This is a genomic window from Arachnia propionica, from assembly GCF_037055325.1.
Classification (GTDB): Bacteria; Actinomycetota; Actinomycetes; order Propionibacteriales; family Propionibacteriaceae; genus Arachnia.
Window position 1 is genome coordinate 1,145,083 of sequence record NZ_CP146373.1, and the last position, 115,343, is coordinate 1,260,425.

87 protein-coding genes, 1 tRNA gene, 2 pseudogenes and 2 riboswitches (2 of these 92 only partly in view) are annotated in these 115,343 nt (G+C 65.3%); of the genes and pseudogenes, 30 read left to right on the plus strand and 60 right to left on the minus strand.

Translation table 11 applies throughout. The annotated features are described in order from the left end of the window. The 4 genes in view from V7R84_RS05410 to V7R84_RS05425 are tightly spaced (at most 35 nt apart) and all read right to left on the minus strand, a layout consistent with a single transcriptional unit that may run on beyond the window. Positions 1-390, minus strand: partial view of a transglutaminase-like domain-containing protein gene (locus V7R84_RS05410; RefSeq protein WP_338572848.1) — the start only. 1,941 nt of this gene lie to the left of the window's left edge; 390 of the gene's 2,331 nt are visible here — the first part of the coding sequence; its start codon is at positions 388-390; the stop codon falls past the left edge of the window. Next, positions 387-1,607 carry a DUF58 domain-containing protein gene (locus tag V7R84_RS05415; protein WP_338572850.1) on the minus strand — a complete coding sequence of 407 codons (1,221 nt, stop codon included), beginning with the start codon at positions 1,605-1,607 and terminating at the stop codon, positions 387-389. The genes V7R84_RS05410 and V7R84_RS05415 overlap by 4 nt, the downstream gene beginning before the upstream one ends. A 5-nt stretch (positions 1,608-1,612) precedes the next feature. Next, positions 1,613-2,584, minus strand: coding sequence for a MoxR family ATPase (locus V7R84_RS05420; protein ID WP_338572852.1), 972 nt, complete (start codon positions 2,582-2,584; stop codon positions 1,613-1,615). A gap of 35 nt (positions 2,585-2,619) precedes the next feature. Then, entirely contained in the window at positions 2,620-8,712 is a 6,093-nt protein-coding gene (locus tag V7R84_RS05425; RefSeq protein ID WP_338572854.1) for an Ig-like domain-containing protein, read from the minus strand. Positions 8,713-9,188: 476 nt separating this feature from the next. Between V7R84_RS05425 and V7R84_RS05430 the strand changes: the two genes are divergently transcribed. Continuing rightward, positions 9,189-10,502, plus strand: a complete 1,314-nt coding sequence (locus V7R84_RS05430) for an MATE family efflux transporter (RefSeq protein WP_338572856.1) — start codon at positions 9,189-9,191, stop codon at positions 10,500-10,502. Between the two features lie 29 nt (positions 10,503-10,531). Further along, on the plus strand, positions 10,532-11,911 hold the full coding sequence (locus tag V7R84_RS05435; RefSeq protein WP_338572859.1) for a dihydrolipoyl dehydrogenase family protein: 1,380 nt from the start codon (positions 10,532-10,534) through the stop codon (positions 11,909-11,911). A 65-nt stretch (positions 11,912-11,976) separates the two neighbouring features. Here the strand turns inward: V7R84_RS05435 and V7R84_RS05440 are convergent, their stop codons facing one another. From V7R84_RS05440 to V7R84_RS05480, 9 genes are all read right to left on the minus strand, one after another. After that, positions 11,977-13,413 (minus strand): amino acid permease, encoded by a 1,437-nt coding sequence (locus V7R84_RS05440; RefSeq protein ID WP_338572861.1) that lies wholly within the window; start codon positions 13,411-13,413, stop codon positions 11,977-11,979. 74 nt (positions 13,414-13,487) lie between these two features. Beyond that, on the minus strand, positions 13,488-14,570 hold the full coding sequence (locus tag V7R84_RS05445; protein ID WP_338572863.1) for an alanine/ornithine racemase family PLP-dependent enzyme: 1,083 nt from the start codon (positions 14,568-14,570) through the stop codon (positions 13,488-13,490). Next, positions 14,567-15,934: a glutamate mutase L gene (locus V7R84_RS05450; RefSeq protein WP_338572866.1), complete on the minus strand. Its 1,368-nt coding sequence runs from the start codon at positions 15,932-15,934 to the stop codon at positions 14,567-14,569. Before V7R84_RS05450 ends, V7R84_RS05445 begins: the two co-directional genes overlap by 4 nt. 8 nt (positions 15,935-15,942) lie before the next feature. Next, a complete protein-coding gene (gene oraE / locus V7R84_RS05455) occupies positions 15,943-18,156 on the minus strand; it encodes a D-ornithine 4,5-aminomutase subunit OraE (protein WP_338572869.1) in 2,214 nt (737 codons plus the stop codon). A 2-nt stretch (positions 18,157-18,158) separates the two neighbouring features. Then, positions 18,159-18,530 (minus strand): ornithine aminomutase subunit alpha, encoded by a 372-nt coding sequence (locus V7R84_RS05460; RefSeq protein WP_338572872.1) that lies wholly within the window; start codon positions 18,528-18,530, stop codon positions 18,159-18,161. Between the two features lie 12 nt (positions 18,531-18,542). Beyond that, positions 18,543-19,955 (minus strand): 2-amino-4-oxopentanoate thiolase subunit OrtB, encoded by a 1,413-nt coding sequence (ortB, locus tag V7R84_RS05465; RefSeq protein ID WP_338572874.1) that lies wholly within the window; start codon positions 19,953-19,955, stop codon positions 18,543-18,545. After that, positions 19,952-20,236 carry a 2-amino-4-oxopentanoate thiolase subunit OrtA gene (gene ortA, locus V7R84_RS05470; protein WP_338573837.1) on the minus strand — a complete coding sequence of 95 codons (285 nt, stop codon included), beginning with the start codon at positions 20,234-20,236 and terminating at the stop codon, positions 19,952-19,954. Before ortA ends, ortB begins: the two co-directional genes overlap by 4 nt. 34 nt (positions 20,237-20,270) lie before the next feature. Beyond that, the gene (gene ord, locus V7R84_RS05475) at positions 20,271-21,314 is read right to left on the minus strand and encodes a 2,4-diaminopentanoate dehydrogenase (protein ID WP_338572877.1); all 1,044 of its coding nucleotides are present in this window, start codon (positions 21,312-21,314) and stop codon (positions 20,271-20,273) included. After that, positions 21,311-21,622: a hypothetical protein gene (locus tag V7R84_RS05480; RefSeq protein ID WP_338572880.1), complete on the minus strand. Its 312-nt coding sequence runs from the start codon at positions 21,620-21,622 to the stop codon at positions 21,311-21,313. The genes ord and V7R84_RS05480 overlap by 4 nt, the downstream gene beginning before the upstream one ends. Positions 21,623-21,682: 60 nt before the next feature. Between V7R84_RS05480 and V7R84_RS05485 the strand changes: the two genes are divergently transcribed. Then, positions 21,683-22,672: an Lrp/AsnC family transcriptional regulator gene (locus tag V7R84_RS05485; RefSeq protein ID WP_338572882.1), complete on the plus strand. Its 990-nt coding sequence runs from the start codon at positions 21,683-21,685 to the stop codon at positions 22,670-22,672. Between the two features lie 47 nt (positions 22,673-22,719). On the opposite strand, the gene clpB is transcribed toward V7R84_RS05485, so the two are convergent. Beyond that, complete coding sequence (gene clpB, locus V7R84_RS05490) at positions 22,720-25,305, minus strand: ATP-dependent chaperone ClpB (protein ID WP_338572884.1); 2,586 nt, start codon at positions 25,303-25,305, stop codon at positions 22,720-22,722. A 215-nt stretch (positions 25,306-25,520) separates the two neighbouring features. Between clpB and V7R84_RS05495 the strand changes: the two genes are divergently transcribed. After that, positions 25,521-27,392, plus strand: coding sequence for a phosphoenolpyruvate carboxykinase (GTP) (locus tag V7R84_RS05495; protein ID WP_338572886.1), 1,872 nt, complete (start codon positions 25,521-25,523; stop codon positions 27,390-27,392). Positions 27,393-27,587: 195 nt separating this feature from the next. On the opposite strand, the gene V7R84_RS05500 is transcribed toward V7R84_RS05495, so the two are convergent. Both V7R84_RS05500 and V7R84_RS05505 read right to left on the minus strand, forming a co-directional pair. Beyond that, a complete protein-coding gene (locus V7R84_RS05500) occupies positions 27,588-29,750 on the minus strand; it encodes a RecQ family ATP-dependent DNA helicase (protein ID WP_338572887.1) in 2,163 nt (720 codons plus the stop codon). 43 nt (positions 29,751-29,793) lie between these two features. Next, complete coding sequence (locus tag V7R84_RS05505; protein ID WP_338572889.1) at positions 29,794-30,702, minus strand: hypothetical protein; 909 nt, start codon at positions 30,700-30,702, stop codon at positions 29,794-29,796. A gap of 160 nt (positions 30,703-30,862) precedes the next feature. Here V7R84_RS05505 and V7R84_RS05510 point away from each other — a divergent pair, with 160 nt between their 5' ends. Then, complete coding sequence (locus V7R84_RS05510) at positions 30,863-32,518, plus strand: ATP-binding protein (protein WP_338572891.1); 1,656 nt, start codon at positions 30,863-30,865, stop codon at positions 32,516-32,518. On the opposite strand, the gene V7R84_RS05515 is transcribed toward V7R84_RS05510, so the two are convergent. From V7R84_RS05515 to V7R84_RS05535, 6 genes and pseudogenes are all read right to left on the minus strand, one after another. Continuing rightward, positions 32,519-32,998: a DUF2399 domain-containing protein gene (locus V7R84_RS05515; protein ID WP_338572893.1), complete on the minus strand. Its 480-nt coding sequence runs from the start codon at positions 32,996-32,998 to the stop codon at positions 32,519-32,521. After that, positions 32,983-33,204 (minus strand): annotated as a pseudogene (locus V7R84_RS15430) (TIGR02679 domain-containing protein); the annotation flags it as partial. The pseudogene V7R84_RS15430 and the gene V7R84_RS05515, both read right to left, overlap by 16 nt. Then, on the minus strand, positions 33,201-37,304 hold the full coding sequence (locus V7R84_RS05520; protein ID WP_338572896.1) for an SbcC/MukB-like Walker B domain-containing protein: 4,104 nt from the start codon (positions 37,302-37,304) through the stop codon (positions 33,201-33,203). The gene V7R84_RS05520 and the pseudogene V7R84_RS15430, both read right to left, overlap by 4 nt. Then, entirely contained in the window at positions 37,304-38,416 is a 1,113-nt protein-coding gene (locus V7R84_RS05525) for a TIGR02678 family protein (protein WP_338573840.1), read from the minus strand. The genes V7R84_RS05520 and V7R84_RS05525 overlap by 1 nt, the downstream gene beginning before the upstream one ends. Further along, positions 38,416-39,906: a DUF2397 domain-containing protein gene (locus V7R84_RS05530; protein ID WP_338572898.1), complete on the minus strand. Its 1,491-nt coding sequence runs from the start codon at positions 39,904-39,906 to the stop codon at positions 38,416-38,418. The genes V7R84_RS05525 and V7R84_RS05530 overlap by 1 nt, the downstream gene beginning before the upstream one ends. Before the next feature lie 88 nt (positions 39,907-39,994). Beyond that, complete coding sequence (locus V7R84_RS05535) at positions 39,995-43,078, minus strand: S8 family serine peptidase (RefSeq protein ID WP_338572900.1); 3,084 nt, start codon at positions 43,076-43,078, stop codon at positions 39,995-39,997. Positions 43,079-43,340: 262 nt separating this feature from the next. Next, positions 43,341-43,437: riboswitch (TPP riboswitch) on the plus strand. Here V7R84_RS05535 and thiM point away from each other — a divergent pair. The 4 genes from thiM (at position 43,426) to V7R84_RS05555 (ending at position 46,398) form a co-directional block, all read left to right on the plus strand. Beyond that, on the plus strand, positions 43,426-44,223 hold the full coding sequence (gene thiM, locus V7R84_RS05540; RefSeq protein WP_338572901.1) for a hydroxyethylthiazole kinase: 798 nt from the start codon (positions 43,426-43,428) through the stop codon (positions 44,221-44,223). (Overlaps the previous riboswitch by 12 nt.) Next, on the plus strand, positions 44,223-44,876 hold the full coding sequence (thiE, locus tag V7R84_RS05545) for a thiamine phosphate synthase (RefSeq protein WP_338572904.1): 654 nt from the start codon (positions 44,223-44,225) through the stop codon (positions 44,874-44,876). The genes thiM and thiE overlap by 1 nt, the downstream gene beginning before the upstream one ends. Beyond that, complete coding sequence (gene thiD, locus V7R84_RS05550) at positions 44,873-45,721, plus strand: bifunctional hydroxymethylpyrimidine kinase/phosphomethylpyrimidine kinase (protein ID WP_338572907.1); 849 nt, start codon at positions 44,873-44,875, stop codon at positions 45,719-45,721. Before thiE ends, thiD begins: the two co-directional genes overlap by 4 nt. Beyond that, complete coding sequence (locus V7R84_RS05555; RefSeq protein WP_338572909.1) at positions 45,718-46,398, plus strand: TenA family protein; 681 nt, start codon at positions 45,718-45,720, stop codon at positions 46,396-46,398. Before thiD ends, V7R84_RS05555 begins: the two co-directional genes overlap by 4 nt. Before the next feature lie 185 nt (positions 46,399-46,583). Here V7R84_RS05555 and ppdK read toward each other — a convergent pair whose 3' ends face one another. Next, positions 46,584-49,238 carry a pyruvate, phosphate dikinase gene (gene ppdK, locus V7R84_RS05560; protein ID WP_338572912.1) on the minus strand — a complete coding sequence of 885 codons (2,655 nt, stop codon included), beginning with the start codon at positions 49,236-49,238 and terminating at the stop codon, positions 46,584-46,586. A gap of 162 nt (positions 49,239-49,400) precedes the next feature. Between ppdK and V7R84_RS05565 the strand changes: the two genes are divergently transcribed. Further along, positions 49,401-49,874 carry a hypothetical protein gene (locus V7R84_RS05565; protein ID WP_338572915.1) on the plus strand — a complete coding sequence of 158 codons (474 nt, stop codon included), beginning with the start codon at positions 49,401-49,403 and terminating at the stop codon, positions 49,872-49,874. Positions 49,875-49,995: 121 nt separating this feature from the next. Here the strand turns inward: V7R84_RS05565 and V7R84_RS05570 are convergent, their stop codons facing one another. The 4 genes and pseudogenes from V7R84_RS05570 to V7R84_RS15435 all read right to left on the minus strand — a co-directional run. Next, positions 49,996-53,214, minus strand: a complete 3,219-nt coding sequence (locus V7R84_RS05570; protein WP_338572918.1) for a S8 family serine peptidase — start codon at positions 53,212-53,214, stop codon at positions 49,996-49,998. 228 nt (positions 53,215-53,442) lie between these two features. Further along, positions 53,443-55,215: a PTS transporter subunit EIIB gene (locus V7R84_RS05575; protein WP_338572921.1), complete on the minus strand. Its 1,773-nt coding sequence runs from the start codon at positions 55,213-55,215 to the stop codon at positions 53,443-53,445. Between the two features lie 9 nt (positions 55,216-55,224). Further along, a complete protein-coding gene (gene ptsP / locus V7R84_RS05580; protein WP_412728111.1) occupies positions 55,225-57,276 on the minus strand; it encodes a phosphoenolpyruvate--protein phosphotransferase in 2,052 nt (683 codons plus the stop codon). A gap of 96 nt (positions 57,277-57,372) precedes the next feature. Continuing rightward, positions 57,373-57,810, minus strand: a pseudogene (locus tag V7R84_RS15435) (PTS glucose transporter subunit IIA); the annotation flags it as partial. 388 nt (positions 57,811-58,198) lie between these two features. Here V7R84_RS15435 and V7R84_RS05585 point away from each other — a divergent pair. The 7 genes from V7R84_RS05585 (at position 58,199) to V7R84_RS05615 (ending at position 65,748) form a co-directional block, all read left to right on the plus strand. Next, positions 58,199-58,909, plus strand: a complete 711-nt coding sequence (locus V7R84_RS05585; protein ID WP_338572925.1) for an SAF domain-containing protein — start codon at positions 58,199-58,201, stop codon at positions 58,907-58,909. After that, a complete protein-coding gene (locus V7R84_RS05590; RefSeq protein ID WP_338572928.1) occupies positions 58,909-59,712 on the plus strand; it encodes a hypothetical protein in 804 nt (267 codons plus the stop codon). Before V7R84_RS05585 ends, V7R84_RS05590 begins: the two co-directional genes overlap by 1 nt. After that, the gene (locus V7R84_RS05595) at positions 59,709-61,139 is read left to right on the plus strand and encodes a CpaF/VirB11 family protein (RefSeq protein WP_338572930.1); all 1,431 of its coding nucleotides are present in this window, start codon (positions 59,709-59,711) and stop codon (positions 61,137-61,139) included. Before V7R84_RS05590 ends, V7R84_RS05595 begins: the two co-directional genes overlap by 4 nt. Next, a complete protein-coding gene (locus V7R84_RS05600) occupies positions 61,127-61,984 on the plus strand; it encodes a type II secretion system F family protein (protein ID WP_338572931.1) in 858 nt (285 codons plus the stop codon). Before V7R84_RS05595 ends, V7R84_RS05600 begins: the two co-directional genes overlap by 13 nt. Further along, complete coding sequence (locus V7R84_RS05605) at positions 61,981-62,865, plus strand: hypothetical protein (protein ID WP_338572933.1); 885 nt, start codon at positions 61,981-61,983, stop codon at positions 62,863-62,865. Before V7R84_RS05600 ends, V7R84_RS05605 begins: the two co-directional genes overlap by 4 nt. Before the next feature lie 85 nt (positions 62,866-62,950). Beyond that, positions 62,951-63,130 carry a hypothetical protein gene (locus tag V7R84_RS05610; protein WP_338572936.1) on the plus strand — a complete coding sequence of 60 codons (180 nt, stop codon included), beginning with the start codon at positions 62,951-62,953 and terminating at the stop codon, positions 63,128-63,130. Positions 63,131-63,165: 35 nt separating this feature from the next. Continuing rightward, the gene (locus V7R84_RS05615; protein WP_338572939.1) at positions 63,166-65,748 is read left to right on the plus strand and encodes a LysM peptidoglycan-binding domain-containing protein; all 2,583 of its coding nucleotides are present in this window, start codon (positions 63,166-63,168) and stop codon (positions 65,746-65,748) included. A gap of 16 nt (positions 65,749-65,764) precedes the next feature. On the opposite strand, the gene V7R84_RS05620 is transcribed toward V7R84_RS05615, so the two are convergent. Together V7R84_RS05620 and V7R84_RS05625 are read right to left on the minus strand one after the other, a co-directional pair. Then, on the minus strand, positions 65,765-68,014 hold the full coding sequence (locus tag V7R84_RS05620) for an ATP-binding cassette domain-containing protein (RefSeq protein WP_338572942.1): 2,250 nt from the start codon (positions 68,012-68,014) through the stop codon (positions 65,765-65,767). Continuing rightward, positions 67,971-68,612, minus strand: coding sequence for an ECF transporter S component (locus V7R84_RS05625; protein WP_338572945.1), 642 nt, complete (start codon positions 68,610-68,612; stop codon positions 67,971-67,973). Before V7R84_RS05625 ends, V7R84_RS05620 begins: the two co-directional genes overlap by 44 nt. Before the next feature lie 67 nt (positions 68,613-68,679). Beyond that, positions 68,680-68,782: riboswitch (TPP riboswitch) on the minus strand. A gap of 83 nt (positions 68,783-68,865) precedes the next feature. Here V7R84_RS05625 and V7R84_RS05630 point away from each other — a divergent pair. The 3 genes from V7R84_RS05630 to V7R84_RS05640 are packed head-to-tail and all read left to right on the plus strand — an operon-like array spanning position 68,866 to position 75,409. Further along, entirely contained in the window at positions 68,866-70,791 is a 1,926-nt protein-coding gene (locus V7R84_RS05630) for a DUF6049 family protein (RefSeq protein WP_338572948.1), read from the plus strand. Next, positions 70,781-74,485 carry a murein biosynthesis integral membrane protein MurJ gene (murJ, locus tag V7R84_RS05635; RefSeq protein ID WP_338572949.1) on the plus strand — a complete coding sequence of 1,235 codons (3,705 nt, stop codon included), beginning with the start codon at positions 70,781-70,783 and terminating at the stop codon, positions 74,483-74,485. The genes V7R84_RS05630 and murJ overlap by 11 nt, the downstream gene beginning before the upstream one ends. A 45-nt stretch (positions 74,486-74,530) precedes the next feature. Beyond that, positions 74,531-75,409, plus strand: coding sequence for a pyruvate, water dikinase regulatory protein (locus V7R84_RS05640; protein WP_338572952.1), 879 nt, complete (start codon positions 74,531-74,533; stop codon positions 75,407-75,409). Between the two features lie 69 nt (positions 75,410-75,478). Here the strand turns inward: V7R84_RS05640 and V7R84_RS05645 are convergent, their stop codons facing one another. Continuing rightward, entirely contained in the window at positions 75,479-76,396 is a 918-nt protein-coding gene (locus tag V7R84_RS05645; RefSeq protein ID WP_338572953.1) for a cation diffusion facilitator family transporter, read from the minus strand. Between the two features lie 56 nt (positions 76,397-76,452). Next, on the minus strand, positions 76,453-77,076 hold the full coding sequence (locus V7R84_RS05650; RefSeq protein WP_338572954.1) for a hypothetical protein: 624 nt from the start codon (positions 77,074-77,076) through the stop codon (positions 76,453-76,455). Positions 77,077-77,130: 54 nt separating this feature from the next. Between V7R84_RS05650 and V7R84_RS05655 the strand changes: the two genes are divergently transcribed. Further along, positions 77,131-77,203, plus strand: a tRNA-Lys gene (locus V7R84_RS05655). Between the two features lie 97 nt (positions 77,204-77,300). Here the strand turns inward: V7R84_RS05655 and V7R84_RS05660 are convergent. The 4 genes from V7R84_RS05660 to V7R84_RS05675 are packed head-to-tail and all read right to left on the minus strand — an operon-like array spanning position 77,301 to position 80,413. Then, positions 77,301-77,993 (minus strand): hypothetical protein, encoded by a 693-nt coding sequence (locus V7R84_RS05660; protein WP_338572955.1) that lies wholly within the window; start codon positions 77,991-77,993, stop codon positions 77,301-77,303. Beyond that, a complete protein-coding gene (locus V7R84_RS05665) occupies positions 77,993-78,817 on the minus strand; it encodes an ATP-binding cassette domain-containing protein (RefSeq protein WP_338572957.1) in 825 nt (274 codons plus the stop codon). The genes V7R84_RS05660 and V7R84_RS05665 overlap by 1 nt, the downstream gene beginning before the upstream one ends. Continuing rightward, positions 78,814-79,176, minus strand: a complete 363-nt coding sequence (locus V7R84_RS05670; protein ID WP_338572959.1) for a PadR family transcriptional regulator — start codon at positions 79,174-79,176, stop codon at positions 78,814-78,816. Before V7R84_RS05670 ends, V7R84_RS05665 begins: the two co-directional genes overlap by 4 nt. Positions 79,177-79,234: 58 nt before the next feature. Further along, a complete protein-coding gene (locus V7R84_RS05675) occupies positions 79,235-80,413 on the minus strand; it encodes an alpha/beta fold hydrolase (protein ID WP_338572961.1) in 1,179 nt (392 codons plus the stop codon). A 109-nt stretch (positions 80,414-80,522) separates the two neighbouring features. On the opposite strand from V7R84_RS05675, the gene V7R84_RS05680 reads away from it, so the two are divergent. Then, the gene (locus tag V7R84_RS05680; RefSeq protein WP_338572963.1) at positions 80,523-81,149 is read left to right on the plus strand and encodes a TetR/AcrR family transcriptional regulator; all 627 of its coding nucleotides are present in this window, start codon (positions 80,523-80,525) and stop codon (positions 81,147-81,149) included. Between the two features lie 142 nt (positions 81,150-81,291). On the opposite strand, the gene V7R84_RS05685 is transcribed toward V7R84_RS05680, so the two are convergent. The 10 genes from V7R84_RS05685 to V7R84_RS05730 form a co-directional block, all read right to left on the minus strand. Beyond that, positions 81,292-82,929: an aromatic amino acid ammonia-lyase gene (locus tag V7R84_RS05685; protein WP_338572964.1), complete on the minus strand. Its 1,638-nt coding sequence runs from the start codon at positions 82,927-82,929 to the stop codon at positions 81,292-81,294. Beyond that, positions 82,916-84,037, minus strand: a complete 1,122-nt coding sequence (locus V7R84_RS05690; protein WP_338572965.1) for a DUF917 family protein — start codon at positions 84,035-84,037, stop codon at positions 82,916-82,918. The genes V7R84_RS05685 and V7R84_RS05690 overlap by 14 nt, the downstream gene beginning before the upstream one ends. Before the next feature lie 27 nt (positions 84,038-84,064). Continuing rightward, a complete protein-coding gene (locus V7R84_RS05695; protein ID WP_338572968.1) occupies positions 84,065-85,741 on the minus strand; it encodes a urocanate hydratase in 1,677 nt (558 codons plus the stop codon). A gap of 15 nt (positions 85,742-85,756) precedes the next feature. Then, positions 85,757-86,698, minus strand: coding sequence for a uroporphyrinogen decarboxylase family protein (locus V7R84_RS05700; RefSeq protein WP_338572970.1), 942 nt, complete (start codon positions 86,696-86,698; stop codon positions 85,757-85,759). Then, the gene (locus V7R84_RS05705; protein WP_338572972.1) at positions 86,682-87,437 is read right to left on the minus strand and encodes an ABC transporter ATP-binding protein; all 756 of its coding nucleotides are present in this window, start codon (positions 87,435-87,437) and stop codon (positions 86,682-86,684) included. The genes V7R84_RS05700 and V7R84_RS05705 overlap by 17 nt, the downstream gene beginning before the upstream one ends. Further along, on the minus strand, positions 87,430-88,347 hold the full coding sequence (locus tag V7R84_RS05710; protein ID WP_338572974.1) for an ABC transporter ATP-binding protein: 918 nt from the start codon (positions 88,345-88,347) through the stop codon (positions 87,430-87,432). The genes V7R84_RS05705 and V7R84_RS05710 overlap by 8 nt, the downstream gene beginning before the upstream one ends. Beyond that, the gene (locus V7R84_RS05715) at positions 88,347-90,164 is read right to left on the minus strand and encodes an ABC transporter permease (RefSeq protein ID WP_338572977.1); all 1,818 of its coding nucleotides are present in this window, start codon (positions 90,162-90,164) and stop codon (positions 88,347-88,349) included. The genes V7R84_RS05710 and V7R84_RS05715 overlap by 1 nt, the downstream gene beginning before the upstream one ends. Further along, positions 90,161-91,318, minus strand: coding sequence for an ABC transporter substrate-binding protein (locus V7R84_RS05720; protein ID WP_338572979.1), 1,158 nt, complete (start codon positions 91,316-91,318; stop codon positions 90,161-90,163). The genes V7R84_RS05715 and V7R84_RS05720 overlap by 4 nt, the downstream gene beginning before the upstream one ends. Positions 91,319-92,078: 760 nt before the next feature. Then, a complete protein-coding gene (locus V7R84_RS05725; protein ID WP_338572981.1) occupies positions 92,079-93,965 on the minus strand; it encodes an alpha-amylase family protein in 1,887 nt (628 codons plus the stop codon). Positions 93,966-94,030: 65 nt separating this feature from the next. Then, on the minus strand, positions 94,031-95,482 hold the full coding sequence (locus tag V7R84_RS05730; protein ID WP_338572982.1) for a patatin-like phospholipase family protein: 1,452 nt from the start codon (positions 95,480-95,482) through the stop codon (positions 94,031-94,033). Between the two features lie 477 nt (positions 95,483-95,959). Between V7R84_RS05730 and V7R84_RS05735 the strand changes: the two genes are divergently transcribed. Next, entirely contained in the window at positions 95,960-97,327 is a 1,368-nt protein-coding gene (locus tag V7R84_RS05735; RefSeq protein WP_338572984.1) for an SH3 domain-containing protein, read from the plus strand. A gap of 31 nt (positions 97,328-97,358) precedes the next feature. Here V7R84_RS05735 and V7R84_RS05740 read toward each other — a convergent pair whose 3' ends face one another. From V7R84_RS05740 to V7R84_RS05750, 3 genes are read right to left on the minus strand one after another with little or no spacing between them, the layout of a single operon-like run. Beyond that, positions 97,359-100,052 (minus strand): multicopper oxidase domain-containing protein, encoded by a 2,694-nt coding sequence (locus tag V7R84_RS05740; RefSeq protein WP_338572987.1) that lies wholly within the window; start codon positions 100,050-100,052, stop codon positions 97,359-97,361. Further along, on the minus strand, positions 100,049-101,116 hold the full coding sequence (locus V7R84_RS05745; RefSeq protein ID WP_338572989.1) for a hypothetical protein: 1,068 nt from the start codon (positions 101,114-101,116) through the stop codon (positions 100,049-100,051). The genes V7R84_RS05740 and V7R84_RS05745 overlap by 4 nt, the downstream gene beginning before the upstream one ends. Positions 101,117-101,121: 5 nt before the next feature. Then, a complete protein-coding gene (locus V7R84_RS05750; protein ID WP_338572992.1) occupies positions 101,122-101,415 on the minus strand; it encodes a DUF2249 domain-containing protein in 294 nt (97 codons plus the stop codon). A gap of 96 nt (positions 101,416-101,511) precedes the next feature. On the opposite strand from V7R84_RS05750, the gene V7R84_RS05755 reads away from it, so the two are divergent. The 6 genes from V7R84_RS05755 (at position 101,512) to V7R84_RS05780 (ending at position 105,725) form a co-directional block, all read left to right on the plus strand. Further along, on the plus strand, positions 101,512-101,976 hold the full coding sequence (locus V7R84_RS05755) for a molybdenum cofactor biosynthesis protein MoaE (protein ID WP_338572994.1): 465 nt from the start codon (positions 101,512-101,514) through the stop codon (positions 101,974-101,976). Next, a complete protein-coding gene (gene moaA / locus V7R84_RS05760) occupies positions 101,973-102,956 on the plus strand; it encodes a GTP 3',8-cyclase MoaA (protein WP_338572996.1) in 984 nt (327 codons plus the stop codon). Before V7R84_RS05755 ends, moaA begins: the two co-directional genes overlap by 4 nt. A 78-nt stretch (positions 102,957-103,034) precedes the next feature. Further along, positions 103,035-103,433 (plus strand): TOBE domain-containing protein, encoded by a 399-nt coding sequence (locus tag V7R84_RS05765; protein WP_338573843.1) that lies wholly within the window; start codon positions 103,035-103,037, stop codon positions 103,431-103,433. Further along, positions 103,430-104,239, plus strand: coding sequence for a molybdate ABC transporter substrate-binding protein (gene modA / locus V7R84_RS05770; RefSeq protein WP_338572999.1), 810 nt, complete (start codon positions 103,430-103,432; stop codon positions 104,237-104,239). The genes V7R84_RS05765 and modA overlap by 4 nt, the downstream gene beginning before the upstream one ends. After that, positions 104,236-105,000, plus strand: coding sequence for an ABC transporter permease (locus V7R84_RS05775; protein WP_338573001.1), 765 nt, complete (start codon positions 104,236-104,238; stop codon positions 104,998-105,000). The genes modA and V7R84_RS05775 overlap by 4 nt, the downstream gene beginning before the upstream one ends. Then, on the plus strand, positions 104,997-105,725 hold the full coding sequence (locus V7R84_RS05780; protein WP_338573003.1) for an ATP-binding cassette domain-containing protein: 729 nt from the start codon (positions 104,997-104,999) through the stop codon (positions 105,723-105,725). The genes V7R84_RS05775 and V7R84_RS05780 overlap by 4 nt, the downstream gene beginning before the upstream one ends. A 76-nt stretch (positions 105,726-105,801) precedes the next feature. On the opposite strand, the gene V7R84_RS05785 is transcribed toward V7R84_RS05780, so the two are convergent. From V7R84_RS05785 to V7R84_RS05795, 3 genes are read right to left on the minus strand one after another with little or no spacing between them, the layout of a single operon-like run. Next, positions 105,802-106,602, minus strand: a complete 801-nt coding sequence (locus V7R84_RS05785; protein ID WP_061787845.1) for an ABC transporter ATP-binding protein — start codon at positions 106,600-106,602, stop codon at positions 105,802-105,804. Positions 106,603-106,632: 30 nt separating this feature from the next. Continuing rightward, entirely contained in the window at positions 106,633-107,808 is a 1,176-nt protein-coding gene (locus V7R84_RS05790) for an iron ABC transporter permease (protein WP_338573009.1), read from the minus strand. Continuing rightward, complete coding sequence (locus V7R84_RS05795; RefSeq protein ID WP_338573011.1) at positions 107,805-108,983, minus strand: ABC transporter substrate-binding protein; 1,179 nt, start codon at positions 108,981-108,983, stop codon at positions 107,805-107,807. Before V7R84_RS05795 ends, V7R84_RS05790 begins: the two co-directional genes overlap by 4 nt. Before the next feature lie 264 nt (positions 108,984-109,247). On the opposite strand from V7R84_RS05795, the gene V7R84_RS05800 reads away from it, so the two are divergent. Then, positions 109,248-109,622, plus strand: coding sequence for a hypothetical protein (locus V7R84_RS05800; RefSeq protein WP_338573014.1), 375 nt, complete (start codon positions 109,248-109,250; stop codon positions 109,620-109,622). Between the two features lies 1 nt (position 109,623). Here V7R84_RS05800 and V7R84_RS05805 read toward each other — a convergent pair whose 3' ends face one another. The 9 genes in view from V7R84_RS05805 to narH are tightly spaced (at most 3 nt apart) and all read right to left on the minus strand, a layout consistent with a single transcriptional unit that may run on beyond the window. Beyond that, positions 109,624-109,863 (minus strand): MoaD/ThiS family protein, encoded by a 240-nt coding sequence (locus V7R84_RS05805; protein ID WP_338573016.1) that lies wholly within the window; start codon positions 109,861-109,863, stop codon positions 109,624-109,626. After that, a complete protein-coding gene (locus tag V7R84_RS05810; protein ID WP_338573017.1) occupies positions 109,860-110,705 on the minus strand; it encodes an NTP transferase domain-containing protein in 846 nt (281 codons plus the stop codon). The genes V7R84_RS05805 and V7R84_RS05810 overlap by 4 nt, the downstream gene beginning before the upstream one ends. Then, positions 110,698-111,168, minus strand: coding sequence for a cyclic pyranopterin monophosphate synthase MoaC (gene moaC, locus V7R84_RS05815; RefSeq protein WP_338573018.1), 471 nt, complete (start codon positions 111,166-111,168; stop codon positions 110,698-110,700). The genes V7R84_RS05810 and moaC overlap by 8 nt, the downstream gene beginning before the upstream one ends. Beyond that, positions 111,165-112,400: a gephyrin-like molybdotransferase Glp gene (glp, locus tag V7R84_RS05820; protein WP_338573019.1), complete on the minus strand. Its 1,236-nt coding sequence runs from the start codon at positions 112,398-112,400 to the stop codon at positions 111,165-111,167. Before glp ends, moaC begins: the two co-directional genes overlap by 4 nt. A gap of 1 nt (position 112,401) precedes the next feature. Next, on the minus strand, positions 112,402-113,148 hold the full coding sequence (locus tag V7R84_RS05825; RefSeq protein ID WP_338573020.1) for a HesA/MoeB/ThiF family protein: 747 nt from the start codon (positions 113,146-113,148) through the stop codon (positions 112,402-112,404). Next, positions 113,148-113,402, minus strand: coding sequence for a DUF6457 domain-containing protein (locus V7R84_RS05830; protein ID WP_338573023.1), 255 nt, complete (start codon positions 113,400-113,402; stop codon positions 113,148-113,150). The genes V7R84_RS05825 and V7R84_RS05830 overlap by 1 nt, the downstream gene beginning before the upstream one ends. Next, positions 113,399-114,136, minus strand: a complete 738-nt coding sequence (narI, locus tag V7R84_RS05835) for a respiratory nitrate reductase subunit gamma (protein ID WP_338573026.1) — start codon at positions 114,134-114,136, stop codon at positions 113,399-113,401. The genes V7R84_RS05830 and narI overlap by 4 nt, the downstream gene beginning before the upstream one ends. Before the next feature lie 3 nt (positions 114,137-114,139). Beyond that, entirely contained in the window at positions 114,140-114,847 is a 708-nt protein-coding gene (gene narJ, locus V7R84_RS05840; RefSeq protein WP_338573027.1) for a nitrate reductase molybdenum cofactor assembly chaperone, read from the minus strand. Continuing rightward, positions 114,847-115,343, minus strand: the end of a protein-coding gene (gene narH / locus V7R84_RS05845) for a nitrate reductase subunit beta (RefSeq protein ID WP_338573029.1). 1,093 nt of this gene lie beyond the right edge of the window; 497 of the gene's 1,590 nt are visible here — the last part of the coding sequence; the start codon falls outside the window, past its right edge — the gene reads right to left on this strand; the stop codon is at positions 114,847-114,849. Before narH ends, narJ begins: the two co-directional genes overlap by 1 nt.

Here is a 115,343-nt window from a genome sequence, read left to right on the forward strand (position 1 = left end):
CCCCCCCAGCAGCGGGGCTGCCTGAGGACCTGGGAGGTCCCCGGCCGGCGTGGCTACCGTCAGGATGTCGTACCAGCCCTGGTAGGTGAGCTGCATCAGCCGGGCGATGGTGGTGAGGCTTGGCACGAAACCGTTGATCGTCGTTTCAGGGAGTGCAAGTGGCCCTCCCAGGAGCAAATAGGAAACGAGGATCGCAGCGAACCACAGCGCCGCACTCCAGCGAAACCTGGCTGCCAGCAAAGGTATGAGGGCACCGACTGTGATCCCTACCAGTGCCGGCAGGTAACCGGCGACTCCTCCGAAAACTGGTTGGAAGGCCACCGCCCCCGGCAGCAGCAACAGCCATGCACCGACAACCCGGGGCAGCGAGAAAGCGTTCTCGCTTCTCATACCAGGCTCCCGACCGCTGGCCGCAGTTCGTCCAGCTGTGCGATGTCCATGACCACCAGGTCCCCGACCTTGCGTCTGACCAGACCCTCACCATCCAAACATCTGACGGCGAACGGGAATACCCCCAAGGGCAGAGCGAGCTGCGCCGATCGCAGCGCTGCCGGACTGGGGTTTCCGGTGACGAACGCGGCCACCGATATTCCTGGCATGGAACCGTGCTTGACCACCAGCTCGCGCAGCTCGTAGCCCTTCTCCCCCAGCTCCACCCCGGAAAGCCGATCCAACAGTCCCATCGCATTCGGGAAAGGAACCTCCCCCGTCGATGTGCAGACGGTAACCTGTCTCTCCTCCCTCAGGGCCGAGACCCCCAGAGACCCCGCTACAGAAACTGCCAGCTCGAAGTCCTCCGTGGATGCGTAGTCATCGGCGAGAGTGGACAACAAGATGAGCAGGTGAGCCCGCATGGTTTCTTCGAACTGCCGGACCATCAGCTTTCCCGTTCGGGCCGTCGTGCGCCAGTGAACGGAACGACGGTCATCGCCTGGGACGTAGTCCCGCAGCGCATGGAAGGACACATCAGAGGACGAGAGGTTCTGAGTCGCGATCCCCTCAATGTCCCGCAGAAAACCAATCGCCCCCGCCTCCAGCGACAGCACGCGTGGATGAATGAACAACTCACTCACATCCGACAAGGTTTTCTTGCGGCTCACCACCGCAAGCGGATCCGTCATGGCGGATCGCACCGGCCCCAGTGAGATCACCCCGCGGCGTCTCGCCGGAATCGAGAAAGGTTCCTCATGCACCTGGCCAGGGCCGAGCGGCGGAACCCGAAAAGACGCAACTTCCCCGTTCACCGGAAACTCGAGGGTGGCCGAGCCGGATGACCTGCCCGGCGCCGAACGGACTCGCACATTTCCCCTGGCCTCGTCCCCCACCTGCACCCTAGGGCGCTGAAGCTCGAATAACACCTCGTGCTCCCGTTTACCCAACACTGACAGAACCGCGACGAACATCACCACGACGCACATCACACACAGGGCCCTGAACTCCATCCACCCGAGCCACCAGCCCGGGATCCCGGTCACCACGATCCCAGCGAGCAGGGACCACCCCAACGCAGTAACAGATGCGGCAAGACGGACACGAGGGATGCGCCGCAGAAACCGGCTCAGACCGGGTTTCGCGGATGCGGCTTCTGTGATGGCAGGGGCTGGCACGGTGCTCAGACGTTCATCCGGTTCGTGGGAGCTTCCACGGATGCGAGCACCCGGGCAATCACATCGGTCGGCCTCACACCGGAGAATTCCGCCTCGGGCGACATGATCAACCGATGCGTCCACACCGGCGCCGCCAGTTCCTTGACGTCATCGGGCAGGACGTAGTTTCGCCCGTGGGCCGCCGCCCACACCCGGGCCGCCCGGACCATGGCGATCGCTCCACGGGTCGAGACCCCCATCGAGGTGTCCTCGTCCTCCCGGGTGGCCTCCACCAGTCGCTGGGCATAGTGCAGCACCGAGTTGTCCACGTAGTTGTCCTTGACCGATTCGATCATTTCCGCCACCGCTTGCTGGGCGATCACGGGGTTGAGCCGCCTGGAACGATCGGGCTGGGAGGACTCGGCAAGCACATGGATCGCCGCCTCCGTATCGGGATACCCTACCGACGTCTTCATCAGGAACCGGTCGAGCTGCGCCTCGGGCAACCGGTAAGTGCCAGCCTGCTCGACGGGATTCTGGGTTGCGATAACCATGAATGGACGCTCCGTCGGATAGCGTTGCCCATCCACTGTTACCTGTGCTTCCTCCATCACCTCGAGCAGCGCCGACTGAGTTTTCGGAGAAGCACGGTTGATTTCGTCGGCCAGCACGATGGAACTGAAGATGGGACCATGGTGGAAGGTCCACCGCGAGGTTGCCTGGTCGTACATGGTGATACCCGTAATGTCGGAAGGCAGAAGATCCGGGGTGAACTGGATCCGGTTGTGACTGCCATGAACCGACGCTGCGATCGCCCTTGCCAGAGCAGTTTTACCAGTGCCCGGCGCATCCTCGAGGAGCAGATGTCCCTCTGCAAGCATGCAGGTCAACGCAAGGCGGATCACCGGAGCCTTGCCGAGCAGCGCATGCCCTACGTTGTCGGTCAGCCGCGCGAAAGTGTCAGCAAAGAATGCGGCCTGTTCCGGATTCATGGTCATCGTGGGTCAGTCACCTTTGTTTTCGATCGGGACATTCACTTGCACCGCGCAGTGATGTCAATTCCGTTCTGGGGAACGTTGTAGTTCGGCGGAAAAACCCAATCCGTGGACTGTCTGCTCGCGTTGCCGCTGGCGTCCACCGGACCCACCTTCACCTTGGCCACGTCCTCTTCATCCACGGGGTTGGGAAGCTCGCACTTGACGCTTTCCCCAGGTTTCCAATTCTGCAAGGTCACCTTGAAGGCACTGCATCCCCGTTCGTGTTCGTCGGGACACTCGGCTGCATCGCCTCTGGACAGAGTTGCCTTCGTGTCACCCCATGTCGATGCGCAGGACTCGGCGGAGTAGTCGCTCCAGTCACCGTACTCATTTTGTGTCCTTGCCTTCACGCAGACATTCTGCTTACGGTCATCCCCCTTGTCCACGGAACCAGCGAAATCAGTCGTCGTCCACGTCTTAGTGTCGGGGTTCTTGCCATCGGCCTTCACCGTGCTGGTGAGCTCAACCTGTTTGACCCGTGCACCGTTGCTGGTACCGGGTACCTGCCAGCGGAGCGTGACGTGATCCACTCCGGCCTCGCTGCTCACCACGGGGGCCTGGGGAGGACCGTAGGCGGTCACAGTTGCGGTCGCCGCCTCCCCCTCGGAGCTCTGCCCCAGCACTGTCGCGACGGCAACAAGCCGCACGGTCACGGCCTGACCCAGCTGGAAGGCGGGGCTGCTGACCACCGTCGTACCAGGTTTCACCGTTCCGGAATGACCCCCAGCACTCCACCGATAGGTGATCTCATCCGCCTTAATCCCGGTGCTGGAGGCCGCCCCGAAACTGAACTCGACTTCCGATCCCTTGCCGGTTGGTTTCAATGAGAATCCGGTCGGCGCTCCCGGTGGCCGGAAAGCACGCACAGCATTCGAGGACGGCGAAGCCGCCGACCACTTGCCGGACTTGTTGGTGGAACGAACAGAGAAGGTGATGGTCTCCGTGGAGGGATCCATGGGTGTGGTGCAGCTGGTGTCCTGTTGCTCCGGACACACCTCCTTACCGCTTGCGTCGGTCACCACATAGCGGAAATTCGAGTCCCCATTCGGGTTACCGGGCTGTGACCACTTGATGTTCGCCCGCGGTTTCACCGAACTCGACGTGCTGTCCATGGTCACCGTGGGCGCCCCTTGGTTCGAGGGTGCGCCAGCCGGAATCTCGGCCCGAGACTCGTCACTGGTCGGCGCATTGAGTTGATTGTTCTCGTCGGTCAGCCGGTTGTGAGCCGTCACTGTGAATGTGTAGGCCTGCCCGTTCGTCAGACCCGTCCACGTGAGGCTGGTTGCGGCGGTCTCTTGCTTCTGACCGCCCGGGTACATCGTGACGGTGTACCGCGTCACAGGTGATCCGCCTCCTGGAACTGTCGCAGGTTCCCAGGTCAAGGTGATCTGTTGGTCCCCGAAAGCCGCTGTGGGAGCAGAGGGCTTCGAGGGCAGCACATCCACCAGGATCTCGTTGCTCGGTTCGGAGTGCGGACTGCGGGAATTCAGATCTCCTTCCGCCACATCCGCTTTGACGGTAAAGGTGTAGCGACCGCTGTTCGCCAGCCCGGAAATATCGCACGTGGTTTGGAGGCCGCAGCTCTTGCTTCCTCCCTGCCAGAAGACAGTGAACCCCTTCGGGGTGGCGCCGCGCCACCCCCTGTGAACCCAGGAGACCCGGGCCGTCTGGGAACCCGCGTATTGGGCCGTCACCGCAGTAGGAGCCTTGGGGACGTCCTTCACGACTATGCGGATCACCCCTGTGCGTTCCCTGGAAGGATCCTTTGTGGCGTCCGCGACCCGGAAGGTGACCAGAACGTCATCGACGGTTTCGGCCCCGGTCCCGGAGTCTGTGGGAGTCACATTGATCACACTGCCCTCGTGGGTGACCGTTGCCGACCCGCGGACCTGTGGACTGCCGACCAGGGTGATCTCCCCTCCTGCGTCCGCGAAGGGGTTCGTGACCCATCGGGTCAGGTCGAAGGACACCGCACTGCCGACCCGTCCATCACGCTCCACGATCTCCGAGACAGCCATGGGAGGCCTGGTGGATGCGATCACGGTGACCGGAATGGTCATGTTCACTGGTTCGGTGGAGCCGTCGTGGACCTGGACGATCACGGAGCCCGTGGAACCGACCGGGGTTCCTTTGGGCACGGAGATGCTGAGTTCCTGACCAGAGACATCGGCCTGCACCGGTCCGTCGGTACTCACCAAGGAGTAGGCCATGGTGTCGTTGTCACCCGGATTCGGGTCCGAGACCATGGCACTCAGCGAGACTTGTTGAGGTGCCTCATCGGGTGCGACCTTCAACTGGGTGGGCCGCAGCTGCGGAGGTTGCTGCCCATCTCCTTCGACAATGACGCTGAGGCTGAGTTTGCTCTTGAGCGCAGTTGGATCATCCATCGATTCACCGTCGGTGACCTCGAAGGACACTGTGGTCTGTCCAGAGAATTTCTTGTCCGGAGTGAATTCAAGGGTCTGGTCGTCAATCACCCGGACACCGTTGTTGCCCACCTCGGGGCTACCTCCCGGTCCCGCCACCACCGAGTCGACACTGGTCAGGTGCGCGGCGCGTCCCGGCCTGGTAACCACCCAGTCAGCGAACCGCACCGTCAGCGGCTCCCCGGCCTTGACGCGGGCCTGCCCCCTACCCGTGTTGATCGTGGGTGGGATGCTCTGGCGACCGGGCACCACGATCGCCGCCCGTGCCGACAGCCCATCGGTGTCCGTAATGCTGTAGAGCACGATCTGCCGCTTGTCAGCGAGGGGCACCGTGACCGTCCCACCCTCAACGGTTGCCGGGGAATCGGCGGTAACCTTCAGTTCGGATACGACGCCGTCCGGGTCGGAGTCGTTCTCCAGCACAGGCACCTCCACCTGCTCCACTCCCACGATCGCAGCAGCAGGAACCACATCATCGTTGGCAACGGGCACCTTCGGCGGAACATCTGCGGAGACCCGTATTGTGACAACCCCCTTGTCCGAGACCCCGCCGCCGTCCGTGATCGTGTAGTACAGGTGGTACGTCCCTTCCTGGGAAGGAGTCACTACGACGATCCTCTGCCCACGGGTCTGCGCCTTCGGATCCCAACTGTCATCGGTTGCGGTGGCGGACCCCTTCACCAGCTGCAGCTGGTCACCGTCGGGATCGATGTCATTGGCAAGAGCAGGTATCTCCAACCTCGTCGATGGCCGGGCCACAACCTCATCGGACACTGCCACGGGTGCCTGATTGGCCTCAGGTGATGGCACGACACCAACACGGATCACACCTTCCCCCTCGGCACCAAACCGGTCGAGCACGCGGTAGGTGAAGGTGTCGGTACCGGCGCCCCCCTTTGACGCGTCGTAGACGAGGAAGTTCCCCTCAATCTTCACGGCTCCAAGTTTCGGCACCTGGTTCCCGAGTCCGCCCAGGGTGACCGAGTCCCCATCAGGATCTATGCCATCAAGCGGAACCGGTATCCGCACGGAAGAACCTGCGAAGGTCCGGGAATCGATCTGCTTCGGAGTCGGTTGCTCGTTGTGCTCGTCCTCGGCCCGGATGTTGATGCTCACCGTGGTCGAAGCAGGGTTTCCCTGCGAATCCCGGACCGTGTAGATGGCCTCCGCCGTGCCTGCCTGGCCACCAGCCCGGAACCGCACCGTCCCATTCGAGACGAAGAACTCACCCAACTCCGAGGCCGAGCGCACGTCAAGGTCCGGCGACAACGTGAGATCGAGATCCGCCGGGGAATGGTCGTTGCTCAGCACCGGCACGGTCACCAGGTCTCCCACCCGCACCACCGAATTGTCCGGCACAACCACGGGGGACTGCACCGTGGAGGGAGGTTCCTTCGGGATCACCAGCACCTTCGCCGTCGCCGAGGCGTGTCCGTTGCTGACGGTGTAGGTGAAACTCTGTGGGGAATCGATTCCGGCCGGAGCGGTGATCCGAAGCAGCGAGTGCCTGACCACCTCGATGTTCAACCCGGGCGCATCGGTCTGCGACACTGCCTGGATTGCCAGCACCCCGCCGGCCGGATCGAAGTCGTTGTCCAGTGCGTTGATGGTCAGGGCGCCGTTGGCGGGCAGCAGCCCCAGATCGTTTTCTGGCACGGGTTGGAGCCCCGAGGAGTTCGGATCATTCACATCGACCCGAATGCGACCCTTCGCGTTGTTGGGACCATCTGTGATCGTGTAGAACAGCGTGTAGTTTCCTGCCTTGGACGCCGTGAAGCGAATGGTTCCCGCTTGGTGATCCGGTTTCACCTCTACCCCCTCGGGAACAGCGGAGACCTCCACGAGCTTCAGGTCATCGGAATCGGGGTCCGTGTCGTTGCTGCGAGGGTCAAGCGTGATGGCGTGACCGACGGTAGCGACATAGTGGTCGTTGTTGGCCACGGGGGGCGAGTTGGTGGATCCCGGCGAGACCTGAGCACTCAGTTCCCCGGAGGCCGCGTCCCTGCCGTCAGAGACCGTCAGGTTCACGGAGCGCCTCCCCGGCCCTTCCTTTCCGATGTCCTTCACCGAGACGTAACCATCAGGACGCCACGTCATCTCGAGACTGTCGTCCTCGGCAGCGGCCTGCTGAAGGTAGATGGGATCACCATCCGGATCCACCCAGTCGGCAAGCACCGAATACCCAACAGATGCCCGCTCGCTCAGGTTGACCTGGCTGTCACGGATCTTGTGGGGTGCGGAGTTCTCATTTTCCGCGCGCAGGTTGACCGTGACGGTAGCGACATTCGAGACGTCCACCCCGTCGAAGGCCTGGTAGGTGAACGTGATCGGCCCCTTCGCATCTGCGGGCACCTCAATGCGAAGCGCACGCCCCTCCTTGGCCTGCGAAATCTTGACCCCTTCGGGGACCTTCTGGACTATCGCGGTCAACACATCACCGTCGAGGTCAATGTCGTTGCTCAGGACAGGAAGCACCGTCGCGGTTCCCGGCCGGGCACCCAGCTCATCGTCCACGGCCTGCGGCGGGTGCTGCTCCTCGGAGAACTCGCGGTTCTGGGTCTCCTCGGTCTCCTCAGTTTCTTTCTCCGTCTTGTCGTCCACCAGCTGGGACTCGACCTGCTCCCAGTTGTCCACCTTCACCATTTGTTTCAAGGGCAAAAAGACATCACCGGTGACCTCATCGTTGATGACGATCACCTTCCGGTTGGTACGGAAAACAGGTTGCTTGGCACTTGCCAGTACAGGATGCTGAGCCCGTTCGTACTGATCCCCCCCACAGTCACGGACGTAGTAGCCGGATTCCGCCCACAACGCATAGGTGCAGCCGTCCAGCTGCACAGGCGCGGTTGGTTTGCCGCTCGGGATGCTCTCCCGCACCACTCTGCCAGAAGAGATCTCTACCTTGAGCAGCTCAGACGGCGTGGCGACGACAACCGTTCCTGATGGCCCCGAGGGCTGCTGAAGAACCCCTCCCGTGAACCCTTCCTCCGTAACAGAGCGCCCACCAACAGTCAAGGTGGTGCCGTCGAGCACCACGACCTTGTCCCCCACCACCGTCAGCCGGGCCGATTCCGAGAGCCTCCCCTCAAGTGTGCGCCCCTGCTCCTTGACCACGGCCTCAACTCCCGCTCCTGTAACGGTGTAGAGCTGTCCGTCCGCGGTTAACACGTACCCGGTCCCATCTGCACCAACCACGATCCGTGGGGTGTCCAAACCTTTCAGAAGTGGCTCAGCTGTGAGGCTGAAGCTCGCTGTCCCTCGGGTATCGGTGGCCCATACCCTGCCCTCGCCCCGATCTGTAAAGAGCACCTCGTCGCCGCCATGGGCCATCAGAACCCCTGCCACTGCGGCCTCCCCAAGGAAGGCAAGAGAAGCCACGTCCACGGGGTGCACCGTGTCGGAACTGTGCACCAAGACATTGCCTGCGGACTGAGTTACGTCGAAGGAGCTGGAGGGGGGCCGAAGTGCACCGTCGATCGTCTGGGACTCATGATTGAGATGCCCCGCCAACCGCTTGGTCTGATTGGTCACCCAGACGCCACCGTCGTTCAATTCGACATCAGCCGCAGGCACCCCTCGATGGATCAGAGCGAGGAGTCCGAGGGAAAGCGCGACAAGACCCACCAGCGCGGTCTCAACGCGTTTGCGCGTGAGCAGAGCCATGCGTCCTTCTCCCTACACTCTCGCCGGTCGTGTGATCGGTCCTGGCTGCCCTTAACCTTCCGGCAGACACCCTGACTGAGTCGAACATTAAAGGCTTACCCGGGCTCGTCTCCAACTCACGGGGCGCACGGGCCTGTAGAAGACCGGCTAATTCAAACATAAGGCCTAGTCAGAGCCGTTTTACCTTTCCAATCCAGATGCAAATCAATTCGCTTGAAGGTGGTGATCCGTACTGACGTCCCTCCTTTTAGATGACGCCCTTTAGGGTAGTCCACATACTCCCCCCACTTAGCCGCAGTACCCAGACCCAGCAGACGGCGACTGTGCTCGTACCGAGCGCGGTGTCGGCCACCTCCGCCCAGCTCCGGGGAGTAACGATTTCCTACCCGGGGGCGGGGTCGGAAGTTTTTCTTTCCCGGGGAATGGACGTCTCGTCCGGGACCCCTGGGTGGCGCACCAGGGCCTAGGATCGCTAAGTGTCGCATTCCCTGAATCGCCGAATCCTGGGGCTGGCCCTGCCCGCCTTCGCGGCGCTGGTGGCCCAGCCCCTGTTCGTCATGGCCGACACCGCGATCGTCGGACAACTGGGCACGGTTCCCCTGGCCGGATTGGGGGCGGGTTCCACACTGACCCTGGCACTGGTCGGGGTGTTCGTGTTCCTTGCCTACGGTTCCACCGCCACCGTGGCGCGCCTGGTGGGAGCAAACCGAGAAAAGGACGCGGCGGAATCCGGGGTTCAGGCAATGTGGCTGGCCCTGGTCCTCGGCGCGGCAGTCGGCGTGGGTTCCTGGGGATTCGCACCGCAGCTGGCAGCCTGGCTCGGCGCCGACGGAGCGGTCCACGACCAGGCCGTGGCCTACCTCCGCTGGTCGCTGCCGGGACTACCTGGAATGTTCCTGGTGTTGGCGGCAACAGGGACACTGCGCGGGAGGGCGGATGGCCGCACCCCCATGATCCTAGCGATCGGTGCCGCGATCCTGAACCTGGTCGGAGACATCGTCCTGGTCTTCGGTCTCGGCATGGGGATCGCGGGTTCGGGGGCCGCCACTGCATTCGCCGAAACGCTCATGGGGTTGACTGCGGCCGGGATTGTGGCCCACGGCGCAGTCAGAGCAGGGGTAGGGTGGCATCCCCGACTGGCAGGGATGCGTACCAGCCTGCTAGTCGGCGTTCCGTTGCTGGTCCGTACCCTAGCGTTGCGCGCCGCCCTGCTGTTGACGACCTGGACGGCGGCCCGTTCGGGTGCCGTGGCCCTGGCAGCACACCAGGTCGGGTTCACGATCTGGAGTTTCCTGCAGTATGTACTGGATGCCCTGGCGATCGCCGGACAGACCCTCATAGGGCAGGCGCTCGGGGCCTCGAGTCCCGGCGAGGCCAGGGCATTGGCGCGCCGCATGACCGGGTGGTCGCTCTGCGCCGGCCTTCTGCTCGGGATCACGGCCTTGCTCATCAGAGCCCCCCTGGCCGCGCTGTTCACCCCGGATCCGGAGGTGCGTGACGCAGTGGCGGCGGTGCTGGTGGTGATCGGCTGCACGCTGGTGATTGCATCCTGGGTGACCCTGTTCGACGGGGTCCTGATTGGCGCCGGGGACAGCCCCTACCTGGCCCGCGCCAGCCTGATCACTCTGGCCGTGTACGCGCCGCTGGCTCTGGCCGTGGCTTGGTTTGCCCCGGGGGGTGTGCCGGGCCTGATCTGGTTGTGGCTTGCGTTCACCATCGGTTTCATGGGGGCCCGGGCCGCGACTCTGTGGTGGCGGGAACGCTCGGATGCCTGGCTCGTCACCGGTTGAGGTCCGGCAAAATCTCATACAGTTGCCGTATGGAAGAATCAACAAGGCCCCTGAATCTGGAGGCCGACCTTCTGGTGATCGGCTGGGGCAAGGCGGGCAAAACCTTGGCACGGGCCCTCGCGTCCCACGGCAGGCATGTGGTGCTGGTGGAACGCGACGACGCCATGATCGGCGGAACCTGCATCAATGTGGCCTGCGTCCCGACCAAGACCTTGGTCAATCTCGCGGAGCGACGCGGCGACCAGGAGCCGGATGACTATCTGAAACACGCCATCGCTTCCAGGGATTCCTTGATCGACAGGCTCCGGGCCGCCAACAAGGCGATGCTCTCCGACTTGGAGACCGTCACTCTCGTGCACGGCGAGGCCCGGTTCACCGGCCCCCGCAAAATCCGGGTCCAGGCCGGGGAGGAGACCCTCGACGTCACTGCCGGAGCCGTGGTCATCAACACCGGTACCTCCCCACTGATGCCAGACATCCCGGGCATCCACGGGAGATTCGTTTACGATTCCACCACCATTCAGCACATTGCCGATGGCGAGGTTCCGCGGTCCCTGACGATCGTCGGGGGCGGTTTCATCGGCCTGGAGTTCGCCAGCATGTTCGCTGCCTTCGGTTCAGCGGTGCGGATCCTGGAACGCGGCCCCGTTTTTCTGCCCCACCTCGACGACGACGTGCGCGAAGCGGTGGTGACCGCCCTCACCGACCGCGGCATCGAGATCATCACGAATGCCCCTGTCTCGGCTCTTGAGGACGACGGCATGCGGGTGGTCTCCGGAGCCGGCACCTTCGACACGGATGCGGTGCTGGTTGCGGTCGGACGCACACCCGAGACCGCGGCCCTGGATCTGCCCGCCGCCGGAATCGCAACCGACGAACGCGGTTTCGTCGTCGTGGACGATCACCTGCGCACCAGCGCCGAGGGTGTGTGGGCGGTGGGTGACGTCAACGGAGGTCCGCAGTTCACCTACGTCTCCCTCGACGACTACCGGATCATCCAAGACCAGCTCATCGGAGACTCGCAGCGCTCCCGGGCGGACCGCCGGGCGATCCCGACGGCCACCTTTATCACTCCCCCGCTGGCACAGGTCGGGCTCAGCGAACGCGAGGCCACCGATCAGGGGGTGTCCTATCTGGTGGCCTCCAAACCGGTCGCGAACATCGCGGCGATGCCGCGCCCGAAGACCTTGGACGAAACCCACGGCCTGATCAAGGTGCTGGTCGATCCGGAAACCGACGAGGTACTCGGGGCCACGATCTTCAGCGTCGACGCGCAGGAAGTGATCAACCTGATCGCCCTGGCCATGCGCAACAGAATAACCGCGACTGCGCTGCGCAACGGCATCTGGACCCATCCCTCCTCCACGGAGGCCCTCAACGAGGTCCTGGGCGAGTTGCACACTCCCTGACCGGAACGCAAAAAAGAGGTTGGGTCCCGGTCGGGACCCAACCTCTTCATGTGTGATTCAGGGAGTCAACGCCTTCCTGCCGACGCGATCCTCCGGCGGCGGGCCTTGTTGATGAAGTAGCAAGGGACGATGATGACGAACCAGATCGGGGTCACGAGAACCGCCCGCAGAGTCTCCTCCTCGAAGCACAGGATGACCAGGCTGACTGCGAAGAAGATGAGCACCATCCAAGCGGAGCCGACACCGCCAGGCATCTTGTAGGTAGACCTGGCGTGCAGTTCGGGGTGTTTCTTTCGGTAGACGATGTAACACACGACGATGAGTGCCCAGATGAACAGGAACAGCACCGAGGTGATCGAGGTGACCAGGATGAATGCCTGATTGATGGTCTCGGATGCGTAGAGGAACCCGATGCCGCACAGCAGCAGCAGGCAGGAGCAGATGAGGGCGTTCTGGGGAACGTTGCGACGCGACAGTTTGCCGAAGATTCGTGGTGCCTGCCTATCCTCGGCCAGCCCATACATCATGCGGGATGTGGAGTAAAGCCCCGAGTTATCGGAGGAGGCCGCGGCGGTCAACAACACGAAGTTCATCACCGAGGCCGCCGCCCCGAAACCACTCAGCTGGAACATGGCAGTAAAGGGGCTCTCACCCGGGACGACCGCACGCCACGGAATAACCACGCAGATGGCGGCCAGGGCCAGCACGTAGAACAAGGCGAGCCGCACGGGAATAGCATTGATGGCCTTGGGCAGGTTGCGCTCGGGATTGTGGGTCTCAGCCGCTGCGGTGCCGACCACCTCGAGGCCAACGAAGGCGAAGAAGGCGATCTGGAAGCCAGCAAGGAACCCTCCGAGGCCGTTCGGGAAGAAACCACCGTCGTTCCACAGATTCTCGACGGTTGCGTGATGCCCCGCTTCCGAGACGAAACCGGAGAAGAGCAGGCTGGCGGCGACGATGAGGAGCGCCCCGACCGCGACCAGTTTGATCAGGGCGAACCAGAATTCCGCCTCACCAAAGTACTTGACCGCCACCACGTTCAGCACGAACAGAAGCAACGCCAGCACCCCGGCGGGCAACCATTTCGGTACCTCCGGCCACCAGAACTGGGCGTATCCGGTGATGGCGGCCAGGTCGCCCATGGCCGCCACAATCCAGGCGAACCAGTAGGTCCACCCCGCAATGAACCCGCCCGCCGGTCCGAGCACGTCTTCAGCTATGTCGCGGAAGGATTTGTACTTCAGGTTCGCCAGGAGCATCTCGCCCATGGCCCGCATCATGAAGTACAGGAAGAAACCGACCACGGCGTAGACCAGCATGCTGGAGGGGCCCGCCTGGTTGATGGTGTTGCTGGACCCCATGAACATGCCGGTGCCGATGGCACCGCCCAGGGCCATCAGCTGCAGGTGACGGTTGCTCAGGCCGCGCTGCAGCCCCTGCTCGTCCTCGTTGTCACCCTCGAGCACCACATCGTTGGGCGCGTCATTCGGGGGGTTACTCATCTGGGAACTCCTTCGTTCTGTGTTGAGGTCTCGTCAACCACCCGGGCAGAACCAGTCCCGGGAGGCGATGTCGTTCACGGTCTTCCGGTGGCCACTTTTCGTACGTGGGGGGATGTGCTGGCGGACAACAGGCCCCCGTAGTTGGGCAGGAACCTGACCTCGGAACCCACCTTCACGGGGGTTTCGGCGTCAGTGACGTCGATGATCAGATGGTCGCTGCTGGCACCCAGCACCTCGATGCCCGGGTCCACCGGCTCGATGGCCTCCGGGGCAACATCCTGGCGACCGAGGTCACAGATGGCGCGCAGCCTCAACCCTCGGTCGGTGAAGTGCGTGGTGTTACCGAAGGCATCCTGCCCGGTCCGTCCAATCGGAACCGACGGTTTGCACTGGAGCTCAATAATCCCGCCGACCAGTTCCACCGTGTCCTGCCGGGTCCCGGGCCAGGGCGAACGATCCAGCACATTGCGGCCCAGGATGATCGCCTCGCCGATGCGCAGATGGTTGATGCCTGCGGGCATCTCCCCGCTGGCCAGCAGCGGCAGGTTCGCGCTGTTCCCACCGGAGACCAACTCCAGTGGATGTCCGGTGGCACTGCGGCACTCGTCCCTGAGAGCGACGAGCATCTCCATCTTCTCGCGGGTGGGGATCACCCCGCCGAAGCAGGCGAGGTTGGTTCCCAGACCCGCCACCTCGAGATGAGGCAGCCGGGCGATCCGACTCACTTCTTCAACAGCCCGATCCGGCCACACACCCTCCCGCAGGTCGCCGACATCGACCATCATCACGACCTTGTGGCATACCCCGGCCATCCCGGCGGCATTCGAAAGCGCCTCAGCGGTCTCGTGCGAGGAGATGAGAGTGTGATCAGCCCAACGCACGGCCTCCGGCGCATTGGCAGGGGTCGGGGCCCGCAGCAACATGGTCGGCAGGTCCAAGCCCGCCTCCGCTATCCGCTTCAAGTTGTCGATCCGCGAGTCGGCCAGCATCACGCATCCCACCCTCTCCAGGGCCCGCAGCAGCGCGGGATGGGCCTGCATGACCTTGGTGACCGCGGCCACCCGGATCCCCTGCGCAGCGCACTGGGAGATCACGGCAGAGGCGTTGTGGGCGATCCGGTCGATGTGGATCTCCAGTCTCGGGGTTTCCACGTTCATCCTTCCGGGGTCTCGTCATCGATTGGTTCGGGTAGTTCCCCCACCTCGCCGGTCACCCAGTCCCGGAAGGTCGCGGCGACCTCGTCGCGGTAGACCTGTGCCAGGGTCCCCAGCGCTGAAAAACGGTAATCGCGATCGATCAGGATGCGCGCCTCGGGCGGTGGCAGCAGTCGGGCACCTGCACCGAGACGGATCCGCCCGAGGATCTCATCCCCGCCAGGAATCCTGGTCAATGCTCCCCCGGTGCCGATGATCCAGCGCACTGCGGTCAGGTCCTTGCCGCGGACGATCTGCTTCTTGCCGGTCGGGGTGAACAGGTCGCTGACGGTGCCGACATGCCTGCGGATCCCGACCTCAACAGCACGGGCGGCCAGCCAGCGGGTGACATCCTCCTCTTTCTCATCGGAGGGAATGGCCCGAAGATACTCGAGCCGCTCCTCGTCGTCGCTCTCCCCCGACATCGCAGCCACCTGGCGGGCGTTGACGAAGACACCAAGATCGCCCTCAACAGTGCGCTTGGCCCGGGGCTCGGGGTCGATGCTGTGGCTGGTCCACTCAGTCGAGCCCTCGGTGACGCTGTGAATGTCGGTGGTCGCACCGCCGACATCGATCACCAGGGCATCGCCGAGGGTGTCTGCGAAGATTTCGGCGGCCAGCAGCACCGCACCGGGAGTGGGCAGGATCTCAAAGCTAGAGAGCTCCGTCAGCCTGGCCATCCCCGGGGCCTTGACGATGTGCTGGTTGAAGACCTCGTGAATCAGCGCGCGAACCGGCTCGATCTGGAGAACGTCCACGTCGGGGAAGACGTTGTCGGCGCACATCAATTCCACATCGTTGCGGGCGAAGACGTCCTGCACCCGGCGCCGCACGGCAATGTTCCCGGCGTAGATCACCGGAGCTTTCAGCCCGGATTCCGCGATCATCCGAGCATTGTCCACCACGATTCGTTTCTCGCCGTAGTCCACTCCCCCGGCGAGCAAAACGATGTTGGGGTTCGCCTCGACGAGATCCTCAACGTCCCAGGAGTCAATCGCCCCGACCGTAGTCAGGCCAACGATTGCCCCCGCTCCGAGGGCCGCTTCCCGGGCAGCGCGGGCCGTCATCCCCTGAGTGAGTCCGTGGACGCTCATCTTCAGCCCGCCTGCGGCGGAGCTGTTGACGAAAATCTGCGTCGTGTCGATCTCGATGCCGGAGGTTTTCCGCATCTCGTCGATCGCCGCGTCAACGCCGATCTTCACGTCCCCCTGGGAGACGGAGGTCGGGGCGAACCCCTGGCCGATGTGCCGGAACCTTCCGTCCTCCAGCGAGAAGGCGTTCGCCTTCGTGATGGTGGACCCGATCTCAAGGGTGGTGACGACCCGCATCGCTCAACTCACCCGGCCTTTCCCAGTTCGCGATCGCGCATGGTGCGCACGATCGCATCGAGCACGTCGATTCCCTTGGTACCACGGCCAAAGGTGGCGTCCAGACCGGTCTCAGCTGCCATGTCGCGGCTGACCTGCGTGCCGCCTGCGATCAGCACCTTGTCCTCGCGAATACCACGTTCCTTTGTCAGCTCGGCGAGTTTCTTCATCATCGTGCGATGAACCTCGTTGTGGCTGATGACCGTGGAGATGAGGATCGCGTCCGCACCCGACTCAATGGCAGCATCCACCATTTTCTCGATGGGAACCGAGGTCCCGAGATAGTGATACTTCACGCCGTACTTCTCGAGACCACCATGCTTGATGTCGAGAATCTCGCGCATGCCGACGCTGTGCTCGTCCTCGCCGACGGTGCCCGCCACGACGGTGATCTCGTGATCGGTGACGAACTGGCGCAACTCGTCCTCGGGGAGCAGCTCGATCTTCTCGGGGATGGTCAGCTCGGTCTTGTCAACATCGAAACCAACGTGTCCCTTCACCTCGACGAAGCATCCCTCAGCGGGCTGCAGCACCTGGAGGTTGACGACCTCGGGATCGCTCAGCCCCATGCGCTTGGCCATCTCGAGGGCCGCCTCGACGGCGATCTCAGCTCGTTCGGGGATCATCAGCTCCACCAGGGCCACACCGTCGCCGGCCCATTCCGCCTCGGGTCGCAGCAGGTTTCCGGTGCGGTACTCGCGGGTCCGTTCGAGCCGTTTGTGGGCGCTGTCTTCCGGATCGAGTTCGTCAATGTAGACGATCTTCTCCGGTTCACAGAGAGTGCAACCGCCGATCAGGTCACAGGCCTTGCCCACCCTGTTGGGCAGGTTGTTGTTGCCGAAGTGGTCGCACACTGGTGCCAGGTAGTCGGGGTCACGTTCGATCACGGTTCCCACCGAGATGCCACCTTCCCCATCACGGGCGATGCCATCATGGTTGCGTTCCGGGAATTCGGCGGAGTCGACGAAGAAGCCCTGTTCCACGGCCGCGAAGTAGCCGCCCGCGTGCAGCATTTCGGTGAGGAAGCCGATTGCGCGTTCCTTGAGGTCGCGAACCATCCCGCCCAGCGGTCCCTCCCGGTTCAGGGTGAGCAGCTCCTTGATGCCGTCCAGGGCCGCCCACGTCTGCTTGACGGTCTGTACGCCGCGCACTGAGTTGTAGTGCCAGGGCAGGTTACGCCCCTCGTCGGGGGTGATGGTGCTCTGGATATCGGCGCTGGTGAGCATGGAGATCATCGTGTCGACCACGTGCAGCCGGATCGCCTCGTTGATGTCGGACTCGATGTAGCGGGTGTTCTGCTGGGCGCGCATCTTGTACTCGGAGAAGAAGTCGCGCAGCGCGACCGCGTAGGGCAGATCGAACCACAGCTTCGGGGTCGGTGGGGCGCTTGGCGGTACCGTCGAGAGCCCGATGAGGTCCTTGGGCATCCCGACCATGACGGAGAAGGCGGAGTTCAGGCCGTGCTGGACCATGAGCTCGGGCATCACCTTCCAGCCCTGGCGGGCGGTGGCGTTGGCGTTGTGGGCACCGTCGATCTGGAAGATCCGGGCCCCGCTCATGACCTTCTTGGCCTCGCCCGCGTCGACGTAGCTGCGGTAGGCGTTGATGTTGCGGTAGAGCACGTTGTACTGCGGGTCCTGGTGGGCGCCGTTGACGCCCTCCTCCGCGAACAGCACCGCAACCTCGGGGCCCGCCACACCGGAAACGTAGCTGTGGAAATTGATCGGACGGCCGACCTCCTCCTCGATCAGGTCACAGGCCTTACGACTGGCGCGCAGCTGCTTGCGGGTGATCGGCACACCACCGATGCCCTCGGGGGTACCCTCCATGAGGCCGTCGATGTGGCTCTGGCCAGTGGTGCGGATCACCATGATGTGATCGGCGCCATTCCAGGCCGCCATCCGCATGCGACGGATGTCGTCCTCAAAGTGTCCGGATGCAATCTCAGAGGTCACGACCGGAGCAGGCTGCGGGTCGATGCCCTCGAAGTACTTCGCGGTGGGCATCGGGACACTGTTCTTCAGCGGCTCCGACATGTTCCGGAAATGGAATCCCGCCATGTCGACACCACCCTCGGGCACGGTGCGCCAGGTCCAGCCCTTGCGCGGCGGGTGGTAGTTCTCCAGATCCTCGAGGATCTCCTCCACGTTGATCTTGGTGTTCGGATCCAGCTTGTCGGTCACGCTCACTTCTCCTCGAAGAGCCCGGCCATCACGGCCGGATCGTCGGCGATGGCGGTTGCCGCCGCCCGGATGTCAATTCCGTCGCGCCTGGACAGGCGCAGCACCACGTGCCCCGCTCCTTTGCCTAGCAGTCCGGCGTTCAGCACGTTCTCGACCACGGCGTGCGTGGTGACCGAGTCGATGCCCATGCGCAGCAGCACCGACCGTTCGATCGACGGCGTGGTGTGGGTGCGGGCCAACTCCACCACCGGCTCCATCACCTGGTGGCACAGCTCCCAGAACCTGGCCTTGAGGGCCTCGTCGTCCAGGCCGGCCAATTCGGAACGCAACTTCTCGAAGCGATCGATCCGCTCCTGTTCCTCAGTGTTCATCATCGTCCTTCCTGCTTACTCGCCGCCCATGCCCCTGGGGACGAGCGACCGCACGTGTTCTTCAGTGGTGTTGGCGTCGGCGGCCAGGAACTCGACATCCTCGCTACTCCACTGCTCGGGGGGCAGCACCTTGGCGGCATGCCTGATGTAGCTGCCGCGCAGCCTTGCGAGATCCAAGGGCTTGCCCGCGACCTGGTCGAGCCGCTCCGGGATGACGATCGCCTTGCCCGGGACGTTGTCCATCGGGTCACCCCGCCTCACCTCGATGCCCCGACTCTTCGCGAACGACAGCTGGCTGTTGTGGTGCTTGCCCGCTCCGGTGTACTCGGTTTCCTGGACGACGATGATCTGGTCACGGTCCATCTGCATGGCAAGGGCGACGGCCGCCGTGAGGCTGGTGTTGCCGGCCGGGCCACGCTCCAAACCCTCCAGTTTCGTCAGCAACTCGGTCATGTAGAAGACCTCACCCTGGGTGACCAGGTGATAGCCGTCCATGTAGCGCAGCGCCCGAGCCGCGTTGCGCGGCACGTCCACCCGGTCGGGCCAGGTGGCGAACGGCACCCCGAAACCGGTGTGCCCCGTAGTGAAGGACTTGTTGTTGAAGTCCTTGTCAGATGCCATGTGCAAGCCAGTGAGGTCGACGGAGACCGCCACCACCTGGGTCTGGTCGCATCCAACCTTGCGCAGGCCACGGGCCGTGCCCGTCAGGTTGCCGCCGCCGGCGTGCGTGACCGCGACCACGTCGGGCTGGCGTCCGTAGCGTTCCTCCACCTCACGACCGATCTCGGCTCCAAGCGTCTCCACCCCCGCGATTCCGTAAGGGGTGTAGAGGCTAGCGTTGAAGTAGCCGGTCTCCTCCAAAGTGCGCAGCAGCACGTAGAACAGCTCCGGGCCGACCGTCAGTTTGACCACCTCAGCCCCGTAGGCCTCACAGGCCCGGGACTTCTCGACGATCTCGGGCTGCCCGATGTGCTCGGAGTCGTAGACCTCCTGAATCACGATGCACTTGAGGCCCTGCTGGGCGGCCTGCGAGGCGACGGCCGCCCCGTAGTTCCCGCTCGTTGCGGTGACCATGCCCTTGAAGCCCTTCTTGCGGGCCTCGTGAGCGCTGAGGGAGGCGCGGCGCGCTTTGAAGCTGCCTGAGGCGTTTGCGGCCTCGTCCTTGACGAGGATTCTGGCTCCCTTGCCGGGGCCTGCGATGGTCCGTACCGCCTCGGTGAGGCGATGCAGTTCGTGCAACGGGGTCCTGCCGACCTTGGTGGCCCGCTGGATCTCGGCCACCTCGTCGAGGGAGTAGCCGGTGGCCGCCATCATCGCCTCATAGTCAAAGGCGATGGAGCTGATGTTGAACTCGTCGTAATCCAGCCCCAGGGCGGAACGCATGATCTCATTCTTGCGGGCCATCACGTCCTTGTATGAGTTGCTCATGCCTCGTACTCCGTCCCGATCGTAAGGATCTCGTCCACGGTCTCGCCGAAACTGTGCGAGTATCCGGGATTGATCCGGCTCAGCACCCCGGTGTGGGTCCGTCCGATGATGGTGCGGATGGTCGCTTCCTCACCGAGCGCCGCGGGCGCGGTGAGGAAGCCGTCAACCCACTGCAGCAGCGGGGTGGCAGCCGTGTCCGCCGGCACCCCCTCCGCCCGTTCTTCCGGGGCCAGGACGACCTGCTGGATTTCTACCCACGCCCCCTCGGGAGCCGCCTTCATTGCACTCACTGCATCGCTCCAATCTCGATTCAGGTCACCGGCGCTCGTAGGCCTCGGGACCCATCAGCGCCGTCGGCGACGGCAGGTCGATGATCCGCTTGAGGCCCGGGGTAGCAGCGAAGATGCGGGGAATGGTGTTCACCGCGATGCCTGCTGTGGCCTTGCCGCCCGCGATCTCGGGGCCGGTGGACATGCTGATCTCGGGCACGCCGTGGATGGTGATGTAGTCGCCGGTGTCGACCCCCTCGGCGCCGGGATCCACCTGCTGCGGGTGGATGAGCTTGATGATCTCCTCGTCACCGCGGTACCCGATGGCGATGTGGTTGCAGCCCGCGACCTTCCCGGGTTCGATGACCCGGTCCCTGGCCTGGCGCGGCACCTTCGCGATGATCGGTTCGAGAGTCTGTTCCACGCGGTCAACGCCGAGTCCGAGGGCATCGCTGATCAGGCGTACGGATTCGGGGAAACCGACGTGCCCGACGATGGAGCCGTCAGCGACCCCGGCCTTGAACTCCTCGGGGGTGGTTCCCACGCCCTGGGTGGACAGCACGGTCTGCCCGTAGGGGCTCAGATCGTTGACACGGCTGGCCTCGATGCTGGTGACCTCCTGGCTGCCGGCGGTCAGCACCACGACGAGATGATCGAGCACGAAGCCTGGGTTGACACCCACACCGATGGCGGAGACACCGTGTTCCTTGGCCAGCGCGTCCAGTTCAGCCGCCTCCTCGGGGTTCTGCGCCTCGGGGGCGGCCATCTCCTCGGCGATGCTGACCACATTGATGCCCGCGGAGATGATTGCCTTCAGGTCAGGAAGCTGTTTCTTAACCCAGGATGTGGTGGCGATGGTGACGACGTCCACCTTCTCCGGGTCGAGGATGCTGGCCGGATCGTTGCTGACTTTCACACCAGCCGGGGCCACACCGAGCACCTCGCCGACGTCTTTGCCCACGAGATCGGGACTGATGTCGAATGCGCCGACCAGTTCCAGGCCTTCCTTTGCCAGGATCACCTTGGCAACGCCCTGACCCATCGCCCCGAGGCCCCACTGGGCCACGCGGATTCGCTGATTCTTGCTCACTTCTCTCCCTCGAGTTGTTGTTCCGCCTCAGCTGGGACGCGGCGTACCAGTGTCCCGGCCCTCCGGAACAAGCACACCCCTTCTCCGGCGAACCAAGGACCGGCCCGACCACCGCCACTTTCTCCTTCCAATCCGGTGGTTACTATGTTCGCCATGTCCTGGGCCGCTTGCCCGACCGGCATCCACACGGATGTTCGTCGGTTCACCATCGTGAAGGTGTCGCCGCTGACCATTGCCCCTTCACGGTATCCGCGACGGCAGGGAATCATCCCGAGAACACCGGATTCGATTGCGACAAAGGCTGACAATTTGAGATCTTCCCATCGTCAACATCTTGAAACACGAAACCTCCCAGGCAGGAGGCGGCTGTGAGGGACGAGACGGATCTCCAGTTGGTTAATCTGCTGCAGATCGATCCCCGCATCTCCTGGTCGAAGGCTGGCGAAATCCTCCAGTTGTCTCCGACGACGGTGGCGAACCGCTGGAATCATCTGGTGGAGAAGGGACTGGCCTGGATCTGCACCCATCCGAACCTGGAGCACCGGTTCACCGCGGTGGTTGAGGTCGACTGTCGGACCAAGTCCCTGGCCTCCGCCACCAAACAGATGTGCGCGCATCCGCTGATCACAAGCGTCGACGAGGCCACGGGACGACGCGACATCCTCTTGACCATCATGGCCCCCGACATGGTGACACTGACCACCTTGATCATCGACTGGATCGGGGGAATCGAGGGAGTGTACGGGACCCGCAGCTCGCTGGTGACCAACGTCATCGTCGGTGCGGAATCCTGGCGTGCGAACATCCTCACCCAGCGCCAGGTCAACCAGGCCATCCCCCAGCGCACGCCTGACAGAACGCAGGCGGGACTCGATGCCGCCGACCTGGCTTTGGCCCAGGCCTTGGCCCGCGACGGCAGGGCCAGCGTCGCCTCACTGTCCCAGGAACTCGATATGCCGACCAGCACGGTGCACCGGCGAATGCGGCGGCTTCTGGCGAACCAGAACATCATCATGCGGTGTGACGCGGCCCCCGAGTTGGCGGGCTGGCAGCTGGAGTGCACCTGGTTGACGACGGTCGCCTTCAACTACAAGAACCGAGTCATCGAACTGCTGAAGGAACAACCTTCGTTGCGATCCTGCTTCTGGATCACGGGAAGCAACAACTTGCGCGTCAACTTCCGCGTCAACCACATCGGCTCCATGGCCGCCCTCGAGTCCTCGATCGCCTCCGCCATCCCCGGCCTGGCCCCCGACGAAACCGTCGTGCACATGCGCAGTCACAAGTCGATGGGGTGGCTGCTGAAACCGGATGGTAGCTGCACAGGGCAGCTCGTGCCCCCGGTCTTCGGTCCCTGAGTAGGGAAACGCCCGGGGAGTTTTCAGCTCCCCGGGCGCCGGTGTCGTCACACGATGGCGATGCCGTCGTCGACCCGGTCGAAACGGACCATCTCACCGTCGTGGATCTGCCCGGACAGCAACCCGCGAGCAAGCTGGTCCTCGACGGCGGTCTGCACCAGGCGTCGCAGCGGACGGGCGCCGTAGACCGGGTCGAAGCCGACTTCGCCGAGCCAGTCGGCCGCGGCGTCGGTGACCTCGACGGTGATCCTGCGAGAAGCCAGGCGGCGGCCCAACCGTTCGAGTTGGATCGCGACGATCCTGCGCAGGTCCTCGCGGCTCAGAGGATCGAACATGACGATGTCGTCAAGCCGGTTCAGGAACTCGGGCCGGAATGCAGAGCGCACCACCCCCATCACCTGTTCCCTCTTCTCCCCGTCATTCAGTAGCGGGTCGGCCAGGTACTGCGACCCGAGGTTGCTGGTGAGGATGAGGATGGTGTTGCGGAAGTCGACCGTGCGCCCCTGGCCGTCGGTGAGACGACCGTCGTCGAGGACCTGCAACAAGATGTTGAACAGATCCGGGTGGGCCTTCTCCACCTCATCGAGCAGGATCACGGAGTAGGGACGCCTACGCACGGCCTCGGTGAGCTGCCCACCCTCCTCGTAGCCGACGTACCCGGGAGGGGCGCCGACCAGACGGGCAACCGAGTGTTTCTCGGAGTACTCACTCATGTCGATGCGCACCATGGCGGTCTCGTCGTCGAACAGGAAATCGGCCAGCGATTTGGCCAGTTCGGTCTTTCCGACACCGGTGGGGCCGAGGAACAGGAACGATCCGGTGGGCCGGTTCGGGTCGGAGATCCCGGCGCGGGAACGCCGCACCGCATCAGAGACGGCCTTGACGGCCTCGCGCTGACCTATGAGCCGCTCACCGAGCCTCTCCTCCATGCGCAACAGCTTCTCGGACTCACCCTGCAGCATCCGCCCGACAGGAATCCCCGTCCAGGCCGCGACGACCTCGGCGATATCAGTTTCGGAGACCTCGTCGGAGACCATGCGGGAGTCGTCCGCGTCGGTTTTCTCCGCGTCGGTTTTCTCCGCGTCGACGAGCTGCTGTTCGATGAGGGGAATCTCCCCGTACAGCAGCTGCGAGGCACGCCCCAGGTCGCCGGCACGCTGCGCCTTGTCGGCCTCCACGCGCAGCGCATCGATCTTCTCCTTGAGGTCGCCGACCCGGTTCAGCCCGGACTTCTCCTGCTCCCAGCGGGACTCCAGCCCACGCAGCTCCTCCTGAGCATCAGCGAGCTCGGAGCGCAGCGCGGCGAGGCGTTCACGGGATGCGGCATCCTCCTCGTTCTTCAGGTGCAGTTCCTGCATCAGCATGCGGTCCACGTCGCGGCGCAGCATGTCGATCTCCTCAGGGCTGGAGTCAATCTCCATGCGCAGCCGCGAGGCAGCCTCGTCCACCAGGTCGATGGCCTTGTCAGGAAGCTTCCGGCTGGTGATGTAGCGATCCGACAAGGCGGCGGCGGCCACCAGCGCGGAATCAGTGATGCGCACCTTGTGATGCGCCTCGTAACGTTCCCGCAGCCCACGCAGGATTGCGATGGCATCCTCCACGGAGGGCTCACCGACGTAGACCTGCTGGAAGCGGCGCTCCAGCGCGGGATCCTTTTCTATCCTCTCCCGATACTCGTCGAGCGTGGTGGCGCCGATCATTCGCAGCTCGCCGCGGGCGAGCATGGGCTTGAGCATGTTGCCCGCATCCATCCCACCGTCTCCAGTGGAACCGGCCCCTACAACGGTGTGCAGCTCGTCGATGAAGGTGATGATCTGCCCCTCGGATTCCTTGATCTCGCTCAGGACCGCCTTGAGACGCTCCTCGAAGTCACCCCGGTACTTGGCCCCGGCCACCATCGAGGTGAGATCCAGGGAAACCAAGCGACGCCCCTTCAGAGAGTCTGGAACGTCGCCCTCCACCAGGCGCATGGCGAGCCCCTCGACGACGGCGGTCTTGCCGACCCCGGGTTCACCGATCAGGACGGGGTTGTTCTTGGTTCGACGCGCCAGCACCTGAACGACGCGACGGATCTCCTGGTCACGTCCGATCACGGGATCGAGCTTGCCGGAACGGGCGCGCTCAGTCAGGTCGATGGAGTACTTGCCGAGGGCCGACTCACCGCCCTCGGATTCCGCGGAGGTGACGCGCTTGCCACCGCGCGCCTCCTCAAACACCTTGGTCAGTTTCTCGGGGACAGCCCCAGCACGGGTCAGAATGCTTCGCGCCTGGGATTCGACGGATGCGAGGGCTATCAGTAGATGTTCGGTGGCGACGAACTGGTCGCCGAGCTGCTCAGCCAGGGTCTCTGCCGTAGCCAGTACGCGCGCCAGGGCACCCGAGACCGTCGGCTGGGTCACGGAACTGCCGGTGCTGGACGGCTGTTTGGAGATGGCTTCAACAGCCTGGGCATCAACAGCTGCCGGGTCGGCACCAACTGCAGTCAGCAGGTGCCCGACGGTGTTGTCGGGAGTGAGCAGCAGCCCATGCAGCAGATGCACGGGTTCCGCGGACGGGTTGCCCGCGGTAAGAGCCTGCCGCACCGCCGCGGTCACGGCGTCGCGGCTCTTGGTGGTCAGTTTCTCAGTGTTCACCAGTCCTCCAGAGAGCGAATTACAAAGTTGAGTCTACCACGCTCAACCTGATTCCGAATAGCTCTGATGCGCATCCGGATTACGACCCTTTCCCCCTTCATGGTCACAAAACAGGTTTCAAGGGCTAGGCTCAGACATGGACGACGGCGGGAACGCCCCGACGCATCCCTGGCGTCGTCCAGTCGCCCACCGAAGTGCTGACTGGAAGGAACCACATGTCCCACCTCACCGAGAACGGTTTGACCACCACCATCCCCGTCACGGGGCGTGTTCCGAAGCTTCCCCGCGTCATCGAGTGGGTGGAGGAGGTCGCAGCCCTGACCAATCCCAGCGCCATCCACTTCCTCGACGGCTCCGACGAGGAGTACGAGCGCTTCGTGGAGAAACTCGTGGAGGCCGGCACCCTCATGCGGCTGAATCCTGACAAGCAACCAGGTTCCGTCTACGCCCGCACCGATCCCGACGATGTGGCTCGCGTCGAGGATTCCACCTTCATCTGCTCCGTCAACGAGAACGACGCCGGCCCCACCAACAACTGGATGGACCCCAAGCAGATGAAAACCATCCTGACCAAGCTGTACAACGGTTGCATGGTGGGACGCACCATGTATGTCATTCCCTTCTGCATGGGACACATCGACGCCCCCTCACCGAAATTCGGTATCGAGATCACCGACTCGGCCTACGTGGCGATCTCCATGAAGATCATGACCCGGATGGGCACTGACGTGATGGAGGCCATGGAGCGCACAAACGCGGACTTCGTGCCCGCGCTCCACTCCGTCGGGATGCCCCTGCCCCCTGGGGTCAAGGACGTACCGTGGCCCTGCAATGACATCAAGTACATCGTCCACTTCCCCGAGGAACGAACCATCTGGAGCTATGGCTCCGGCTACGGCGGCAACTCCCTGCTGGGCAAGAAGTGTTATGCCCTGCGGATCGCCTCCGTGATGGGTCGCGATGAGGGCTGGCTGGCCGAGCACATGCTGATCCTCAAGATCACCTCGCCGGAGGGGAAGTCCTACCACCTGTGTGCGGCCTTCCCGTCGGCCTGTGGCAAGACGAACCTGGCCATGCTGGAACCCACCCTGCCGGGTTGGAAGGTGGAGACCCTCGGCGATGACATCGCTTGGATGCGGTTCGGCGAAGACGGCAGGCTCTACGCCGTCAACCCGGAGACCGGCCTGTTCGGCGTGGCCCCGGGTACGAGTACCGACACCAACCCCAACGCCATGGCAGCCATCGAGGCCGGGCACTCGATATTCACCAACGTCGCGCTCACCGACGACGGTGACGTGTGGTGGGAGGGGAAGACCAAGCAGCCCCCAGAACACCTCACGGACTGGAAGGGACGTTCCTGGACACCCGAGGGTGGCCCCGAGGGAGGTCGTCCGGGCGAGAAGGCGGCGCACCCGAACTCACGCTTCTGCACTCCGATTTCGCAGTGCCCGATCCTCTCGGAGGAGTTCTACGATCCGAAGGGCGTGCCCGTCGATGCCATCATCTTTGGCGGCCGCCGCGAGAACACCATCCCGCTGGTGGCACAGTCCAGAAACTGGCAGCACGGCGTGTTCATGGGCGCCACCTGTTCTTCCGAGACCACCGCGGCAGCCAAGGGCGCCGTCGGTGTGCTGCGCCGTGACCCGATGGCGATGTTGCCGTTCATCGGCTACCACGTCGGCGACTACTTCAGGCACTGGATCGACCTCGGAGAGCGCACCGCTCCCGACAAGCTCCCGAAGATCTTCTACGTCAACTGGTTCCGGCGCGACTCCGAGGGCAAGTTCCTATGGCCCGGTTTCGGTGAGAACTCCCGGGTCCTGAAGTGGATCGTGGAACGCCTCGAGGGCAGGGTCGAGGCGATCGAAACCCCGGCGGGCCTGCTGCCGGAGAAGAAGGACATCGACGTCGAGGGTCTGGACATCAGTGACGAGCACCTGGAGCAGGTGCTGCGCTACGTTCCCAACGAATGGGCCGACGAGCTGCCACGCGTGCGTCGCTGGCTCAGGTCACTGGGTCTGAAGGTCCCCCAGGAGATCCACGACGAGCTGTGGCACATCGCCATGAACATCATCGGCGAACGCTGACTGCTCCCACCGGTGTGGGTGGGGTGGATGCCACCCCACCCACACCGTGTTCAGCCAGCCCCGCCCCGCACACCACCCTTCCCGCCAAAAACGCCAGCGCTACAGCGCAAGCACACGACCAGAAGGCAAGCGAACCAATCCGGGGAGGGCCCAGGGCAGGAGCCCTCGCAGGAGTTCATCCGCGCTATCTCCAGTTCACCCCATGGCGGCGAGGGCGAAGGGCAGAACAGCCCTCGCCCCGGCCCGTTTCAGGAGACGTCCCGCGACCGTCATGGTCCACCGCGAATCGACCAGGTCGTCGACGAGCAGTAGCGGCCCGGACAGGGCAGCCAGCGCCACCTCCTGTTGCGGGGTGACGTGGAACCGGGTCCACAGGTCCCGCACCCGGAACGTGCTGTTCGCCCTGGGAAGCGGGGCAGCGCCGGGCGCCAGTCCGAGGGGCCCGAGGACCTGAAGCCGACCGGCCCTGGCCAGTCCTTCCCCCAGGGCGGCGACCAGCCGGGGACGCGACAGGCCGGGAACCCAGGCGACGGCGGCTGGACGCTCGTCCCAGTCCCATTCGCGGAGCACCTGGAGGCACGCCCCGGCCAGCGGCGGCGGCACCTCGGCGTCGACCGGGTTGCCGTCGGTATCAGGTGTGAACAGCTGGCGCAGCGCGTTGCCGTGGCCGAGGTCGGTCAGGCGGGCCACGACGCGGCCGGGTTCGACGCGTTCCGCCAGCGGGATCCGGCCCTTGACGAGCTCGCCGCCCATGACGCCGGTGAAACGATCCAGCCCGGGCGGCCACAGGGTGCGCGGTTCGAGGGCCACCCCCACCCGTTCCAGCGCCGACTGCGCCGCGACCTGCGCCTTGGCCGTCACCCCGGTGGGGTACCACGGCCGGGTACAGGTGTCGCAGCGCCCGCAGGACCTCGAGTGCGGATCGTCCAGTGCCGCCGTCAGGAACTCCATCCGGCACCGGGCGTGACCGAGGGTCTCGTATTCGAGCATGGCCTGCTGCTCCGCGACCCGCGCGGCGGCGATGCGCGAGTAGCGTTCCTCGTCGTAGATCCAGTCCGCGCCGGTCGCCACCCATCCCCCGGCGCGGTTCTCCACGGCACCGTCGACCGCCAGCACCTTCAGCAGCAGCTCCAGGGCACCGCGACGCAGCTCCACCCGCGACTCCAGGGCCGGCACGGTCAGCGGCACGTCCGAGGCCGCCAGGACCTCCAGCACCGATGCGGCCCGCTGCCGGGTGGGCATGGCGTTGGTGGCGAAGTACCGCCAGATCTCCTGGTCCTCGCTACCCGGGAGCAGCAGCACGTCGGCGGAATCGGTGGCGCGGCCCGCGCGTCCCACCTGCTGGTAGTAGGTCACCGGGGAACTCGGGGCGCCGAGGTGGACCACGAACCCGAGATCGGGCTTGTCGAATCCCATCCCCAGCGCCGAGGTGGCCACCAGGGCCTTCACCTCGTTGGCGAGCAGGGCCTGCTCGGCCGCGACCCGCTCGGGCAGGTCCGTGCGACCCGTGTACGGCAGGACCCGGTGCCCGGCGGCCACCAGAGCCGCCGCGGTGTCCTCGGCGTTCGCGACGGTCAGGCAGTAGACGATGCCGCTGCCGGGCAGCGAACCGAGATGCTCGACCAGCCACGCCAGCCGCCGCGCCGACGAACCCAGCTCCAGCACCCCGAGCCGCAGGGAGTCGCGCGCCAGGGCCCCGCGCAGCGTGAACACCTCGCGCCCGCCGACGGCCAGCTGCTCGGCGACGTCGGTGACCACTCGCTGATTGGCCGTCGCGGTGGTGGCCAGCACCGGGACCCGGTCCGGCAGCTCCCGGACCAGAGAACGGATCCGCCGGTAGTCGGGACGGAAGTCGTGGCCCCAGTCACTGATGCAGTGGGCCTCGTCGATCACCACGAGACCCGCCCGCGCGAGCAGATGAGGCAGCTGGGTGTCCCGGAATCGGGGGTTGACCAGGCGTTCCGGGGAGACCAGGAGGACGTCGAGGAGGTCCTGTTCGATGGCCTCGGCGATCTCCTCCCAGTCGGTGACGTTCGACGAGTTGATGGTGGCGGCCCGTACCCCGGCGCGCCCGGCGGCCTCCACCTGGTTGCGCATCAACGCCAGCAGCGGGGAGACGATCAGCGCGGGACCGGCGCCCGCTCGGCGTTGCAGCAGCGCGGCTATGAAGTAGACCGCCGATTTTCCCCAGCCGGTGCGCTGCACCACCAGGGCCCGCCGGTGATGGACGACGAGGGCCTCGATGGCCTCGTACTGCCCGTCGTGGAAGACCGCGTCCTCACGTCCCGTGAATTTCCGCAGCAATTCGCACGCCAAGGTGCGTGTTCCGTCCTGCTCGGCGACCCGGTTCTGCTCCATGCACGAAGCCTGCCACGGACCACCGACATTTCCGCGGGGACGTTCAGGCCCGGAGTTTCTCGTGGATGGCGGCGACGAAACGGTCGAGGGCCCCATCGGCGAGATCGACGAACGTGGCCGGTTCGAAAAGCTCCGCCTCCAGGAGCAGCGGATGGCTTCCCGGCGGGGTCACCACGTCGATGCGCGCGTACAGCGGGGTGCTGGCGTCCTCACCCCAGCCCCTGGCCTCCGCGATCGCGGCGATCGCCTTCAAGGCCCTGTTCCCGAGCTCCACCTCGTCGCCGGTCGGGGCGACCGGCCGGATGTCCTCGGTGTACCTGCCGCCGAGGTAACCACCCCCGTGTTTGAGGATCGCGCACTTCTGGATGGTGTGGGAGTGGTGCGCATTGAAGAACAACAGGCCGTGTTCGGCATTGTCCTGGATGGCATCGATCGCGGGCTGCACGAGCACCACCTTGCCCACCTCCAGGATGCGCCCACACAGTTCCAGGGCCGCGGGGTCGGTGGCGGCGAACAGCCCGGTGCTCTGTGATCCGAGGGAGATGTTCGGTTTGACCACGACGTTCCCGCCGCCGTGTCTAGCCAGCGCCTCGCGGCACTGTTCGAGGTTCTCGCAGAAGGTGGTGGGGACGACCTCGACCCCGTGTTCGGCGAGTTCCCGCAGGTAGCGTTTGTCCAGGTTCCACCGGATCAGGTCGGGGCTGTTGATCAGGCGCACCCGGGTCTCGGCGCGCCCCAGCCAGTCCATGAACTCCTCCGTGCGTTCCGCATAGTCCCAGGGGGAACGGAAGATGGCTGCGTCGTAGACCGACCAGTCCCTGGGCTCGTGCCAGACGGCGATCTCGGAGTCCACCCCACTGGCGTTCAGGGCGTCATTGAGGGGCCCGGTGTCGAGGTGTGCCTCGTCCTTCAGGGCCTGCTGGTCGGTGCTTATCAGCGCAACTCGTTTCATGAATCTCCTTCTTCCGGGGCAGCACGCCCACCGCCAGATGCTATCCGGCGGGCACCCCACACGGCCGGGCCGACCTGATTCCTCGAGATCGATGAATCTTGAACCAAATCTTGTACACCCGGTGTCACATTTTTTGTACATCGAATGTACAATTCCTGACATGAGTCGTTACCGGTCCCGGGGGCTCGAAGCCGTCTGGCGCCAGGGAAGTCCTCATCAGATCATCGTTCTGGAAGGAAGACGAGCCATCGGGAAGACCCGCCTCGTACGCCATCTCCAGGCCGAGAAACGCTATTCCTCGTACCAGACTCTCCTGGATCCCCTCACCCGGGAACTCGCCCTCACCGACACCAATGGTTGGCTGAGATCGCTCCCTAGGCCCGCGATCATCGACGAAGCACAGCTGGCCCCCGAGCTCCCGCTCGCCCTGAAACGCTTCGTCGATGGCCTCGGTCCGGATCATCACTTCCTCCTGACGGGTTCCGCAGCGCTCGGCCGGGGTTCCTTCGGAGGCTCGGATCCGCTGGCCGGTCGTATCGCCCGCCAGCGGCTGCATCCCTTCACGGGATTCGAGCTGGCGAGTCCCGAAAATCCCGCTCCTTCGCTGGTGGACCGGCTCTTCGACGCTCCCCTCGACCCTCACGAAACCCAACCCTGCGATCGGAAAGAAGTCGCATCCGTTCTTGCCACGGGCGGGACACCGACGCTGGTCCTGAACACCCCGCCCCGTCCCGCGGATGAACTGGCCTCCCTCGTCCATGCCGACGTGTTGGCTTTGCTCGGGGATCGGCTCCTACCCGATGAGAACTTCGACGTTCTGCGCGCGGGAAGAGTTCTCGACGCCTTCCTGCGGCTGCCCGGAGGGCTGCTGAAGGTCAACCGGCTGGGTGAGGAACTGGCGCTCGACCGTCGAACCGTCGAACGCTACCTGAGCATTCTGGAACGCCGTTTCCTGATCGCACAACTGCCCAATTTTCGCGCCGGGGCCTCATCGGCAACGCGATCCCACCCGAAGATTCACGCCACTGACACGGCACTGGCGGTCGAATCCCTGACCCGGTGCGGAAGGAATCCCGCACTTCATCCGGAGCTGTTCGGGCAGGTCCTGGAATCCTGGGTGTGGCAACAGGTGGCGGCTGACAGCACATGGAGCAGGACCCGGCCCAGCATCGGTTTCTGGCGCGACGCGTCCACGCAGGCCGAGGTGGACGTCGTACTCACGGACTCGCAAGGCCGAAACGTCGGTCTCGAGGTGAAGGCCAGTAGCTCCTTGGGGCTGCGGGACATCAAGGGGTTGGCCGCGTTCGCGGCGCGCAACGGACTGCATCGCGGGTTCGTGATCCATCTCGGTTCCGAACTCCACCAGATCAAAGAGAACATCTGGGCGCTACCCCTGGCCCTGCTGCGTTCCCCCGATGCGTGGCCCGGAACCTCCCAGCCCCATGCCTTGGTTCCCAAGGAGGCGCACGAAGCGATCCTGAGCACGGAGGATGATGCCTATCTGGCTGGACTACCGAACCGGTTCATCGCGGAGGTGGAAGAGGCATACCGGTTCCTCACCGGGGAGGACATGCCTGGCTCTCCCCGGTTGCTCTTCGCATCCGCACGCACCGCCCGCGCCCCCGAAACCGACGTCATCGCGATACCCCTTGTCCCACCCGATCTTCTTCCCGGGTTTCCTCCCCACTGGGAGGACTCGATGTCCACGTACCTCGAACGGGGCGGGGTGCCGTTGGCCGACCTGAGAATTGACGACAGGGACTTCACGCTATCGGCGCGAATCGCCGCGATGCTGCTCCGGGAAGCGGCCCGGTGATCACGAACCCAGGTCGGAGAGCAGATCCTCGAGGAGTTCTTCCTCGTAGGCGGTGCAGCCCTCCGGCATCCGCCAGGTGAACGCTCCGGGCAGCCGGTCCCGGAGCTGATTCACGATCCGCCAGCCAACGACGTCCCCATCGGCCCGCACGTGACAGCGGACGTCGCCGAGGCCCAGCAGCAGCTCCCAGGCGGCCTGACTGGGAAGCCCGAAGGTACAGACCAGCGGCCGGGACGCCGCGCCGTGGCGGTCCGCGGCGGCCTCCAGGACGGTCGGGTTCTCGCAGACGAAAACCTCCGCGCCCCGGCCAGCCCCCAGGCGCCCCGGAACGACCGCAGGGTCAACCACACCGGTTCCCCCGGGGCCGCGTGGCAAAGCCGCACCGCCGGGGCGTTCCCGGTCAGGGGCAGGTTCAGCACCAGCACCTGCGCCGAGACCGCGTCGCAGATCACCCCCGCACCCGCCCAGGCCGCCGACCACAACTGCGCATCCTCCAGCGGATCGCGGTAGCTCCCGCCCTCGGTGACGGCCCGACGCAACTCAAGCGACCTGACGCAGGCCCGTCCCAACGGCGTCGAACGGTCCAGGGCGTGCGGGTCCCGGAACAGGGCGGCGGCCAGTTCCGCTAGCAGGCGGGCCGGTCCTGGCAGCCGTGCCCAGGCCAGCAGATAGCCGGGCACGCTCACAGCAGTTGGTCCTGCCTCTCAGGCGCCCCGAGCGCCGGGGTTTCAATGGTCTCCAGCTGGCCGCCCGCCCACAGTTCCAGCACCAGATCGGCCCCGGGCATGGGGGCCGGTGCTCTGACCACCTGGTAGATGGCTGCGACGGGAACGGCGGCGACGTTGACGATCCTCCCCGGTCCGACCAGCAGCACGTCGAGGTCGAACTCCCTGAACAACTTCATCACGGTGGCGCGGTTGGCAGCGTCGAGTCCGTCGAAGGCCTCGTCCAGCCACAGCGGCCGAGGCCCGGACGGCACCTCCTCGTACATCGCAGCGAGAGTGGCCACGAGCGGCATCATCAACATCACAACCCGCGCCCCGCCGGAAAGTTCCGCATAACCCCGGCTGGTCAGCGGGCCCCACCTCCCGGAACCTCGACGATGTTCCAGGTGGATGTCGTACCAGCTCCGGTAGTCCAGCCGCTCCGCCAGGCCACTTCGCCAGTCAGCCAGCCCCGCCCCCTGGGCCTCCCGTTTGACCTCGTCGACCCGGGCCCTGAGGAACTCCCTGACACGCTCCTCCACCTCGGGATTGCCCCAGCTGGAACCTCCGACGCCCTCCAGCACCTGCCGGGTGGCGGCATCCTTCGGTTCGAGGACAATTCTGAGGGCGGTGCGGTCGGTGCGGGTGGCGTGTGCCTCCAATACCTTGTTGATGCGCCCGACGAGGGCCTGGGTGGCGCCTATTCGGTCCCGCAGGTGATCCATAAAGGTGGAACCGAGCAGCTGCCCGAGCGTGTCCTGCACCCGCTGGTCATAGTTCAGGGCCAGTTCCTCCTGAATGGCCCGCAGCCTCACGAGGGCCTCCGTGAGGGGCTGTCCGGTACCGTGTACATCGACCACAACAGTGACCCTCGGCAGGTCGTCGACCTCGTCGATGCGAAGACTGCGCCCACCCATCTCGAGTTCCCCGCGAGCCTCGCTGGCGCCGGTGTGTAGCCTCCGCCAGGCGTTCTGAACCGCCTGGTCGGCATGGTCCGGGTCCTCACTCCAGTTGCGGACAATGACCTGCTGGCTGACGAACCGAACCTGAGCCCGCATCTGCACAATCGCCGTCGAATCCGGTTCGGGCAGCTCCAGGCCGAGTTCCTCCGCCAGACCGGCATCAACGAGTCGCCGGAACCAGGCAAAGGCCCGATCACGTTCAGCAGTGACCGTCCCCCGTTCCCGCTCGGCCGCCGCCAGGGCCTCCTCGGCCTTGCCCACCCGGGCGGCCAGCTGGAGCAGTTCCCGCCCCAGCCCAGCGGCCTGCGAGGCAACCTCGGCAGCCCGAACCTGCAGCATCTCCAGTTCCCGGACGATCTCCTGATCGTCGAATCCGATGGCCTTCTCGAGGGCCAGCACCCTGGACGTGGCCGATCTCAGTCGTTCCTCGGCAGCACGCGCCTCGGCACCAGCCTCGTCCCGGTATCTCTCCCCCTCCGCCGCCGCGGCGACCGCTGTCTGCCATACATCTCGAGCCAGCACTTCCCGTTCCCGGGCGTGACGCAGGACCCCCAGCGCGTTCTCGATCCGACGCAGGGCATCCTGCACCTCCATCAGTTCGACTTCCCGAACCGGCAGGTGGTGTTGTGCGGCGAAAGTCAACAGATTCGCCCGCCTGGCGTCCGCCTCCGCCCGCAGCCCTCGGGCTCGGGCTTCGTGCTGCCCCGCCATTTCCTCGGCGGCGACCGCCAGGGTTTCAGCGGTTGCAGCGTCCCGGAGCAGTCCGAAGAGTTCCCGGTCGTCGGGGGCCGATGCCATCGCCCTGTGCAGGGAGGCCAGCTCAGCAGCCGCCCAACTGGCCTCGGCCTCACGGCCCGTCGCCTCGGTGAGGGCCTCCTCCCGGGCGCGGGTCAACTCGGCCCTGCGCCTGGCCCGGCCGGCCTCCCGGGCCTCCTCCCCCAGGTACTCGGCGTTGCCATTGGGGCAGCTGGCACGCCCCGTCATGGAACCGTTACACCAGCGCCCATCGAGAGCAATCGCGAGCCCGCTTCCCGGCAGCTCCTCTCCCGAATCGACCAGATGGACACCCGCCAGCAGCGCCTCGACCTGCTCGTTCCATGGGCCGGGAACGGCCCCCAGCACCTCCCCAATGCCTCGTTCGACAGGTTCCCCGGCGACAGCCAGGACATCATCGGCGACGACCCCCTCATCGCTCACCCAGGCATCCAACAACCCTGACGCAGCGAGCGCAGCCTCGACGGCGGCCAATTCATGTCCCGGAAGGCCCTCACGCGGGTTCACAAGCCGCCAGAGGGGTGCTCCGCCGTCGGGGCGCACACGCCGTGTCCACAGCGCAGGCGGCTGCGGTTCCGCAACCCCGGCCTGCCCCAATCCCCCGATGCGCTCGTCCAGTTCACCGATGCGTTGCCTGGCAAGCCGGCCCTGCATCTCGGAGTCCTGCAACCTCGCCTGGACCGGGGCGCACGCGGGTTCGAACCATTCCTCCCTGATGCGTTCCCTGAGCGGTCGCTGCGGGGTCCTGCCGTCGGGAAGGGCAGCCTGCCAGGCCTCGACATCTGCGTCGCCTCCGAGCTCCTCCGCCCAGATGTCGAGCCCTGCCGCCAGCGAATCGCGTTCCCGCTCGGCGGCCTCCCACGCGGTGTCGCGCCGTTCCTCAGCCTCGATGCTTCGTTGTCGGGTCTCCGCTGCGACGTCCTCCGCGCGGCTGGCCTCCTGATCGGCCAGGACCGCCTCTCCCAGGAGCTGCTGGACGCGCTTCACGTCGCGCTGTCTGTCGCTCACCCGCTGCTCCGTCAGCACCGGATCGAAGTCGACGACATCCACCCCCGCTTCTCGCGCTGCGTAGCGGACATCGGCGAGACGCTGCGAGGCCTCCCGGCGCCGGATTTCGAGAGCGGCCTCTGCGGATTCCCGAGCATCCCCCGACCGGCGTGCCGACGCATCAGCTGCCTCGGCACGCCGATTGGCCTCCGCGGATACCCGTCCCATCATCTCCGCGACGGCGCGGGCGTGCGTCAGACGGGTCAGCCTTCCCTGCGCGTCCTGGTAGCGGCTGGAGGCCCGCAGCTCCTCGGCCGCCACCCGGGCACCCTCACCTGCAAGTTCCAGGGAGCGGCGTTCCTCCTCCACCACGGCCCGTCGTGCCTTCGCCTCCCCGAGTTCCCGGCGCGCATCCCGTTCCCTGCGGGTGACGTCATCGAAGGCGGTGATCGCGAATCTGCTCCTGTCCGCGGCCCTCCGCAGCACCGCCCGCACCCAGGGCCGCCAGGAGCTCACAGTGAACCCCTCCACCACATCGACGGCCTCCGCCGCACGATCCAGGTCGGCACGAATCTCGTCCAGCTGATCCCAGCCATCAGCGAGCTGATTGATCTCGGAGCGATCGAGCTCTGGTAGGGCGTCGTGCAGACGATCGCTGATGAAGCGCACCTGGAGCTGCTCACCCAGTTTCGGGGTGCGGGTGACCCGCAGCAGCCTTCCCACCGCCTCCAGTTTTTCGGCGGTGCTGCCCAGCAGCTGGGAGGCCACTTCGCGGCGGTACGCTGCTGCGCTCTGATGCCTGGTGAATCCCTCGGCGGTCACCTCCTTAGGTAGCACCACGCGGCGGGCAACCAGCAGGTCGCAGCCCCCACGCACCCGTGCCCCACCGGAGAGGGTGCACCAGTGGAGGCGCATGTCAGCGGCAGCGCTACGGGCCTCCGCGAACAGCAACGTGGTGAAAAACTCCTCGCCCTGTTCGGTGCGGCGCCCGTACTCCACCCACAGCCAGCCGTGGTGGGTAGAAGCGGTGGCCTCGCGGCGATCGGCATCACGTCCGCTGGGTTCGACGTAGTAGCGGAACGTCTTCCCGGAACGACCCAGCGTGTCGATGTTGCTGGATGCGACATCCGCGAGCCAAGGGATGAGGGTCGTCAGCGCCATCAGTGACGACTTGCCGGTCTCGTTGCTGCCCATGAGCTGCACCCAGCCGTCCGCGTACCAGTACTCGGTGGTCTCGAACTCCCACAGGTTCACCACGCCCGCGCGCAGCGCCTGCCAGCGATCGGCCCTGACGGGGCTGGGTAGTTGACCCGCGACCATGGCGTCGCGCCACGACTTCAGGTGCTCGTCGTCAAACATCACTCCTCCTCGCCCGAGGTCAGTTCAGCGTCGCGGTACCGTCCCACGGCCGGGGTGAGGATCCAGTCCCCGCCCTCCACCTTGAGCAGGCCGAGTTCGCTCAGCCGCCCGGCCACTGCGTCGCGGATCACCGTGGGGGATTCCCTCAGGGCCACCGTGAGTTGTTTCTCCTTGCCGCGGTGGATGTCGACCGCGGCGGCCAGCACCCGGTCGGCAGAAACCCGATGGAACCCTGTCGCCCCCGGGCACAGCGCATCGATCATGGCCAGTGCCACCCAGTCCAGGGTGGTGGCGTCGGGGAAACCGCACACCAGCCCCTCGGGTAGTTCCCGAGAGGCCGGCATCACCAGTATGAGGGCGTCGCTGCGCACCTCGACCCGACCACCTGTCAGCTCTTCGGCCCGCTCCACCACACGGCTGCGCTGCCGGTTCAGGTAGTCGCGGTGGGATTCGGACAGCTCCTCCGGGTAGAGGGCCTGACACTCCACCAACATCCGCAGCAGTTCCTGCTCCCGAACATCCTGGCTACTGTCGATCCTGCGGGCCAAGGCCAGGTCGACATCATCGGTATCCACCAACAGCATCAGGGCGTCCCGGTGCAACAGATAGCCCGCACCGATCCCGGACCCGGTGCGTTCCCAGTCGTTCTGCAGCGTCCCGGAGGTGCGCTCCTCGAGCACCCCGTGGGTGGTGAGCATGCGAACGGCGGCGAGTAGCCGCTGACGGTCTGAGCGACGATTCGGGTCGTAGGGCCAACCATCGTTGATCTGTGCTAGCCGTGCCACGTCATCGGAGAGTTCCTGAAGGGTCAGCGAATCCCCGGTGCTGGCCTCCAGGCAACTGGCGGCGTACAAGACCAGGACCAGCTGACCACGAGGCGGCGGTGTTGTCGCGGGTAGGGCCACCCGGCCTTCGATGGATGGCCTGCGCAGCCGGTAGCAGCGGTTGATCCCCACCAGGAGATAACCCACCCGTTTGACCCAGACGCTGAGGGTGGTGGCGTGACGATGCACGAGCATGTGCAGTTCGGGATGCCGCCACGGTGTGACGAGAGGGTTCGCCATCAAACCGGTGAAAGCGGCCTGAATCTCGGCATGGTCGTTGCCCAGCATCACGATGTGAACTCCACCAGGGCGTCTGCCAGCACCAGTCGTCCCTCTTCGGTCCAGCAGACCGCAGACCTGGGAGGGTGAACAGGGGTCAGTGTCATGGTGAATCTGCCATCAGCAGTGGTGCCCATCCCGTTCGCCTCACGGGCCGAGGCGAGTAGGTCCAGAAAGAGACGACTCTCACCTGCCGTCAGGGCTGCCCAATCGCTGAGGCGCGTTCCGGAACGGGAAACCAGGCGATGTTCGGCCTCCTGGAGTTCAGCCTGCTCGTGGGCGGCGGCCGCGCGGGCCAGTTCCCTGGCCTTAGACCGGTCCGCCACGCGAGGTGCCCTGCCGGACAGGGAACGCCGCCCCTGGGAACGCAGTCGCTTTGAGACAGGCACGGGAGGCGCATCCCACACGCTGGGAACACCCGGTACCTCCGGGGCCTCCAGGGCCAGGTGGCGGGCGGAATAGAGCCCCGTACCGGTTGCAAAAACCCGCCACGCCGCCGCGTCATCCTCGGCCCGGGCAACCGCATCAGCCAGCCGAGACAGCTCGGCTGCCCGGGAAACAGTTCCTCCGACCGCGAGCAGCGCCTGGTGTCCTCGAAGAACCGGGGTGACGGCATCGCGCATCTGGCGCCGAAGCCGGGTGGCCTGCGGCAGTTCGCCGCTGAACCAGCGTTCCAGGACGGCGACGATGCCCGACAGCTGGTTGGTTGCGCGGGCTACCGTCTCCGGGTTGATCTCGGCGCCGAGACGCTGCAGGGTCAGGGCCCGCCAGGTGTCGGAGCCGATGTCCTTCAGATCCGGCAAGCAGGCCGTGATGCGTCCAGACCAGGCATCCACCCCAGCACCCCAGGCATCGACATAGGCGAGGATGGTTTCCAGCAGGCGTGTGATACGGGCCTGATCGGGAATCCCACCGAGCGCCGCTGCCATCCGGGACTGCCACTGGTTGGCCTCCCGCGCCATGGCGTCCAGGGTGGTCTCGACCACAGAGAACTCCCGGGATGCGTCGCCGAGGCGCTCCCCCGCCAGCGCGTCAAGGGCAGCCCGGAGCCGATCAGCCAACACTGCCGGGGCCAACAGCACCGCCGTGGACCCGGCTCCAAGGTCCTCCTCGATGGCCCTGACAACTTGATTGAGGGCCGCCCCGGCCTCGGTGAGCTGGTAGCGGTAGCGATTCCGAAGGAATTCCTCCTCAGTGGTGGCCCGGTCCTGCCAGGCCTCGCAGGTCCCCCAGGAGACCAGCGATGCCAAGCGGTCGGAGAGGTTGAGGTCCTCCATCAACTCTGCCGCTGTCTCCTGCGGAAGCCGGGCGCGGATCAGATCGGCCAGCTCGTCGTGTCCCACCCCGGTCAGTGACACTTCCTGTCGCGCAGCCAACACGTCCACGATGAGCCGGTACTGGCGAGCATGGGAACCGATGAGATAGCTGGCGGCGCGGATCTCTCCGGGGGTAGCGAACAGGTCCCAGGACGACAGTTCCCCTGATCGCGCTTCGGTCACGAGCCCACCCTACCCAGCTATCCTCTTAAGGAACGGCAATGGCCCCCGGAGTTCCCGGGGGCCATTATCGTGTGTGCCGGAGGGCGGGTCAGCGACCTTCACCCGTCTTCGGCAGGCCGGGCTTGACCGGCGGCCTGCTGGTCGGCCGGGGCGGTGTACTCGGTTCCGGTGTCGCGGTGCCGGTCGGGGAAACCGTCGGTTCGGTTCCCTTGCCTACCTCACCTGTGATGGCCTCCGTGACGCCCTGAGCGTTATCGAAGGCAACAGCCATGTATCCCAGCGTTTTCTGGTCGGCATAGGCGGCATCGTTGCGTTCGAGATTGAAGGTCTCTGAATCGCCCCGGTTGACCGTGAAGAGCTGGCCATCGTTGAAAGGCTTGTTCGTCGGGTCATACTGCGCCCACTGCTCGATGGTATCCGCGGTCGCTGTGTCCCTGATGTCGAAGGCATTGGCGGTGTAGCTGAACTTGCCCGTGATACCGACCTGACTGGCGGCGACCTTCAGCACCACGGTGCTGGAATCCGTCGGGGAAAGGGTCACCGAACCAGTGGGATAGACCTTTCCGTCGGAGAGATCCTCCACGAACACCTCGGCGACCCCACTGAAGAGCCGCTGCGTCTGGGCATAGCCGGAGTCCTTGCTGATGACTCGGTACTCGGCCTTACCGTCATTGTCGTTGTCGATGTCGACGCTGTATGTGACCTGAGCCGGGTTGGAGAATCGGGAGCTGGAGTTCAGCGCAAAATTCACGGTTCTGTTCGAGTCGTCACCGTAACTGGCCACTCCGACACTCGCCAGATCCTGACCGCTGTCGACCGCATCCGGGATGTCGGCCGGATCGCTCAGTCCCCACGTGTAGAGCGTGGCGTAGGCATCGAGCACACCACCCTCGTTGCTGAAAGTGACGTCAGTGCCCTTGGCCGTGACCGTGTTGGTCGCCTTCACGTTGGACAGGGAACGGGGAACCAGCAGGTATGGCATGGTCAGGGTCTTGCCGTTGGAACCGGCGAACTTCAGGTTCCCGGAGGCCTCGTAGAACCATGGCGAGTTCGGGCTGTTGACGCCGTTGGGCACATCGGAGGCCGACATGGTGATCGTGACGTCAACATCCACGCTGCCTCCCGCAGGAACCGTGACCTGTTCCTGACTGAAGGAAATGCTGGCCTTCTTCGATTTCTCGGCCGGCTGCGAGCTGGCAGTGATCCGCTCCGCCTCGGCACCCTTGTTGACGAGGGTGACCTTACGGGTTGCCTCGAAGGTGGTGGTCGATTCCGCGTACCCAAAGCTGAGCCCTGCCTCACGCACCGTGGTACCGTCGATATCCGAGGAGTCACCGTAGGCGACGACAGATGTGCCGACCACCTCGGCGGGATCGATCAGGCCACCCGCAAGAGTGGGATCGTATCCACCGACCTTCTCAGGGTCGGCTGTGTTGACCAGCGACGCCGCGATTTCCTGGGCGTCCCAGTCCGGATGGGCCTGGACTGCCAGAGCCGCGACACCGGCGACATGCGGAGCAGCCATGGACGTTCCCGATTCGATGCGACCGAGGTTTCCGGAACCGACATCCGCCGACAGGACCGAGAAACCCGGGGCGGTCACGTTCGGGCGCACGGCCGAGTCCCCACTGCGCGGGCCCGCGGAGCTGAACTTGGCAAGCTCGCCGTGGTTCTCGTTGGGGATGTTATTGGCGTTCAGCGTGACCTGCTCGCCGTCCGCAGCAATGATGGCCTCGCCGTCGGAGGACCTTACCCCGAGCAGCAGACCGGTGTCCCTCTTCAGGTCTTCGTCCACGGGATTGTCGGCGATCGCACCAACGTAGGGTGGGAGGTCATCGCTATCGTTGATCATGATGACTCCTGCCAGCCCCCAGTGCCGGGCATTCACGGCCTTCCGCAGGTCACCGCAGTCACCGCTTCTGGTGACCACGATCGATCCTTGTGGAACGCTGGCGTACTCGTTGAGGTCGCAGCCTGTCGAGAGCTCATCGCCGGTTCTGAGGACATGGAGTCTCGCGCTCTGGGGAATTTCGGCGGCGTTGACATCGATGGCCTGGATGGTCCTGCCATCAACGGTGAACTGCGCACCCGGATGGTTCTCCAGGGCGTCGCTGGCAGCAACGGAGACTACCCCGGCACCGGTTCCTGGCGACCCGGTCAGATATGGCCGGGAACCGTCGTTGCCAGAGGCCGCGACCACCACAGTCCCCGCGGCCACGGCATTGGAGACGGCGACGGCATCGGGGTCAGTGACCCTGCCGAAAGCTGTGCCCAACGACAGGTTGATGACATCCATGTGGTTCTTGACGGCCCAGTCGACGGCATCGACTGCGAGATTGGTCGATCCCTCGCACCCGAAGATCTTCAATGCGTACAGATCGGCCTCGGGAGCCACACCGGGGCCGACCCGGAATTTGTTGTTGTAGGTGGTGGAGTCATAGGGACCCTTGTAGATGTCGCCATCAGCGGTCACACCCGCCCCGGCGGCGGTGGCCGCCACATGTGTCCCGTGGCCGAACTTCTCGCAGTCGACGGGGTTGTTGTCCGGCTGTGGGGTGTTCTGCCCGGTGTAGAGGTCGCCGGCGAAGTCATACCCACCTTTGACGCGTGAACCGTAATAGGGAGTCGGATCCGTGGCCGCGGTGGCCGCATTGAAGGCGTCCGGGGTGCCCTTCCCACCGAAGGTGGCGTGGGTGTAGTCAATCCCACTGTCGATGATGGCAATCTTGACGCCTTTGCCCGTGTAGCCGGTTCCACCAGCTCCCTGCCAGGCGTTCGGGGACCCGATATAAGGAACGCCTGTGGTGTTGCTGCGTGCATGCACGGGAATGGTCTGCACGCTCTTGACCCCGTCGATGCCCTCGACGTCGGCCAGCTGAGCGCTATCTATCGTCACTCGCAGGCCGTTGTAGGCGGACTGCAGGCGGTTTTCAACCGCGCCTCCTAAGGAGGTCACCTGCGCGGCCACTTTGTCCTGGGAGTTGGAGAGTTTTTCCTGTATCTGCTTCTCTTCCCCCTCACTCAAGGACCCGCCCTTGTTCGCTTTGACGACCGCGACGGGATCCTCGGCGAGCTCCACCATGACAGTGACCGGCCCCTTCTGCGGAAGGATCTCCTTCGCGGCGTCGGCGGGAACCTTCGTTGTGGGAGCCGGTTGGATCAGGTCGGACATGTTGTGAGGGTCCGTCGTCTCGTCAGCCGATGTGGTTGCCACGGGGGTGAGGAGAGATAACACCCCCACCATGGCCACTAATTTGTTACGTCGCACAGTTCTGCCTTTCATAATCGAGAGTGCGACCCCGTCCGGGGCCGCTGGAGTATCAGCGCGCCGTCCAGGTATTTTCGGCAAACCTTAATTACTGCCCCCTGTTTTGTGAACCCCCTGCATTGAAAATGGTCGTGCCAGGAAGTCCCCGCATAACTCCTGCTAATGTTCCAAGACGCCGGGGTGCCCCACCGCAAGGGGCTGAGATCAAACTCGTCGAACCTGATGCAGTTCGCACTGACGAAGGGAGCGCCATGAATGTCGCGTCCGTCCTTGCCCATCTCCGCGCCACGACCCCTCTGGTTCATTGTCTGACCAACACCGTGGTGCCGCAGATCACAGCCAACGTCCTGCTGGCCGCCGGCGCCGCACCCGCAATGATTGACCTTCCCGAAGAGGCGGAAATCTTCGCCGGGATCGCCTCGGCAGTGCTGATCAACGTCGGCAACGGCTCCTCGGAGCAGCACGCGGCGCAGCGTGCTGCCGCGAGCGTCGCCCACGAGGCCGGCACTCCCTGGGTGCTCGATCCTGTCGCGGTCGGTGCACTGCCGGTACGGACCGCCCTGGCCCGAGAACTGCTGGCTCTGTCGCCCGCCGCGATCCGGGGCAATGCATCCGAGATCCTGGGCCTGACGGGCGCCAGCACCGGAGGTCGGGGGGTGGACTCCACCGACCCCGTTGAGGCCGCGGTAGAGGCGGCAAGAGACCTAGCCACCAAGCACAACACCGTCGTAGCGATCTCCGGAGAGGTCGACGTGGTGGTCAGCACGTCACGAACCACGCGCGTCCACGGTGGCGACCCGCTGATGCCGCTGGTGATCGGCACGGGCTGCTCGCTCGGCGCACTGGTTGCGGCGACGCTCGGCGCCACCCGGGAGCGCCCCTGCCCACACGATGCGGTCGTCGCCGCCCACGCCCTGTTCGCGGCCGCGGGCACCGTGGCGGGCCGCGATGCGAAGGGCCCGGCCAGTTTCGAGATCGCCTGGCGCGACGCCCTGTACGCGCTGACCCCCGATGAGGTCGCTTCCCTGGTCACCGTCGAGGAGGCCTGATGCGGATTGACTGGCGGCTCTACTACGTCACCGACCCCGACCTGTCCGGCGGTCGCGACCACGTGGCCCACACCGTGGAACAAGCCGTGCTGGGTGGGGCCACGGTGGTCCAGTTCCGCGACAAGAACGCCGACGACGACACCTTCCGGACAGGCGTGCTCGCCTGCCGGGAGGCCATCGAGTCCGCCGTGGCCATGGGTGCAGCTGGGGCGGAGTTGTTCGTCAATGACCGTCTGGGGATCGCGGTGGAGCTGGGAACGCACCTGCACATCGGGCAGTCCGACGGCGATCCCGCGGTGGTCCGCGAAGCTCTCGGGCCGGACCGGTTGCTGGGGGTATCTGTCAGTTCCCGGGGCGAGTTGGATGCCATCGCGGCAATCGGGTGTGCCGATGTGATCGGTCTGTCCCCGGTGTGGAGCACCAGCACCAAGACCGACACCGCCCCGGCGTTGGGCCTGGACGGGATCCGGGAATTGCTCGCCGCCCGGCCCGTGGGCCTGCCCGCAGTAGCCATCGGTGGGATCAACGCCACCAACGCCGCTGAGGTCATCGCAACCGGGGTGGACGGCATCTGCGTGGTGTCCGCGATCGCAGCGGCCACCCGCCCCCGCGAAGCCGCATCACACTTGAGAGAACTCTGGGAGACACCATGACACCAAGAACCGCACTTTCCATAGCGGGCTCCGACCCGAGCGGTGGCGCCGGAATCCAGGCCGACCTGAAGACTTTCGCCGCTCTTGGGGTGCACGGCATGGCCGCACTGGCGGGCCTGACGGTTCAAAACACCCAAGGAGTGCGAGCCGCTTGCCCCGTGGATCCGGAATTCGTCGTCGCACAGGTGGAAGCTGTCCTCGACGACATCGAGGTGCACGCCACCAAGCTCGGGATGCTCACGAACGCGAGGATCGCGGAGGCGGTGGCGGACCTGATCGCCGCGCGCCGGACAGATTTCGGTTTCCTGGTCCTCGATCCCGTGATGGTGGCGACCTCGGGAGACAGGCTCCTGGCGGACGAAGCGGTCGATGTGGTTCGCACCCGATTGTTGCCGCTGGCCGACCTGATCACCCCGAACGTCCCGGAGACCGCAGTTCTGACCGGTTCCTCACCTGCGGGTGACAGCTCCGAGCTCCAGGCACAGGCGGAGGCCCTCGTCGCGGCGGGCGCCCACGCGGTGCTGGCAAAGGGCGGTCACCTGACCGGCGAGGAGCTGACCGATCTCCTGGTCACGCCGAACGGAACCGCACGGTTCACCGGCGCTCGCGTGAACACCCGCAATACCCATGGCACCGGATGCACCCTTAGTTCCGCGATCGCCGCCGCCGCGGCGCGCGCCGGAATTGCGCCAGGCGGCACCGTCCCGGGACACGTGGTGGCGGAGGCCCGTGATTTCCTGCACCGCGCCATCCTTGCGGGGGCCGATTGGCAACTCAGTCGCTCCCCTGGGTCCGGACACGGCCCGGTGAACCACGTGATCAACCTGAAAGGAGCGCAGGCATGACCTGGCGCACACGGGAGTTCAGCACTTCGGCCTGGGAACACATCGCCGGGATCCGCGAACGCATCGACCGGCTGCCGCTGCTGACCCAGCTAGCCGACGGCACCCTGGAGCCGCGTCGCTTCGTCGAGTACATCGTCCAGGATGACTTCTACCTGCGCGGCTATTCCCGGGCCCTGGCGCTGCTAGCCGCCCGGGCCCCGCACGCCAAAGCCCGATCCTTCTGGGCACAGAGCGCCGGAAAGGCCGTCGCAGCCGAAAACCTGATGCACGACGCCCTCCTCAACGACCCCCTGCTGCACTCCGCCCCGCACGCGACCGCCCCCTCCCCCACAACCCGCGGCTATGTGAACTTCATCCAGACCGCAGTCGCCTACGATCCCTACCCGGTGGGAGTGGCGGCGGTGCTGCCCTGCTACTGGGTCTACGCGCAGGTGGGCCTGGACCTGGCCGAACGGGCCCAAGCGGTGGAGAACCATCCCTACGGAACCTGGGTGGCGACCTACGCAGACCCGGCTTTCCAGGAAACCACCGCCACCGCCATCGAGCTGCTCGACGAGGCGGCCGAGGCCGCCGACGAAGCGACGAGAACTGTCATGCTCGACACCTTCACCGACGCCACCCGCTACGAGGAGCTGTTCTGGGAGCGCAGCCACTCCTTGGAGGCCTGGACCCTGTAACCGGCCATGACGTTCAGCGCCCGCCGTGCCCCCACTGAAGGATGAGATTCCTACAGGCAGAGGCACTCAAACCGATGGAACTGGGCTGCACTGAAGAGGCTCGGGACACTTCTTCAGTATCCGAAACTCGTGAAAAAGGTGTGTCCCGGCCCTTGACGGAACCGGGACACACCTTTGCGAAAAGGTCAGTCCTCGCGCTGTTTCAGCACCGCCTTGGCAGCCGCGAAACGGGCAATGGGTACCCGGTACGGGGAGCAGGAGACGTAGTCCAGGCCGACGGACTGGAAGAACTCCACGGAATCCGGGTCACCGCCGTGCTCACCACAGACACCGGCCTTCAGGCGCGGTTTAACGGAACGCCCCTTCGCGACACCGATCTCGACCAACTGCCCCACACCGTCCACATCGATGGATTCGAACGGGTTACGTTCCAACACCTTACTCGTGACGTACTGGGTGAGGAAGCCATTCTCGGCATCGTCACGGCTGATACCAACGCCGGTCTGGGTGAGATCATTGGTGCCGAAGCTGAAAAAGTCGGCATACTCGGCGATCTGATCCGCCACCAAGGCAGCGCGCGGCAGCTCGATCATGGTGCCGACCGTCACCTTCAGTTCTTTGCCGGCAGCCTTCAGCTCTTCGGCAACCGTCCTCTCCACGATCTCGCGCTGGATCTCCAATTCCTTCGACAGCGCCACGAGGGGGATCATGATCTCCACGCCGACCGTCTCGCCCTCACGTTCCAGCACCGCCAAGGCAGCACGAACAATGGCGCGGGTCTGCATGGCCGGAATCTCCTGGTAGAGCATCGCCAAACGACAGCCGCGAGTACCGAGCATCGGGTTGAGTTCGTGGAGACGCTTGACCTGAGCGAGAGTGGCGCGGGCAGCCTCCAGCTCGGATGCATCGCCGCCCGTCAACTCAAGACGCTGCACCAACAGCGACTGCTCCACCAGATTCGGCAGGAACTCGTGGAGCGGCGGATCGAGGAGCCGGACGGTGACGGGAAGCCCCTTCATCGCGGCGAAGATGCCCTCGAAGTCGGCCTGCTGCATCGGCAGGATCTCGTCGAGCGCATCCGCACGGGCCTCGTGGGTCTCCGCCAGAATCATTCGACGCACCGCGGGCAGCCGGTCGGCGGCCATGAACATGTGCTCGGTGCGACACAGCCCGATGCCCTCGGCACCCAGTTCACGAGCCTTGGATGCGTCCTCGAAGTTGTCGGCGTTCGCGCGCACCCCGAGTTCACGGACCTCGTCGGCCCACGTGACCACGCGCTGGAAGTCCTCGTTGATGCGCGGCGGGATCAGCTTGATCTCCTGCGCGAACACATCACCCGTGGAACCGTCGAGGGTGATGACCTCACCCTCCTTGATGATCCGGTCGCCGACGGTGAGTGTGCGGCCTTTGGCGTCGATGTGGATGCCGGAGGCACCTGCAACGCACGGCTTGCCCATGCCACGCGCTACCACTGCAGCATGGGAGGTCATGCCTCCGTGGGCGGTGAGCACACCCTGTGCGACGATCACGCCGTGGATGTCGTCGGGGGTGGTTTCGTAGCGCACCAGCACCACTGCTTCACCACGCCCGCCGCGCTCGGCGGCGGTGTCGGCATCGAAGACCACCTCGCCGACCGCGGCCCCCGGGGACGCGGGGAGGCCCTTCGTGATGGGTTTCTGGCCATGTGACGGATCGATGGCGGGGTGCAGCAGCTGATCCAGCTGGTCCGGTTCGATGCGCAGCAGCGCCTCCTCCTTGGTGATGACGCCCTCGTCCACCAGGTCGGAGGCCACCTTCAACGCGGCGGCTGCGGTGCGTTTGCCGTTGCGGGTCTGCAGCAGGAACAGCTTGCCGTTCTCGACGGTGAACTCCATATCCTGCATGTCGCGGTAGTGGGCCTCCATGCGCCGCATCATGTCGATGAGTTCGTCGTAGGCCTCGGGCAGCACATCGCGCATCTCAGCGAGCGGTCGTGGGGTGCGGATGCCTGCCACCACGTCCTCGCCCTGAGCGTTGACGAGGAACTCGCCGTAAAGTTCATTCGCACCCGTCGAGGGGTTGCGGGTGAAACACACGCCGGTGGCGGAGTCTTCGCCACGGTTTCCGAAGACCATCTGCATGACGTTGACGGCGGTGCCGAGGTCGGAGGGAATGTTGTTGGCGCGGCGGTACACCTCGGCACGAGGGTTCTGCCAGGAACGGAACACCGCATTCACGGCCCGGTGGAGCTGTTCGACAGGGTCGGAGGTCCACTCGCCACCCAAGTGTTCGTTGCTGATCTCCTTGAAGGTTGCCACCAGCTCCTTCAGGTCCGCAGGCCCCAGGTCGGTGTCGAGTTCGACGCCGCGCTTGCGTTTCAGCTCGGTCAGTGCATCTTCGTAGGCGTAGGCCGGAACACCCTCGACCACTTCGCCATACATCTGGATGAAGCGGCGGTAGCAGTCCCACGCGAAACGTTCGTTACCGGACTCCTCGGCGATGGCCGCCACGGACTCGTCGGAGACACCAAGGTTGAGGATGGTGTCCATCATTCCGGGCATGGAGAACACTGCGCCGGAACGCACCGAGACCAGCAGCGGACTCTCGGAGCCGCCGAGTTTGCGTCCCGTGCGTTCCTCCAGCCGAGCCAGACCCGCGTTGATCTCATCCGCCAAACCGTCGGGCCACTCTCCGCCCCGGTTCATGGTTTCCACACAGGCTGTCGTGGTGACTGTGAAGGCATCGGGGACAGGGACCCCGATCCGGGCCATCTCGGCGACGCCCGCGCCCTTTCCCCCGAGTAGGTTACGCATGGTCGCGTCACCCTCCGAGAGGTCGTAGATGTAGCGCTTCTCGCTCATTCGCGTTTATCTCCCTTGATTGTTGCGACGGGTCTACCTCGTCAGCCCTCAACTTTAGCGGCTTCCCGCGGGGACCTGCCGCAGTGTGCAGATTGCCTCATCGGCTGGACATGTGATATGGCAACCATTGACCATTGTCAGTTCCCCGAGTAAACTCGGGACATGTTGAAACCACTGGCCGGAATTGCTGGCATGTTGCTGACCGTTTCCTTGGTCGCATGTGCCGTAGACGCCACAGCTGATCCCGGCGATCCGGGAACCGAGGAGTCCCCAGTCGGTCTTCCTCAACTCATCGCTCCCGCCCCCACGTTCTCACCCAGCAGTGAGATCACGGCGGAGGCCCCCGAAACTCACATGGAGGCCATCCGGGCCGACCTGAACGAACGCGGCGTCGCCGGTTCCGAGGCGACCTTGGTGGAAGCTCACAAGAAAATGTGGAGGACAGGTGCGCTGGGCTGTCCGATCCCCGGGGCCACCTACACCCAGGCCCTGGTGGACGGCTGGCAGATCGTGGTGAAAGTCGGGGACACGACCTACGACTACCGCTTCGGGACGACCCCCTCCCCAGTGTTGTGCGAGAACAATGGTCTGCCGACCCTCGACGGTGGCCCTTCCATCGATCCCACCGACATCTGAGATCCGGAAGATCACGAGCACCTCTCGAGGACCCTCCAGTCGGAATCCGCTGGAGACCGAACAACGATGGCCCCGCGATCAGCGGGGCCATCGTTGTTTTCGCAGGTTCCGGTTCAAACCGTCATCCGAGATCTCCCGTCTTGGGCAGACCCGGCTTGACCGGAGTCCGGCTCGGGTTGCTGGCCGGGGTGGGCGAGGCCGGGGTGCCCGGATCACCCTGGGAGGACGACGCGGAGGGGCTCGGCTCCGTCGAGGTGGTTCCACCACCGGTCAGCGCGCCCGTGACCGCCTCAGGAGTTCCCTGGTCGTTGTCGAACACCACAGCCATCCATCCCAAGGACTTCTGGTCCTCAGCCGCGGATCTGTTGTACGAGATGGACACGTCACTCGTGCCATCGGCCGCCACCTGGAACGCCTGACCGTCGTTGAAGGGTCGATTGTCAGGATCATAGGTTGCATGGCTGTCGACGCTGTCCTTCACGTCGTTGGTGCTCTGGGTTTCAACCCAGTACTGGAACTTTCCCGCCACACCGACGTCAGAGGCCTTGACCACGAGGATCACCGTGCTGGAATCGCTGGGAGCCAGGGCGTACGTGCCCGCCGATTTGGCCTTGCCGTTGGACTGGTCAGTAATGAACACCTCGGGACGACCGTCGTAGATTTTCTGACGCGCATACCCGGAATCCACGCTGGCCACGATGTATTCGGCCGTGCCGTCGCCGTTGGTGTCGACCGAGATCCTGTAGGCGTTACTGGCCGCATTCGAGTGCCGTGAATGGCTGTTGACCGCGAACGCCAAGGCCTTCTCACCGTCGATCGTGGTGGTCTGGACACCAACGTTAGCGATGTCGGCGCCTTCGCTCACGTCGGCGTCAGCCCCGCTGGAAAGGTCACCCTTCGGATCGGTGATGCCCCAGTCGAACAGGAAGCCCCTGGCGTCATAGGTGCCGCCCTGATTCTGGAAGCTGATCTTGGAGGCATCGGAGCTGGCCTCACCGGTCACCTTGGTCGTGGAACGGGGAACCATCAGATAGGGAACGCTCAGTGTCCTGTCCCCGGAGGTGAACTGCACGTTGCCCGAGGCCTCGTAGTAGTCCGGGGAGTTGGCGGTCTTGATGCTGCTCGGGACATCGGACGCCTTGAGACTCAGGGTCACCGTGACATCGGCCGTGCTGCCCGCAGGAACGGTGACCTGCCTGTCGCTGAGCGTGACCTGTGCGGGCAGGCTCTGGTCCGAGGCTTTGGTCTCCCCGGTGAAGGTGACCTCCGAGTTGCCCTTGTTCACGAGGGTTATCTTCTTGCTTCCCTCGAAGGAACCATTGGACTCCTGGTAGTCGAAGCTGACCGTTGCGTCTCGGAGGGTCTTGCCATCCACCTCCGTGGAGTCACCGAAAGCGAAGACCTGGGTCGACGTGGAGTCCGCGGGATCCACCAGTCCACCACCACGGGTGGGTCCATATCCGGATACCTTGGATGCATCGGCCGTCGAGACGATGGCCGCGGAGAGCTCCTGGGAGTTCCACGTTGGATGGGCCTGCTTGGTGAGAGCCACGACACCCGCAGCGTGCGGAGCAGCCATGGATGTCCCCGACAAGGTGCTGGCCTCGGTCCCGGAACCCACCCGGGCGGAGTTGATGGACACGCCGGGAGCGGCCACGCTGGGACGCAGGGCGGAATCACCGCTGCGTGGGCCGGCTGAGGTGAAAGAGCCGTAGCCGGTGAAACCCGAGTTGGAAATCGTGTTCGCGGTGAAGGTCATCTGCTTGCCGTCAGCAGCCGCTAGGGATGTGCCGTCGGAGCTCTTGACACTGATGAAGGGGATCGTCACGTCCAGCTGCTCGCCGGTGGTCGAGCTACCGGTAATCACACCCTCGTAGCCGGAGTACTCGTCACTGGAGTTGATCATGACCACGGCAGCCGCCTTGTGCTTCTGCCCGAAAACGGCCCGATCGACCCGGGGGCAGGAGCCGCGTGCCGTGATTACGACGGAGCCTTCCGGCACATCGGCGTAATCGGACTCGGCGCATCCGAGGGAGACGTTGCCCGATGCATCCTTCAACACGTGAATGGGTGCGCCGGTGGGAAGTTCCGCACCGTTGGCGTTCATCGCCTGGATCGCTGTGCCATCAACGGTAAGCTGAGCACCCGGATAGTTCTCGGCAGGATCAACTGCGGCGACGGAGATGGTCCCGGCACCAGCTGCGGGAGAACCCGTCAGGTACGGCTGTGAACCGTAGTTGCCGGCGGAGGACAGCACCACGATACCCGCGGCAACGGCATTCGACGCAGCGATCGAGGTGGCATCGGTGACCTTGCCGTACGGCGAACCGAGCGACATGTTGATCACGTCCATGTGATTCTTCACGGCCCAGTCGATGGCTTCCGTGGTGACGTTCGTGGTCCCCGTGCAACCGAAGACACGGACAGCGTAGAGCTCGGCACCGGGTGCGACGCCGGGACCCACCTTGAACTGGTTGTCATGGGTCTTCTTGTCATAGGTGCCGGTGTAGGTCCGCCCGTCGGAGAGGACGCCGGCTCCGCCAACCGTGGCCGCAACGTGGGTGCCGTGGCCGGCTCGAAGACAATCGATGGGGTTGTCATCGGGCTGAGGGGTGTTCGTGCCGTTGTAGTCGTCACCGACGAGGTCGATCCCGCCCTTGACGTGCGGGGCGTCGGGGCCGTACCAGGCCGGATTGGGGGTGGTGGCCGTGGACTGTTCATTGAACGATTCGCCGGTTCCCGGACCACCGAAGGTGGCGTGGGTGTAGTCGACACCGGTGTCGATCACCGCGACCTTGACACCTTTACCGGTATATCCGGTGGCTCCGCCTGAGCCTTCCCACACCTTCGGGGCCCCTATCATCGGAACACCATGGACGTTGGTGCGTTCGTGAACGGGAACGGAGCGGATCGACTTAACCTCAGGAAGAGCCTCGAGAGCCTCCAATTCACTGCTGTCGATGCTCACACGCATGCCGTTGAAGGCGGACTGCATCCTGCTCTCGACGGCACCCCCCTTGGCCTCAATGCTCGCAGCAACCTGGTTCTGAACTCCCGACAGCTCGTTCTCGACCTTCCTTTCCTCACTCGGATCAAGCTCACCTCCCTTCTTCGCCTTAACCACGGCAACGGGATCGTCCTTGAGCTCCACCATGATGGTGATCTTGGCCCTGGCGTCGAGGATGTCCTGGGCCGCCCCAGACCTGATCTCCCCGGACGGGGCTCTGGCGATCAAGCTGGCTAGGCCATCTCCGCCACCCGGTTCGTCCGCGGTGGCGACGGACACCGGGAGGATGAGCGCCAAGACACCCGCAGCAGCTAGTAGCTTTCTACTTCGCAAGGTTCTGCCTTTCCACGTGCGAAGGACCCGTCAGGGTCCGCAAAAGCCTTCGTTTCTCTTCCCCTTCTCAGATCTCCACTCCGAGTGGAAACGACGACCGACTGCACATTAGTCCGCCATAAGATCACCACCAAACCCCAGCGCTATTCCTGAGACAGCCGAAAAGATTGATTCACGAAAAGAAGTGAGGCCTCCGGGGTATCCCGGAGGCCTCACGGCACAGGAGAATCAGCTGGCGCTAGAAGCCACTCGTCGCCGCATTCCCTCTGCGTACTGCACGGCTTCCAACCCAGCGATGAGATGCCAGACCCCTTCGCCGACCTTGACAGCCGCGGTCAGTCCGGCCCGTTTCAAGGCATCGACATCAACCTTGGAGTCATCGGTGACCTCGACCCGAACCCGGGTCTCAGCGATGGCCTCGACGGAACGCACATTGCCCTCTCCACCGAGTGCGGTGACCCATTGCTTGGCCTGGTTGGTCTCGACGTCACCGACGACGATCACCCGTGGTTCAGCGGCCTCGGCAGGCTCGGCGGCGCGGCGAGCGGCGGCCTTCTCCTCGGGGGTGCGGTAATCGAAGCTGAGGACCAGGGAGAAGGTGGTGAAGAATGCTGCCGCGATGGCGATGACGTACAGCAGGGTGGGGGTAAAGATACCGATGGTCAGCAATGAGGTGAACGCGAATCCGCTGGCCTTAAGTCCTCCACCGAAGCCTATGATGAGGCCACCAATCGCACAGCCTGCGAGGATTCTCGGGTAGATCCGCTTGAACCGCAGATGGATACCGTAGAGGGACGGCTCGGTGATCCCTCCCAGCAGACCTGCGACGAGCGCACCGGAGGCGGTCTGACGCATCTGCTGATCACGATCCCGCATCGCCAGGACCATGACACCGGCCGTGGCCCCGAAACAGGCGAAATTCCAGGCACCCATCGGACCCTGGATGTAGTCGTAGCCCAGACCGCCTTGGGCGGGGGGGGTGAGGTTGAGGAGCATGATTGCGTTGATCGGCCAGTGCAGACCGAGCGGCACCATGAAGGGGTAGGCCAGCGGGATGAGGATGGCGAACACGAAGGGCCACTGGTTGATCCACTGCAGCGCACCCGCCAGTCCAGCACCCGCGTACACGCCGATGGGGCCAATCAGGAAGGCGGTGAGGGGAAGCATGATGATGAACGACAGGAAAGGCACAAAGATCAGCTGCAGGTTCTCCGGGATCAGCTTCTTGAAGAGCTTGTAGAGCGGACCCAGTAGCCCCGCCATGAGCAGCGGCGGAAACACCTGGGATCCGTAGTCGAAGATCGTCAGCGGAACCCCGAAGACATCGATCAGCTTGACGCTGCTGCCGAACACGACGGCGTCATAGGCAGCCGCATCCTTCCCCAGGTCGGCAAACCCGGGGAGCAGCACCAGGGCCATAATCGAGAAACCGACCCACGGGTCGGCACCAAGCTTCTTCGACGCGTTGTAGGCCACCATCAGGGGAATGAAGTAGAAGACCGCCCTCCACATCAGATTGACGAAAGCCCAGCTGGGCGGCAGCACCACGCGCGAGTCGGCCCAGTTCCCGATGATCCCGAGCGTCGCCATCAGCGACATGAAGGTGATGATCAGCGATGCCCCGAGCAGGGCACCAAGGATCGGTCGGAAGGAGTCGGAGAGGAACTCGAAGAATGAATCCACCCAGGCGAACCTGCCCCGAACCCCACCGGCCCGTGCCGCGGCCTTGATCTCCTCGTCGGTGAGCTGGCGCCTGTTGGACATCTCCGGCAGCTCGTTGATCTCGTTGTAGACAGTCTGAACACCACCGCCGATGATGACCTGGTAACGATCTCCCGACTGAGGAACCGCCCCCATTACCCCGTTGATGGATTCCACCGTGGCGGTGTCCACGACGGACCCATCAACCAGCTGGAAACGCAGCCGCGTGGCGCAGTGGGTCAGGGACTGGATGTTCTCGGGTCCGCCGACGGCGGCCACGATCTCGGATGCAGTACTCATCTCGGCCTCTCAGAATTCGTCGACGGGAACCAGGGCCCGGACCTCGGCGGGGGTGGCACAGGTGACGGCTTTCTCCGCCAGTGCACGACAGGTGGACAGGTCATAGGCACGCACGGCGGCCTTAACCGCAGGAATCGCAGGAATGGAACAACTCAGTTCGTCGACCCCGAGGCCGATGAGGATCGGCACCGCCTGCGGGTCGGAGGCGACGCCCCCACACACCCCCAGCCACTTCCCGCGTTCGTGGAGGGCCTCGGCGGCTTGCCCGATGAGGGCCAGCACAGCCGGGTTGCAGGGGTCGACCTGGCTGGCCAGTTTGGGATGGCCCCGGTCCATGGCGAGGGTGTAACTGGTCAGGTCGTTGGTGCCGACGCTGAAGAAGTCGCAGCCGTCCTCGGCCGCGAACTGCCTAGCCATGACCGCGACAGAGGGAACCTCCATCATGATCCCGACGCTCACCCGATCCCACGCGGCCACCTTGGAGCACTCCTCGTCGAAGATCTGTTTTGCCCGGCGCCAGTCGTCGATGGTGGCAATCATGGGGAACATCACGTGCAGCTTGGCCCCGGCGTCCGAGGATGCCAGGACAGCGCGGATCTGAATGCGGAGCACCTCAGGTTGGTCCAGACCCACCCTGATGCCGCGTACACCGAGGAAGGGGTTCTCCTCAGCGGGGATGGGCAGGTACGCCAAGGGTTTGTCGCCACCGACATCGAGGGTCCGGATCACCAGGGGCTGCCCAGGTTTCAGGGCTTTTGCGCAGTCGGTGTAGATCTGGGTTTGCTCCTCCTCGGTGGGGGCGGTGGAGCGCCCCATGAACACGAACTCGCTACGCAGCAGACCGACACCCTCCGCACCCTTATCCATGGACGCGACGGCATCGTCGACACCACCGATGTTGGCCACCACGGTGATCCGGTGACCGTCGGTGGTGACGGCGGGTTCGTCCTTGGCGGCCTCCTCGACGGCCTTGCGTTCGGCCATTCGGGCCTGCTTCTCCCGAAGCTGGGCCACTTCCTCGTCGGCGACCCCCATGCGCAGGGTGCCCTTCGAACCGTCGAGCACCACGAGAGTACCGTCGGCGATGTCGAGGGCCCTGGCCTCGATACCCGCAACAGCAGGGATGTCGAGAGAGCGGGCAATGATCGCCACGTGTGAGGAAGCGCCACCCCCGGTGGTCGCGAAGCCGACCACGCGACTGCGGTCCAGCTGCGCCGTGTCGGAGGGGGTGAGTTCCTCGGCGATGAGGATGGTGTTCTCGGGCAACTCGCCCTTCTCGGAACGCTGGCCGGTTAGTTCTTCGAGCACCCGTTGCCCGACGTCGCGCACGTCGTTGGCGCGGCCCGCGAGGATCTCATTCTTCAGCGCCGCGAGCTGGTCTGCGAAGGCGTTGAAGGCGGCACGCCAGGCGAAGGCCGCCGATTTGCCCTTGTCAATGGCCGAGGCGGCCAGGTCGAGCAGCTCGGGGTCGCCCAGGATCTCCTGGTGAGCAGCGAAGATCGCCGCCTTCTCCTCGGAGGCCTCCTCCGACATCCGTTTTTGCAGGGCGGACAGATCCAGCAGGGCCCGGTCGATAGCGGAGTTCAGCTTGCGCCGTTCCTTGTGCCGGTCCTCGGCGAGTTCCTCCACCACGATGTCCTCGTGGTGAAGCTGCACCACACAACCGATGCCGAGCCCTGGGGACGCGGAGGCGCCCAGCAGCACATTCCAGTCGCCCGACCGTGGCCCGACGCTCTCGGCGACCGGTTCCACGATGGTAGGTATCGGTGTGGTGTCCTCCGTGCCGACGACACCACCACTTGGCAAGGTCGGGCAGTCCTCCCCGAGACCCTCTCGAATGCCCTGGGAAATCGCGGCAACGGCTTCTTTCGCATCGGTTCCGTGCGCGGTGACCACGACCTTCTCGCCGCAAGCAACCGCGAGACTCATGATCGCGACGATGGACTTGGCATTGGCGGAATCGTCGCCGCGGCGCAACTGGATGTCGGAACGGTACTGCTTCGCGAGCGCCACGAGCGTGGCGGTGGGGCGGGCATGAAGCCCGGTCGGGTTCGGCACCATGAGGGCATCTGATGCGGCATCGACAGCGGCTCCCGCATCCTGAGTTGATTCTTCCAATGATTTGAGCTCAGCCACGGCGGCCTCGTCGATTCCGCCGCTGACCAGGCCCGTGGCCGGAGTGATGGCGGAGAGCAGCTCTGTATTGGTGACCACCACCTGAGTCAGCAGCGACTTGGCCTTGCGGCCAACCTCGTCAAGGTCGAAATCGATCAGCAGATCACCGGCATCGACCCGCTGCCCCTCAGAGACGTGAGCGCGGAAACCCTCACCACCCAATCTGACTGTGTCTAGGCCTATGTGCATCAGGACCTCGAGTCCCTCGGCGCTGCGCACTGTGATGGCGTGGCGGGAGGGCTGGAGATCCACCACTTCTCCGGAGACCGGCGATGTCAGCCGCCCTTCCAGTGGATCCACGGAGAACCCATCCCCGACCATTTTTCTGGCGAAGACTGGGTCCGGCACGTCTTCGATGGGGACCATGACGCCGGTCAAGGGCGCCCTGAGACTCACCCGCGCGGTCGACTCTGCACTCACAACGGCACTTCCTTTCCGGAGGGGAGGTGTCGCTCGGATTCGCACCTGCTCCCCGTGTCCCAAGCAGCCTAGTTGGATTCTGGTCCAAGAGGAACACTTTTTCTTCGATTCGACGGGATCCGGCGAATTCAGCAGAACACCAGCCCGGGTTCAGGGTGCCGGGAAGGTGTAGTCAGGAAGATTTCGACGCGTTCCCATCCCGAGATCCACTGATCGGTTCACCCGGTTTCGGACAAGCCCCATCGCATCGAATCACGTGCGCTTCAGAAAGCAGCGCGTTCCGGCACAGCTCAGGAAACCCAGAAGCACACCCACACACCGCCGGCTCCTGCAGAACACATGGAGATTAATTTTTGGTTAACTCCGCACGCACACCGCCTAGAAGGAGTTGACTTCTTGGACAACGCGAAGACGCGGAGAACTCCTCGCCTCCATCAAGGACCAGATGCAGGCCGATCTCTCCTGCTCCTTCGAGAACAACGAAAGGGACAATGACGTGACCGAACCCTCCGCCACCCGCCCCGAGGGGGTCCAACTGCGTGCACGACGCAACCCGCGCCTGATCGCCCTAGGGGTGCTTCTCATCGTGCTGGGCGCCCTGGGAGCGGCTGCCTTGTACACGACCGCGACTCGCCACCGACAAGCAGTCGCGATGGCGAATGACGTGACCCGCGGCAGGGAAATCCGCCCCTCTGATCTGACCGTGCGTGAGTTGCCCAGCGACCAGGAGGAAGGAATCGACCCGCAGAAGATGAACGACCTGATCGGAAAACGAGCTCTGTTCGATCTGCCAGCTGGCAGCTTCCCCACCGAGCAACGCTTGGGGGATCAGTCCTTTCCCCCGGAAAACGTCACTTTGGGTTTGAAACTCGGTCCCGGAAAAATGCCCAATGCTCCCCTGGTTCCGGGGCAGAAAATCCAGCTGATCGGTCTCACAGAGAAGACCACGACAACCGCTGTGGTCGCTGCTCTTCCGGAAAAACTGGCCGACGGAGCCACGTGGTTGCTGGATGTGAGCCTTCCCGCCGAGGAGGCATCCACCGTAGCGGTGCTCGCGTCCGTGGATCAGCTGGTCCTCATCACCCTCCAGGAGTCCTGATGTCAGTGATCGTCCTGACCGGCGGCCCAGGTGCCCCCGGCATCACCACGACCTCCCTCGGTCTCACTCTCTGCTGGCCCGGCGACGTGATGCTCTCCGACTGCGACCGCGACCCGGCGCAGGCCATCCCTGCCGGATACCTCCGCGGCCTCGACCTCGGAGGCAGAGGGCTGGCTGTCCTGGCACGCCTGCATCGCGAAGCCCGGGGAATCGGCCCGGAACTGATCAAACAGACCATCGCTTTGACCTGTGAGGAAACCACCAACAGACGTTTCCTTCCCGGTTTCGCCCAGCCGGGGGCGGTGCGGTTGTTCGATCACATCTGGCCGGAACTCGCGGAGGCCTTCACCACCCTAGGCACTCAAGGCATCGACGTCATCGTCGACGCAGGGAGACTGGGGCACGACGGATTGCCCACCGCGCTGCTGGAGGTCGCCGACGCCATCGGGTTCGTGCTGCAGAGCAACCTAAAATCCCTTGCCGCGTCGCGTCTGTACCTTCCCCTGCTGGTGGAGCAGGTCCATGAACTTCCCACGGATCGCCCACTGGGTCTGCTGCTCGTGGGGCCGGGACGCCCCTATTCAGCCCATGAGATCACTGCGCAGTTCGGGGTCGACTGCTGGAGTCGGATTCCGTGGGATCCGCGTCCAGCCGGGGTGCTGAGTCACGGGTTGACACCCCCTAAAAGGTTCAATAATTCACCTCTTCTCGGCTCGTACCGAGTGGCCGCGCTGCGTCTCACACAAAAACTCGAGCACGCCAGGGCTCTCAGACGTGAACTGCTCCAAGGGGGCACCCTGTGACCAGCGACGCATCGAAACCACCCGCCCTGTCCGGGGCATTCGCCGCCCTCGCAACCTCCGATTGGCACCCCCAGGCCGCGGCACCCCGTCACCAGTTCCTGGAGGAGGAAGACCAGCCGAATCACGACGTCGACTGGCAGCTCGTGGTGTCGCTTCGCAGACAGGCCGCCGAGCAGATCGGTCAGGCCAGTGAACGCTGGTTGGCCGAGCACGGCACGGTGATGCCCGAGGATGATAGGAAGGCCCAGGGCAGGGCAATCATCCGCGCCGTCGTCCACGCCCACGCTGAAAAGCTCAGCGATGAGGGAGCGGCATTGTGGTCCAGGGAACTGGAGACCAGTTATGCCGATGCCGTGGCGCAGGCCATCTTCGGGTACGGACGCCTGAGCCCGGTTCTGAGCATCCCGGAGGCCGAGAACATCGAGATCACAGGCTGGGACTCGGTGATGATCCAGTACGGCGACGGGCACCGAGAGCCCCATCCGCCCGTGGCGGACTCCGACGAAGAATTGATCGAGGCCATCCGGTTTCTCGGCGAAACCGCAAATCCACCACGCCCCTTCGATGACGCCCACCCGACGATGACCCTCGCACTCGGTAGCCGTTTCCGCCTGCACGCCATCGGGTTTGGGTTGAGCCACCGGCCCTCCGTGATCATCCGCCAGCACACACTGACTTCAGTGACGTTGAAGGAGCTGGCCGACGGCGGCATGCTACCTCTGCCCGTGGCTCGCCTCCTCGCCCAGGCCGTGCTGGGCCGCAAGTCGATCGTGATCTCCGGTGACCAGGGGGCGGGGAAGACCACCCTGCTGCGCGCCTTGATCGCGGAAATCCCACCGAACGAACGGTTCGGAACCCTGGAGACCGATTACGAGCTGTTAACCCATCTGCAACCCGGGCGACGTAACATGCTGGCGCTCCAGGCGAAAGTGGGTCTCGGGGAACAACAGGGTGACCGACACGTCGGGGAATGGAGTGTGGCCGATCTCATTCCCGAGGCCCTGCGGCAGAACCTGTCCCGGTTGGTCGTCGGAGAGGTCCGTGGAGCCGAGGCCGGCGCCATGTTCGAGGCGATGCAGGCCGGCGCCGGCACCCTGTCAACCACCCATTCACATTCCGCCACCTCCACCATCGACCGCTTGGCGGCTCGTGTCGCGCTGGGCGGGGTCCTCAGCATCGGGGAAGCGATGCGGCAGATCGCCCACAACATCAACTTCATCGTCCACGTGACCCTGCGCGACGACACCTGGCGCGGCGGTCTCAGACGACGTTTTGTCAGTGAAGTACGGCAGCTGACCAGGGTCATCGAGAACGAACGCCCGACCACCCACCTCGTCTATCGTTCCGACCCGACCCCCCTGTTCCAACCGGAAGCGATGATGTCGGCCGAACTCTCGGCGTTTCGGGAGGCGTCATGGGAGCGTTGATCGCCGCAGGAAGCGGCGCGCTGCTGGTCGCAGGGGTGATTCTCGTAGTGACGGGAGTACAACATCAGGCTCCGGTCGCGCCGTCATCCACACCACTGTCGACACGGTTGATGGCTCGTTGGAAAGCGTTGAAAGCACGACGTCGCATCTGGGTCGTTTCCTGTCTGATCGCTGGTGTCGTAATCGGGACCTGGACCGGATGGTTGGCCGCCGTGATCCTGATTCCGGTAGCGCTGTTGGGTTTACCCCACCTGCTGAGCGAACCGCCGAATCCGGAAGTGGAGATCCTCGCCGCCCTGGACCGTTGGCTGCGTTTCCTCGGACCCTCGATAGCCACGGGGAAATCAATTCGAGATGCGATTATCGCAACCCGCTCCCAGGTTCCTCCGGTACTGACGACCCCGGTGGCCCGGGTTGTCGCACGACTCGACCTGGGGTGGACCACCCGGAACGCACTGATCGCGATGGCGGACGAGCTCAATTCCGCTGACGCCGATGGGATACTGGCTGCCTTGGCGATCGCCTCTTCACGAGGCGGGGTCGGTGCTCGCCCCATGCTCTCCGCGCTGGCCGAGAACACCCAGATGCGATTGCGCGCCATGCGCGAAATCGCCGCGGAACGAGCCAAACCCCGGGCCGTGGTGCGCCAAGTCGTTGGCATCACACTCGCGATCCTGGTCGTGGTCTGGTTACTGTCGCCCGGATATTTCGGTCCCTATGGAACGCCAACCGGGCAGCTGCTGGCGTTGACATTGACCGCTTTCTACGTGGGGGCATTGCTGATACTGCGCCGCAGGACCCTTCCGAAACCGGCTGCCCGTTTCCTCAGAGGGGAACCGAGATGAACATCCTGGGTCCCTTCATGGTGGCAGGAATGGTAGTCGGCGCCGGTGCTCTGCTGATCATCATGGGCACCCTGCGATCCCCCATACGTCTCACGGATGCCTTCGCAGCCCTGGAAGGTTCCGTTCCCGAAACGCAGGAGACACGCTCGGAACACAGAGGCCTGGAAGCGCTCGGAGATTGGTTACACGCTACCCACAAGCTACCGCTCACCCACAACCAGCAGCGTCTCCTTCTGTTGTCAGGACGAAGCGTCGCCGATTTCTTCGCTGAAAAACTGGTGCTGGCCACAACGGGGTTGCTTCTACCTGCAATCTGGTTCGTCATACAGACGGTCCTCGGAAACCCGACGACGCCTGTCCCCCTGCTCCTGGGTCCTGTCCTCGGAATCGGCGGATATTTCCTGGCAGATCTGAGATTGGCGAGAACATCCCGCCGGGTGAGCAGAAGCACTTCGGAGGCGGTTCACACCTTCTTCGATCTCGTCGCCCTTGAACGTCTGGCGAATGCCTCTGCAACCCAGGCCGTCACCCAAGCGGCCACCATTTCCGGCGCACCACTATTCCGTCGCATGACGACCGGTCTGGAGCGGTGTCGGCTGGAACAAACCACGCCGTGGCGGGAACTGCACCGGATCGCCGAAGAGTGGGACATGCCGGAATTGAGCGATTTCGCCGACATCATGCGCCTCGAGGAGCAAGGAGCAGCACTCGCTGAAACCTTGCAGGCCAGGGTCCGGGAGCTCCGGGAAGGGCATCTGGCGCAGCAACGCTCCCGTGCCCAGGAGGACACCGAGTCCCTCACCATCTGGATGACCCTGCCAGCTCTGTTCCTCGGCCTGGGCTTCATCATCCCACCGCTGTTCACCCTCATCGGTTTGTGAGAACCGGCATGAAAAAGATCTGTGGAAAACGGAGACCACACCAGTCGACCACCCAAAGTGAAAACCAGATAGGGAAGAAGGAACCATGTCCCCCTTGTTGAATCTCCTCCAGCAGTACCTGACCCTGCTCATCCCGCCCCGCCGCGACGAGCGCGGATTATCGCAGTCGACGGAAAACGCCATTCTCCTGGCAGGAGCCGTGACCATCGCTCTACTCGTGGTCAGCGTCATCACGAAATTCGTGGAGGCAAAACTTCCCAAGTGAACCGACGAATGGAACCGCCCGGAAGGAATCCCAGCGTGAGACGAGTTGCGAAAGCCACCGGCGCCGCTGTTCTGCTCGCCGTCCTGCTGTTGGGCGTGCCCTGGGCACTGCTCTGCTGGGGCCGGCTGGCTGACCTGGCGACGGTCGACTGGGGAAACGCCCTACTACGTCCCGACGACGGTCGCATCATCCTAGGAGTGCTGTCGTTGCTTGGCTGGCTGGCCTGGGGATTACTCGCCCTGACCACCATCGGCGAGCTGCTGCACGCTACTTCACGAGGTCGGATCAGATTCCACGTACCCGGCGCGGGCTGGCTCCGTCCCGTCGTCGCTTTGCTGGTGGCTGCCGCGCTGTCACCACTGCTGGCGGCGAATGCTTCCTCACCCCTGCTCGATACTCCCGCAGCAGTTGCAGCACTGACAGAGGTCACTCCCACCGACCCCACCGATACGGCGTCCCACACCACTCGGCAGGAACCCATCACATGGCGGGAGTACAAGGTGCAGCCAGGTGACGAGCTGTGGGATATCGCCGAACACGAACTCGGTGCAGGGGAAAGATGGCGCCAGCTGATTGCCGCAAACCCGGGGATCGACGTGGATCATCCCCCTCCTCCGGGAACGATCCTGCGGCTGCCCATGACGGTGACCGTGGAGTCAGGAGATTCCCTCTGGCACCTGGCTGAGCAGCACCTCGGGGATCCCGAGCGCTGGCCCGAGCTCCACGATGCCAACCGGGACCGTATCACCGACCCCGACGAGATCGACACCGGTTGGGTGCTCACCCTGCCCGGGGCGGACGTTGCCGCCCTGGGCACACCGTCACATCCCGCCCCGCCCACCGCCAGCGAGCCAGTCCCCACACCCACTCCCTCACCGGAAACGACTCCCACGCCCTCACCCCTCCCATCCCCGACTGAAAGCCCTGGCCCAGCATCCGAGACCTCTTCCGTGGAGGAACACCCCGACCTGTCGGGTTACCTCGGCCCGATCGGGGGTCTCCTGGCGGCGGGGGTCATCACAGGCCTTTCGCTGCGCCGTCGAAGCGCCCTACAAACCCGTCCCCTCGGACGCCGCTCCATATCCGTCCCATCCCCTCTGGAACATTTCTGGACGGCCCTGGGACGCCGAGGAACACAACCCCGACCCAATGACCCCGTCAACCCCTCCCCCACCTCCGTGCTGTTGGGCTGGCGCGGAGAGGAGGAAGTCTGGATCACTCTGGAGGAGAGTCGTTGCCTCTGGCTCTCCGGTCCCCACCCAGAGGTCCTAGGCATGACCGCCAGCACCTGGACAAGTCTGCTGTGCGCGCAGTGGTCATCCGAGGTCGATGTGGTTGCAGCCAACCCCCGGGAAGCCTGGGCCGAAGCCATCGACGATCCTCGCCTCGTGGTCATGCCATCCACCGACGACGCCCTGACACACCTGGAACAACTCTGCGCTGGTCGCCGCGTGGCGCTCGGTTCGGCTTCGCTCACAGCAGTGCGTTCGGATCCGGACCGGACCACCGGATTCGCCCCCACGGTATTCATCCTCTGCGATCCACTGACCCACCAGCAGGTGATCCGCGTCGCCCAGGCACTCGAACTCGGCCAGGTCGGGGTCAGCGTGATAGCCCCAACTCGGCAACGCCCCTCCGCTCCAGGAAACCATCTGGAGTTGCAGGATGCTCGGACCGCGAGGCTGGACTCCGGAGAGGAGTTCGAGCCCCAGCTCATCCCGGGACCTGCCCGTCACGCGTTGGTCGAGTTGTTCACGTCCTCGATCGCACCGGAGTCGGAGCCTGCCCCCTGGTGGTGCGATGACCCTCTTCCCCCCAAAGAAACCCCGCTGCCCGGCAGCGGCCCCGTCAAGGAACCACCCATGGCCGCCGAACCTCACTCACCGACGCTGCTTCTCCTGGGGGAGGTGGACCTGGTGGCCTGCGACGGCTCGCGACCGGCCCGGGCCACCGGGCGCTGCCTCGAATGCTGCGCCTGGCTGCTGTCCAATCCGGGAGCAACCCCCACCCAGATGCGGGAATCACTGATGGTCGCCGAGAGCACCAGGCGCTCGAACATGTCCAGGCTGCGTGGCTGGTTGGGAAAGGGACCGGAGGGAGAACACCTGCCCGATGCCTATTCCGGACGCATCCGGCTCGCTGCCTCCGTTTCGAGTGACTGGGAGAGATTCCAGTCACTGCTCGCAGGCGGGGTCAACCGGGCCGGCGAAACATCACTGGCCGAGGCACTCGCGCTGGTCCGAGGAACACCACTAGGAAGTTTCGAATTCCAGTGGAGCTGGGCAGAACAACTGCGCAGCGACATGGTGAACATGATCATTGACGCCGCGGCGGTGCTGGCGGATCGTTGCACGGCCCGCGGGGAACATGCACTAGCCGACTGGGCCATCTCCCAAGGAATCCGCGCCGCAGGGGACGTGGAGCCCTTGGTCGTACGGCGGATTCGCTCGCTCGCCCAGCGCGGCGACCGGGCTGGAGTGGACCAGCAGGTGCTGCTGCTCACACGTGAGGCGCGCGCCTCAGGACGAGACCTCGGGCCAGATTCGGTACGCATGATCCAAGAGGCCCTCCACACTTGCCGCCGAGGGACCCACCGCGAACGATCCGACGCCGGGTAACCGCCCCCGAACAGGGTCAGATGAGCGCTCCGAGCAGATGAGGCAGGATGGCCAGCGAAGCGGCGATCACCACCAGCACGGTGTCCTCGCGAGTCCATGCGGCTTCCCCCAACCAGGTTCTGGGGCCCGGGGCGGAGTAACCGCGCGAGTCCATGGCGATCGTCAACCGCCCAGCTTGCCTGACTGAAGCCACCAGCAACGCAAGACACAGCGCCCCCCACTCACGCGCCTTGCTGAGCGGGGAACGACCAGCACCGACACCACGGACCCGTCGTGCCCGCGAGATCTCCTGCCACAGTTCAGCGAACCCATCGAGCCGGCGGAGGGCCGCAACCACTGCCAAGACAAGACGCGACGGTAAGCGCAACCGGCCCCCGAGATGGTCCCCGAGGGCGGTGGGTTCCAGGAAGGAAGCCGCCACCACACCGGGCAGCACGATGAATGCCACCCGCAGGGCGGCCACGAGCGCGGGTTCAATGGCACGGGGGTCGGAGAGCAGCCAGTTGGACCATGCGATGGATGCAATAGCGATACCAGGGGCCACCAGCCGTCCGAGTGGGAACCGAAACCGCAACAGCACCATTCCCACCGCAACCAGGGCCGCCACCCCAATCGTCAGCGGCAGCAAACCCCCTGCGATGACACCAGATGCGGTGAAGAAAACCGCACCGAGCAGCAGGGAGAGCGGCCCACTCCTCCCCAGCAACCCCCTGGCTCCTACCTCTTCCTGCGCGATCGGAGAACGCTCCTCCTCAGCCGTGGGCGGGGAGGGCAGGCCAATCCGCCGGTCGGCCAGGCGCGTCAAAGCGGCATCGTGGGTAGCAACTAACACCCCGATTCCGGCCTCCCGGGCCGAGAGCAGGACACCCGCCACAGCAGCCCAGGTCACCCGGTCCAATCCCACGGTGGGTTCGTCCGCCAGGAGGACACCAGGTGTGTGGAGCACTGAGGAGACAACGGCCAGGCGTCGCTGTTCACCGCCCGACAGGCTCAACGGATGACGATCCTCCATGTCGCCGAGTCCCACCGCCGCCAGGAGCCGCCGGGCCCGGGCCTTCACATCCTCCCGGTCGCCTCCCAACACCAGGGCGGTGGCAGTCAGGGAGGACAATACGGTGTCCCCCACAACCAGGCCCTCCGCGAATTGCGGAACCCAGCCTGCTCTCGCCGCGAGCTGTCGTGAGGTGAGGCGTGCTGGATCGTCACCCCCGATCCTCACCTCGCCTGATGTCACGGGCAGCGTTCCCAGGAGAGCGGCCAGCAGGGTGGACTTACCCGCCCCGCTGTCGCCGTTAAGGGCCACCAGTTCTCCTTGCCGCAGCTCCACGTCGACGTCACACAGCACCCGCCGCGGCTTTGCTTCCCGGGTGCTCTTCAGGGTGAGCGGTGGCCTCCGGTCAACCGTGATTCCCCGGGCCTGGGCCATGACATCCCTCATGTCCCGGGACGCGTTTCTTCCGAGGTCGACAGCGACAGGTTCCGGGTCGGGCGCCCCCGGAACCCAGAGCCCCAGCTCGAGGAGGCGGGCACCCATGGTCTCCACAACCTCCTCGAAGGGACCATCTGCGAGAACACGTCCTGCATCGATCACCACCAGCCGCTCCACGATCCCGTTCCACCCAGCGATGTCGTGATCAGCGACTACCAGGGTGGCACCGGTGCTGACGACCACGTCGTTCACTGCATCCCGCAGCCGAGCGGCCGAGGGAGCATCGAGCATCGCCCCCGGCTCATCAAGGAGAAGCACGTCGGGTTTCATGGCCAGTGCTCCCGCCAGCGCCAGCCGCTGGGCCTGCCCACCCGACAACGCCGCCGTCGGATGTCCGGGAAGGAAGGGAAAATCGACCAGCTCCAACGCCTCGGCGATCCGGTCGTGAATCTCCGTGACCGGCAGGCCGAGGTTCTCCGGCCCGAAGGCGACGTCACGCTCCACAGTCTCGGCGACGATCGAGTCGAAAGGTTGTTGACCGGTCAGGACGACATCACCGCGACCCGCGACCGCCGGAAGACCCCCAACCGTCACCTCACCCGAAAGCTGCCCCGGGGTGTGATCCTCCAGCACTCCTGCGAAGGCCCGCAGCAGGGTGGATTTACCCGCCCCACTGACACCAGCCAACAGGACTCTCTGCCCCGCCCCGATCTCGATGTTCACGTCATCCAGGAGCGGATGATCTGTTCCCAGGGGCTGCCAGGTGAGAGCAACCGCCCGCAATGCCCCCCGTTCAGCCACGCCGGACCAGGTGCTCCCGACCTGCGGGGAAGGCATTCAACGCCCCAGTCGCGGCCATCGCCCTGACCAGGCCCCAACCTCCGGGACCGGAGATCGCACTGCAGGAAACGACTGCGCAGCCGAGGGCCACCAGCTTCATGCTGAAGGTGTACTCACCCTGGTAGACCCACCATTCCCAGCAACACAATTCGAGGATGGCGGAGAGCGCACCTGCCAACACCGCCACCCCGAGACGGAATCCCCTCCACACAAAGACCGCGAGGATGATCTCAACCCCGAGCGCCTGCAAAGCGCCCGAGATCATCACGTTCAGCCCCCACTGATTTCCCAACAGCGCCTCGACAGTGGCGGCCACGATCTCGCAGAGCAGGGCAGCCCCGGGACGGCGCACCACGAACCCACCCACAACCGCGGGCAACACCCACACTCCGAGAGTCAGACTCGCCAGGGGCGGGAAGGCGGTGTTGAGCAGCGCCGACACCGCGGGGTAGAGCAGCAGATCCCATCCCCAAAAGGCGACGCCCAGCGCGACGCCGAGAATGGCGGTGGTCACAAGATCCACGGAACGCCACGCGAGGGGTCCCCCCACCGCGAGCTGTGTCCTCGGGGTCGTTGTGCTGGCGGTTGCAGTCATGTCAACTCCCATGGTTCGCCGGATGTCCCGGTTTCCTCAGGGAGGTCGCGGCGAGCGCACCCGTCGCGACCGGAGATTCCCGACTCCCTACGCCGGTGCTAACCGGTTCAGGTTCGAGGGTCTGCGGTTACCCGCACTCTCAGCGCAGCTGCGCTCCCCTGTCGTATCGAAACGAACTCTAGTTGCTGCGCTTCACCGGCGCATCTCGACCACGCCCTCCCGATTGGACGGAACCTCCTATTACGATGGCCCGGTGACGAGAAGGCTGATGACCTGGATGCTGCTGCTGGCGGCCATCGCCGTCGGCATCGTCGCCACCCCTTCCCGGGCTAACGAGCCCGTCGACGTGAGCATCGAGTCCCTCACCCCTCAAATGTTGGACCGTTCGCAACCGGACCAGCTCATCACCATCACCGGGATGGTGCGCAACACCACTGATCAGGTCGTCGAAAATGCCAGCGTTCACTTCTGGCACTCGACCAAGCCGATCACGGAACACGCCGAGCTCGAACAAGTTCTCACCCCCGGCGCGACGCAACCCCAGGGGAGCCGGGTCACGAATTCCAAGGAGAACTACCAGGATCTCGGCGAGCTGTCCCCGGGGGCCTCCGTGAAGTTCACGGTGAGCGCGACCACGAAGGATCTGGCCCTGTCCTCGAAGACGGATGCCGTCTACCTTTTCGGGGCGCTGGTCCGCTCCAACTCGTCCACTCAGGGCCCCATGAACGTGGGACGTGGCAGGGCGTTCGCCGTCGCCACAAAGAAGCCTTTGCAGGTCTCGACCATCGTGAAGCTCACCGCCCGCCCCACCCTGCTCGACAACACCGATTTCCAAGACAACTCCCTCGAATCCCGGCTCGTGGGAGAACTGTCCAAGCTGTTGGAGGCGGCTGAAAAACCCGAAACCTACACGCTGCTGGACCCTTCCCTGCTCGTCGAGGCCCAGGTATTGGCCGGGGAACACACCGTCGCTGGCCAGGCCGCTGCGCCGAGCGAGACCGCCAGCAATTTCGTAAGCCGCATCAAGAGTTTGATCAGTACAGGTCGAGTAATGCGGCTGCCATTCGGAAACCCCAACCTAGCGCGTCTGCACGCTGCCGGGGACCTGTCCGGTTTCGAGGCCGCATTGGGATGGTCCGAGACCGCTTTACAGGCATCGGGGCTTGAACAGACCATCAGCAACGCACCCCTCGTCGCCGACCTGAATGAGAACGACTCCCAGGACCTGGCGTTGACGCTGGCCCTCCACGGCTTCCAGAAGGTTTTCGGAAACAACTTCATATCCAGCGGCGAGATAAGCACCACGAACCACGACCTCAAGGCTCACGCCCTACGCATCTCCCCCATGGACCTGCCTGGGATAAGTCCTGGAAACACCTTCACGGGCGCACAGATCTCAGGACGTCGCCTGGCCGAGGGACTGCTGGGAGGAAACCCGACGATCCACATGATCCGAGAGGCCAAGGACATCACTCGTGCAGAGCTCCTGGCAGGCTCCGAAACCCCCGCCCCTCTCCCTGAACCCAGCGGCCAGGCCCGCTACGAAGTACCAAAGGAGCAGACCACATCGTGGCCCAAGCTGCGTTCCCAGGTGCAGGGCATCTTTGACTCCACCCAGCTTCTGGAAGAGTTGACAGGAACCGACCGCACGGCCCTGAACGCAACCATTGCTGCTCGGGCCTTCAACAGCGCTTTCCAATCCGAGCAGGAGGCGATGGATTTCGTCAGCGCAACCCCGAGCGAGAAACTGGCCCCGTCCGCTATCCGATTGAGCGCCGCCAGCCAGTTCGTGATGGGATCCGAGACCAACAACTTCCCTGTCACGATCAGCAATCCGCTCCCCATCACAGTGAAAGTGCGAGTGCAGTTCGTCAGCGACTCCCCCAACCGGATCCGGGTCGCCCCCTCCGACCTGGTGACCCTGGGACCTGGCGAGCACCGAACGGTGAGCATCTCCCCGTCCACCACATCCAACGGTGTAGTGACGGTGCGGGCCCAACTCACGACGGAGCAGGGAACGGCATTCGGTTCAGTGGTGCCGGTGGAGATCACGGCCACCGGCCTTGGGCGAGTCGGCTGGATCATCATCGTCATCTCGGGTGCAGTAGTGGGCGGAGGCACATTCCTGCGTATCAGGGCAGTGCAGAGGGAACGAGCCAGGGAGAGTCGTGAGCAGTAGTGCCGGTAGCGGTGTGAGCAACACCCGCAAATTGCTTTCCGCGAGCGCCCTGATGGCCGCCGGGACGCTCGTTTCCCGGGGTCTCGGAATCCTGAGGACGATGCTGGTGGCCTTCATCCTCGGCAACGGCACCCGACAGGCCGACATCCTGTCGTTGGCGAGCACGATCTCCAATGGCATGTACATCCTGTTCGTGGGTGGCGCGGTCAACACTGTTCTGGTACCGCAGATCGTGCGCGCCATCCGTCATGACGAGGACGGCGGCGAAGCGTTCACGAACCGGATCATGACCGCTTTCATGTTGGCCATCAGCGTGGTAACGGTGGTCCTGACCCTCCTGGCCCCTCTGATCACGTTCCTCTACTCGTCGGATGCCTACCGCACCCCAGACCTCGAGTCCCAGTACGCCTCGATGGTGGCGCTGACCTACTGTACCCTGCCTCAGATTTTCTTCTACGGCGCCTACACGATGCTGGGGCAAATCCTCAATGCGCGCGACCAGTTCGGTCCCATGATGTGGGCGCCAATCGCCAACAACGTCATCTCGATCCTCGTGCTGGGTTTCTACCTGGTGATCTGGGGCGCCGGAGGGGACCATTCGGGTGCGTTCACCACGGAGCAGATACTGTTGCTAGGTATCGGCTCCACACTGGGGATCGCGGCCCAGGCCCTCGTGCTGATCCCGTTCGTGAAAAAAATCGGCTTCCGGTTCAGGCCACGTTTCGACCTTCGGGGAGCAGGGCTGGGCAAGACCTTCCAACTGGCCAAGTGGACCTTGGGTTTCGTGCTCATCAACCAGGCCGTGCTGATGCTGGTCAACCGTCTGGCCACCTCCGCGACGGCCGCCGGATCTGGTGGAGGCTCCAACGTCTACGGAAACGCCAGCCTGATCTGGATGATGCCGCATTCCCTGATCACAGTCTCCTTGGCAACCGCAATGTTGCCCAACGCATCCCGGCTGGCCGCCGAGGGGGACCTCGAGGGCGTCGCGGCCGAGGCTCGCAAAACAATGCGACTGTCGCTGGTGGCGCTGGTGCCCGCCTCGATGGTTTTCCTGGCACTCTCCGACCCCATGGCCATCCTGTTGTTCGGCCATGGCCAGGGCAGCCGCGACGCCAACCTGATCGCCTGGGCTCTTGGGGCCTTCGCCCTGGGCACGGTTCCGTTCACCGTGCAGTTCATCTGCCTTCGTACCTTCTACGCCCTGGAGGACACCCGCACCCCGTTCCGGCTGCAGCTCGTGATAGGAGGCGTGAACGCAGTAGGCGCCCTGCTGCTAGTCCATCTGATCAATGATCCCTCGTGGACAGCGGCGGCACTCGCAGGAGCCTATTCGTTGGCCTACCTGGTGGGGGTCCAGCTCAGCTGGCGCCAACTCAAGCGGAAAATACCCCACCTGAACGGTCGGGATCTCATGATGCACGTCGCCCGCTTGGGTATCGGCGCAGGCAGCGGCGCCCTAGTAGCGTGGTTCCTATCCAACCTGATCCTGGATGCACTCCCCGGCGGAATTCTCGGCCCCCTGCTGGCGCTGTGTCTGGGAGGCGGCATCATCGGGGCCGGTTTCCTGGTGGTGGGCAAGGCGCTGAAAGTCCGGGAGCTCGCGAGCCTCGGCGACATGATCCGTTCCCGGCTCGGACGGGGCACGCCCTCCGCTCCCACTGAGGACGAGAAACCGCAGAAAGAACCGTCCCTGCCACACATCCCCACCATTGGTGCGGAACCCGCCACCGCGGCCGCTCTGGTGGATGACCTTATGCCGACAGGCCTGCACACAATCATCGCCGACGGCACTTTCAACGGTTGGAACGCGGCACGCATACCGGAGGAGTCCATGGCTGCAGCTCTCGAACTACCAAGCCTGGTGGGCAAACTCACCCCGGATCCTGCAGACGTCGATCCGGATTCCACCGATGACCTCGTGGCCACCCGGATAACCCCCGCCGTGCAGAACACCCCGGCTCCCGAACCCTCGGTCTCGCCGGTCGAGACAAGCATGCAGGCGCAGATCATCGGCCCGGACGAGCCCTCCATGTTCGAGGGAGTCGACGAAATCACCTCGGGCCAGCGCTTGATGAGCACTGGCGACCTGCTCTCCACACGATTCCGCATCGAGGAACTAATCACGGTACGGGACGGCATTGAAACGTGGCGCTCCCACGACCTGGTGCTTTCCCGCGATGTCATGGCGCACATCATCCCGGAGGGCAGTCCCCACACCACCAACCTGCTGCAGGCGGCCCGCAAGGGAGCAATCGCCACCGATTCCCGTTTCCTGCGGGTGCTGGATGCCGTCAGCCTGGACAACGATCCGCGCGAGATCGGCGGCTACATCGTCTGTGAGTACGCGCATGGCAGTTCACTTGCCAACTTGCTGAAACACGGCCCACTCAGCACGCTGGAAGCAGCCTGGGTCGTCCGGGAACTGGCGGATGCCCTCACCTCGTTGCACGGACAGGGACTGTTTCACGAGCAGCTGACCCCCAACAACATCGTGATCACGACCCTCGGCGCCGTGAAACTGGCCGGTTTCGGGGTCGAGGCCGGGTTCCATCCGAACACATCCGTGAAGTGGAGCGACCGTGAGGCGGCCGATGTGCGAGGGCTCGCCAGTCTGCTGTACGCAATGCTGGTGCTGCACTGGCCGGGTGGGGACATGTTGGGTCTTCCCGCTGCCCCGCTCGTCAACGGAGAGATCGCCTTGATGAGCTCCGTGACCCCCGGTATCTCCCCCGCCTTGGATCGCATCTGTGCAGCAGCCCTGGCGGGACAGGAGTTGGCACCAGATCAGCGGATCACAACGGCCTCCCAATTGGCCTCGGAACTCGCCACGGTGCTGGGAACAGCAGATGCCTCCCCGGACCTGGAAGCCCGGGTCAGGCAGCCGCAGAACCCCATCCCGACCCACCTGCGGCCCACCCCACTGGACTCGATGCCGACACCCGTGGTTCCCGACTCCACCGCGACGCAGGTGCAGCCGGCAGTGGCCCGGCAATCCCGCCAACGGGTGGTGGAGACCAGTGCAGTGGAGGAGGTGAAATCCGCCAAGCCCACCTACGAGGGCAGGCCCCTGTTGTGGGTGGTTCTGGTGGCAGCGATCGCCACTCTCGTGATCTCCTTGATCGTGGTCGCGATCAACAGCATCGGCAGGCCCGAGGCCCCCGGGTCCAGCTCCCCCACGCCCACGGCCAGCGAGTCACAGGAGGCACCAGCCACCGGCACCGTCATCCCCGTGGCCACTGTCACCGACTTCGATCCCCGGGCCGACAATGGCAACGGGCAGGAACATCCGGACCAGGTGAACAACGCAATCGACGGCGACCCCAGCACGGGCTGGTCCACCATGCAGTACCTGGACAACCCCAAGCTGGGTGGTTTGAAACCGGGTGTCGGGCTGGTGCTCGATCTGGGAAAGCCAGTCAAGCTAGGAGAGATCGAGGTGACCTTTGCCGCGGCCGGCGAAACAGTCGAGCTGCGGGTCCCGGAAAAGGAGGCCACGGACAAAGCCCCCATGGACCGTCAGGCCCAGTGGAGGACTGTAGCCACAGCCGAGGACACCTCGGAGCAGACCGTCCTCACACCCACTGAAGAGGTCACCAGCCGCTATGTGCTGATTTACCTCACCAAACTGCCGGAGGTCTCGTCGGGACGCTACGTGGGGACCGTGAACGAGATCGTCGTCAAACAGGGGTGAGGGACGTCGTGGGCGCGGCCCCGACCGGTCCGCTACGGTTTCTCCATGACCGACGGTGACCTGGAGATCCATGTGCTGGCCGACTCAACCGGTGAGACAGCTGTGCGGTTGGCCCGAGCAGCCCGCGCCCAGTTCCCGGATGCGCACTTCGAGATCATCAGGCACCCCCGACTGGGAAAACTGGACGCCATGATGAAGGCCTTGGGCACCTTGAAGGAACGGGCAGGCCGCCCGATGGCCGTGTTCTTCACGTTGGTGAACGCCGAGATGCGGAGCCTGGTGATCAACGCCTGTGAAGATCTCGCGATCCCCTACACCGACCTGATGGGCGATGCCCTGGGCGCTCTGGAGAGAATCTCCGGTCACACCGCCGACGAGGTTCCCATGCGCCCCGTGGGTGTGGAGGCCGACTACTTCGTGCGGATCGCCGCGATGGAGTTCGCGATCCGCAACGACGACGGAGCCATACCGGCTGCGCTCCGGGAATGCGACATCTGCCTGATCGGGGCCTCACGTTCCGGCAAGACCCCGCTGTCGATCTACTTGGGATATCTGGGTTACAAGACGGTCAACATTCCTCTGATTCCCGGTATCCGACCGCCCGAAGAGCTTTTCGGTATCGACCGCTGGCGCATCGTCGGATTGACGATAGACGCCGAACGCCTGCTGCAGATCAGGTCGCGCCGTGTGCAGGGGCTGGGGGGGTTCGGCACCCACGACGGCTACGCGGACCTGGGACAGATCCTCAATGAACTGGACGAAGTAAGCGCCATTCAGCGACGGCTGGGCGCGCCCATCGTCGACACCACTGGCCTCGCCCTGGAAGAGGCCGCGGCGCGGATCATCGACATCGTCGACGAACGCGCCCGGAGGGCGGACTCCCATCTCCGCCGGCCTGCAGGACAATTGCGCATCGCCCCCTGATCGCTTCGCGACCACCGCCCCTCCAGGCAGTCCTTCGGACAGGTCCGGAGCGGCTGCGGGATGGCTCGGTCACATGCCCTCGTGGGCGTAGCTGCGAGGATCGTTGATGGGCTCGATGTGCCCGGTGACGTTCATCCGCGGAAACTCGGCGACGATCTCATCGGAGAGGTCCTCCAGGAAATCGTGACCCTGTTTGACACTCCAGTCATCCGGGACAAGCAGGTGGAAATCCATGAACTGCCGGGCCCCGGAGACCCGGGTGCGCATCTGGTGGAAGGCGATCCCGGCACCGGCCCTACGGGTGAGTATCATGCGCAGCCGTTCGTTGTCCCGCTCCGGAAGGGACGCATCCATCAGTCCCTCGGTCGATTCCTTCACCAGACCATAGCCGGTAAACAGGATGTTGATTCCCACTGCGATGGCAATCACCGGATCGAGCCAGCTCCATCCGCTCATCCACACCAGCACGATCCCCACCAACACTCCGACCGAGGTCCACACGTCGGTCATCAGGTGCTTGCCGTCAGCTGTGAGTGTGATGGAGTGGTGGCGTTTCCCGGCCCTGAGCAGCACGAGTGCCACGGCTCCGTTGAGTACGGAAGCAATCATGGAGATCATCAATCCAATCCCCAGCGATTCGATGGGCTGGGGGAAGACAAGCCGCTGGAGCGCGAACACGACGATGGAGATCGCGGCAACGAAGATCATCACGCCTTCCACGGCCGCCGAGAAGTATTCGGCCTTGGTGTGGCCGAAGTTGTGATTCGCATCTGCGGGCCTCGCAGCCACCTTCAGCACGATCAACGCCACAGCGGCGGCGACGAGGTTCACCAGGGACTCGGCTGCGTCGGCCAACAGCCCGACGGAACCGGTGACCAGCCAAGCCCCCGCTTTCAGCAGGATGGTGGCGAAGGCCGCGGCCACGGCCAACCAGCCGTAGCGACTCAGGTCCAGGGGCTCGGAGGATCGTTGAGGGTTTGGCGACACATTCTCATGCTCGGTGTCTGGCGAGACGGAATCAACCCCTGGAAGGCTCGACTTCCCTATGTCGTACCCACCAGGGGCGGATGGGGTTCGATCCAGGTGCGGGCGCCATCGGTGACCCATCGGGTGGCATGCCCGAGGTGCTCGGCCGGCAGATATCCGGCCCTCAGGTCCGCAACCGACACCGGCGACGCCCCGGTCAGGTCCGCGACCTCCGGGATCAGGTCGGTGATCACGGCTGCCAACGGCATGGCCAGGCTCTTCCGGTTGGCAACCAGCGTTGCCAGCACCTCATCATCCATCCCTCGGGTCACCACCACGAGCGGTCGGTACAAGGCGATGGGGATCATCAACTCCCGCACGCTCACCCCGGTGCCCTCGATGACGAGCACGTGCGCGTCCTCAAGGTCGACACGACCGTTTACGTCGGCGAAACCCGGGTCGGCGAGTCCGATCTCCAGCCGTTCCCCTTTCGGCTCCTTCCTGAGGAGCGACCGTTTGACGCCCGGAGCGGGTAGATCGTCGATCTCCGACTGGGTCAGGTACCCGGGAGCCTCCTCAGTCGTGTCCCGCGCGGGCTTCCCCTCCACCTGACGTCGCCGTCGCACATCTAGGTAGACAGCCAGAATCAGCAACGGTAGTCCAATGGCCAACACCCACAACAACCCGCCCAGTTCGCCCATGCCCCCAAGACTGCCATGTGGACCGGGCAGAGGCAGTGTGGCTAGACTGTGTCCGCCCCTATAGCTCAGTTGGCAGAGCAGTGGACTTTTAATCCATGGGTCGCGGGTTCGATCCCCGCTGGGGGCACGAGGAAACCAGACAGGACAGCACCGGCCCCGCGCCTACAGTTCCGATGTTCTCCGCTTTGCACAGGCCGTCACGCTCGGCGTCGCACCCCGACGATTCAGCGCGATGATGTCCCCAGGATCGGCTCGAATCTCCTGGTACGCAGCCTGAGGACACTGAACCCCCATGCCGCCAGGGAGCACAGCACCATGGTGACGACGAAATGCCCGAGCCCGTCGGACAGGCTGTTGGCGATGGGTGTGTCGAGGGCGTAACCGGTCAACTCGCGGGTAGACCACAAAGGCATAAGCCCGGCGTAGGAGCTGTCGGGGTCGACGAGCAGCTGAACGGCCATCAAGGCCAACAACGCAAGGGCTCCCTCGAGCTCCCTGACGATCACCAGGCTCACCACCGCACCCAGCGGCGCCCCGATGAGCACGGTCACGACCAGCAGCAGCAACACCGACCACACCCGGGGTAGGTCGTCCAGGGTGAGGGCGACGACCCCGAAGTAGATCACGGCCAGGCCCAGCCCGACGGTGAGCACGGCCGCCAGCCGTCCGGCGAAGAGGGACGAAGGCGAGGCACCCGCTACCACCAGTCGCCTGTCCAGGTCGCGCGCAGCAATGAAGGTGAACAGCGACAGCGTCGCCACGGCCCAGCCGATCCCGATCGACAGGAACCGGATCGCCTGCCAGTGCACATCGATGCGTACCAGGTAGAAGGCCAGCGGGAGCAGCAGGATGAACACCAGGGCCGTGATGCGCCGACTCATTTCCTGCAGACTGGTGACGAGCACGGCCCGGATCATCACACGCCCTCCCCCGGGTGAAGCTCAATGACGTGGTCGATGTCATCGAAGTCGTGCAGCATGTGCGTGATCATGAGGATCCCGGCCCCGCGGTCGCGCCAGCGCAGCAGTTGGCTGCGGAAGATCAGGTAGGAGTCCTCGTCGAATCCCTGGTAGGGCTCATCGAGCAGGATGAGATCGGGGCAATCCAGCTCGGCCAGCACCACGTTGAGTTTCTGCCGAGTGCCACCCGACAGGCGCGAGGCCACGATGTCGCGACGCGGTCGCCAGCCGAGCAGGGACGCGAGCCTGCGTCCCGTCCCCTGGGCTTTCCGGACCCCCATGCGGGTGGCGGCCCCGAAGAGACGGAAGTGTTCGTCCGGGGTCAACAGCGGGGCAACCCCGCCTAGTTGCGGGGCGTAACCGATGCGCGGGACCCGCTGGACCACACCTGCCGAAGGGCGAATCAGGCCGGCGCAGATCCCGAGCAGCGTGGACTTCCCGGAGCCGTTCGCACCCACCACGGCGGCAATCTCGCCAGCCCGCAGCTCCAGATCGATGCCGCGGAAAATCTCACGCCTCCCGTAACTCTTCGAAACGGATTGCAGCCGCAGCACGACCTCTCCCCCGCCACGGCTCGCGCCGAGCGCTCCGGTCTCGGCCACGTGAAGGGTCCTGACCAAGGTGGAGGCGTAGGCGACAGCAGGCCCGTACAGTTCCTGCGGATCGCGGCTCGCATCCCGGGCCTCCTCCGCCGCGTCGCGCGCCAGTCCGTCCGCCTCAGCGCGACCCAGACCGGCCTCGACGAGCTGTCCGACCAGCGTCCGTTCCCATTCCCCAGTCATCGATTCGACTCCTCACCGCCGGCATCCGCCGCTGCCTCGGAGACGACCCGTTCGACGGCGTCGCGGAAGCTCCGCCATTCAGCCCGGCGCCGCGACGCCTCCTCCGCTCCGAGGGGTGTCAGTTCGTAGTACTTGCGCACTGGGCCCAGCGTGCTCGGCACCCGAGTCACTCGAACGAATCCTTGTTTCTCCAGACGCAGCAGGGCCGGATAGAGCGTCCCACCGGGAATCTCCCCGAATCCCGCCTCAGCCAGTCCCGCAGCCAGCCCGCGCCCGTACTCGCGTCCCCGGGCGAGCATGCCGAGCAGACAGAGGTCGAGGAAACCGTGGATCCACTGCTGTCGGAAGCCATCGAACATGGTTGTCAACCTAACTAGCTACTGGTAGTAAGTCAACCTGACTACCGGGTTCTGCACCTCACTCCTCACACACCGGGGCGAACTGATCCAACCAGTTCAGCACCGTCCGCACAGCGAGGCCCAGGTTCCCGAGCTGGCAGTGATTGCTGGCGGATTCAGCCGGAGTGAAGATTCGGGCACTCAGGGAGCGCACCCCAGTGAGGGTGGTTATCTGATCGTGAAGGTGTTCAATCGGGACATAGTGGTCTGTGGTTCCGGCCATGAGCAGCACGTCCTGGGTCAGGCGATGGCTGTAGCGGGCGGTCTGGAATCGGAGGGTGGCGCGGATGAAATCGAAAGGATCTTCCGCTCCCATGACCAGCATCCCCTGCTGGATCCCCCAGGCAACCAAAGGATCCCTCGTAGCGATCCTGTTCATCACTGAGTTGACGGCCCGTCTGCCGATGCCCAGCGGGACCATTCGCCGGAGCAGTTCCTGCACCGGAGCAGGCGCAATCCCGGCGAGGGAGCCAAAGAGGTCGGGCAGCACGTCACAACAGATGACCCGCGCGATCCTGGGCTCGAAAGCGGCGGCCCGCACCGCCAACCCACCACCGAGTGAGAACCCGAGGACGGTCACGTCATCGAGCCCGAAGTGATCCAGGACGGCAGCTGTCGGACGTTCCCACTCGGGGATCATCGGAGCCCGACTGGTTTCCAGCACCTCCCCCTGTCCCGGTCCGTCAAAGGCGATGACCTCGAATCCCGCGCCACACAGGACCAGCATCAGGCGGGTGAATTCTTCCAGGTAACCATCGAATCCATTCATCAGCACGACAGTTCCCCGACTCCTCCCCTCGAGGAGGAACCGGAGGGCCGGAATGTCGACGCCGCCGAACGGAATCACGTGCCGGACCTCCGGGCCAATGCCGTACCAGGCGTTGGAGAGATCGCGGAACCGCTTCCACCAGGCATGCCGATGAGGGTCCGACGCGGGGGTCACGAACGCGGCACCCCGGTAGCACATGGCAGCTCGCAAGAGCTCCCCGTCCTCCTCCGCCCGCTCGGCCAGGGGAATGAGCCCGGCAACCAGAGACGTGAAATCACGAATGCCCGGCGCCGCTTTCCGGAGCTGGGTGAGCAGCACCGGGTCGCCGGAGAAGTGGTAGAGGCGGTTGAGCTGGAAATTGATGCTCGGCTCGGGGTGAATCTGCTCGAAGCCGAGCGGGAAGTCATTCACGGTCCAGGTGCGTTGCACGAGCCGCTCCCTTCTCAAACAAAAACGATTATTTTTATTTAAGGGTATGCGGGTGCGCGTCGTGCCACAAACACGACCCCGATCATGGGTCCTGTGACAAGGTGGAGACATGCCTCGTGTAACCCAGGCCTTCCGCGACCGGCAGCGAGCACGCATCTGCGTTGCGGCAGCCCGCTGCTTCGCCCGCATCGGTTTCCACGCCACATCAATGGATGACGTCATCGGCGAGACCGGCATGTCCTCCGCGACGGTGTACCGCCACTTCCCCGGCGGCAAGCAGGAGATCATCCACGAGGTGCGCGCCCTGAGGATCGGGCGGCTGGTGGAACACCTTGACCGACTGACCGAGACCACGCCCATCCCGGGAGTGGCCGAGGCGTTCACCTCGGTCCTGGGAATCCTGCACGACAGCGAGACCGGCACTGACTTCCACACCACCGCGAGGATCGCCGTGAACGCCTGGTCAGAGATGCCGCGCGACCCCGAGTTCCGCGAAGAGATACGGAACCTCTACCTCACCATCAGGACCCACCTGCTGGCCCTGGCAACCCGCTGGTCACGGGAGGGAATCGTCAGCTGCCCCCCAGATATAACCGCCGAGATCTTCCTGCGCATGACGCTAGGATTGCTCGCGGAGGAGGCCATCTTCGGCAGCGTCGACACCTCGGGAGCCGGAGACAGGCTGCAGCACGTGCTGAAGCTGCTTCCCCCCGAGAGCCCCGCCCCACCGCGATGAAACGATCTCGTGCGACGTTATCGGCCAGATGCGCCTTGCATTGGGTCGACAAGGGCTGCCCAGAGGAGGACCGGTGGGCCCTCATCGACGCCGCTCTCAGTGCGCTGGGGGAGATCTCGGTGACCGAGCCGCGGTCCCGGTCCTAGTCCTCCAGCAGGTCGTGGACCACGACCGAGAACTCTCCCCTGCCGATCGCCTCCGTCAGCGCGTCAACCTCCGGGGTCAGGACCCGGTCCTCGCCCAGCGGCGTGATCCGCGCCCGGAGCTGCTCGTGAATACGCGCCGATCCCGTCCCCAGCGGCAGTCCTCGCATTCGTTCCTCCAGCAGGTGGATGCCCTGCCCACTGATGACGAACAGGACCGCCAGGAGCTGATCGAAACGACGGCTGTTGGCCCGCAGACCGTTGACTGCGGCCATCGCCATGGTGTGGAAGTCCTCCTGGCCGCCCTTGAGGGGGAAGGACAGGGCACCGACGGGGTTCGCGAGCAGCTGGATCTCGGGGATCAGCGCAGCTGCGCTGGTGTGCAGCAGGAGCATGCCGGAATTGATCCCGGGTTCTCCTCCGCTCAGTCCGGCGGGAAGTCCGTGGCTCCAGCCGTCGTGCAGCAGCCGGGCCGCCAGGTCCTTGGTGAGCACCGCCAGCCGAGCCAGGCAGCTGTTCACCGACTGCGCCGCGTGCCCCAGAATCGTCGCATCCCAGTTGCCACCGGAGAGGAACTCGCGGCTCTCGCCCGTGTAGTCCGGGATCAGCAGCGGGTTGCAGGTCGACGAGTTCGCCTCGCGGGTGACGTCCTCCCTGGCCCGTTCCAGTTCGCGCAGGATGATGCCGATCTGGTGCGGCACCGACCGGATCGAGGTTGAATCCTGGATGCGCGGGGCAGTCTCTCCCGCACGGCGCCGGCCCTCGTTCGTCGTCCACTGGCTGTCGCCGATGAGTCGCAGGATCAGGTCGTTGGCCTGCATCTCCCAGGGCATGTGACGTTCGGCGTGGATCCGCGGGTCAAAGGCGTTTCGTTCCACCCGCGCCGCCTCGCAGAACAACGCGAACGCACCCAGGAAGGTCTCGACCTGCCGGTAGACCTCCTCGACGGCCAACGCCAGGTGGGCCGTCAGCACTGCCGACCCCGAGATCAACGCGATCGCCTCCCCCGGGGCCAGCTGGAACTCGACGTCTCGCCCCATGGCCGCCCACGCCTGCGGCGCGCACCGTTCCTCGCCGTCGTCGCCGCGCACCCTTCCCGCGACGTCCCCGGTCAGCGCCAGCCCGGCGGCCGCCATGGGTTGGAGGTCACCGGTGCCCATCGAACCGGTTCCGGGTATCACCGGGATGAGCCCCAGGTTGACGGCGTCGTTCATTCGCTCGACCAGTTCGGGACGGGCCCCGGAAGTGCCCCTGGCGAGGCAGTTCGCACGGATGATCAGGGCCAGTCGCGACACCCGGCGCGGCAACACCTCACCCAGGCCGGTGCTGTGCGAACGCAGCACGTTGACCTGGAACCGGAGTTGCTCCTCGGGTTCCAGCCGCCGGTCCTTGAACGGCCCGAGCGCCTGGTTCCAGCCGTAGACCCTCTTCCCGGGGTCCGATTCCAGGATCTCTAATCCCGCCGCCCGGGCGCTCCGCATATGGCCGCGGGAGACAGGGTCCAGCGCGACCTCCACGCGTTCGGCCTTCAGAGCCGCGGCCAGGTCACACCATGTCAGGGAGGCGCCGTTGAGGGTCAGTCGGAGCGGTTCGTTCCTAGTCCGGAACCGTTCCTCGGAGTTCTCACGCCTGTGCACGGATTCCGCCATCCGGGGTTTCCCGGCGTTCCGGAAGATATTTCAGAAACTCGATGCCCATGATCTCCTCACACTCCCCAACGGCGACACGGTCCACCGCCGACGATGACAGCGGCAGTTTCGTGGCATCCACCTTCACCAGGACCACATCACGCCCCTCGGTGGCGTCCTTCACGGCCAGCGGCAGCCCGTTGTCCTTCCGGAGGATGAAGATGGTGTCCGGGTAGGTGGCCACACGCCCGGAGGGGCCGTCGATGGCCATGTACTCGTTGAGGTAAGGGACGGTGTGTTCGCCGATCCGGAAGGTGCCGTGATCCCAGCCTCCTCTGGTGACCAGGTCGACCTCGTGGGTGAGTGGTCCTTCGTCGACGATCTCGCCGCCGAGGAGATCCACCACCGTTCCGGTGACGCGTTTCCCGGCGCGGGATCTGCCCGCCCCGGCCTCCTCCATGGCTCTGCCCAGGTCGAGGGCCAGGGAGATCACGCCCAGCGCGGCGTGTTCCTTCACCCAGCTCAGTTCAACGGGATTGCGGGCCGAAGCGATGAATCCTCCGGAGCGCACCGAGATGTCTCGCAGCACGTCGTCGCAGGTGTCGACGCGACCGATGTTGATGCTCAGGAGGTGCCCGTGGCGGGCCCGGTTGCCGCCCGAGACCACCTGGATGGTTTCGTATCCCTCTCGGGTGGTGAGCCCGAGGGACCCGAGTTTCCCGGTGGGGTGGGCACGCACATCGCCAGCCGCGTCCAGGACCTTCACGCCGAGCGCCGACGACTGGATCCAGCCGTTGAGGGTGGTGGAGTAGCCGTTCTGCCCGGTGATGACGGCGGCGATGGGGTGAGGGGACAGTTCGATCAGTTTCCGCAGCGCGTCGACGTAGTCGATGGGCCGGATCTCCCAGTCGGGGGCGGCCGGGGCGCCGATCGCGGTGACGGTTGCCACCCAGGAGTCCTCCGGCAGCTCGTCGACGCCGGCCAGCACGGGACGGTTGAGGGTGGTGGCCATCCGTCCCATCAGTTCGCCGTGGTCCTGCCAGCCCCCGCCGCCGCAGGCGAAGACCCCCCCGCCGAGAACGGCCCAGCGGGCATCGTCCATGGTCAGTTCACGCATGTCAGTTTCCTTCCGGATCGGTCCGGGTCAGTTTCGGATCAGGTTGAGGGGTGCGCCGTGCGCGCCGGGTTCGTGGGATCGTTGCACCGCGTCGAGGGCGTCCTCGTAGCCCGCGGTGGCGTGGCGGACGACCCCGAGTCCGGAGTCGAGGTCGAGGGCCTGGCGAATCCTGGTGGCCGCTGCCCCGGTGCCGTCGGCGACGACGGTGACCCCCGCCGACTGCATCCATCCGGAGTAGCCGCCGCCCCCGGAGTGCACCGCCACCAGGTCGGCCCCGCCGCTGGCCAGCAGCATGGCGTCGAGGATGGGCCAGTCCGTCACGCCGTCGGAGTCGTCGCGCATGCCCTCGGTGCCGATCCTGGGGTGGGTCATACCGGCCGCATCCAGGTGGTCGCGGCTGAAGGCGACCGGTGCGCTGATCCTCCCGTCGGTGACGGCCTCGTTGACCGCGAGGGCCAGTGCCGAGCGTTCCCCGTATCCGAGCCAGCAGGACCGGGCGGGCAGGCCCTGGGCGGGGATGTGGCGGCGCGCCAGGTCGATCCACCGGGCGATCTCGGGGCGTTCGGGGAACATCGTCGCCGCCAGATCGTCGACCACCGCGAGGTCGTTGTCGTCGCCGGAGAGAATCATCCACCGGAAGGGGCCGATGCCGCGGCTGAACAGCGGTCGCAGGTAGCCCTCCATGAAACCGGGGATCTCCGCGAAAACCCGCTGTTTCTCGGCCTCGCTGAGGATGTGGGAGGCCTGCACCCTGAGGTTGTTGCCGTTCTCAAACACCACCGATCCGCGCTGCCTCAGGGCAAGCATGGCCCGCACCTGGGTGGCCATGGAGACGCGGGCATCGCGTTCCACCCGTTCCGGGTCGGTTGCACGGGCCTCGGCCCACGACTCGAGGGTGTACCCGGAGGGCAGATAGCCGTAGCGGGCATCGTGGGCAGCGGTTTGGTCGGTCACGATGTCGGGACGTGCACCGCTGGCTGCCACGGCGGGGAACACGTCGGCGGCGTTGCCCAGCAGCCCGACGGCGACGGGACGCCGTTCGGCAGTCGCCGCGGAAATCGTCGCGAGGGCGTCGTCGAGGTCGTCGAGCACCAGGTCGATGCCGCCGGCGGCCTCAAGTTTCGCGAGTTTCGCGGGATCGGCCTCCACCACCAGGGTGGACAGCTCCAGCATCCGCGCCGAGATAGGCTGGGAGGACCCCATGCCGCCGAGCCCCGCGGTGAGAACCCAGCGGCGCGGGGCGCTAGGCTCCCGAAAGTGTTTTTCCAGGGCGGCGCGCAGCAGCTCGTAGGTGCCTCCCAGCACACCCTGCCTGCCGATGTACTGCCAAGCCGCAGCCGTCAGCCCGCCCCAGATCGTCTTGTGTTCCGCCAGTCGGGAGTAGAACCTCTCCTCGGTGGCCCAGTTCCCCACGGTGTTGTTCACCGCCGAGACCACCATCGGGGCGGCGGCGTGGGTGTTCAGCACCGCCACGGGTCTTCCGGTCTGAAGCACCAGGGTCTGGTCCTCCTCAAGGTGTTGCAGGGAATCGACGATCCGCTGGTAGGCGTCCCAGTCCTTGACGGCCTTCCCGATGGACGCGTAGACCACCAGCTCTTCGGGTCTCTCCCCCACCTCGAGAACGTTCTCCAGCAGCCGGAGCAGCGCCTCGGCCCGCCAGTTCCGACAGCGCAGCTCGGTTCCCCTGCGGGCCGTGACGGTCATTGCTGTTCCTTTCGTTCAGTAGGTGAGGGCCACGTCCACACCTCTCCTGAGACCGACGAGGGTCAGGGGATTGATGTCGGAGTGGAGGGTGCAGTTGGGTGCCACGATCAGGCGGTCGCCCGCGGCGCGGCGCGCCTGGATGACGTGCGCGACCGCCTCACTGGGTGTCCAGTAGAGGCTGGTGAGCTCGTCGATCCCGACCATCGGTACCCAACCGTAGTGGCTCGCGGCCTCAGGGATGGTTGGTGCCGATGCTTTGTCGGACCAGCTCAGTACCTCGACAGGGTAGTCGGCGATCAGCTCCGGATCGGCATCCTCGCCGTGCAGGTGCGCGATCCGCACAAGCGACGGGGCGGCAGCCAGCACCTGGATGTCGTAGGGGGCGACCCAGTCGCGGAACTGTTCGGGGGTCAGTCCGAAGCTGGTGGCGTCCCTGCTGGCCCCGTTGACGGCGACGAACAATGCATCGACTCCGAACCCCTCCAGCCCGGCCGCGTAGCGCGCCAGGGCGTCGGCGACCCGGGAGATGGTGCGGTGCGCGAGAGCCGGATCCACCTTGAAGTACTCGATGACGCTGCCGCCGAGGGCCCTGACGAGGGCCTGGGTGGGCGAGAATACCGTCTCGATGACGGCGGCCTCGGGGGCGGCGGTGCGGATAAGGTCCAGCACCTCGTGTTGCTTGGCATGGCTGTCGAGCGACACCCCGGGATCGGCCAGGATGTCGTCGAGCTGCGCGGGGTCGGTGATCTCCTCGAGCCCTTCGGGCAGGTCGATGCGGTAGTCGTGCATGACCTTGATGAAGTCCCAGTCGTAGTCGCGGTAGAACCTCAGGTGGGCCTCGGCCACCTGCTGCGGGCTCCATGTCGCCGACCCGTAGTGCACCCAGGCCCCGACCGGGGGCCGATCGGTGGTTCCGCCCCGGGCTGCGGTCAGGAATCGGTCACGTTTGGTCGTCATCGTCGTCTCCGTTTCGTGTGGTGCGCCCCAGGTAGGCCTCCTGGACGCGCGGGTTGTCCAACAGCTCGCCGGCCGGTCCCTCGAGCACGAGGTTCCCGGTGGCCAGCACGTAGCCGTGGTGGGCGATGCTGAGGGCCAGCTCCGCCTGCTGTTCGACCATGAGCACGGCCAGCCCCAGGTCAGTGTTCAACGCGGCAATGGTTTCGAGTACCTCGTCGACGAGACGAGGCGACAGACCCATGGTCGGTTCGTCCATGCAGATCAGCCGGGGACGGCTCATGAGGGCCCGGGCGAAAGCGAGCATCTGCTGTTCCCCTCCCGACATGGTCCCGGCCGCCTGGCGCCGCCGCTGCCCCAGGCGGGGGAAACGGTCGTACTGGGCGATGAGATCCTCACGAACACCCGCTTTGTCGCGCCGCGTGTAGGCGCCCATGAGGAGGTTCTCCTCCACGGTCATGGGCGCGAAGATGCGGCGCGCCTCCGGTACCGACGCGATGCCCGAGGCCACCCTGCGCGAGGTCGGCCAGGTGGTGATGTCCTTGCCGTCCAGCAGCACCCTTCCCGCGTCGGGGCGCACGAGCCCCAGGATGGTTTTCATGGTGGTGGACTTGCCCGATGCGTTGCCGCCGAGCAGCGAGACGATCCGTCCCTCCGGAACCGTCAGGTTCACACCGTTCAGGGCCCTGGCCTGCCCGTAACTGACCTCCACTTCCTGCATTTCCAGAAGCGTCTCAGTCATCGTCCTCTCCTTCCCGGTGCTTCCGAGCCCACTCCTCGCGGGCACTGCGACGGGCATCCTCAGCCCTGCCGAGGTAGGCCTCGATGACGGCCGGATCGTTCCTGACCTGTTCGGGTGATCCCGAGGCGATCACGTGGCCGTCGTCCATCACCAGCACGTGGTCGGACAGCGTCATGACCAGGTCGAGTTTGTGTTCCACCAGCAGGATCGACTGCCCCGCAGCTTTCAGGCGGAGGAGTTGCTCCAGCATCTCGGCGGTCTCCGACTGGTTCATTCCTGCGGTCGGTTCGTCGAGGACCAGCAGGGTTGGTTCTCCCGCGAGGGAGCGGGCAATCTCGGTGCGTCGCCGGTTCGCGTAGCTGAGCGTGTATGCGAGATCCTCGGCGCGATTGCCGAGGCGTTCCGGGAACCTGTCGATTTCGGCCGCCACGCGCCGCCTGATTGTTTCGCGCTCTTTTCCAACTCCGGGCAGGGGCAGCAGTGCCGCCAGCACCTCTCCGAGCAGCGGCACCCAGCCCAGGAACCACCGCAGGACGGGGATCTCCGCCAGGCGTTTCAGGGGTCGGTGGGCCCTCAGTTCGCGGTGCAGTCCGATGGAGATGTTCTCCGCGACGGTCAGGTTCCCGAAGACGCGGCCGTTCTGGAAGGTCCGCAGCACCCCGCCCGTCGCGACCTGCTCAGGATGGCGGGCCGCCACCACGTGGCCGCGGATCGCGATTTTCCCGGAGTTCGGCCGCAGCACCCCTGTCACTAGGTTGAGGGTGGTGGTCTTGCCGGAGCCGTTGGGGCCGATGATCGCCACTGTCTGTCCCGGAGCCACCTCCAGGTCGACACCGGCGACGGCGTGCACCCCTTCGAAGTGGCGGTGCAGACCGGTTGCCTTCAGCACGGGCGTGGTTGGTGTGGTCATCATGCTCTCCTCGTCCACAGGCCCTGAGGCAGGAAACGGATGATCGCGATCACGACGATCCCGTACAGCAGGATGCGCACGTCGGGGGCAAGGCGCAGCGCCTCGGGCAACCCGACCAGGGCCAGGGAACCGAGCACCGCCCCGAAGGGAGAGTTGATTCCGCCCAACACAACGATCGTGAGCACCAGCACGGACATCTGGACGGTGAACACCGTTGGGTCGAGGTAGTTGTACTGGTGCGCCAGCAACGCCCCCGCCATCCCGGCGAAGAAGGCGGCCAGCGCGTAGGCGAGCGCCTTGTAGCCGCGGGTGCGCAACCCCAGGGAACGCGACGCGATCTCGTCGGAGCCGACGGCCGCCAGCACATTGCCCAGGTGCGAGGAGCGGATCCTGAACACCACGAACAACGTGATCGCCAGCACCACCAGGTCGAGTTGGTAGTGGTCCTCGGCAACCAGCAGCCGCAGCCCGAGGATCTCCGGGGCGGGGATGCCGGAGAGCCCGTAGGCGCCCTTGGTGACCGCGTCCCAGCCGCGGATCACCGACAGCACGATGTAGCCGAGGGCCAGGGTCGCCATGGACACGTAGTGACCGCCGAGTCTCCAGATCGGCAGGGTCACCAGGGTGGCCAGCACCGCCGCGATCACCCCGGCCAGCAGCAGGGCCACCAGAAAGGGCAGGTTCAGGCGCATCACCAGCAGCGCCGAGGCGTAGGCACCGATGGCCACGGGCGCGGCCTGTCCCAGGGAGACCTGCCCGGTCGATCCGGCCAGCAGCGTCATGGGGACCGCGATGATGGCGTAGATCGCCACCTGGGTACCGACGGAGCTGAGCACCGGACCGCCCAGCAACGGCACCGCTAGGCCTGCGACCAGGGCGAGCAGCACCCAGTGCCACCACACCAGCCTGGGTGGGCGGCCAGCCCCAAGGAAGGTGCCGGTCATGGGTTCGGATGAGACGGCGTGCCGGGAACCGAACAGTCCGTGGGGTCGCAACAGCAGCACCAGCAGGAAGGCGCCGAAGATGAACAGGTCCCGGAAGCTGCCACCGAACTGGTAAATGCCGAGCGCCTCCAGCAGGCCGATCACGAAGCCACCGGCCACGGCGCCGACGATGGATCCCAGGCCGCCGACCGCGGCGGCGATGAACCCGACGGTTCCGGTGAAGGAGGCCGAATAGGGCGAGATGACGCCGGCATACATGCCGAAGAAGATTCCTCCCACCCCACCGAGGCAAGAAGCCAGTAGGAAGGACAGGTTCTGGACCCTCGTCACGGGAATCCCCATCTGGCGGGCGGCGTCCGGGTCCGCCGCGGTGGCCCGCACAGCCAGACCGTCACGCCCGAACCGCAGCCACGCCCACAGGCCGAGCATCGCAGCAATGGTGAAACCAAGGGCGACCGCGTCGGAGGTGCCGAGCCTGACCCCGCCGACGGGCAGGTCGTCGGTCGGCAGCGGTGCCGGGTATTCGCGGGTATCTGCCCCGAACAGGATCTGGCTCAGGTTGTCGAGCACCATGGAGGCCGCGAAGGTGGCGAGCAGCGCTGCGATCGGAGGCGCCTTGATCAGCGGACGCACCGTCGTGAGGTTGATGATCCAACCGATCAGGGCACTGGAAGCGGCCACGGCCAGCAGCGCCAGCCACCACGGCCACCCACACACGCCAATAAACCACCAGCCGAGCATCGCACCGAACCCGACGATGGAGCCCTGGGCGAAGTTGACCACACCCGTGACGCCGAAGATCAGGGAAATACCGACAGCGACCAGCGCGTAGACGTTGCCGTGGACGAGCCCCGAGACGATCGTGTCGATCATGAGGCCTCCGCCGGCACGTAGACTCCGTTCCTGACGGTGACGGGCAGGAGTGTGACGTCACCGGGGCGACGGTCCGCGGAGAACTCGAACTCCCCGAACTGCACGGTCTTCCACCTGCCACCCTCGGAGAGGGCCTTGAAAATCCCCTCACGGGTCGCGCCGCCACGGCGGACCGCCTCGACCAGCACGTTGAGGGCGTCGTAGGCATAGGCGGAGAAGGTACTGGGCTCGTGCCCGAACCTGTCCTTGAACCGTTTGTTGAAGTCGACCACCGCCGGTGAGTCATTGCCAATCAGGAAGTTCTCGATGATGATCGTTCCCTCTGCCGAGGTTCCTGCGGCCTCCAGGAACTGCGGGGTGTTCTGGCCGCCGAAGAACTGGCCCGTGAACCCGATCTCCCGCAGCTGCCGCACGACGCGTGCACCGTCGGGTCCGTAGCCGAGGTGGACGACGGCCTGCGGTCCGGCGTCGCGGGCCTTGATCAGGACGGGCCGGTAGTCCTCGGAGTCGGGTTGGATGGGTGACTCGTATGCGATCTCCAGTCCGGCCTCCGCCGCGGCCGCCTTGAAGATGTCGAAGGAGTTCTTGCCCCAGTCGCTCTCGAGGTAGACCACGGAGATCCTCTGGTAGCTGCCCGCGATCCACCGGGCGGCGCGAGTCTGGTAGAACTCCTGGGTCAATGATGTGGACCACATGTGGTCGCCGCCCTTGGTGAAGTCGGGGTTGGAGTTGGTGAAACCGAACTGCACGAGCCCCGCCTGCTGATAGGTGACCGAGGCCGCCATCGAGGCTCCGGAAGAGAAGTCCCCCAGCTCCGCAATGACAGTGGCATCTGCGACGAACTTCTGCGCAATCGGCACCGATTGTTTCGGATCGGACTGGGAGTCCTCCCATTTCAGTTCCACCGTGCGACCGTCCACTCCCCCGGCGGCGTTCAGTTCTTCGAGGGCCAGATCGAAGCCCTCCTGCCAGTACTGGCCGTACTCGGCACTGGCCCCGGTTCTCGGTCCCGAGACCCCGAAGACGATGGGTCCTCCCTGATCGGCGGAACCGCTCCCAGAGGCGCCGGCGCGGGAAAGAGCGCTGCAAGCACTCAACGCAACACACGCGGGAATGGCCCCGACAAAGGCGCGGCGAGAAAGGTTTTTGGGCATGGCAATACTCATTTCTGGGCAGGACTGAAAACCGCCGGAAATGGACGGCGACTTGGAAAGCAATAAGTGAACGGCGAACCGTTTCAGGAGGATTGATTCAGCCACCCCGGACATCGGGGAGGGGCGACGAGCCGACCGCGTTCAAGCGGCCTTCAGGCTCAAGAAGCCTGGCTGGCGAGGATCAGCAGGGACAACAACACATGCGGGCAAGACGAGGCGTGACCCGGCTGGTCAGGATCGCTGCGTGCTGCATGGTTGCTCCCGTGATCGATGGACTGTTTCCAACCTATGTCCTTGATGACCCAGTGTCAATTCATTCCAGAGTCTGAGAAATCACACCAGTATTGGTTGCTCCACCCCGGATTCCGTCATGTCATTACTGATCAAGAATGCCTCGCGCAACGCTGATGGCAATGGTCTTACAGCGTCAGCCCGACCACCTTGCGAGCGAATGCGCACGCCTCCTCCACTCCGAGTGGTTCGACGAGGATGGCGGCGCGGTAGACGAGCCCGCCGATGACGGCGTCCGCCACAACCTCCGGGTCGATCGGAGTCGCGGATCTCCCCTCCTGTGCATCACACCCTCCAGGAGGGTGATGCGCAGGGAGCGAATGGAATCGATGATGCGCCGGCAATAGGCCGGGATTCCCGGGCTCCGGGGCCCGAGGCCGACCGCTGGGTCTGGGGTGTGCTGGATGTGGAGCCGCTGCATTCGCATATAGGAGCGGACCAGCTCAGCCAGCTTCACGGGGGGTGTTGATCATTCCTCCTGGCCCTCGGCCGCCACGAACCACCGCACCTGATAGGGATCCAGGCTGAAATCGGCAGGGCCAAGATCCCAGGTCACGTCGTCGAGGAGCTCCTTGGCGCTGCTGCCGTAGGGGGTACGCAGCAGCCCCATGGGAATGCTGACCCTGTGTTCGGAGAGGTTGTAGAGCTGGTACATGGGACCGATCGGGTGGTCGCGGCGGATCGCCAGCACCCTGTGGTCGCCGACGTCGAGGATGCGCGACTCGTAACCGGCGTGCAGCTGCGGTGTGGCGCGGCGCACATCGAGCACGTGCCGCAGCCACGCGTTGACGCGCGCCTGCGCGGAGTCGGGGTTCTCGGCCAGCGCGGCCACGGCATCCCAGTCCATGACGGGGCGGTGCACCCAGCGGTTGTCCTCGGCGTGCGCGGGATCGTCGCCGTAGTGATAGTCGTTGAGCATCGCCAGTTCATCGCCCATGTAGATCAGCGGCACCCCGCCGAACCCGCAGATCACGGCGTGCAGCATGTTGATGCGACCCACCGCCAGGTCGATGGCTTCTCGGTCCTTCGACTCGAGGGCCGTCTCGAGCCCGGCCAGGGACGCCAGGGTGCCGGAAATACGCCGGTCGCCGGTGGCGGGGTTGGCCTGGAACACCAGGCCGCGGGCGAACGACTTCGGGAACTCGCCGGAGTAGAAATCAGACAGGAATCTGCGATGCTCTGCCCCGTTGATGCCGACCGCAGCGGCGTCGCGGTCGTCAACGGCCCAGCCGATGTCGTCGTGGCAGCGCACGTAGGTGCCCCAGGTGGCCGTCGGGGGTTTCGCGGGGAACCGTTCGAGGGCGTAGCGCAGCAGCGTCACGTCGCGACTGGCCAGCGCTGACCACAGCTGGGCCATCAGAGAATTGTGGTAGGCCAGATCGGAGAGTTTCCCGTAGTGACGCCCCTGACCGAAGTAGGCGATCAGGTCGCGCGGACCAACGATGGCCTCGGCCTTAAACACCACCGCCGGGGCCGCAATCCGCACCGCGGCCCGCAGCGCCTCCGCGAGTTCGTGGACGGGGGGTTCGTTCTGGCAATCCGTGCCCATTTGTTTCCAAATGAAGGCAATGGCATCCAGCCGCAGCACCTCGACGCCGTGGTTGGCGAGGTTGCAGATGATCTCCAGGTATTCGCAGAAGACATCGGGGTTCGCCCAGTTCACGTCCCACTGGTAGTCGTTGAAGGTGGTCCACACCCATCCGGAGAGCTCCTCGTCCCAGGTGAAGTTCCCGGGAGCGAAGTCCGGGAACACCTCAGGCAGGGTCTGTTCGTACTGATCCGGGACGGTGCGATCCGGGTAGATCATGAAGTAGTCGCGGTACTTCTGCTCGCCCGCCCGGGCGCGCCGGGCCCATTCGTGTTCCTTGGCGACATGGTTGAGCACCAGGTCGACCACCAGCGAGATGCCGCGTTCCCGCAGTCCCTTCGCCACATCCGCGAGATCGTCCATGGTTCCGAGGTCGCTGCGGATGGAACGGTAGTCGGCCACCGCGTAGCCGCCGTCGTTGGCGCCCTCACGGGGTTGCAGCAGCGGCATCAGGTGCAGGTAGGTGACCCCGAGGTCGCGCAGGTAGTCGAGATGTCCGAGGATTCCGTTCAAGGTGCCCGCGAACCGATCCGTGTAACAGACATAGCCCGTCATACCGGGTTGCTGCAGCCAGTCGGGACGCAGCAGGCGTGCCTCGTCGAGCCTACGCAGATCGGCGGGACGACTCTCAAGCGTCTTCGTCACGATGGCACGCACCCGCTCCACCAGAGCGTCGGTCTTGTCTCCGTAGACGTTGCGCAGCGCCGTTGTCAGTTCATCCGCGTAGCGGTTCCACCGCAGTTCCAGGACGTCGTCAATGTCACCCATGGCGGTCAGCATAGCCGGAAGGTTGGGCGTTGTTACGTGGCAAAAATAATTCCTCCCGGAAAAGATCACCCCTCCACCCATCGCGGCTCGACGCCGGGCTTCCTCGGGTGTTCCTCGAATCGGGCCCAACACTGATCCACACCCTCGGGCAGCAGATGTTTCTGACAGCGGGCCATGGCGTCGCGCAACTCCAGTTTCGCGCTCTGGAGCTCCAGTAGAGCACGTCGGTTGGCGAGGTCATCCAGCCAGGCTTCCTCTCGTCGCAGGCAACGAATCCGCAGCGAGGTGACCCGACTCAGCCGCTGCTGCTCCACCTCATCGACCCCCTGCACGACCGCAGCTGCGCGGGACCAACCGTGGTCGCGGTGGATGCGAATCAGGCCGGGATGAACTGTCATGGCCTCGTGCACCTCGACGTCCGGAGCGATGACGACCGCACCGGTCGACAACGCATAAGCGGTTTCATCCCGTCCGGATTCGTCCATGAGGATCTCGGTGGCTCGCATCACGACCTGGAAGACGTCGGCCTGGGCCATCGACTGCCGTCGTGGCACCCCGTCGGTCTGCGACGAGACCACATACGTTCGACCAGCCTGCAGGTGCCCGATCGCCATCTCCGCGGGTAGGTTCTCCCGGGCTCCACCGTCGACGTAGGTCTCCGCCCCGACCGGAACCGGCTTGAACACCCCGGGAATGGCACAGGACGCGAGCACCCCGCGAGTCAGATTGTGCGGGCCCGTGTCGATCTCCCGGTCCTCGCGATTGACCAAGGCGCCGTCCTCGCGCATGAAGTGCAGCTCCCCCGTTTCCAGGGCCACCATCGCCATCCGCAGCTGCATTCCGGAGGTGGACACCCGGGCGGGGTCGAAAACGTCCGGGTGAAGCAGCTTCGCCAGCACGGGCCCCGGGCGGTACAGCGATCGCGACTGCTCCAGTCCCGCTTTGACCGCCATCAGGTCGCTCCCCAGCTTCGGGAGCCGCCCCAGGGCACCCGCCAGCTGAGCCATGAACCCCAGGGAGAAGTCCGATTGCAATTCCTCGTCAGGGGTGAGCGCCTCCTCCACGGGGTCCTCCGGGGTGTCGGTCCCAGGCGGTTCGGGACGGCGACGCCGCAACGACAGCCAGGAGGAGCGCGACGGGGCATCCGCCGATTTGATCCCCGGGCCCACGAGTTCGAGCCAGGCCGGGGCCTCCTCCAGCAACCGGGATAACCAGGGGCGAGGAATGAACATGTCCTCAGGGCCCGTCATAGAACACCAGAGTTCATCGATGCTCTCCAGGAAACCGATCTGTTCCTGACGGCTGGGGTACTGGGCCAGCCCCGCAGCCAAAATGGCCCCAGCCGACGCACCGACGAAGATCGTGGGGGTGAAGCCGGGATCATTCGCATACAGGTAGTCGAGGGCGCCGATTTGAAAACTGGCCCGCGATCCGCCGCCCGAGAGCACGCAGGCAGTGGTACTCGGCTCGGCGCGGGAATCGAAGAGCGGGAGTCCCAACCAACCTCTACGAGCCATGGATGAAGTGTAAAGGCCACCTCAACGGAAACTGCCCGGAAAAGGATTCCCCCACAGCTCACCGACCTGTTCAGAAGGAGCGCATCACAGGATTCGTGAACGCCTCCCGCTCCCGATGACGTTGTCACTTTCAACCTCAACCTCAACCACCTGAACCTGAACTGGCAGTTGAGGTGAATTCTCAGCCTCGGCTTCAGACTTCTCTCAGAAATCGCACAGAATATCTATTGATAGATAAACCAAAGTCACAACGCCTAGTCACAGCCACTTTGTCCCTCCGTCTTCCATGTAAAAACACACCGATGTCATTTTCAGAAACCCGACGCAAAGACAGCTCACACGTCTTTCGCACGTCACCATCCGAGCTTGTGGGAAGCCTTCCTTCCTCCTTACTGTCAGATCGGCCGACACGGCTGGGACCAAGGTCCCGGGGAAGAGTCGTGTCGGCCCGAGACCTTGAGAAATTCCGGAGGAAACGTGAACCGAAAGATGCGAACCGTGCGGGGAGGGCTGGCCGCTCTGGTGGTGGCCGGGCTCGTTCAGTCGGTCGGCTCACTCGCTCTGGTGACCAGCGCCGATGCAGCGGGCACCTCGATGCGGGCAACCACAGCCGTCAACGTGCGTTCGGGACCGGGAACCGGCCACTCCCGAATCGGCCTGCTCTACCCCGGGGACAACGTGCAGGCCCTGAGCACCAGCAACGGCTGGACAAAGGTGTCCTACAAGGGTCGCACCGGCTATGTCGCATCCGCCTACCTGACCTCATCGTCGAGCGGCGGAGGCGGTGGGTCGTCCTCGGGTGCTTCCGGGGATGCCTACACGACCACGGCACTGAATCTGCGCACCGGGCCCAGCCTGAGTTCCTCGGTGAAAACGGTCGCGTCGAAGGGCACGAAGGTGACGCTCACCGGCACCGTGAAGGGCGAGTTCTCGCAGGTGACCTGGAGCGGTCAGACGCTCTGGGCCGCGACACGCTACCTGTCGCAGTCTGCGGGTTCCCCCAGCCAGGACCTTCCCACCGCCACGAAGAAACTGCGGGCCACCACCGAACTGATGATCCGCACTGCGCCGGGAAGCGGCTACCGTTCCCTGGGTGATGTGCCACGCGGCACAATCCTCGACTGCACGGACGTGGTGACCAGCGGAATGGCGCAGTGCATCTGGCAGGGCAACGTCCGCTGGTTCAACAACAAGTACCTGAAGGCGGCAGGTGATTCCGCCAGCCCGGGCGGAGGCAGCCTGCCCTCCACCACCACCCAGTACGCGACGGCCAACCTGAACATCTGGCACTCGGCCACCGGGTCCTCCCACACCGGCGAGATCCCGAAGGGCAGCGAGGTGGCCGTGACCGGCACCGTCCAGTCGGGACGCGCGCAGATCGTCCACAACGGCGCAATCCGCTGGGTGACGGCCCGCTACCTGAGCTCGTCGACCCCCGCCGGGGACGGTGGTCGCAGCGGAGACGGCGGCAGCCTGAACCGGGGTTGGTCGAAGGGCCTCGACCAGGCCAACGAGAACGTCAAACGGATCGTCCGTTACATCTGGGGCAACGTCCCGGAGATCACGACCATGTACGGCGTGCGCCCGGATCCGCTGCCGGATCATCCCTCGGGCCGGGCCGTGGACATCATGATCCCCAACTACAGGTCGAACAAGGAGTTGGGCAATCGGTTGGCCGCCTACTTCAAGGAGAATCATTCCCAGTTCCGCGTCCACTACATCATCTGGGACCAGAAGATCTGGAACATCACCCGCGACCGCGAGGGGTGGCGTTCGATGTCGGGACGCGGCAGCGACACCGCCAACCACAAGGACCACATCCACATCACCGTCTACGACAACTGATCCCCGAGACGCTTCCCCTCGGGCAGGGGCGTCACTCGGTCACCTCGATGGTGCCGAGGGCGCCCCTTTCGGCGTCCAGAAAGGCATGATCGACGACGGTGTAGTGACCGGCCTCCGGGAAGGTGAGCTCCACGAAACCCGCTTGGGCGGCCTCGATCCCGAGGGCCTGGGAACCGCCGCCGCTGTTGCCGAATGCGTCCTTCCCGTCCTTGAGCAGGTAGCCGCCCTCGAAGTAGACGGTGTCGAACTGGCCGCCGATGATGTGGAAGCTCGTGGACAGGTTCGGTCCTGCGGAAAGCACCCAGAACCGCACCTTCTCCCCCACCTTCGCGGTGAACGGGCGCTGCGCGTACTGGAAGGCGATGCCGTTGAAGGTCGAGTAGTCGGGGGTGTCGGTCTGCGCCTTGGCGGCGTCGATCTCGGCGGCGGTCTCCGGGCTGGTTCCCGTGCCACCAGCCAGGTAGATCTCAGAGGCCACCAGGGCGTACTCACGGTCCACCGCGGGCAGCCCCTCGGGGTCGATGATCACCGCGCCGTGCATGCCGGCGGCGATGTGCGCGGACACCGGGGCGGTGCCACAGTGGTACAGCCACATCCCGGCGCGGTGCGCGGTGAACCGGTAGACGAGGCTCTCTCCCGGGGCGATGGTGCGCATGGGCCCGTCAGGCGCGAGATTGCTGGCGTGGAAGTCGATGGAGTGACCGATGGTGCCGTCGTTGATGAGGGTCACCTCGAACACGTCCCCGACTTTGCCGCGCAGGGTCGGTCCTACCGGCCCGCCGTTGAAGGTCCAGCGTTTCTGCCACACCCCGGGCGCCACCTCAAGGGGAAGTTCCGTGACGCGCATCTCCACGCGGTGGATGGTTTCCTCCGTGGGCGCCGGGGCGACGGGATCCACCACGGTGTTCAGCGGGGCCGAGTTGGCCTGCGCAGGGGCGTGGTCGTGTCCACTACCCGTGGTTCCGTCCTGCGAACCGGAGGCGTCTTGCCCTGAGACCTTGAGGGTGAAAACCATCCCGGCCTGGCGGTGCCCGACGACGGTGCACCAGCCCTCGATGGACTCCCCGACCACTCCGAGATCCAGCTCCGCGGTTTCTCCCACGCTCAGCCGGGGCGTGGCGGCGTCGCCAAGCTTCAGGTCGTGGATCATGGTGGCATCGGCGTTGCTCAGCTCGATGATCACCCGGTCACCGCGGCTGACCTCCGCCGAGGCGGGTTCGAAACGCAGCCCCTCCTTGGCAGTGACCTGGATTCTCTGGGTTCTGCCCGTCGCGTTCACCCCCGTCGACGACGAACCACCGCCCAGGCCGACCGCCGACGGGTCGATGCCAACCCCCACCGTGACGGCGAGGGTCAGGGCAAGTACACCCGCCAGCATCCCGTTGGCGGTCAGCGCAGATTCCCGCTCGGGCAGTTTCTGGGGCGGCCCGGTGCGGGGACCTGCCTTGGCGATCGCCCTGCGTTCCGCGACACTCGCTTTTATCCCGAGGATCATCAGGGGCAGGAAGGCCGCCGCCGATGCCACCCCGAGCACACCGGAGACAATTTTCACCCAGGGTGGCGTGGGGGCGAGGAACAGTATCAGGGCACCGTTGATGACGACGATCCGGAACGTGGCGAAACGGTCGAACCACGCCGCGCCCGCCCGCACGACGCGGGGCCCACCACCAAGAACGGAGGGCAGCAGATAGCTGAGCGCGCCGGTGAGCAGCTGCGCGGCGAAACCGCCGGCCCACACCGCGGCGAGGGTTCCGGTCACCTCCGACCAACCCGAGGGCGGAGTGATCAGCACGATCCCGCCGGTGACCACCAGCGCCACCACCCACCACATCATCGCGGCCAGCACGGAGGCAGGGGAGAATTCACGCGGGGGTCGGCGACGCAGCGGGGCGATGAGCACCCTGCCCCACCAGCCAAGCGCCAGCAGGTACCCGACCAAACCGGCCACCGCGACGTACTGGAGACCCGCCAGCGCGCCCGCCACCACGACCATCCCCGAGCCGATCAGCCAGGGAAGGGCCTGCTTGGCGAATCCCTCGGCGCGGTCATCCATGCGGGTGCGCAGAATGGTGGGCCAGAACGTGACCAGCGTCCCCACCACCGTCAGGCCGATCCAGCCCAGCAGGTTCGTCATGGTGTGGGCGACGAGGAACCGCCAGTGCCAGGTGTTGTCCAGACCGAAGGCCAGCGTCGCCCCGAACGCAGCCCCGACGGGCAGGTGACAGGCGGCGGCCACGTAATACCAGATGGCCACCCGGAAACGTCCGGGAAGGGCCTTGCGGAGCTGCCGCCACAGCGAGATCCCGTGCCAGGCGACGGCCGCGGTCACGAGCGTGGCACCCGCGACCACCAGCCACCACCATGTGGCCGGCACCCCGACGAAGACCGCCAGGGATCCCAGGGAGAGCAGTCCGAGTCGCCTGCGCTGCGCGCGGTCCCGGGCCTCGTCGGGCCGGGTCTTGAGCAGGGCAGCGGTGAAGTACTGGCTCCACACGAGCACGGAGTGCGTCAGGGCCCCGAGCAGCACCAGGTGCACCATCAGCCAGGTGGATTCGGGCACCAGGCGATGGGCCGCGGCAACGATCACGGCACTCAGCAGCCAGACGACGACGGTGTAGTCGCGGGCGCGATTGCGACGCGACCCACCGGGTCCTCCCCCGCTGCCCGCACGACCAGCTCGGTCGGTCTGCGAAGGGCTCGCCCCCGGACGGCTGGGGGTGCTCATGCCCGCACCGCCGAGTACATGGCAGTTGCGGCGAACAACAGGATCGAGACCACGGTCATGGCTCCTCCGATCTGGTACAGGACGGTTCCGGTCAGGGCACCGAGGACGCGCACCACCATGCCCAGGTGCAGCACGGTGAGCGGCACCCACATGGCCGGACGGTAGGGCAGGGGACGAGAAAGCACGGTCGGGAAGATGATGGGGGCGTGGGCCATGATCATCGACATGGCGAACCCCAGAAAGGTGCCGTGCACCACCACGTCATATGTTCCAGCGGCCTCTGGACGACCGACAATGACCCAGGTGAGACCCGCAACGGCCAGCCAGATGTTCCCCAGCAGCAGAGCAGCGGCGTTATAGCGCCGCAGGCCCTCACCTCGGATCAGTCGACGCCCGACGTCATCGCGGATTAGCCAGAGCGCCACGAACAACACCCCGAACCCGAAGACGCGGTCCCCGAAGCCGGGCCACAACAGCGCGGAAATAGCGCTCAGGGAAAGCCACGCACTCGCTGCCACCAGGGTGGGAACGGCACGGCGCCCCATGGTCAGCTGCGCCAGCTCGGCGCGTTCGGCGGCGATCGTGACGACGATGAACCCGGCGAGCAGAGGCAGCAGCGCGGGAACCTCCACGCTGATCAGCAGCGCGGTCGCGAGACACGCCAGGACTGCTCCCACCACCTGGGCAGCCACCAGCGGCAACGGGGCGCGGCGATACAGAGCAACCATGACAGCGACGAAAGCCAGTGCGCCGTCGAACAGCAGCAGCTTCCCGAGCACCGGGAACACCCCGGAGATCATCACGAGAGCCCCCGCGCCGAGGAGCGCAGGGGCGGAGTAGGCAAGCCGATTGCGCAGCGCCTGGGCGCGTTCCAGCGAGATCAGGGATCCCATGAATCCCAGGACCATGAGCGGCCCGTGCAGGTCAGCGAGCCGACCGCTCGTCACCGGCGCCCAGACACCGAGCCGCACCAGCCCCGCGTCGAGGCCTGTCAGAAGGCTGATTCCCGCCAGCATCACAAACAGGACGCGGCGCGACACGGGAGCTGGTGCGGCTTTGTTCAAGGGGGTCAGCTGCGCCGCTCCAGCTTCAGCTTCCAGGCATCGGGACCTTCCTGGACGTAGCTGACCTGGATGGCGTCGCCGTGGAGGTCGGCGATCTGCGCCAGCAGCGGCAGCGGGTTGTGGGGGGCGACGAGGATGAAAGCGTCGCCCACGTTCAGGGAGCCGACGACCCCAAGGATCGCGGCGTGACGAATCGCGTGCGGGATGACGCGGGCATCGAGTTCGGGCAGGGAACCGCAGCCGCAACCGCAGCCGCAGCTACCCCCGGAAGATTTCTCGGTGATGGGCAGTTCAGTCATGCGGCGGAGTTTAACGACATCCGGGGCGGCGCGGAAGTGGACGACACCGCCAATCGAGAGGATCGCCAGTAGGCTTGCGACCCGGCAGGGACAGTCATGCGCGAGAAGGAGGTGTCCATGCCGGTGATCCACGCCGCCATCACCACCGACCCCATCGACCAGTCAGGCCTGGAGGCCCTCGTCTCCAGCGCGCACGCGGGCGCGCGTGTGAGCTTCGCGGGCCTGATTCGCGACCACGACGAGGAGGCCGAGGGCGTCGTCGTTGGACTCGACTACACCTGTCATCCCGACGCGGACCGGTTCCTGGCCGGCGTCGCCGCATCCGTCGCATCGGACCTGGACCCGGAGGGCAGGGCCGTCCTTGCCGTCGAGCACCGGATCGGGTCCCTCGGGGTCGGGGAGGTGGCGATCGTCGCCGTCGCCGCGTCGGCGCACCGCGACCAGGCCTTTGAGCTGTGCCGGACGCTGGTGGATCGCGTTAAGGCGGAGGTGCCGATCTGGAAACACCAACACGAGGAGTCCGGGCGCGCATCCTGGTCCAACCTGGGGCTGCCCCAGTGACCTTGACCGACCGTTTCGGTCGCGTTCACCGCGATCTGCGGATCTCGCTGACCGACCACTGCAATCTGCGCTGCACCTACTGCATGCCCGCCGAGGGAGTGCCGTGGCTGCCCCGCACCACCCTGTTGACCCCCGAGGAACTGATGCGGATAGTGCGGATCGCCGTCGGGGAGGGCATCGAGGAGGTGCGCCTGACGGGCGGGGAACCGCTGCTGCGCCCCGACTGCGTGGACGTGGTGGCGGCCATCGCCTCGGTCGAGCCGCGCCCCGAGATCTCCATCACCACCAACGGCATCGGCCTGGCCCGGCTGGCCGCGCCCCTGAAACGGGCCGGCCTGGCGAGGGTAAACGTCTCCCTGGACACCCTGAAACCGGATCGTTTCCACCAGCTCACCCGCCGCAACCGACTCGCCGACGTCCTGGCCGGGATCGCGGCTGCGGATGCCGCGGGACTGCATCCGGTGAAACTGAACGCGCTGCAGTTGCGCGGGATCAACGACGACGAGGCACCCGACCTCCTGGCGTTCGCGATGGACCACGGCTACGAGCTGCGGTTCATCGAGCAGATGCCCCTCGACGCGGGACACACCTGGCGACGGGACTCGATGGTGACCGCCGCCGAGACCATGGCCCGGCTCAGCGAACACTTCACCCTGACCCCGCTGCCGGGCCGTGGCGCGTCGCCTGCGGAACGTTTCCTGGTGGATGGCGGCCCCACGACCGTCGGCATCATCGCATCGGTGACCGCGCCGTTCTGCGGCGCCTGTGACCGGTTGCGGTTGACCGCCGACGGGCAGCTGCGCAACTGCCTGTTCGCCACGGAGGAATCCGACTTGCGCACCCCGATGCGAGGCGGTGTGAGCGACGAGGAACTGGCCGGGATCTTCCACCGCTGCCTGCTGCGCAAACTGCCCGGCCACGGAATCAACGATCCCGGTTTCCTGCAGCCTCAACGTCCCATGAATGCGATCGGCGGATAGCTTTTCAGCCGCATATGCGGATACCATGCTGGGGTTTGACACTCAGATCCCCAGGAACAGGATGTACCGGTGAGCCCCATGACCACTTTCAGCATCCGGGAAGCCGCCCAGCTGATCGGCGTCAGCGACGACACCCTCAGGCGAAACATCGACCGAGGCGTGCTGCGTGCGTCCCGCCATGGCGGGCACCTCAGCATCGACGGACGCGACCTGGTGGCCTTCCAGCAGGCCCGGCAGGCCACGGTCGACACGGAGGGCACCCCCACCTCGGCACGCAACCGCTTCACCGGACTGGTGATGGCCGTCAAGAAGGACAAGGTGATGGCAGAAGTGCAGTTGCGATGCGGTCCCTTCGTCATCACATCCCTGATGAGCACGGAGTCCGCGGAACGTCTTGGACTGACACCGGGAACGCTCGCCACGGCCGTGGCGAAGGCCACCACGGTGATCATCGAAACCCCGGAAGGACTCTCGTGAAGAAACTGGCCCTGACCCTCGCGGGCCTGCTGACCCTGACCGCCTGCGGCTCCCAGGCCACGTCCAACACCAGCCAGAGCGCACCACAGCCGACGGCCTCCTCCGCCGCATCGGGCGACACCGACCAGGCCAACGCGACCCTGACGATCTTCGCCGCGGCCTCCCTGAAGAACGTCTTCCCGAAGATCTACGAGGAGTTCAAGAAAACCCACCCGAACTACACCATCGAGTTCTCCTTCGGTGGCTCCTCGGAGCTGGCCACCCAGATCAACAATGGCGCCGAGGCCGATGTCTTCGCCTCCGCCAACGAGAAACAGATGACGGTGGCCTCCGACGCTGGAAACGTTGATGCCGCCGGCACGAAGATCTTCGCCACCAACACCCTGACGCTGGTCACCCCTCCCAGCAACCCGGCAGGGATCACGAAACTGGAGGACGCCACCAAGGAGGGCGTGAAGCTCGTCGTGTGCGCCGAGCAGGTTCCCTGCGGCTCGGCCACCAAACAGCTCGCGGAGGCCACCGGTTTCACCTTCACTCCGGTCTCGGAGGAGCAGAAGGTCACCGATGTGCTGGCCAAGGTCACCTCGGGTGAGGCCGACGCCGGCCTGGTCTACGTCACCGACGCCGCGGGTGCAGGGGACAAGGTCAAGGTCGTCGACACCCCCGAGGCGGACAAGATCGTCAACAAGTACCCGATCGCGGTGACGAAATCCGCACGCCAGGGAGCCCAGGCCTTCGTCGATTTCGTGCTCGGTGAACAAGGCCAGTCCATGCTGCAGGCTGCCGGTTTCGGCGCACCCAGGTGACGACCCCCCGATGGGTGCTGCTGCCGGCGGCGCTCGGCATGCTGCTGGTGGCACTCCCCTTGGCCGGGTTGCTCAGCAGGGTGCCGTGGCCCGGCCTGCGGGACCTGCTGACCTCGCAGTCGTCGCTGGCGGCATTGCAGCTCAGCATTCTCACCGCGAGCGTCAGCACCATTTTCTGCATCGTGCTTGGCACGCCGATGGCGCTGGTCCTGGCGCGTCACGGGCTGCGCTGGCTGCGCCCCCTGGTCCTGTTGCCCCTGGTGTTGCCTCCTGTGGTCGGGGGTCTGGCACTGCTGTTCACGTTCGGGCGGATGGGGCTGATCGGACAGCACCTGGAGGCCGCGGGCATCAGGATCGCCTTCAGCACCGTGGCCGTCATCCTGGCGCAGACCTTCGTGTCGCTGCCCTTCCTGGTGATGGGGCTCGAGGGGGCGCTGCGCACCGCCGGGGACCGCTACGAGAGGGTGGCCGCCACCCTCGGGGCCTCCCCCACCCGGACCCTGTTCACGGTGACCCTGCCGCTGGTGTTCCCGGGGCTGTTGTCGGGGGCCGTGCTCAGTTTCGCCCGGGCACTGGGCGAGTTCGGCGCCACCCTGACCTTCGCGGGTTCCCTGCAGGGCAGAACCCGCACCTTGCCGCTGGAGATCTACCTCCAGCGGGAGGCCGACCCGGATGCAGCCATCGCCCTGTCACTGCTTCTGGTGATCTTCGCGGGAATCGTCATGGTGATCGCGTACGGAAAGGGAAGGATCAGGTCATGAAGGGACTGCACTGGGAGGGGACCCTCAATTCCCGTAACCACGAGACCGGCCTGGACGTGCCTCCGGGGCAGGTACTGGCCGTGGTCGGCCCGAACGGGGCCGGGAAATCGACGCTGCTGGATCTGCTGTGCGGGCTGCTGAAACCCGACCGCGGCCGCCTCAGCATCGACGGTCAAGTGCTGGTCGACTCCCGCCGTTTCGTGCCCGCCCACCGGCGGCGCATCGGCCTGCTCGGGCAGCAACCGCTGCTGTTCCCACACCTCGACGTGCTGAGCAACGTCGCCTACGGACCCCGCACCCAGAAAATCCGGCGCGACAAGGCCAAGGCGTTGGCCCTGGAGATGCTGGAACGTGTGGACGCCGCCGGCCTGGCCTCCCGCAGACCCGGAGAACTCTCCGGCGGCCAGGCCGCACGGGTCGCGCTGGCCCGGGCGCTGGCCACCAAGCCCCGCGCGATGCTGATCGACGAGCCCTTCGCCGCCGTGGACGTCGAGTACACGCCCCGACTGCGGGTGGCGGTCAAGGCTGCCCTCACCGAGGTCGGCTGCCCCTGCGTCATCGTCACCCATGACCCGACCGATGTCGCGGCGCTGGCCGATGACGTCGCTGTGCTGGAAAGTGGCCGGATCGTGGAACACGGCCCGGTCGCCGAGGTCATGGCCCGCCCGGAAAGCTCTTTCGGGAAGCTGCTGTTCGACCGGGACCGACCCGAGCAATCTCCTTGACACCGCCTGCTTCTCGTTCGCCATATGGCTGGGCCAAGCTTCTTGAAAGAGCTTCCGGAGAAAACGAGGCGAGCCACTACCGGGCCACGACTGTGAGCACCCCTTCCTCGTCCGTGTTCACCGCCACCTCCGTGTCGTAGACCCGGCTCAGGTTCTCCGAGGTGCAGACCTCGTGTGGGGTTCCCTGGGCCACCACTTCGCCGGCGGCCATCAGCATCACCTCGTCACAGAAGCGGGTGGCCAGGTTGATGTCGTGCAGGACCACCAGGGCCAGCCGGGAGGACGGCTCCCCCGCCTCCGTGTCCTTTCCGTTCCGTTTCTCGGCGACCGTGGCCTCGGAGCCATGGACGTGTTTGCGGACGCTGCGCAACACCCGGACCTGGTGTTTCAGGTCCAGGGCGCTGGTCGGTTCGTCGAGCAACACGAGTTCGGGCCCGTGTACGAGGGTCTGCGCCAGGGAGATGAGCTGCCGTTGACCTCCCGAGCACTCCCCCAGATAGGTGTTGGCAAGCCTGCCGATGCCCAGCGCCTCGAGGGCGGCGTAGGCGCGTTCCACGTCTTTTTTCGGGACCCGCCACGCCGAGCCGCCGCGTTGGGCCGAGACCAGCACCGATTCCATGGCGGTCAGAGCGATGTGCCCCGGGATCTCCTGGGGCATGTACCCGGTGACGTCCTGCAGGGCGCGGCCGCTGCGTTTCCCGTAGCTGACCGACCCGTGGCAGTGCTGGGCGCCCGCGATGGAACGGACCAGCGTCGACTTCCCGCAGCCGTTGGGGCCGAGCAGCCCCGCGACGACGCCCTCCTTGATGGTCAGGTCGAGACCGGAGAGCACCGCGTGTTTTCCATAGCTCACGCTGATGGATTCAAGGTTGAGCATGAGTTCCGAACCTCTTCTCGTGAGCGTGGTCTAGTTGGAGATGGCGGAGGTGGTGCGCCGCCTGCCCAGGATGATCAGCACGAACACCGGGACACCGACGAGGGCCGTGAGGATACCGACCGGGAGCACCACACCCGGCACCACGATCTGGGCCACCGCATGGGCGCTGGTGAGCACCAGAGCGCCGCAGGCCATTGCCGTCGGCACGAAGAGCCGCTGGTCCTCCCCCACCAGGATGCGGGCCACGTGGGGGCCGACCAGGCCCACGAAACCGATGATCCCGACGGAGCTGACGGTGAGCGCCGCGATCAAGGAGGCCCCCAGCAGGGTCCACATGCGGACGTTGTCCACCTTCACGCCCATCGCCCGGGCTCGAGCCTCACCAAGCGAGAGCGCGGTGAGTTTCCACTGATTGATCCAGAACAGCGGAATGACGGCCACCAGGGTGATCAGCACCATGGTGATGGAGAACCAGGTGGCACGCTCCAGCGACCCCATGGTCCAAAACACCATCCGCTGGAGGGATTCCTGGGAGGCCCGGTACTGGATCAGCATCAACACCGCCTGGAACCCGAAGACCAGGGCAATGCCCAGCAGGATGATGGTCTCGCGACCCGAACGCCGCAGCCGCGACACCAGTGCGATCACCCCGCTGGCGACCAGAGCCAACGCCGCGGCACCGATCGGCACGGAGGCCTCGGAGAAGAAGGGAAAACTGATCCCGGTGGCGATCACGATGGCCGCACCACACCCCGCAGCGGCAGAGACGCCCAGGGTGTAGGGCTCTGCCAGGGGGTTGTCGAGAATGGTCTGCATCTGTGCACCGGCGAGGGCCAGCGCAGCACCGGCCACCACAGCCATGAGAGCGGGCGGGGTACGCAGATCCATCACGACGGTTCGGGTCCGCCCAGACACTTCTACCGCCCATCCAGCATCGATCCCCAGCTGCTGCAGCCCCTCCGCGATCCCTCTGAGATAGGTGTTGGCGATGTCCACAGCACTGAGGCCAAGCGGCCCCACCAGCATGGCGATCACAAACATGACCACCACAGCCGCAAGAATGCCGACGAGGATCAGCATGCGTTTAGTCTTGATCCGCCAGAACTCAGCGAGCACATCCTCTCGGGAACCGCTCTCCGGCATCGCAATCTCCACTGGGGCGGTTGTGCTCTCCGAGATGGTCTCGGCTACCTCGGTGTCGGTCATGACAGCTTGGCGGCGAAGATACCCTCGGCCTTGAAGGGCATGAACTTGTCGTGGAAGTCACTCCAGGCGGCGTCCACCTTGGGCAACCCGTCGACCTTGATCCCCTGCCACTCGGCGAAGGCGACATAGGCGAGGAAGTTGTACGGAGCATCGTAGAACTGGTGATAGATGGCGTAGACCTGCTTGTCACTGAACGCCTTCAGTTCGCTGTAACCGGTCTCACCGGACAACTGTCCCAGGGTCTGGTTCGTTTCCTCGGAGGTAGCGTTGTAGCCGAGCTTGACGTACTTGATGACCGTCTTATCACTCACGTTCTGCTTTTCCCAGTCGCCACCCGTGGCGATGATGATGTCCGGCTGGGATGCGATCAGCTGCTCAGCCGTGACGGTGCCTGCATCCCCATCAATCAGTGTGGTGCCGAGGTTGTTGCCGCCGCTGGCGGTAACGATCTGCCCGAAGTTGGATTCCCCGAAGGTGCGACCGGGTTCAGAAATGCCGGGGGAACGCCACACGAAGACGCTGGGGCGATCAGCCTCGGCCTTGGCCTTGGCCGCCTCCAGAACCGGGTTGACCAGGGAGTCGTAATAGGTGAGGAACTCTTCCGCCTTGTCGGAGACGCCAAAGACCTGACCCAGCAGCCGGACGCTGATGTGGGTGTTCTCCACCGGTTTCTTGCGGAAATCGGTCACCAGATAGGGGACCTTGGCGGAATCCAGCTTTGCGTCAAACCCGGCCTGTTTGGCAGCCTCGTACTGTTCCAGGGTCATGAGGAACAGGTCGGGGTTGTGCTCGAGGAGGTTCTCTACGCTCAGGTCTCCCTTGGCGACGTTGCCGATGGTGGGCAGCTCTGCCGCCTTGGGCTGCACCTTCACCACTCGATCGTAGATGTCGGGGGCAGCGCTCTGAAGGTCGGTTCCCCAGGCCACAACCTTGTCCATGAGGTTGTCGCGCTGGAGGAAGAGCAACGAGTAGGCATGCCGGGACTCCCCCAGGATGATCTTGGAAGGAGCGGCTTCCAGGGTGACGGTACGATCCGCGACATCGGTGATGGTCAATGCGCCGCCGGCTGATCCTGAAGCGGAGGGCGCGGCCGGTTGATTTCCGTTGCTACACGCCGAAACGGTAGCCACTCCCAACGCTCCTGCGGCCCCTGTCAGAAAAGTCCTGCGTTTCATGTTCATGCCTCCTGCCGCCACGGCGGCGCGATTGTGTGTGGTGGTGTTGGTCAGATCGAACTACCCGGGACGCTTTCCGCGTCACCTCAAAGATAAAGCTAGGCAACCCTAAAGGTAGGTCGCGGGATTACGCAACTTTGGAATTGCACTATGCGAGACGAGGCTTTGTGTGGCAGCGACCTCCACCCGTGTTGCATGTCACTAGTGGCGTCTCGCTCCGTCACTGCGACCGGACCTTGCCCGCAGAGCCTTTAAAATCTAGGAGTGGAGAAGACGAGGAAGGCCGTGTCCGAGGAGTGGATCACGCACATCGGCGGGGCGAATCGCGAGCCCATCGGCTGGATCGCACCCCGCGGCGAGGGTTTCGTCGCCATCGACCTGCTCGGTCGGGAACGCAGCGAAACAGTCGATTGGCTCGAAGCGGAGGAGACCCTCGACGAGCTCGGCATCCGCTACCTGGCCGCCCCCTACGAACTCGTGACCGACTCGGGCACATCGAAGGTCTACATCGCCGAGGCCACCCCGGATTTCGTGCGCGTCAAAGAGGATGACTTCAACGACATCAATTCCGACCAGACCTTCCACACCCTTCCGTTCCCCGTTCCGGAGGAGTTGCTGCGAGAACTTCCGGGGCGCTGATTCAGCCCCCGGCGAAGGGCGGTAGGACGTCGACCCCCCGCGCCCCGGTCAGGTCGTGGTCGTCCGGCAGGCCCGCCCTGCCGTCGACCAGCATGGAACAACGCCCCAGCACCGCCTCGAACCCCTCACCGTGACGGGCCACGAGGATGGCCTTCAGCTCACCGAGGGTGGCGGCCTCCACCTCCTCGGTATCGGTCCCGGCGGCGGCCTCCACGGCCGCGAACAGGCGAACGAGGATCATTTCTTCTCCTTCTCCGGCGGCAGGGGCGCCGAGGTGGCGGCGTCCTCCACCACCCGGCGCAGGTAGTCGAGGTCGCGTCCCGGAGCGGCCCCTGCCGCCAACCCCCACAGGTGCGCGCTCACGGGAGCCATGGGGCGTGCTCCCGCGTGAGCGATCTCGCGGCTGAGTTCCAGTACTCCGTGAATGTCCACGCGCCCCGGGTCGATATCCAGGGCCGCGCAGGCCCGATCCACGAACTCCTGCCAGCCGGTTTCGTCCTGACTCATCTTGTCCCTCCAGAACTCGCTCCAGTGGGCGTGATCCGCCCATGTGTCCACGTCACGCCCGTCGTCGCCGGCATCGAGCAGCAGCCCCAGCCGCATGCCCGCCAGCAGCCCGCGAACCGACCGGTTCCGTGGGTCGCCGTAGGCTCGGGCCGCCGCCCGCAGCCGTGTGGTGCGGTGGATTCCCAGCAGCCACTGCGGGTTTCCCTCAGCCGAGGCCAGGCAGTAGCCGTCCAGGTCGTCGTCCCGCGTGGTCGCGGCGAGCAGCCTGGGCACGGCCGCCTGCACGCCGGGCAGGTCGCAGGCCAGCGCCACCGTCCATTCCGCGGGTTCCCCGACGGCGTCCAGGCCGGCGACGATCCCGGCGGCCGGCCCGGTTCCCGGCGGGTCCTCGACGGTGACCAAGACCCCGTCGGGCACCGCCACCGGACCGACCACCACCGTCGTGCGGGCGCGCCTGACCGCTTCGAGCACCACGTCGAGCAGTCGCCTGCCGCCGACGACCAGGTCGGCCTTGGACACCCCACCGAGCCGCGAACCGCGGCCACCCGCCAGGATGATCGCATCGAACTCAGGCATCGCGCCGCCAGCTACCCGACCGGCCGCCCTCCTTGGCGAGCAGCTTCACCTCGCGGATGTGGGCGTTCCTGTCGAGGCCCTTGACCATGTCGATCAGCGCCAGCGCGGCAACGGATGCAGCGGTGAGGGCCTCCATCTCGACGCCGGTGCGGTCGGCGGTGCGCACCGTGGCGACCACCTCGATGCTCTCCGGACTGAGGGTCAGGTCAACCGTGGCGCCGTGCACCCCGATCACGTGGGCCAGCGGCAGCAGTTCCGGGGTTCGTTTCGCCGCCGCGATCCCGGCGATCCGCGCCACCGCGAGCACGTCGCCCTTCGGCATCTCCCCGGATGCGATGCGCCGCAGGATCTCCGGGTCACAGACCACCGTCGCGGAGGCGGTGGCGGCGCGTTTCGTCGGTTGCTTGTCGGTGACGTCGACCATGCGGGCCTGGCCGGCGGAATCGAGATGGGTGAACTTCACAGGTACCTCCGGAAGGAGACGAGATCGCCGGGCCGGACGTTGTCCGTCGGTTCGTCGAGCAGGGCCAAGCCATCCGCCCGGGCGGCGGCCGAGACCAGGTGAGAGGCCGAGACTCCCTCGTGGGCGGGCACCACGACCATGCGCCCCGACTCGTCGGATGAAACGACGACCGGCACCACCTGACGACGACCCCTCGGGGCGGGCCAGGGAGATCCGACGACGGCCCGCAGCCAGGGTCGTGGTTCGCGACCCAGCATCGCGTCGATCAGCGGCTCCACGAACAGTTCGCAGCTGACCATCGTGGACAGCGGATTGCCGGGCAACGCCACCAGCGGCACCTCTCGCTCCCCCGCCCGCCACAGCGCCCAGCCTTGCGGCTTTCCGGGTTGCATGACGACGTGGACGAAACGGGACCTCACAGCAGCGGAGGAACCGACCTCCCCGCTCAACACCTGCCGCACCACGTCGTGGTCGCCGACGGAAACCCCGCCGCTCAGCACCACCAGATCCGCCCCTGACGCCGCGGCATCCAGCCCTGCGGCGAAACTCCCCGGCTCGTCGGGCAGAACCGGGGACGCGACCACCTCAGCGCCCATCCTGCTCAGCTGCCCAGCCATGAAGGTGCCGTTCGACTCGTAGATCTGACCCCGGGCCAGTACCGCACCTGCGGGGCGCAGCTCATCGCCCGTCGCGATGACGGCGACGCGGGGTCGCCGCACCACCGTCACCTCCCCCCGCCCGCAGGCGGCTGCTGCGCCGAGGGCCCGCGGCCCCAGCCGCAGCCCAGCGGGCAGCACCTCGGCGCCGGCGGGAAAATCCTCCCCCACCGCCCTGACGTGGTTCTTGGCGCCCGGTTCCTCGACGATCCGGACAATCCCTCCGGATTCCTCAGTCAATTCGACGGGCACTACCGCATCGGCCTGTGACGGCAGAGGCGCGCCCGTCATGATCCGCACGCACTCGCCACGACTTATCGCCGGATCCGCAGGTGACCCCGCGGCGACCGTCCCGACCACGCTCAGTTCGGCGCCCCGGTACCGGTCGGTCTCGTGGACCGCGAAACCGTCCATGGCAGAGTTCGCGAACACCGGCACAGCCGTGGCCGCGGTCACCGGCCTCGCCAACGTCCGTCCGTCCGCCCGGTCCAGGGACACGGCCTCGACATCCGTGATCCGCGCCACGAGCCGGAGCAGCTCGTCCCGGTACTCCTCGATGCTCAATCTGTCGCGCACGTCAGCTCCTCCCGGCAAGTGGCAGTTCCACCACCCTCGCCCGGAGGGTGTCGATGTACATCACACGCCCCAGCAGCGGTTCCCCGACCCCGGTGAGCAGTTTGACCACCTCGGTGGCCATCACCGAACCCACCCAACCGGTCATGGGACCCAGCACCCCAACCTCCGCGGCCGTCGGGCAGCTCAGCGGGGGGTCGGGGAACAGATCCGACAGGGCCAGTCCGTGACGTTCCCACAGCACCGTGACCTGCCCGTTGACGGCCTGGACGGCACCGAAGACCAGCGGCAGATCGAGGCGCTGGCAGGCCCCGGCCACGGCCAGGCGGGTGGGCAGGTTGTCCACCGCATCCACCACCACGTCGCAGCCGGCGAGGACCGTCTCCGCCGTGTCCTGCGCGACCCGCAGGGACACGGGAATCACTTCGACCATGGGGTTGAGGTCCACCAGTCGCGCGGCGGCGGCGTCGGCCTTAGAGGTCCCCAGGGTGGTGGTGCCGTAGAGGGTCTGGCGTTGCAGGTTACGTTCCTCCACGACGTCGTCGTCGACGACGATCAGCCGACCCACCCCGGAGGCGGCCAGGTATTGCAGCACGGGACCACCGAGACCTCCCGCACCGATGCAGCACACCGTCGCGGCCTTGAGCCTGCCCTGGGCCTCCTCCCCGAAACCTTCGATGGCCATGGTCCGCTGGTAGCGGTCGCGTTCGGCTTCGGTGAGGAGCTCGGGGACGGCGATGACCGGCTGCATCAGCCCTCCGGGAGCGCGTCGAGAATGACCCGGGCCAGTTCCCCGGGATCGCGGTCCCGGTGGGTGGCGATCGCCAGCCCCCACAGGTAGGCGGAGACCGGGGCCATGGGGCGCTGGTAGCGTGCCGCGACCTGGCCCGTCAGGTCGTGAACGGCCCGCGGGGAGACCCTAGATGCGTCGACCTCCAGAGCCTCGGCCACGTGTTCCACCCAGGCGGCCCAAGCGGTCTCGTCAATGGGTTCCCGACCGCTCACGCTTGCTCCTTCAGTTTCGGTTTGTCCCACAGCCCGGCGGGCACATTGGTGTTCCGGACCGGTTTCTTCCCGGCAGAGCGGTAGACCACGTAGGGCCGGGTCACGTATCCCACCGGAATGCTGAAGGCGTGCACCAGCCGGGTGAACGGCCAGATCAGCAGGATCAGAAATGCCAGGAAGGCGTGCGCCTGGAAGGAGAACGGCGAGTTCACCATCAGCTCGATGTCTGGTTGGAAGGTGAAGATGCTGCGGAACCAGGGACTCACCCCCTGCCGGTAGTTGTAGTGGTGGTCGAAGGTGGTGGTCAGCGTGTTCCACGCTCCGGTGACGAGGATGGCGGTCAGCACCACGTACATCACGACATCCCCGATGGTGGTGGCCTTCCGCACCGCGGGCACTGCGATGCGCCGGATGATGAGGATCAGATACCCGACGGCGATCATGATCCCGGAGATCCAACCGCCCACCACCGCGACGATGTGGTAGGTCTCCTGATCGATACCGAGCGCATCGGTCCAGGCCTTCGGGATGACCACCCCCATGAGATGCCCACCGAAGGCGAACAGCAGGCCGAAGTGGAACAGCGGAGCACCGATACGCAGCATCCGTGACTCGTGGATCTGAGAGCTGCGGGTGGTCCAGGAGAACTGGCTGAAACGGTATCGCCAGATCATGCCGACGACGAAGACCGCCATCGCGATGTAGGGGAAAACCCCCCAGAGCAGAGTGTTCATGGATCAGACTCCCAGCAGTTCAGCGTCTTCGTCGGGACGGGGGTTCAGGAACGGATCGATGCCGTAGGGCTCCAGCCCCACGCCCTCGGTCTCGGGACCGTCGCGGAGCAGTTTCGCGACGGTTTCGGCCTGCTCACCGTCAACGGCGGGCAGGGTGGCGCGCAGGGCGGCCAGCGCCCCGTACCAGGGAGATTTCCGGTGCTCCAGGGCCATCGCGAGCAGCTCCACCCCGGCGCGGTGCCGGTTGATCAGGTCCCAGGCGACATCCAGGTCACCAAGGGCCCCGAATTCCAGGACCACTGACAGGTGGTCGGGCAGTTCATCGTCACTGACCTCCATTCCGGCGCGGCGGTAGGCCTGTTTGAACTGCACCAGCGCAACCCCTCGCTTCCGGCTATCACCGTGGGCGTAGTAGGTCAGGTGCAGGGCGCACTTACGGGTGTAGTCAAAGGTTTCGACATAGGCCCTCCGGGACGCCTCCAGGCCCTGCTGTTCGAGGTGGTCGATCACCCCGATCAGCGGCTCCCCCACTGTGGCGGGTAGCTTCCCGACCACGCCCCGAAGCCGCGTCAGGTTCCGGAACAGCTTCACCGTGGGGTATTCCAGCAGCAGAGAGACGGCCTGCCATGTCACGCGCAGCTGGTCGTCGGGCAGCTCCCGGGCCGGGACGTTCGGGGCCCGACGTCCGATGCCGGGCAGCCAACGCCTCATCACTTCACCCCCGAGGTCGGCATGCCGTGACCATCCCAGTCGAGGAAGGTGCCCTGCCCCTGGGTGGCCTCCCGCCGTGCCTTCGCAGCCGAGTAGCTGCCGATCGTCACGGCCACAGGACCACCACCGGGGGCCGTGCCACCTTCACCGACAGGGCATTCAGTGGAGATCGACTCCAGGCTGTGGGCCTGTTCCTTGTGCGACGGCGGGATGACGTAGCGCTCGTCGTACTTGGCGATCGCGAGCAGCCGGAACATGTCCTGAATCTCCTGACCGGTCATGCCGACCTTGGCGGCGATCTCCTCGTTGCCAACCCCTCCAAGGTTGATGTCGCGCATGTAGGAGCGCATCGCGGCCATTTTCTCCAAGGCGGCGCGCACCGGAGCGACGTTGCCTGCCGTGAACAGATTGGCTAGGTACTCCATGGGGATGCGCAGCACATCAATGGCCCCGAACAGGTTGTCGACGTTTTCTGCGTCATATCCGGTGGATGCGA

Bases quoted from the DNA above. Each gene is read 5' to 3' on its own strand.
- V7R84_RS05420 (WP_338572852.1), bottom strand. From the start codon at position 2,584: ATGACCATGAATCCGGAACAGGCCGCATTCTTTGCTGACACTTTCGCG.
- V7R84_RS05425 (WP_338572854.1), bottom strand. From the start codon at position 8,712: ATGGCTCTGCTCACGCGCAAACGCGTTGAGACCGCGCTGGTGGGTCTT.
- V7R84_RS05435 (WP_338572859.1), top strand. From the start codon at position 10,532: ATGGAAGAATCAACAAGGCCCCTGAATCTGGAGGCCGACCTTCTGGTG.
- V7R84_RS05440 (WP_338572861.1), bottom strand. From the start codon at position 13,413: ATGAGTAACCCCCCGAATGACGCGCCCAACGATGTGGTGCTCGAGGGT.
- V7R84_RS05445 (WP_338572863.1), bottom strand. From the start codon at position 14,570: ATGAACGTGGAAACCCCGAGACTGGAGATCCACATCGACCGGATCGCC.
- V7R84_RS05450 (WP_338572866.1), bottom strand. From the start codon at position 15,934: ATGCGGGTCGTCACCACCCTTGAGATCGGGTCCACCATCACGAAGGCG.
- V7R84_RS05460 (WP_338572872.1), bottom strand. From the start codon at position 18,530: ATGATGAACACTGAGGAACAGGAGCGGATCGATCGCTTCGAGAAGTTG.
- ortB (WP_338572874.1), bottom strand. From the start codon at position 19,955: ATGAGCAACTCATACAAGGACGTGATGGCCCGCAAGAATGAGATCATG.
- ortA (WP_338573837.1), bottom strand. From the start codon at position 20,236: ATGAAGGCGGCTCCCGAGGGGGCGTGGGTAGAAATCCAGCAGGTCGTC.
- V7R84_RS05495 (WP_338572886.1), top strand. From the start codon at position 25,521: ATGTCCCACCTCACCGAGAACGGTTTGACCACCACCATCCCCGTCACG.
- V7R84_RS05500 (WP_338572887.1), bottom strand. From the start codon at position 29,750: ATGGAGCAGAACCGGGTCGCCGAGCAGGACGGAACACGCACCTTGGCG.
- V7R84_RS05505 (WP_338572889.1), bottom strand. From the start codon at position 30,702: ATGAAACGAGTTGCGCTGATAAGCACCGACCAGCAGGCCCTGAAGGAC.
- V7R84_RS05510 (WP_338572891.1), top strand. From the start codon at position 30,863: ATGAGTCGTTACCGGTCCCGGGGGCTCGAAGCCGTCTGGCGCCAGGGA.
- V7R84_RS05520 (WP_338572896.1), bottom strand. From the start codon at position 37,304: ATGTTTGACGACGAGCACCTGAAGTCGTGGCGCGACGCCATGGTCGCG.
- V7R84_RS05525 (WP_338573840.1), bottom strand. From the start codon at position 38,416: ATGCTGGGCAACGACCATGCCGAGATTCAGGCCGCTTTCACCGGTTTG.
- V7R84_RS05535 (WP_338572900.1), bottom strand. From the start codon at position 43,078: ATGTCCGACCTGATCCAACCGGCTCCCACAACGAAGGTTCCCGCCGAC.
- thiM (WP_338572901.1), top strand. From the start codon at position 43,426: ATGAATGTCGCGTCCGTCCTTGCCCATCTCCGCGCCACGACCCCTCTG.
- thiE (WP_338572904.1), top strand. From the start codon at position 44,223: ATGCGGATTGACTGGCGGCTCTACTACGTCACCGACCCCGACCTGTCC.
- thiD (WP_338572907.1), top strand. From the start codon at position 44,873: ATGACACCAAGAACCGCACTTTCCATAGCGGGCTCCGACCCGAGCGGT.
- V7R84_RS05555 (WP_338572909.1), top strand. From the start codon at position 45,718: ATGACCTGGCGCACACGGGAGTTCAGCACTTCGGCCTGGGAACACATC.
- ppdK (WP_338572912.1), bottom strand. From the start codon at position 49,238: ATGAGCGAGAAGCGCTACATCTACGACCTCTCGGAGGGTGACGCGACC.
- V7R84_RS05565 (WP_338572915.1), top strand. From the start codon at position 49,401: ATGTTGAAACCACTGGCCGGAATTGCTGGCATGTTGCTGACCGTTTCC.
- V7R84_RS05575 (WP_338572921.1), bottom strand. From the start codon at position 55,215: ATGAGTACTGCATCCGAGATCGTGGCCGCCGTCGGCGGACCCGAGAAC.
- ptsP (WP_412728111.1), bottom strand. From the start codon at position 57,276: ATGGTGCCGAACCCGACCGGGCTTCATGCCCGCCCCACCGCCACGCTC.
- V7R84_RS05590 (WP_338572928.1), top strand. From the start codon at position 58,909: ATGTCAGTGATCGTCCTGACCGGCGGCCCAGGTGCCCCCGGCATCACC.
- V7R84_RS05600 (WP_338572931.1), top strand. From the start codon at position 61,127: ATGGGAGCGTTGATCGCCGCAGGAAGCGGCGCGCTGCTGGTCGCAGGG.
- V7R84_RS05605 (WP_338572933.1), top strand. From the start codon at position 61,981: ATGAACATCCTGGGTCCCTTCATGGTGGCAGGAATGGTAGTCGGCGCC.
- V7R84_RS05610 (WP_338572936.1), top strand. From the start codon at position 62,951: ATGTCCCCCTTGTTGAATCTCCTCCAGCAGTACCTGACCCTGCTCATC.
- V7R84_RS05620 (WP_338572942.1), bottom strand. From the start codon at position 68,014: ATGCCTTCCCCGCAGGTCGGGAGCACCTGGTCCGGCGTGGCTGAACGG.
- V7R84_RS05625 (WP_338572945.1), bottom strand. From the start codon at position 68,612: ATGACTGCAACCGCCAGCACAACGACCCCGAGGACACAGCTCGCGGTG.
- V7R84_RS05640 (WP_338572952.1), top strand. From the start codon at position 74,531: ATGACCGACGGTGACCTGGAGATCCATGTGCTGGCCGACTCAACCGGT.
- V7R84_RS05650 (WP_338572954.1), bottom strand. From the start codon at position 77,076: ATGGGCGAACTGGGCGGGTTGTTGTGGGTGTTGGCCATTGGACTACCG.
- V7R84_RS05660 (WP_338572955.1), bottom strand. From the start codon at position 77,993: ATGATCCGGGCCGTGCTCGTCACCAGTCTGCAGGAAATGAGTCGGCGC.
- V7R84_RS05665 (WP_338572957.1), bottom strand. From the start codon at position 78,817: ATGACTGGGGAATGGGAACGGACGCTGGTCGGACAGCTCGTCGAGGCC.
- V7R84_RS05670 (WP_338572959.1), bottom strand. From the start codon at position 79,176: ATGTTCGATGGCTTCCGACAGCAGTGGATCCACGGTTTCCTCGACCTC.
- V7R84_RS05680 (WP_338572963.1), top strand. From the start codon at position 80,523: ATGCCTCGTGTAACCCAGGCCTTCCGCGACCGGCAGCGAGCACGCATC.
- V7R84_RS05690 (WP_338572965.1), bottom strand. From the start codon at position 84,037: ATGCGTGAACTGACCATGGACGATGCCCGCTGGGCCGTTCTCGGCGGG.
- V7R84_RS05695 (WP_338572968.1), bottom strand. From the start codon at position 85,741: ATGACCGTCACGGCCCGCAGGGGAACCGAGCTGCGCTGTCGGAACTGG.
- V7R84_RS05700 (WP_338572970.1), bottom strand. From the start codon at position 86,698: ATGACGACCAAACGTGACCGATTCCTGACCGCAGCCCGGGGCGGAACC.
- V7R84_RS05705 (WP_338572972.1), bottom strand. From the start codon at position 87,437: ATGACTGAGACGCTTCTGGAAATGCAGGAAGTGGAGGTCAGTTACGGG.
- V7R84_RS05710 (WP_338572974.1), bottom strand. From the start codon at position 88,347: ATGACCACACCAACCACGCCCGTGCTGAAGGCAACCGGTCTGCACCGC.
- V7R84_RS05715 (WP_338572977.1), bottom strand. From the start codon at position 90,164: ATGATCGACACGATCGTCTCGGGGCTCGTCCACGGCAACGTCTACGCG.
- V7R84_RS05720 (WP_338572979.1), bottom strand. From the start codon at position 91,318: ATGCCCAAAAACCTTTCTCGCCGCGCCTTTGTCGGGGCCATTCCCGCG.
- V7R84_RS05725 (WP_338572981.1), bottom strand. From the start codon at position 93,965: ATGGGTGACATTGACGACGTCCTGGAACTGCGGTGGAACCGCTACGCG.
- V7R84_RS05730 (WP_338572982.1), bottom strand. From the start codon at position 95,482: ATGGCTCGTAGAGGTTGGTTGGGACTCCCGCTCTTCGATTCCCGCGCC.
- V7R84_RS05740 (WP_338572987.1), bottom strand. From the start codon at position 100,052: ATGAGCACCCCCAGCCGTCCGGGGGCGAGCCCTTCGCAGACCGACCGA.
- V7R84_RS05750 (WP_338572992.1), bottom strand. From the start codon at position 101,415: ATGACTGAACTGCCCATCACCGAGAAATCTTCCGGGGGTAGCTGCGGC.
- V7R84_RS05755 (WP_338572994.1), top strand. From the start codon at position 101,512: ATGCGCGAGAAGGAGGTGTCCATGCCGGTGATCCACGCCGCCATCACC.
- V7R84_RS05765 (WP_338573843.1), top strand. From the start codon at position 103,035: ATGACCACTTTCAGCATCCGGGAAGCCGCCCAGCTGATCGGCGTCAGC.
- V7R84_RS05780 (WP_338573003.1), top strand. From the start codon at position 104,997: ATGAAGGGACTGCACTGGGAGGGGACCCTCAATTCCCGTAACCACGAG.
- V7R84_RS05785 (WP_061787845.1), bottom strand. From the start codon at position 106,602: ATGCTCAACCTTGAATCCATCAGCGTGAGCTATGGAAAACACGCGGTG.
- V7R84_RS05790 (WP_338573009.1), bottom strand. From the start codon at position 107,808: ATGACCGACACCGAGGTAGCCGAGACCATCTCGGAGAGCACAACCGCC.
- V7R84_RS05795 (WP_338573011.1), bottom strand. From the start codon at position 108,983: ATGAAACGCAGGACTTTTCTGACAGGGGCCGCAGGAGCGTTGGGAGTG.
- V7R84_RS05805 (WP_338573016.1), bottom strand. From the start codon at position 109,863: ATGATCCTCGTTCGCCTGTTCGCGGCCGTGGAGGCCGCCGCCGGGACC.
- V7R84_RS05810 (WP_338573017.1), bottom strand. From the start codon at position 110,705: ATGCCTGAGTTCGATGCGATCATCCTGGCGGGTGGCCGCGGTTCGCGG.
- V7R84_RS05825 (WP_338573020.1), bottom strand. From the start codon at position 113,148: ATGCAGCCGGTCATCGCCGTCCCCGAGCTCCTCACCGAAGCCGAACGC.
- narI (WP_338573026.1), bottom strand. From the start codon at position 114,136: ATGAACACTCTGCTCTGGGGGGTTTTCCCCTACATCGCGATGGCGGTC.
- narJ (WP_338573027.1), bottom strand. From the start codon at position 114,847: ATGAGGCGTTGGCTGCCCGGCATCGGACGTCGGGCCCCGAACGTCCCG.